Raw genomic sequence first — 109,130 nt, forward strand, 5'->3', positions numbered from 1 at the left:
GCGCGCGAGGGCGTCGGCCTGCGCGCGGCCGCGGTCGGTGAGCGACACAGGGGCCCACCCCTGTACGCGCCCGGCGCGGTTCCACGTCGTCTCGCCGTGTCGGGCGAGAAGGAGGGTTGCCATACGTCCGTCTCTCTCCTCACCGGCAATGAACGTTCCGCGCGAGATTCACGGTCTCGGCGCGCCAACTGTTAGGTATGGCACACGAACTCGTCACGAGCATCGAGATAGACGCCCCGCCCGAACGGGTGTGGGAGACGCTCGTCGACTTCGACCGCTACCCCGAGTGGAACCCGTTCATGCGAATCGCCGGGCGGCCGAACGAGGGCGCGACGCTCACCGTCCACCTGCGACCGCCGGGCGGCCGCGAGTCGGCGTTCGAACCCGACGTCACCCACTGCGAGAAGCACCACGAACTGCGCTGGCTGGGCCATCTCGTCTTCTCGGGGCTGTTCGACGGCGAACACCGGTTCCGCCTCGAACCGCTCGACGGCGGCGGGCGTACCCGATTCGAGCAGTCCGAGACGTTCTCGGGCGTCCTCGCCGGACTCCTGTTGCGGTTCGTCGGCGAGCGGACCCGGGCGGGGTTCGTCGCCATGAACGAGGGACTGAAGACGCGCGTCGAGGGCATGGTCGCGGCCGAGAAGCGGGAGGCGACGGAGTCGACGGACGCGGCGTGATTCCCCGCGGTCTCGGGGAGGTTCGGCGCGTTACAGCGACTCGCCGCAGAAACGGCAGGTGTCCCTCCCTGACTCCTCCAACGAGTGGCAGTTCGGACAGGTGACGGTCTCGGTGCGGGCGGACGGGACGCCGTTCGGCGACGCCGACTGACCGGCCGCGCGGCGACCAACCCCGGGTTCGTCGCGCCCGAGGTTGAGGTACAGCGCCAAGCCGAGAACCCCGCCGACGAACACCGAGAAACCCCAGAGGAAGGCGTTGTGCGAACTGTGCCTGGTCGCGTCGATGCCGGCCCAGACGCTCACGACGAACCAGAGCGGGAGGGCGACCACCGACAGGGCGACGAGGTCGGCCATCGTATAGGTATTCTAACCATTCTAAGATAGGTCTTCTGAACGGTCGGCGGTCGGCGGAAACGAGGAGGAACGAACCGGCCGGGAGAGAGACGAGAGAAACGAGAAGCCGGTCAGTTCCCGGTCCAGCGCAGGGCCGCGAGCGTCCCCTCGAACAGGACGATCATCGTCGCGCCGATGATGATGGGGGCCATCCCGGTCGGGTCGGGGCTGACGAGGAACGCGAGGCCGAGGAACGCGCCCCAGAACAGCAGGCGGCGGTCTTCGAGCCACCGCCGGGTGACGAGGTTCATCATGATGGCCAGTTCCACGAACAGCGGAATCTGGAAGACGACCGCCATGTAGCCCATCAGGATGAGGATGAGGTTGAACGTCTCTTTGAGACCGAACGCGACGACCGCGGTCCCCTCGGTGTAGGAGGTGAAGTACGCGAAGATGGCCGGGAGCACCACGAAGTGCGCGAAGAGGACGCCGACGAGCGCGAGGATGAGGCTCGTCGGGACGGCCGCGAGGTAGTATCTGCGCTCTTTCGGATAGAGGCCGGGGCGCATGAACAGGTACGTCTCGTAGACGAACACGGGGAGGCCGATGACGGTCCCGGCGAGGCCGGCGACCTTCAGTTTGGTGAGGATGAGTTCGAGCGGGCCGTAGAGTCGCGGCCGGCGGTCGACGATGGTCTCCGCGCCGGGGATGTGGGAGTTCCAGAGGAAGTTGATAACGTCGGTCGCGCTCGGGATGTGGACGCCGAAGGCGGCCTGCGTGTCGACCAGCGCGTTGAGGATGTCCGCGCCGGGGAACAGCACGAGCGTAATCGCGCCCGCGACGCCGAGGACGACCGCCAACCGGCGAATCATCTCCTCGATGTGCGCGGTCAGGGGCATCTCCTGGTCGCTTTCGGGGGCCTCGCCGACGAGCCCGCCGACGTCCTCGTCGTCGAAGTCGTCGTCGAAGTCGTCGGCGGCGGGCGCGGGCGACGGGGCCACGCCGCTCACCTCGTCCTCGCCCGAGAGAGCGGGACTGGCACCGTCGGGCGCGGGGTCCGGGCCGGCGGCGTCGGCCGGCTCCTCGCGCGAATCGTCGTACGTCCCCTCGGGGACGTGCGAGGTGTGTTCATCGTCGGCGAGGAGACGAGGCTCGTCGGTGTCGTCAGTGTCGTCCGAGTCGTCGGCGTCGTCCGAGTCGTCGGTGTCGTCAGTGTCGTCGCTGTCGTCAGTGTCGTCGGCGTCGTCAGTGTCGTCGGTGTCGTCGGTTCCGTCGGTTCCGTCGGTATCGCCGTCCGTCTCGTCGGGAGCGTCGTCGCCCTCGCCGTCGTCGGACCCGTCGGTAACGGTCTCGTCTCGCGGGGTGACTCGACCGTAAACCGGACCGTCGGACGACGAAGACGCGTCGTCGGCGTCGTCGGCGTCGTCGGCGTCGCCGTCGGACGAGCGCTGGTCGGCGTCGTCCGAGGCGTCCGTCTCGTCGTCGGCCGCAGAGAGCCCTGCGTCGCGCTCCTCGTCCGCCATTCAGGTGTCCTACGCTTCCGGCCAGTTATAGGTCTTTTCGCATCGCGCCGAGGAGGTGCGTCGAGAGGGTCGAACTCACGCCCGCGGTGAAAAAGATTGATAACCGCCAGACTGCTTTCGCCACGTACGTATGTCCAGCGCCCTCGACGAGGACACCCAACAGACCATCGCGGCGGGCCGCGAGACCGCCGGTGCGATGCTCCGCGCGGCGCAAAAAGACCTCCAGAAGGTCTTCATCGTCTTCCTCGTCGGGTTCCTCGGCACGTTCTACGCGCTCCGACTCTACGTCTGGGGGTTCTTCCGGGGCGTGACCAAAGCGCAGATGGACGCCAGCGTCGCCGGCGACGTCAGCATCATCGCCCAGACCCCCTTCGACGTGATTCTCTTGCAGGCCAAAATCGGCCTCGTCGTGGGGGTGCTCTTCGCGGTCCCGCCGTTCATCTACGTCTCGCGGGACGCGCTGAAAGCCCGAGGCGCGTGGCCCAAATCGCCCGTCGCGCCGTGGAAACTCGCGCTCATCGGACTGACGATGGTCGTGCTGTTCGCCGCGGGCGTCGCCTACGGCTACTTCGTCTTCTTCCCGTTCACGTTCGCGTTCCTCGCCCAGAATGCGATTTCCGCCGGCTTCACCCCGAGCTACTCCATCGTGAAGTGGGCGCAGTTCATCTTCCTGCTCACGCTCTCGTTCGGCCTCGCGAGCCAGCTCCCGCTCGCGATGACCGGCCTCTCGTACGCCGAAATCGTCCCCTACGAACTGTTCCGCGACAAGTGGCGGCACGCCGTCGTCGGCATCTTCGCCTTCGGCGCGCTGTTCACGCCGCCGGACCCGTTCACCCAGATCATGTGGGCGGTGCCCGTCATCTCGCTGTACGCGTTCAGCCTCTATCTCGCCCGCGTGGTCGTCACGGCCAAGCGGGGGAGCGAGAAGATGGACGTCAAGGCGACGGCGGCCCACCACTGGAACCTCCTCGCGGGCGTCGGCGTCGTCGCCGGCCTCCTCGTCTACGCCTTCTACGAGTACGGCGGCGTCGAACTCGCGAACGCCGGACTCGCCGCGGTCGGCAGCGACTACGTGTTCCTCGACCCCGGCTCGCAGTTCGTGTTGGGCGCGTTCGTCGCCGCCGGCGGCGTCGTCGGCCTCGCGTTCGGCCTCGCGTACCTCGTCTACCGCGACATCGAACGACTCGAACGGACCGAAGTCGGCGTCGGCGACCCCTCGAAACTCGACCTCTCGGCGCTCGACGTGGCGGGCGTCCGCGCCGCGCCGCCGGAGGTCTTCGCCGACCGCGACGAAGACGAGATTATGAGCCTCGCGTCCGCCGCCATCGACGACGGCGACAAGGCCAAAGCGCAGGCCCTCATCGACCGGTTCGACGAGGCCGACGCGGACCGCGAGGCCGACGCGGCCGACGCCGAAGACGAGCCGGGCGAACTCGAAGACCGGACGACCCGCGCGGGCGGCGCGTTCTTCTCCGAACTGACCGAGGGCGAGACCGACGAGGACGACATCGGCGGCTACTACACCGACATCGCGTTCATCGTCGATTCGCTCACCTCGCGGGCGTTCTGGGTCGTCGGCTGGTTCATGCTCGTCCTCGCGGCGACGTTCGGCTGGCTCTACACCGGCGGTATCAGGGACGTCTACGACGACTTCCTCGGGCGCCTCCCCGCGGCCGTGCGACCCGAGGAAGTGCTCAACGTCGTCGCGCTCCACCCGATGGAGGCGCTCATCTTCGAGGTGAAGTTCTCGACGATTCTGGCCGTGTTGGCGACGCTCCCGCTCGTCGCGTACTTCGCGTGGCCCGCGCTCCGCGAGCGCAACCTCATCCGCCGGCGCCGCCGGACCGTCTTCCTGTGGACCGGCGCGCTCGCCGGCGGCCTCCTCGGCGGCTTCGCCCTCGGCTACAGCTACGTCGCGCCGACGGTCATCACGTTCCTCGTCGAGGACGCGCTCGCGGCGAACATGATAATCGCCTACCGCATCACCAACTTCTTCTGGCTCATCTTCTTCACCACCGCCGGCATCGGCCTCCTCGCCGACGTGCCCATCCTGATGGTGCTTCTCAACACCGCCGGCATCAGCTACCGGATGATGCGGAAGCGCTGGCGCGAGGTCACGGTGTTCATCCTCGCCATCTCGGCGGTGTTCACCCCCGCGAGCATCACGACGATGTTCATGGTGACGCTCCCGCTGATGGCCGCCTACGGCGTCGGCCTCGGCGTCCTGTTCGTGCTGACCGTCGGCGGCCGGCGCGACCTCTCGCCCGCCCGCGGCGCGGCGGAGTGAGCGCGGGCCGACCGCGACCGACTCATCAATTCGCCAACCCGAAGACGCGCCGAACACCGCCGTTACGGCCGTTGAAAAGGCGTTAAGTATTCTCACGAGAATCGCGGAGTATGGCCAAGATAAGCGTCGAGATACCCGACGAACTGCTCGCTGACCTAGACGAGCACGTCGGCGACGACAGGAAGTTCGTGAACCGGAGCGATGCGGTTCGGGCGTCCATCCGGAAGACGCTCGACATCCTCGACGAAATCGACGACCGACACAACCGCCTCGTCGAAGATGAGTGAGGGGCGCTCGGCCGTCGGGCAGGTCGCCCTCGTCGGGCTGTTCGTCACCGCGCTGACGACGGCGCAGTTGACGGCGTCGAAACTGCTTTCGATTCCCCTGCCGTCGGCGGTGGGCGAACTCCCGTTCGTCGGCGCGGCCATCCTCATGCCGGGGGCGGCGCTGGCGTACGCGCTCACCTTCTTCGCGTCCGACTGCTACTCCGAACTGTACGGCCGCCGGGCGGCGCAAATCATGGTGAACGTCGGCTTCGCCATGAACTTCGTCCTCCTCGGCCTCGTCTGGAGCACCATCGCCGCGCCCGCCGCCAACCCCGAGTTCGCCGCGCAGTTCGCCACGGTGCTGTCGTCGGGGACGAACGTCGTCGCCGGGAGCCTGCTCGCGTACCTCGTGAGTCAGAACTGGGACGTCATCGTCTTCCACGGCATCCGCGAGCTGACCGACGGCTCGTTCCTCTGGCTCCGCAACATCGTCTCGACGGCGACGAGTCAGGCCATCGACACGGTCATCTTCGTCGGCGTCGGGTTCTACGTCGCGCCGACGGTCCTCGGCATCGGCGACCCCTTCGAGTGGAACGTCCTCGTCGGGCTCGCTATCGGCCAGTACCTCCTGAAACTCCTCATCGCAATCGTGGACACCCCGTTCGTCTACGGGACCGTCGCGCTCCTCCGCGGCGACGACGAGTCCTCGACCGACGGCTGGGTCGCGGACTGAGACGCCGCCGACAGCGACGGACGGCTTATCTCTCCTGGTAACATACCACACGATGTATGGCCGACGAGCACCGCCACCGGCTCACCGAGCGAGACGGGATGGAGATGGGGGTTCGCTGTCCGAACTGCGGGACCTACACGTCGTTCGGGGACATCCTCGCCACCGGGGCCTGTCGCGGCGGGTGGAAGGGGTGTCGGACGGGGCTTCGACTCGAACTCGTGGTCGTCGAGTGAAAAGAGCCGGCTGGGCGGAGAGCCGAACGAGCGACGCGGTTCAGACGGCCGCGTCGGCGTCCGGGGAATCGGTCAGATAGAGGTACGCCGCCGCGACGCTGAAGACGGCCTCGCCGCCCTTCGAAAGAATCGCCATCTCGCTGACTCGCCCGCTCATGACGACCCACGCCACGATTTGGGCGAGCGCGAACGCGATGGCGACGAGGTAGAACTCGCGCCGCCAGAACTTGCTCAGGTAGACGGCGATGCCCGCGAGGAAGCCGACGCCGGCGAGAACGAACAGAATCGCCTGCGTCTGGTTGAACTGGAGCAACATCGGAGCCATCGACAGGTGGACGTACGTCGAGGCCAACGCCCCGAGGATGGCGACGTACGGGACGATACCCGACGGCAGGCCGGTGAACAACGGTCGCGAGTCGGCGGTCGTCGTGTCTGCAGACATGGGTGACTCACGAGCAGAGTCGTGTCAACCGATAATAATGCTTGCCCGAAGTTAGACACAAATTGCGCGGAGAACGGGTCGGCGGCGCGGTGGCGCGCGGGCGCGAGAGAGACGCGCGACGTCGGCGCGCTCAGTCGTCTATCGGTTCGGCGAAGGCGAACCGCGGCTTCACGTCGGTGACGCGGACCGTCGGCGTGTCGCCCGCCTCCGTGCCGGAGACGAACAGCGTGAAGTCCTCGACCTTGGCGATGCCGTCGCCCTCGCTTCCCACGTCGACGATTTCCACGTCGAGTTCGTCGCCCTTCCGGACCGGGGCGGTGAGGAAGTGCTTGCCGACGAGGTACTGCTCGGAGGAGCTATCGCGGGAGGCGTCGGGGCGCATCGACCGGACGTACTGGAACTCCCGCTCCATGTCGGCGCGGAGGTCCGCGACGTCCGGGCCGTCGAACACCTTCACGGCGAAGTCGCCGCCGGTCGCCAACAGCTCCTGTGCGACCTCGAACGCCTGCCGGGCGAGGTAGACCGAGCGGGCGTGGTCCAGCGAGTACTCGCCGGTCATGTTCGGTGCCATGTCGGAGACGACGGCGTCGGCCCCGCGCTCGCCGATGACGGCCGTCAGTTCCTCCTTCGTCTCGTCTTCGGTCATGTCGCCGCGAATCGTCTGGACGTTGTCGCGGTCGATACCGCGGATTCGCTGGAGGTCGACGCCGACGACCTTGCCGTGGTCGCCGACCGCCTCGGAGGCGACCTGCAGCCACCCGCCGGGGGCGGCACCGAGGTCGACGACGGTGTTGCCGGGGCCGAACAGGCCCGCGTCCCCGTCGAGTTGTTTCAGCTTGTAGGCCGAGCGGGCGCGGTAGCCCTCCTGTTTGGCCTTGTTGTAGTAGTGGTCCTTGCGCGCCATAGTCTTGCCACCAGTAGCGTATCAGGCCGTATACCGGCTTCGGCTTGCGTCGTGGAGCGTGGGGAACAGTCTCACATCCCGTGGCGTCGGCGTCGAGGCGGTCGGGTTCAGTCGTCGCCCGCGAGTTCGTCGAACAGCGCCGCGACGCGCTCCTCGATGTCGTCGCGAATCGCCCGGACCGCGTCGAGGTCGCGCCCGTCGGGGTCGTCGAGGTCCCAGTCGCGGGCGTCGCCGCGCCACGTCATGGGACAGATGCCCTCGGCCGAACAGCCCATCGTGACGACGATGTCCACGCCCAGAATCTCCTCTTGGTCGATTGCGCGGGGCGTCTCGTCGGCGAGGTCGAACCCCACCTCGCCCATGACCGCGACGACCTCGTCGTGGACGCGGTCGGCGGGGTCGGTGCCGCCGGTGACGACCTCGATTCGGTCGCCGACGCCGCGCTCGTCGCGCTCCCGGCGGGCGAAGGCTGTCGCCATCTGGCTCCGGCCGGCGTTCTGGACGCAGACGAAGGCGACGCGGGTCGCAGTCGCGTCGGTATCGGTGTCGGTGTCGGCGGTGTCGCTCATCGCTCGGCACCTCGTCTGCGGGCGGCTGGCTTCGTCTCGGTGTTCGCCATATCCGGGTGTTACACAATCTGCTATTTGAGTTCTTTGAAGCCCGAAACCGCCGAAATCGTCGAATTAGCTATGTTCGGAGACAGTGACGACAACACACATAGGGAGCCGACGGGAACGGTGGGGTGCTCGCGGGAGCGCGCACGCGGGAGAGCGTGCGAACATCATATTGCGGTGAGTCCAAATCAGGAGTATTTTTAAGACCGCTGTCGTACGACGGCACATATGTTCAAGGCCATCGTGAGCGCCGCGACGCTCCGGGACGCGCTCGACTCCGTGAGCGTCCTCGTCGACGAGTGTAAGATTCGACTCAACGAGGAGAGTCTCTCCATCCGCGCCGTCGACCCCGCGAACGTCGGCATGGTGGACCTCACGCTCGACGCGGCGGCGTTCGAATCCTACGAAGCCGACGGCGGCGTCATCGGCGTCAACCTCTCGCGGCTCGAAGAGGTCGCCGGGATGGCGGGCTCGGGCGACCTCATCCACCTCACGCTCGACGAGGAGACGCGCAAGCTCAACATCCGCATCGACGGGCTGTCGTACACGCTCGCGCTCATCGACCCCGACTCGATTCGCCAGGAACCCGACATCCCGGACCTCGACCTCGCGGCGAACATCGTCCTCGAAGGGACGCACCTCGACCGCGGTATCAAGGCGGCCGACATGGTCTCTGACCACATCCGCCTCCGCGTCGACGGCGCGGAAGAGACGTTCCACATCGAGGCCGAAGGCGACACCGACGACGTGGACCTGTCGCTTCCCCCGGCGGACCTCATCAGCATCGAGGCCGGCGCGGCCGACTCGCTGTTCTCGCTCGACTACCTGAAGGACATGAACAAGGCGATTCCGACCGACGCCGAGGTCACCGTCGAACTCGGCGAGGAGTTCCCGGTCAAGCTTCACTACCAGATCGCAGAGGGGATGGGCACCATCACGTACATGCTCGCCCCGCGCATCCAGAGCGACTGAGCGGACGTTTCGGCGGCCGCGTCGTTTTCCGACCACCCGAGCCGTCCCACTCGTTTCTCTCGACTCTCACTCGCCAGCGACCGCGTCGGCCCGACTCGGCCGCGAACCGAGCCTCAGGGCGCTTCCGCCCGCGGTCGGCGCGCGACCGACGCGAGAACGAATATCACGGGCACGATGAGCACGGCCCCGACGACGAACGGCGACCAGTACGCGAAGACGTACAGCGCCGCCATCGACGGCGGGCCGAGCGTCCGGCCGAGGCTCCCCGCGCCCTGCGTGACGCCGAAGGCGTTGCCCTGCTGGTCCGCCGACGCCGACGTGGAGACGAGCGTCGACAGCGAGACGTTCAACATCCCGTTGCCGAACGACAGGAGCGCCCCGACGAGGAGGAGCGCCGCGAGTTCGCGGGTGAGCCACGGCGGCCCGCCGACAGCGGGGAGAAACGCCCCGATATCGGGCGAAAACGGGAGCAACGCGAGCGAGGCCAGGAGCCCGACCGCGCCGACGACCGCCAGTTTCGCCTCCGAGTACCGCCGGGCGAGTCGGCCGACGACGACCCCCTGATTCAGCGTGCCGAGCAGGCCGATGTAGGTCAGAAACAGCGCCGTCTCCGTCTCGCCGTAGCCGTACACGTCGGCCGCGAAGGGGATGAACATGACCTGAATCCCGGAGAAGGCGACCGAGACGACGAAAAAGGAGACGACGAGCCCCCGGAGGCCGTCGTCGGCGAGGGCGGCGCGGAACTGCGAGACGAGCGTCGTCGCGGGCGTGCCGGCCGGCGCTCGGGTGCGCTCGGGTTCGCGCAGGAAGACGAACGCGAAGCCGAGGCTCACGAGGCTCAGCGCCGCCGCGGTGAAACTCGGCAGCGAGAAGCGCGTCGCGGGCACGAACGACGGGAGCAGGTCGCGGGCGAGCGCGACCACCGGATCGGAGGCCATCAGGCCGCCGATGGCCGGCCCGAAGATGAACCCGAGGCTGAACGACGCGCCGACGAGGCCGAGCGCGCCGGCCCGCCGCGCCGGCGGCGTGATGTCGGCGATGTACGCCTGCGCCGTGGCGATGTTGCCGCCCATCGCGCCCGCGAGCATCCGCGAGGCGAACAGCGTCGCCACCGCGAGCGTCGTGCCGAAAAGCAGGTTGATTTCGCCGGCAACGCCGAAGACGGTCCACGCGAGGACGCTCCCGACGAGCGACAGCATGATGACCGGCCGGCGGCCCCGCCGGTCGGAGACGCGACCGAGGACGGGCGCGAAGAGGAACTGCATGAGCGAGTACGACGCCGCGAGGAGCCCGATGTACACGTCGCTGACGCCGAAGTTCCGGACGTAGAACGGCAGGATGGGGATGACGACGCCGAACCCGAGGAGGTCGATGAAGACGACGGCGACGACGACCGCGAGGGCGCGTCGCGTTCCCCGCGACACCTCGGGGGCCTCGGCGTCGGCAGACACGGCGGACTCGGGGGCACTCACGACACCACAGACGCGCGAGAAGCGCCTAACGGTTGCGCCGAGTCGACGCGAGATTGAGGCCGGCGCTCAGGAGCGGTATCTGTCGATGACGCGCTTTGCGGAGACGGCCTTTTCCTTCCAGCCGTAGCCCGCGTCGTAGACGTGGCGCTTCTTCTCGACGAGTTCGGCCGGCGTCGCCTCCTCGAAGCCGCCGCGGTCCCACGCGCCGGTGTCGCGGAGCCAGTTGACGACGTTCTCGCGCGTCTCGGGCCACGACAGCCCGACCATCTCGTACCACGCGATCATGGCGAAGACGGCGTTGTCGTGACAGCCGGGGACGCTCCCGTACTGGTGGAGCGTCCGCATCGGCTCCCGGGTCGGCTCCGAGACCTCCTCTCTGAACTCCTCGGCGGTGCGCAGTCGGAGGACGCCGGAGTCCGCGTCCGACACCCGCTCGTCGCGCTTGAGTCGCCGGAGCGCGGCCTGCCGGAGCGGTCCCCACTCGCCCGGCGCTTCGCGGCGGAGCGTCCCCTCGTCGCACGGGCCGCCCGCGAGGACGGAGACGATGTCGACGTAGGCCCGCTCGACTTCGACCCACGGCGTCCCCTCGAAGCGACAGTCGGCGTCGTGGAGACTGGTCGTGGCGCGGCAGTCCGGACACGGGTAGTCGAAGTGCGGCACGTGAGAGCCTGAGGAAGTGGTCGGTAATAGGTTGTGTGATGCGCCGTCGTCGCGGCGGCACGCGCCGCGAGAACCGGCCGCGGGAATGGGCCGCACGGCCCACGGCCGCCACCGGCGAATCCGTCGCGTTTATCGGTGGGCACCCGGAACGTGGCGGTATGCGGATGCGCCCGCTCCACGCCCGATACCCGTTTTTCGCCGCGGCCAGAGAGGCGGTCGAATCGGCCGACGTCGCCATCGCGACGCTCGTCGCCGAGGACGCCCCGGCCGTCGAGCGCGGCGTCGAGCGCGTCGAGCGCGCCCTCATGGAGGGCACCGTCGAACCCGACCCCGACGAGTCCTACGCGCGGGACACCCAGACGGAACTGCTCTCGTACCCCATCTCGCGCATCATCGTCTCGCTCGTCGAGACGCCCGCGGCGGTGGACAAGTACGCCCGCGCCGAGGCCGACACGGCCTACGAGCGCATGCTCGCCGACTTCGACGCCGGCGACGACGACGTCCACGGCGAGGCCCGCGCGAGCCTCGACGACTTCCTCCGCGAGTTCGACCTCGAAGACGCGGTGCGGGCCGAACCGACCCGGAACCGCAACAGCCGCCGCGCGCCCGACCACTACTGGGTCGACGTGGGACCGTACCTCGCCTACTCCGACACCGACTGGGGCGCTGACTGGCGGCTCGTCAACCGCTCGCTGGCCGACGGCGCGGTCCGCGTCACCCGCGAGGAGCTCTCGGAGCTGCTCCGCGAGGCGGTCCGCCGCCGGGTCGCGGAGGGGCTTCCCTTCGCCGTCCGCGGGAGCGACGCCGGCGACCGGCTCGCCGACGCGCTCAAACCCCACGTCGAGCGCCTGCGAAACCTGCTTTCGGACCGCGGCGCGGTCAACGTCGTCTACGTCGATTCGGTCGACCCCGACCACTTCCCGCCCTGCGTCGAGGCGCTGTTAGCCCGGGCCCAAGACGGCGAGGACCTCCCGAACGAGGCGGCGTTCGCGCTCACGGCGTTCCTCGTCGGCGTCGGCCTCGAACCCGAGGAAGTCGGCGGCGTCGTCGGCGACGCGAACGCCGAGGAACTCGAAAAGCGGGCGACCGTCCTTGCGGACTCAAGCGGGTCGCAGTACGCGTCGCCGACCTGCGAGACGATGCAGGCGTACGACCTCTGTGTGAACCGCGACGACCGCTGTGACACAATCAAGCACCCGATGAAGTACTTCGAGACGGCGACGAACGACGCGGACGCGGCCGCCGCGGACGAAGCCGCCGACTGACGGGGAGACGGGAGCAGTTTCTACGAGCCGTCAGCCGACCGCCGAGCGCCGCCGCTGCGCGTCGAACGCCGTTTCGCGGCGACCGCGTCGCCGAAACCGACCGACAGGATTAGGAAGAACGCGACAGCCAAACGCCGATACCAGCCATCACGAGGACGAACGCCGTGATAGCGCCGACGAGTGCGAGCCCGCCGGTGGAGACGAGTCCACTCTGGTTGTAGGTCGCACCGATGCCGACGATGAGGGCGATAAACACCCCGACCGCGACGATGGAGACGGCAATCTTCCGCCGCATCTCCGCTTCGATAGCCATGCGACGACGTATCCGCGGCCGTTCTAAAAGGTCTTCGATGGGCGGATGCCCGACGAGAGCCACTCACGCGGCCGATTTTCCACGCGAAACGAGGGTTTAGGTCGTTCGAGAACCTATCTGTAGGTGACGGAACCCGACCTCGAACAGCCGCTGGTAAGGTCGGACTCCCGCACCACCATGACGCACATCGCACACACACCCGCGTCGACTCGCCGCCCGGTGCGCCGCAAGACCACGCTCCCGTCCGACGGGCTGGCCGGGCGCGCCCGCCGCGCCCGCGTCGAGCCGATGGCCGTCCGGCCGCTCCGCGACGGGCGCTACGTCGTCGAGACCGACGGCGGCACCTACGTCGTCGACGTGGAGGCTCGCACCTGCACCTGCCCCGACAACGCCATCCGGCGCGCCCGCTGTAAGCACCTCCGCCGGGTCGCCATCGAAATCACCCGCGGCGAGGTCCCGCCGCCGGGCCGCCGGAGCGCCACCTGCGCCGTCTGCGGCGACGAGACGTTCGTCCCGATGGACGCGGCGGGGCCCCAGCTCTGTCCCGACCACGAACACCGCGCCGGCGACCTCGTCCACGACCGCGAGAGCGGGAGCCTCCTCGTCGTCACGCGGGCACTCGGCACCCGCGCCGACGAGACGCCGACCGAGACGGGGAAACTCGTCTCGGCGTTCGAGAGCAACCGCGACTACGGCGACCACGAACCGGCCTTCGAGGCCGTGTATCTGGACTCGCTGCCGGTGAACGCCGGCCTCGCCGACCTCGGCGAACTGCACGCCTACCGGTTCCCCGCCTCGCGGCTCAGCCGCGTCGAACGCGGCTTCGTCGGCGCTCGCACGCTCGGCGAGCGACTCGCTCGGGCGTGAGCGAGCGCGGAAAATCGCGCCGCGGCCTCAGTCGCCGCCGAGTTTCGTCTGGGTCGGGCCGCCGGTGAACGACTCGAAGTCCTCGCCCTCGGCCAGCGCCGTCTCCTTTTTGACGCGGTAGTTCCCGCCGTCGGTCACGTAGAGTTCGCTGGGATGGAAGAAGTACCAGTCCTCGCGGTCGAATCGGACGGCGATGCGGGCCTTCGCGCCGAAGTTCCGCGAGAAGTAGACGAGCGCTTCGACCTCCTCGCCGCTCAGGTAGATGGGGCGGCCGCTGGAGGCCTTCGCCTCGATGGCGTAGAACACCTCGCCGTTGCCCGCGAGCACGTCTGGGAGTTCGCGCGTCGTCGCGCTCCCGGAGGCGGGCGCGCGCATGACCGCGAAGCCGGCCTCGTCGAGAGCGTTGACGAGTTCGCGCTCGCGTCGGTCTCCCTTTCTGTTCGAAGACATGGTCGGGAGTCGGCCGCGGGCGGTGATAAATGGGGCGAACGGCGTTGAGGCGTCCGCGCCACCAGAGCTATCCGTCGGCTGACGGATACTGCCCGTATGAACCGGGAGAACCGCATCGCCCTCGTCCTCCTCGTCCTCGGGGTCGCCCTCCTCGCGAACCCGCTGTACCTCTATCCCGACGGCGTCTCCTACGAGAAGACGTACACCTACGAGGCGTCGGCGATTGACTACCCACCGCAGACCGGAGACGCGTCCTACCGGGTCAAATCGTGCGGCTGGAACCCCCTCCAGTCGGCCGAGTGCGCCGCCATCATGGACATGGCCCGCGGCGACCCGGTCGAACTCCAGTTGGACCCGGACCGCGACGTCTACTCGGAGTTCTGGTCGTTCGACTACGTCCGGACCGACGGCCGCTACTTCGAACCGAACGCGACGCTCGACGGGCGCACCCTCACGCTCTCTGTCGACCCGGTCTCGACCGAGACGGTGAAACGCGACCTCTCGGAGGACCTCGGCGAGTCGCCGCGGTACGTCCGCGAGGCCGTCCGAAACGGCACCAGCACCGTGACCGAAGAAGACGCGTACGAGGCGCGGTCGCACTACGTCAGACACGACGGCCGGTACTACGTCGTCGAGCCGGTCGAAAGCGAGCGCGCCCCGACCGGCTGGGGGTGGAAAGCGCCGTCCGACGCGGCTATCGACGCGATGCGACTCGCGGCGTGGATAGGCGGCGTCGCGTGCGTCTGGCGGGCGGGTGAGTGGACAGAACGCGGTCGCTGACGGGCGTGAGAAACGAAAGAGAGTGTGAGACCGCTTACGTCCCGTGGGCCCAGCTACCCATGTACTCGCGCTGTTCGTCGGTCATCGAGTCGAACTCGATGCCCTCGGCTTCGAGCTTGATTTCTGCGACCTCGCGGTCCAGTTCGTCGGGCACGTCGTGGACGCCCGCGTCGTAGGCGTCGCCGTTCTCGACGAGTTCGCGGACGACGACGGCCTGCACGCCGAACGACTGGTCCATGACCTCGACCGGGTGGCCGAGCGCGATGGGCGACGCGAGGTTGACGAGGCGGCCCTCGGCGAGGACGTTCAGGCGGCGGCCGTCTTCGAGTTCGTAGGCGTCGACGCCGTCGCGGGCCTCGTACTCGTCGACCGCGAGGTCCGACAGCGCGTCGAGGTCGATTTCGATGTCGAAGTGCCCGGCGTTGGCGAGCAGGACGCCGTCTTTCATGTTCTCGAAGTCCTCGCGGGTGATGACGTCGCGGTTGCCGGTGGTCGTGATGAACACGTCGCCGACCGTCGCGGCCTCCTCCATCGGCATCACGTCGTAGCCCTCCATGTGGGCTTCGAGCGCGCGGCGGGGGTCGACCTCGGTGACGATGACGTTCGCGTTCTGGCCGGCCGCCTTCTTGGCGACGCCCTTGCCGCAGTAGCCGTAGCCGCCGACGACGACGTTCTTGCCGGCGTACGAGAGGTTCGTCGTCATGGCGATGGTCGCCAGCGAGGACTCGCCCGTGCCGTGGACGTTGTCGAACAGGCGCTTCATCGGCGTGTCGTTGACGGCGAAGACGGGGTAGTTCAGTTCGCCGTCCTCGTCCATCGCGCGGAGGCGGTGGACGCCGGTCGTGGTCTCTTCGGCCCCGCCGACGATGGTGTCGATGAGTTCGGGGTACTCCTCGTGGATGGTAAAGACCATGTCCATGCCGTCGTCGACCGTGACGGTCGGCTCGTGGGCGACGACGGCGTCGATGGCCGCGTAGTAGTCCTCGTCGTCGACGCCGCGGACGGCGTAGGAGGTGATGTCGTCGTTGGCGTCGAGCGCCGCCGAGACGTCGTCGTGGGTCGAAAGCGGGTTACAGCCGGTGATGGCGACTTCCGCGCCGCCGAGCGCCAGCAGTTCGACGAGGTTCGCCGTCTTCGCCTCGACGTGCATCGCCATGCCGATGACCTCGCCGGCGAGCGGCTGTTCGGACTCGAACTGCTCGCGGAGATCCTGCAGGATGGGCATGTGCTGGAGCGCCCAGTCCATCTTGCGTCGTCCCTCCGTCCGAGCGGCCTCGACGTCGTCGAGGTGCTCGGAGACGGGAGCGTAGTGTTCGCTCATACCCGTGGGTTCGGAGAGGGGTCCGAAAACCCTACCGAAGGCGGTCGCCGCCCCCGAATCTACAAGTGTCAACCGGGAGATTGTATCGCCGAGGGCCGATGCTCGTCATAGACAACGGCAAAACGCTCGCCGAACAGGAGTTGTTCGCCCTGATGAGCGCCCCCGCGGTTCCGGACCTTTTGCGCGTCGCCGACGAGCCGCTGACGGTCAAGCAGCTGAGCTGTCGGGCCGACGTGCCGCTGTCGACGGCCTACCGGGAGGTAAAGCGGCTTCACGAGGCGTCGCTGTTCGAGAAGTCCATCATGGTCGACCACAGCGACGGGCGGCACGTCGCGCAGTACCACCGGACGTTCGAGCGCATGGAGGTCAGCGTGACCGACGAGGGACTGCGCATCGAGCTGGCCGGGTAGCGAGGTCGGGACGGCGGTGCGGACGGACCAGACGGCGGACGGACCAGACGGCGGACGGACCAGACGGTTTCGGGCCGGACGCGGCGGTTCAGACGCGCTCGCGGAGCGACGCGACGGCCTCGCGGGCGCGGGCCATCGCGGCGTCCTCGTCGAGCGTCAGCACCTCGCGGTCCCGCATCAGCACCGTCCCGTCGCAGACCGTGTGGCGAACGTCGGAGCCGCGGGCGGCGTACGCGAGGTGGCTCACGAGGTCGTTGGCGGGCGCGAGGTGCGGCGCGTCGAGGTCGACGACGGCGAGGTCGGCCGCGCCGCCGACTTCGAGCGCGCCGCCGGGGAGGTCGACGGCGGCGGCGGAGCCGGCGGTCGCCATCCGCACCACGTCCGGGGCGGCGACGGCGCTGGCGTCGTCCGCGGCGAGCTTGCCGAGCATCGCGGCGTCGCGCATCTCGTCGAACATGTCGAGGTCGTTGTTCGAGGCCGCGCCGTCGGTGCCGAGACCGACCGTGACGCCCGCGTCGAGGAGTTTCTGGACCGGAGCCATGCCGGAGGCGAGTTTCATGTTCGACGCCGGGCAGTGGACGACGCCGGTCCCCGCGTCGGCGAGCAGGTCGATTTCCGCGTCGTCGACGTGGACGCCGTGGGCGAGGAAGTCGTCGCCGGTGAGCATGCCGAGTTCCTTCGCGTACGCGAGCGGGCGTTCGCCGCGCTCGTCGACGATGGGGTCGACCTCGTCGGTCGTCTCGTTGGCGTGGTAGTGGACCGGGATGCCCTCGGCGTGGGCGTCGGCGACGAACTCGCGGAGGTAGTCCTCCGCGACCGTCGTCAGCGAGTGGGGCATCGCGGCGGTCCGAATCCGGCCCTCTGCCGCGCCGTCGAACTCGCGGGCCACGTCGAGGCTCTCGTCGATGTCGGCCCGCGCGTCCGCGTCGTCCTTGCCGAGCGTGACGACGCCGTGGCCGAGGCGGGCGCGGAGGCCGGCCTCCTCGACCGCGGCGGCGATTTCGGGGACGTGGAAGTACATGTCCGCGAACGCGGTGGTTCCCGACTTAATCATCTCCACGAGACCGAGTTCCGCGCCGGCGCGCACGTCCTCGGGGGTGAGCGCGCCCTCGGCGGGCCAGATGTCCTCGCGGAGCCACGTGTCGAGCGGCTTGTCGTCGGCGTAGCCGCGCAGGAGCGTCATCGCCACGTGGCAGTGGGCGTTCACCAGACCGGGCGTGACGAGACAGCCCGCGGCGTCGAGCGTCTCGTCGGCGTCGGCGTCGAGGTCCGCGCCGATATCGAGGATGATTCCCTCGTCTCGGTCCACGAGGACGTCCGCGTCCTCGACCGTCGCGTCGGGGCGAAGCACCTGTCCGCCCGCGATTCGGAGCGTGTTCATGTCGCTCGTTCGGGCCGGCGGGGTGGTGAATCCACCGTCTCGCGGCCGCGGGGGCCGACCGCCCGCTTCGCCCGTGAGCGGGCCGAATACCGGCGGTAGTCCGATTCCCGAAAATCGAGAACGAGCACGCCCCCTTAGGGTCGGACCCCCAGTATCGGGGGACATGGAGCCCCCGTCGAACCTCGCGCTCGTTCCGGGGCACGTCCAAGGCAGTCCGTGGATGACCGCGGTCGTCGTCCTCGCGGGAGTCTCGTCGGTGACGCTGGCCGCGCTCGGCGTCGCCGTCTTCCTCCGGCGGCGGACGCGGTCGCACCTGCTCGTCGCGCTGGCGCTGTTGGCGTTCGCGTCGCGGGCGGCCGTCGCCGCGCTGACGCTCGGCGGCGTCCTCTCCGAGTTCGACCACCACGTCGTCGAACACTTCTTGGACCTCGTGATGGCCGGCCTCGTCCTCGCGGCCATCTACTACGCCCGGAGCATCGAGCGCGAGGCGGGGGTCAACGACCCATGAGTGAGACACGAACCCGCGTCGCCGACCACATCAAGCACAACCCGGGAGTCCACTTCAACGAGCTCGTTCGCGCGCTCGACCTCGCTCCCGGCCAGGTACAACACCACGTCCGCAGACTGCTCTCCGACGAGACGGTCCGCCGCTCCGAGTTCTACGGGCGGACGCACTACTTCCCCCCCGAGTTCGACGCGTGGGAGCGCGGCGCGCTCGCGCTCGTCCGCCGGGAGACCGCCCGCGACATCCTCGGCCACCTCCTCGAACACGGCGACGCCCGTCCCGACGACGTCGCCGACGACATCGGCGTCGCCCGAAGCACGCTGGAGTGGCACCTCGACCACCTCGTCGAACGCGACGTGGTCCGCAAGGAGCGCGACCTGCACAACCGCGTGACGCTCGTCCTCACCCACCCCGAGCGGACGACCCGACTGTTGGACGACGTGTCGCCGTCGCTCCCCGAGCGGTTCGTCGACCGGTTCGACCGCCTGCTCGACCACCTCGTCGAAGGGTAGTCGCGGGTCCGCGGAGCAGTCCTACGCGCCCGTTTCGTCCGCCCCGGAGCCGTCTCGGAGCCGCCCGATGCGCGACGCCAGCGACGGCTCGAACGAGAGGCGCGACCCCGCGCGGCCGGTGTCAACCTCGTCCGCGGTCGCGTCGAGCGCGTCGGCGACGGCCGCGCGCCCGACCCGGTGTGCCGCCGCCTCGTCTGCCCGGTAGATGAGCCGCTTGCTCGCGTACTCGCCGGTCACGAGAACGATCACGCCGATTCCGGCGGAGACCAAGAACGACAGGACGAATCCGAACGGCGGCCACGCGACGCCCAAGAAGACGAGCCCGGCCGCCGCGCCCACGGTAAACAGTCGAAGTTCGTAGACGAACCGGCCGAGTCGCGCGGCGTCGACCGCGAGGAGCGCCGAAACCGTCTCGTCGTCGTAGCGGTCGAGCAGCGAGTCGGTGAGAAAGAGCGTCTTCCGACCGACCGGGCCGCGGGTGAGGTGGTCCGATCGGTGGCCGCCGCCGTCGAGGAGGCGAATCCGAGCGACCGAGAGACCGGCGCGGTCGCACAGGCGGTCGAGTCGCTCTCGCGTCGCGTCGTCTGGGGCCGCCGTCGTCTGCGAGACGCTGACGAGCGGTGTCGAAAACACGTACGCGGCGGCTACGAACGCGAGGAGGGTGAGCAGGCCGCTGGTCTCCAAGACCCGGAATTCGACGTGTAGCACGGTCACCACGCAGAAGACGAGCGCCGCGATGAAGAGCTGATAGCGGAACATCTTCGCGGCGGCCGTTCCCGCACCGATATCGGCGTCTCGAACGCGCCTCGCCACGGGGAACGCGCCCAAGTACGAGACGGTCGCCACGACCGCGGCACCGACAGCCACGAGCGCCCAACCGAGAATCGCCCACGGCCAGTCGGTCGGGAGCCCGACGGCCGCGAGGAGCGCCCGGTCGGCGTTCGTCCACCAGACGACGCCGACGAACAGGACGGCGGCGGAGAGCCAGTTGCTTCGCACGCGCCTTCTGAACCGCTGGACCGACGAGTCGCGGCGCTCGTGGAGGCCGGCGCTGACGCGGGACCAACCGGCCCCGAGGAGGGAGACGCCGACGAGCGCGCCGGCGAAGGTGACGGGAGCCATGAAATGACATTTCGAATACGTGTCAAAAACCGTTCCGGCTTGCGAAAGTCAATTACCTCCGGGACGTGACGGAAAGGTATGCGAATCGCCGTGCCCAACAAGGGCCGCCTGCACGAACCGACGATAGAACTCCTGGAGCGTGCGGGACTGCACCTCGACAACGGTGCCGAGCGCAAACTCTACGCCGGGACCGTCGACCCCGACGTGACCGTGCTGTTCGCCCGCGCCGCCGACATCCCCGAGTACGTCCGCGACGGGGCCGCCGAGGTCGGCATCACGGGCCTCGATCAGGTCCGCGAGTCGGGCCACGAACTCGAAGACCTGCTCGATTTGGAGTACGGCAAGTGTCGGCTCGTCCTCGCCGCGCCCGAGGACGGCGACATCGAGACCGTCGCCGACGTGTCGGGCAAGGTCGTCGCCACCGAGTTCCCGCACATCGCGCGGACCTACTTCGAGGAGGAGGGCATCGACGCCGAGGTCGTCGAGGTCACGGGCGCGACCGAACTGACGCCGCACGTCGAGATGGCCGACGCCATCATCGACATCACCTCGACCGGGACGACCCTGCGGGTGAACCGCCTCGCCGTCGTCGACGAGGTGCTGTCGTCGTCGGTTCGGCTGTTCGCCCGCCCCGACGTGGTCGACGACCCGAAGGTCCAGCAGTTGCTCATGGCGCTCGAATCCGTCCGCTCGGCGGAGGGCAAGCGCTACCTGATGATGAACGCGCCGCGCGAGAAACTCGACGACGTGAAGGAGGTCATCCCCGGTCTGGGCGGCCCGACCGTGATGGACGTCGCCGGCGACTCGACCGTGGCCGTCCACGCCGTCGTGAACGAGCGCGACGTGTTCGAGGTCGTCAGCGACCTGAAAAACGTCGGCGCGAGCGGCATCCTCGTCACCGAAATCGAGCGGTTAGTCGAGTAAGCGGCGCGCCCGTCGCGCCGAGGTCAGTTTCTCCAGCGCAGGTCCGGCACCGTGACCGACGGTTCGAACCCGAGGTCGCCGCGGCGCGCCCGGACGTACGCCGCGATACAGACCGCGCCGAGCGCTATCGCGCCGATGCCGAGGAGGCCGGCCTCCGGCCCGAACGCGCCGCCGGTGACGACGTCCGGCCCTTGCTCGGTCGTCTCGACGAGCGACGTGCCGAAGTCGAGGCCGCTGACCGCGAAGCCGAAGACGCCGCCCTGCACGAAGTTCCACGAGATGTGGATTCCCGTCGGGATTGCGAGGTCGCCGGTGAGCGCGTACCCGAGGCCGAGCATGACGCCCGCGAGCGTGATGCTGGTCGTGCTGGCGAACCCGGCGTTCGGGTTGGCGTAGTGGGCGACGCCGAACACCGCCGACGAGACGGCGAGGCCGCCGGCGACCGCCACGTCCGGGTCGAACCGCCAGCGGAGCCCCTCGGCGACGTCGGTGAGAACGATTCCCCGGAGCAGGAGTTCCTCCGCGATGCCGACGACGACGAAGAACGCCAGAAGCGAGCCGACGCCGACGAGCCGGTCGACGCCGAGCGGGGCGGGGGAGACCGAAATCCAGTCGGCGGCGACGCTGACGACGAAGACGGCGGTCATCAGAGCGGTTCCGAGCGCGAGTCCGAACCCGAGGTCGACCGCCCACTCGCGGTCGAACCCGAGGCCGAGGTCCGCGATGGTTCGTCTGTCGACGTACCGCGCGACCACGAGCGCGGCGAGACCGCTCGCACCGACCGAGACGAGCGAGACGACGAGCGACACGAGTCGGCTGGACTCGGCGAGGCCGCCGAGGGCGGTCGAGAGCGAGAGGCCGACCACCAGCGAGACGACGACGAAGACGACGGGCGTCGCGAGCAGGCGGAACGGGGCGCGCGGCCGGCGTTCCGTGTCGTTCCAGAGGAGGCGACGGGGAGACACGGCGGGGGGTTCGACGGCCTCGGTCAAGAAAGTACGGCGGGAGCCTCAGACGGGCGCGGTCGTGAGGATGGCGGCGAGGCCGAACAGCACGCTGCCGAGGAGCACCGAGACGACGAAGTGGATGGTCACCACGTACGCCGACAGGCGGTTCGACCGGCCGTAGAGATACTTGACGAAGCCGAAATCGAGACCGATTGCGAGCGCGAGCGCGACGAAGGAGTTCCAGCCGAAGGAGGTGAAGACGACGGCGACGGCCGCCGGGACCGGCCCGACGGCGAACGCCTTCTTGAGTTCCACGTCGCCGAGGACGTTCCGCGCGGCGATGTGGGCGGTGAGAGAGAGGAACAGCGCGAACAGCGCGAACGTTCCGGCGACGGCCGTGACCGGCGCACCGGCGGCCGTCTGCAAGGTGAGCGCGTCCATACCGGCCCGTGGGACGCGACTGACTTAGGTTCGGTCGATTCGGTCCCGGTCGCGCGGCGCGGCCGGGCGACCCGGCGCGTTAGAACGACCCGTTCAGGAGACCGAGTTCGGAGAGCCGCGAGATGATGACGTCGACCGCCGCCTCGGCGTCTTTCGGCTGTTTGCCGCCCGTGATGACGAGTTTGCCCGACCCGAAGAGGAGGGCGACGACGCTCGGTTCGTCGAGGCGATAGACGAGGCCGGGGAACTGCTCCGGTTCGTACTCGATGTTTTCGAGCCCGAGACCGATGGCGATGGCGTTGAGGTTCAGGTTCTCGCCGAGGTCCGCGCTCGTGACGATGTTCTGAACGGTGATTTCGGGGTCGTCGTCGACGGGAATCTGAAGCTCGCGGAGCTTGTCGAAGACGATTTCGAGGCTCTCGTGGACGTCGTCAGTCGACTTCGCGCCGGTGCAGACGATTTTCCCGGACCGAAAGATGAGCGCCGCGGACTTCGGGTCCTGCGTGCGATAGACGAGTCCCGGAAACTGCTCGGGGTCGTAGTCGGCACCCTCGAGGTCCATCGCCACGCTCTGGAGGTCGAGCTCTTGGCCGATTCCCGTGGAGGCGACGACGTTTTCGATGTTGATTGTGTCCTTGGGGTCGGTCATACAACGATTTAAGTCACGTATTTAAGGGTTAAAAAGATTGGTGCGAGGGAATGACAGTTTACGTGCGGCGGCGAATAATCCGGACGTTTCGGACGGTGACGACCGCGCCGAGAACTGTCAGTGAGAATGGAACTGCGAGGCGAGCGACCGACGGTCTGAGCGCCCAGTAGGCGGCGAGGAACAGCGCGATTGAGACGAGTTTCAACGCCGCGAACGAGCCCGGACCGGGGTCGCCGCCGGAGACGCGTCGCACGATGGGGTTCCCTTCCTGCACGCCGGCCATCCTGACTCCGAGGACGGTCGTGACGTAGTCGCCGAGCCCGTAGGCCAGCGCCGCCGCGCCCCAGAGGATGGCGTCGAGAGCAGCCATGCGGGTGAATTCGGAGCGGCCGGTATAAGTCTCGCCGTCGTCGGGGTGTCGCGGTCAGCGGCAGCGCGGCCGGTCGGTGGCCGGCGACGACCGATACCCTCATTTCCGCGGCCCGTCAGGTCCGAGCGTGTACGGACTGGAACTCGCCGGCGAGGAGGACGCCTTCGCCGCCCGCGAGGCCGAGTCGGCGGCGACGGGCGTGACGGTCGTCGCCCCCGGCCTCGCCACCGCCCGCGGCGTCGACCCAGAGCACGCGAGGCGACTCGCCTACACCCGTCGCGTCGTCGAACTGGTCGGCCGCTGCGAGCCCGACGTCGACGCCGCCCGCGCCGTGGTCGCGGCCGCGAACGTCGACCGCGAGGGGACCGTCGCCGTCCGCGCCCGCGACGTGCGAGGGCTCACCGATATCAGCACGACCGACGCCGAGCGCGAACTCGGGTCGGCGCTCGTCGACCGCGGCTTCGGCGTCGACCTCGACGACCCCGACCACGAGCTTCGGGTCTACTTCTCCGAGGACGCCTGTCTCGTCGGCTGGACCGCCGTCGAGGCCGTCCGCGACTTCGCCGACCGAAAGCCGACCGACCGACCGTTCTTCCAGCCGGGAAGCATGGCCCCAGTGGACGCCCGCGCCTTCGTCAACATGGCCGGCGCGGAGCCCGGTGCCCGGATTCTGGACCCGATGTGCGGCACCGGCGGCGTCCTCCTCGAAGCCGGGTTGGTCGGTGCCGACGTGGTCGGCGTCGACGCCCAAGCGAAGATGGTCGGCGGCGCGCGGGAGAACCTGCGTCACTACGTCGGCTCCGGCGACGTGGTCCGCGGCGACGCCACCGCGCTCCCCTTCGGCGACGACTCGATGGACGGCGCGGTGTTCGACGCCCCCTACGGCCGACAGTCGAAAATCGCGCGCCACTCGCTTTCGGACCTCGTCGGCGGGGCGCTGGCGGAGGTCCGCCGGGTCGCTCCGAAGTGCGTGATGGTCGCCGACCGGTCGTGGACAGAGGAGGCGGAAGACGCCGGCTGGGAGGTCGAACGGGTGTTCGAGCGCCGAGTCCACCGGTCGCTGGTACGGTACGTGCATCTGCTGCATCGGTAGTCGGAATCGGCGGCCGACTAGCCATCGCAGTCAACAGTTTCAATTCAGTCACCCGACATAACTATCCGCCAGCGCGTCGAAGCGAACGCATGTTGCGTCCGGTTCGAAAAGCCGTCACCGAGGCGTACGACCCCGACCCGCGATCGATGGTCATCGTCGCGATGGGGTCGTCGTTTCTGCTGTTTTCGCTCCTGTCGTCTCACGAGTCGAGTCCGTACTACCGGTTCGCCCTCGTGGTGGCGGTCCTCTCGCTCGTCGTCTCGCTGGTGATGCTCGCGGTCGAGACGCGCCGGTGACCGAAGTGGCCGAAACCGCTACAACTCGACAGTTTCCACGGTGACCTCGCCGTCCGAGCCGACCCGTAGCGTCACGAACTCGTAGTCCTGAATCCGCTCGTCGTACGCCACCTCGCCGTCGACGAGGAGCGTCACGTCGCACGTCTCGGCGTCGACCTCCCGAGTGAGCGTCTCCGTCTCGCCCGGCGAGAGTTCGACGTCGCCCTCGCGGCACGCGGGCTTCAACACCACCTCGCCGGAGAAGCCGCCGCTGACCGCGACTTCGACCATCTCTGACCCCTCGCAGAACTGCGGCCACCCGCACTCGTCCGTGGTGGTCGCCGTCTCGGTCTCCGTTTCGGACGAGGATGCGGAGGGACTACCGAGACACCCGGAGAGGAGAGCGAGCGAACCGAGAGACGTGAGGACCCGTCTGCGCTGCATGAGCGATAATTCAGATATCATGGTAAGTGCCTTGTGCGAGTTCGGTCCGGTCCACTCGATGATGCTGCGACGTCCGGTCCCGTGAACGTCGAGGTGCGAGAACCGTCGGACTCAGAAGCTCGGCGACCCGACGCGCGTTCTCCGCCGGTACAGGTAGTACGACAGAAGGGGTACCGAGACGACGAAGAGGGGCGAAAACACACCACCGACGAAGTGAATCAGCCCCGCGCCGACCCAGAGCCAACTCGGTCGCCACGACACGGCCGACTCCCGCACCGCGTACAGGTCGATACCGAGCGAAATCGTGACCAAGAGACCGACGAGGAGGCCGATGAGGTCCACGATAATCACGATGGCAACGAAACTGAGCATCATCGCCTCGGATGCGAATCGACCGGTGGGCACGACTCCCCACGCGCCCAGAAACATGAGGACGCCGAGGAGGACCGAAATCGGAAACAGGGCGACGCCGTACCACCACGGCGACGGCGTCCGTGCGGAGGGCTGGGACGGTTCGTGGACTGTGGAGGACATGACGCCCGCAACGCGCCCCATGTGTTAATTCTTTGTCATTACAGCAGGAGACGTTGATGCATCACTCCCGCCGAGCCAGCACCGTCTCGCCCGCCCGCACCGACCCGCCTTTCTCGACGACCACGTCGTCGGAGCCGTACTCCGGCGGCAACAGCACGTCCGCCCGCGAGCCGAAGTCGATGTGGCCGAGTCTCTGCCCGCGGACGAGTTCGTCGCCCGGCGCGACGTACGAGTGAATCCGGCGGGCGAACGCGCCGGCGATGAGCGACACCTCGTGGTCGCCCTCGTCGGTGTCGAGTTCGATATCGACGCGCTCGTTGCGGTCGGAGTCCTTCGAGAACGCCGGTTTGTGCGCTCCGGGGCGGTGGGTGACGGTTCGGACCGCGCCGGAGACGGGCGCGCGGTTGACGTGCACGTCGGTGACGTTCATGAACACACCCACGCGGACGCGGCCGTCCTCGACGCGAATCACTGAGACGCGCCCGTCGGCGGGGGCGACGACGCCCGATTCGTCCGGTGGCGAGCGCTCGGGGTCGCGGAAGAACCAGAGGACGAACGCGCCGACTGCGAGGAGTGCGGCCCCGAGCGGCGGGAAGACGACCGCCGCGACCGCCGCGCCGACGAAGGCGGGGAGCGCGAACCGTCGGTAGCCGGGTGCGAACCGCATCTATGCCTCGCCGCGGACGTCCGCGCCCCAGCTCGTGAGGAGGTGGGTGAGGTGCAGTCGGTCGTCGAGGCCCGTCGAGATGTCGAGGTCGACCTGTCCCGCGAGTTCGTGCAGGCGGGCGAGTTCGCCGTCGGCGAACCGCTCGGGCGTCGAGTCGGCGACGCGGAGGACGTCGCGGAGGAGCTCTTGTCCCTCGTAGCCCTCGTCGTCGAGGAGCGTCGTGAGGGTCTTGCGGGCGTCCTTGATGTCGCCCTCGCGGGCGTTGATGAGGAGCGTCTTCAGCTCGTCGTCGAAGCCGACGTCGCCGAGAGCGGCGTGGACCGTTGACATGGTGACCTCGTCGGCCTCGGTGGCCGTCCGCTGGGCCGAGAGCACGGCCTTGCGGACGTTCCCGTTCGAGGCGTCGGTGAGGAACTGGAGGCCGCCGGCGTCGTAGTCGACGCCCTCGGCGTCGAGGATGTCCGCGAGGAGGGCTTCGAGCGCCGCGTCGTCGGGCGCGGGCATGGGGACGGGGAAACACCGCGAGCGAATCGGCGGGATGAGCTTCGAGGGCTGGCGGGTGGTGATGACGAACTGCGTGGTCCGGTGGTGCTGTTCCATCACGCGGCGGAGCGCCTGCTGGAAGTCCTCGCGGATGGACTCGGCGTTGTCGAGGACGATGGTCTTGTACTCGCCCGACATGGGGGCGTAGCTGGCGGATTCCTTCAGCACGCGGTTTATCATGTCGCGTTTCGCCATGCGACTGCGGCCGTCGAGGAACTGCTCGAACCGCGGGTCGGCGCGAATCTGCTTTTTCGTCCGGTTGAAGAAGTCCGCGACGTTGAGTTCGATGAGGTCGTTTTCGGGGTCCGAATGCGCCTCGTGAGCCAGCGCGCGGACGGCGGCGGTCTTGCCGACGCCCGGCGGGCCCTGCACGACGAGGTTCATCGGTTCGTCCACGGCGCGTCGGAGGCGGTCGCGGACCTCCGGCTGTGGGAGGTCGTCGAGCCCCGGCGCGTGCGTCTCGGTCCACAGCGGCGCGTCCATTGGACTCCGGTAGCAGACGGTCGGGTAAGAATCGGTCGGTCCGGGGCGTCGGGCGGAGTCGGATTCCCTGTGGGGCGAGCGCCGAGGCCGCGACGGATTCGACGCACGTTTAGTCCCGCCGGTATCAGTGTGGTGCATGTCCATGCGCGCGACCTTCCTCGGGACCGGCGGGGCCGTCCCCACCACGGCGCGTGCGCCGAGCGCGTTCCTCGTGAACCGCGACGGCGAGCGCCTGCTGTTCGATTGCGGGGAGGGCACCCAACGCCAGATGATGCGCTACGGGACCGGGTTCGGCGTCAGCCACCTGTTCGTCACCCACCTCCACGGCGACCACATCCTCGGCATCCCCGGCCTGATTCAGACGCTCGACTTCAACGACCGCGACGCCTCGCTGGCCATCCACGGCCCGCCGGGGAGCAAGCGCCACCTCGAAAAACTCGTCCACGCCGGCGGCTACCAGCCCGGCTTTCACGTCTCCGTCCACGAGGTCCGCCCCGGCAACGTCGCCTACCGCGCCGACGACTACGAGGTCCGCGCGTTCGACACCGAACACCGGACCGCCTCCGTCGGCTACGCCCTCGTCGAGGACGACCGCCCCGGCCGGTTCGACCGCGAGAAGGCAGAGGAACTCGGCGTCCCGGTCGGCCCGGCGTTCGGCCGCCTCCACGCCGGCGAGGACGTCGAACTCGAAGACGGAACCGTCGTGCGCTCCGAGCAGGTCGTCGGCGACCCCCGGCCCGGCCGCACCGTCGTCTACACCGGCGACACCCGCCCGCTCGACTCGACCGTCGAGGTCGCCCGCGACGCCGACCTGCTCGTCCACGACGCGACGTTCACCGACGAGGAGGCCGAGCGGGCGAAACAGACCGCGCACTCGACCGCGCGCGAGGCCGCTCGAATCGCCCGCGACGCCGACGTTCGGCGGTTCGCGCTGACGCACGTCTCCGCCCGGTACGCCGCCGACCCGAGCCCGCTTCTCGAACAGGCCCGCGAGGTCTACGACGGCGAGGCGTTCGTCGCCGAAGACGGGCAAAAACTGGAGGTTCCGTACGCCGACAGCGACGGCGGCGGAGCCGAGACCGGCGAGTAGCCCGCGGAGCCGCGGTACGCTTTTCTCCCGCCCGCGCACACCCGTCGGTGTGCCGCAGAACGCCTTCCACACCGTCGACGTGTTCGCCACGGCGAAGTACGCCGGGAACCAGCTCGCCGTCTTCGAGGACGCGGACGCGCTCAGTTCCGACCAGATGGCCGCGCTCGCCAACGAGACGAACTTCTCGGAGACGACGTTCATCGAGGGCGGGTCGCCCGACGACGGCTACGACGTTCGTATCTTCACGCCGGACGGCGAGATTCCGTTCGCTGGACACCCGACGCTCGGGACGGCCGCCGTCCTCCGCGAGCACTTCAGCGCGGGCGACGAGGTGACGCTGAACCTCGGCGTCGGTCCGATTTCGGTCGAGGTTCGGTCCGACGGAAGCGACAGCGAGCAGTACTGGATGACGCAGAACGCGCCGGAATTCGGCGCGGAACTCGACCGCGAGACGCTCGCGGAGGTGCTGTCGCTCGGCGCGGCCGACTTCGACGCGGACTGGCCGATACAAGTGGTCTCGACCGGCCTCCCGGCGGTGATGGTGCCGCTCCGCGACCGCGACGCGCTCGCCCGGAGCGAGGTGTTTACCCCGGCGTACCGGTCGTTCTTCGACGACGTGGGGGTCGAGAACCTCTTTCTGTTCTGTCCGGACCCCCGCGACGACGCGAACGACTTCGCGGCGCGGATGTACGCGCCCGGCCACGGCGTCGCCGAGGACCCCGCGACCGGGAGCGCGAACGGCTGTTTCGCCGGCTATCTCGCCCGCCATCGCTACTTCGACGACGAGGTCGAGGTCACGGTCGAGCAGGGCTACGAGATGGGTCGGCCGTCGCACCTCCACCTCGAAGCCGAGGACCGGGGCGACGAGGTGACGGTCCGCGTCGGCGGGCGCGTCGAGTTCGTCTCGGAGGGGAGACTCGTCTGAGCGGCCGCTGAACGGGCCGCCGAGCCAAAAAACGAGGGGGGTCAGTCCCGGTGGGCGTCGCAGACCGGGTTCTCGCCGTCGTCGAGGAGGACGACCGGAACCCCGAGGACGACCCACTCGCGGACGTAGCGCCGGCGCGTCGTCGCGGGCGACCCGCACTCGACGCAGGCGACGTCCGCGGACTCGACGGCCGACTCGATGATTCTCGTCCGCGGGCCGACGGCCGTCCGTGCGTACGCCGGCCGTTTGGACAGGAGCGCCACGAGCGCCGCGGCGACCGCGAGGCCGACGACCGGCAGGACGAACCGACCGACGCCGGAGCGCGCGAGGACGCCGACGATGACGAGCAACGTGACCGCGACGGCCAGTTCGCGGAGGAGACGCATCGGCGCGTCAGGCGCTCGTCTCGTTTTCGGAGCCGGACGAGCCGGCGGACGACCTCGACGACGCCGAGGACGCGTCCGACGACGAACCGGCTGACGAACCGCCGGACGACCCCGACGAGGACGAGCCGTCGTTATCGAGCGACCGGACGAACTGCGGGTAGCCGCCGTCGCCGACCGGGATGTAGACGGTGTCCGTCTCGTCGAGCTTCTCGATGTACTTCTGGGCCAGCACCTCGTCGGACAGCGACTCCGCGAGGATGCGGTTGGCGTCCGCCTGCCCCTGTGCCTCGATGCGCTTGCGCTCGGCCTCCAGCTCCTCGACGGCGAGTTCGTCCTGCTTCTGCTGGCGGCGCTGTTCGGTGATTTCCTTCTGTTCGACCGCTTGGGCGTACTCGGCGGGGAGTTCGACGTTGCGGACCTGCACCGCTTCGAGGATGAGGCCGTCGTCGGCGAACTCCTCGGCGAGTTCCTTCTCGGCGGCGGCCTTCAGTTGGGTCTGGCCCTCGCCGGTGTAGATGACGGTGACGGGGAGCCGACCGGCCTCGGTCCGGAGCACCGACCGAATCGACGGGCGAATCAGGCGCTCCTCGGCGGTGGCGAGCGTCCGGTAGTTGCGGTAGAACTCGACCGCCTGCCCGGCGTCGATGCGGTAGCGGACGGTCACGTCGATGTCCGTCCGGAGACCGTCTTCGGTCAGGACCGTGATGGCGTCGTCGCCCCGCCTGTCGCCTTCGCTCGTCGACGACGACATCGTGTACGACTGCGGTCGCACCGACAGCGACGAGGTCGACTGCGAGACGGGGTTGACGAAGTGCGCGCCGGGTTCGAAGACGGTGCCGGTGGTCGCGCCCCACTTCTTGACGACCTTGACGTTCCCCTCCTCGACGGGTTCCCACGCGAGGAGCCCGGCGATGGGGGCGGCGATAAGCAGGAGGGCGACGACACCGATGAGGGCGATGCGCGTCAGCGACCGGGAAGTCACCGACGGCGGGTCGGGGATATCAGAACTCATCAGTTCCATTTCAAATAGCTGAGACTTGTTTGTTTCGTGTAAGTCGGGGGTTCTCTGGAGTCGACGGACGAACGTCGCGCAAACGCGCGACCCGAACCGAGTCGAGACCGGTCACCGGCGTGGAGTATATATTCGGCGCGGCCCTAGTCGCCGTCGTGAACGACCGGACGAGTGCGCTCGACTCGGTCGTCTTCGGCGTCGACATCCAGAGCGGCGATATCCGCGGCGACTCGCCGTCGTACGCGCTGGTCGTGTTGGACACCCGAGACACCGAGTCAGACGAGGTCCGAATCGAACGAGACGTGGTCTCCTTCCGCAAGTTACGCCGACTCATCGAGCGCGACGAACCGCGCGTCGTCGCCACGGACAACATGTACGAGTTGGCGACCGACAAGGACGATTTGGTCCGCTTCCTGCGGTGGCTTCCCCACGGGACGCAGTTGGTGCAAGTGACCGGCGCAGAACGCCCGGAACCCCTGTCTCGGGTCGCCTCGCGCCACGGCGTCCCCTACGGCAAAGACCCGATGAAGGAGGCCGAGGCCGCGGCGCGCCTCGCCCTCGGCAACGTCGGCTACGAGGTCGCCGCCTTCGAGAACACGACGACCGTGAAGGTCTCTCGCGGCCGCTCGACCGGCAAGGGCGGGTGGAGTCAGGACCGCTACACGCGCCGCATCCACGGGTCGGTCAAACAGCAGTCCCGCGAGGTCGAGTCCGCGCTGAAGGAGGCCAACCTCGACTACGAGCGGGACGTGACCGAGAAGTACGGCGGCTACTCGCAGGCGCTGTTTACCGTCGAGGCGCGGCCCGAGGACATCCCCGTGTCCACCCACCGCTCGGGGGACACCCGCGTCGAAATCGAGCGCGAGCGCCGCGACGGCATCGAGTTCGAACCGCTCGTGAAGCGCCGCGACCGCGTCATCGTCGGTATCGACCCCGGCACGACCACCGCCGTCGCCGTCGTCGGCCTCGACGGGCGCGTCCTCGACGTGCACTCGACGCGCACCGCCGACACCGCCGCCGTCATCGAGTGGCTCATCGAGCGCGGGCGACCCAGCCTCGTCGCCGCCGACGTCCAGCCGATGCCCGAGACGGTCGAGAAGTTCCGCCGGAGCTTCGACGCCGCCGGCTGGGCCCCCGCGAGCGACATCCCGGTGGACGAGAAGCTCCACCGGACCCGCGAGGTCGACTACGACAACGACCACGAGCGCGACGCCCTCGCGGCGGCGCTGTTCGCCTTCGACGACCACGAAGACCAGTTCGAGCGCATCTCCCGGAAGGTGCCCGCCGACGTGGACCGAGAGGAGGTCATCGCCCGCGTCCTCGGGAGCGAGGAGTCGGTCGAGGCCGTCCTCCGCGAGATGGACGACGACGGGGGCGAATCCGGCGGCGACGACGCCGACGAGGAAGCCCACGAGGAACCCGAACTCACGCCCGAGGAACGCGAGATTCGGGAGTTGCGGTCGCGGGTCGAGCGCCTCGAATCGCACGTCGAGGACCTGAAATCGACCATCGAGGAGAAAGACGAGACCATCGAGGAGTACAAGGAGGAGCTCTCCGACGCCCGCCGCGAGGAGCGCCGCGAGGCCCGCGAGCGCCGCGAGGTCACCCGGCTCGAACGCGAGAACGGCCGGTTAGAGCGGACGGTCGAATCGCTCGAATCCGACAAGGCGGAGCTCGCGGACAAGCTCGACCAGCTGAAGTCGCTGTGGAAGCTCGACCACTCGAACTTCGCGGACGTGAACGCCGACGGCAACTTAGTGCCGGTCAAAATCGTCGAGCAGTTCACCAACGGCGCGCTCGACCACACCGTCGAGGAGTACGGCATCGCCGCCGGCGACGTGGTCTACCTCCGCGACGCCAGCGGGGCCGGGCGAACGACCGCCGAGCGACTCGCCGAGTTCGACCCCAAGGTCGTCCTCCGGTCGGGCAATCTCTCGGAGGTCGCGGACGAGGTGCTGTTCGAGGCCGAGATTCCGGTCGCGCCCGCCGACGGCGTGACGATACGGGAGATAGACGAACTCGCCGTGGCGAAGGAGTCAGAGGTCGAGTCCGCCATCGCCGATTGGGAGTCGCGGGCGGAAGAACGACAGAAAGAACAGCGTGAGGAGATGGTCGACCAGATAATCTCCGAACACCGCGCCGAGAACCGGCGCGGATAGCGTCGAGTCGGACTTTCAGTCTGTCGCGTCGCCGCCGACGACGACGGCCACCACGAAGTACAGCGCCACCCCGACGAGCGGGACCAGGAAGGCGAGCACGGCCCAGAACGTCGCGTTTCGCCCTTTGAGCGTCGCGTCCTTGTGGACCCGGTACGGCAGGTAGACGTGAACGGCGAGGAAGTAGACGGCGAAGCCGAGGATGTACGGGAGGAGGTCGCCGCCGCGGACCGACGCCCACATCACCGCGAGCAGGCCGAAGACGACGAGGATGAGCGCGGCGAAGATGATTGCGGGCGCACGCGTCGTGGTTCCTGAGTCGGACATCACCCGGTGTTGGGACCGGTGGGTGTTGTCCGTTTCGCCCGCGAGCGGCTTCCAGAAGTCATATCCCACGTCCCCGACTCCGAACAGATATGGACGCATACGACCTGATCACTCGGAACGCCTCCGAAGTGGTCACGGAGGACGAAGTGCGCGCGCTGGCCGACGACCCCGAGGGCAAGCGAGCGTACGTGGGCTACGAGCCCTCCGGCGTCCTCCACATCGGTCACATGCTCACCGCCAACAAGCTCATCGATCTCCAAGCGGCGGGCTTCGAGGTAGTCGTCCTCCTCGCGGACGTACACGCCTACCTCAACGGCAAGGGCACCTTCGAGGAGATCCGCCAGACGGCCGAGCGGATGAAAGAACAGTTCATCGCCTACGGACTCGACGAGAGCCAGACGGAGTTCGTCCTCGGCTCGGAGTACCAGCTCGACGAGAGCTACGTCCTCGACCTGCACGCGCTCGAACTTGAGACGACGCTCTCGCGCGCCGAGCGCGCTATGGCCGAAATCAAAAGCGGCGACGGCGTCACCGTCGCGCAGGCTGTCTACCCCATCATGCAGGCGCTCGACATCGTCTACCTCGACGTGGACCTCGCCATCGGTGGGATGGAACAGCGCAAGGTCCACATGCTCGCCCGCGACACGCTCCCGAGCATCGGCGAGGAGTCGCCGACCTGCATGCACACGCCGCTCATCGCGGACCTCGGGACAGGCATCGGCAAGATGTCCTCCTCGGCCGGCGTCACCATCTCGATGGAGGACACCACCGAGGACATCGAAGACAAGGTCAACGGCGCGTTCTGCCCGCCGACGGCCGACCCCGACCCGACCGACGAGGGCGAGGAACGCGAGAACCCCGTCCTCCAAATCTTCGAGTACCACGTCTTCCCGCGCTTCGAGCGGGTCGTCGTCGAGCGCCCCGAGCAGTACGGCGGGAACCTCGACTACGACGACTACGAGTCGCTGGCGGCCGACCTCGAATCCGGCGAACTCCACCCGGCCGACGCGAAGGGCGCGCTCGCCGACTACCTCGACGAACTCATCGAACCGGGTCGCGCGAAGATCGCGGAGTGAGGAGAGAACGGGAGTCGCGGCGTCGTCAGGCCATCCCGAACATCTTCATGACGCCCTCGGCGAGGCCGCTGGCGACGAGGCCGAGTCCGGCGACGACGAACGCGAGCCCCGCCGCGACGACGGGTGCCTGAGAGGCGACGATACCGATACCCAAGAGCAACGAGACGACGCCGGCGATGCCTTTCGCACCGAGTTTGTCGAGCATATCACGACGGCGTTTCGGGACCGCCCTAAACGCGTCGTTCCGTCGGACGCTTCCTACCGGCCGAACGTCGGCGGATTTAACCATGCCCACGTCGAACGCTCGCGCATGAGCGACGACGAGAACGAGAGCCGCCGAGACCTTCGAATGCCGAACGACGACGAAGTGTTCGCCGTCGTGACGAACATGCTCGGGGCCAATCGTATTCGCGTCCGCTGTGCCGACGGCGTCGAGCGGACCGCTCGCATTCCCGGACGGATGCAGAAGCGTATCTGGATTCGAGAGGACGACGTGGTGCTCGTCGAACCGTGGGACTGGCAGGACGAGAAGGCCGACGTGTCGTGGCGCTACGAGAAGTCCGAGGCCGACCAGCTCCGCCGCGAAGGCCACATCCAGTAACGCGCCCGAGACAGCGCCTGATTGTCCCCCGAACGACGCCGAACCCGGAGCCTGTGCCCTTTTCATCTCGTCTCCCGTAGCCCTAGTCCAATGACTGACGAGTTCGGCATGGTCGAACCCCAGGAGGGCGAGGCGTTCGGCGACGAGTGGGAGGAGATAGACGTCTCCGACGACGAGGCGGACCGCATCGCGCGCCGCAAGGACCGCGACTTCGACGAGTTCCGGATGCGGTTGAAGGACGCCGACCAGTTCAAAGTCGAGCAGTCGGTGTTCGACGACGCGACCTTCGCCGCCATCTACAAACTCGTCCAAGACGGGCACATCGACGCGTTCGGCGGCCCGATTTCGACGGGCAAGGAGGCCAACGTCTTCGAGGCGCTCGGCGAGGACGACACCGACGTGGCGGTCAAGATATACCGCATCAACGCCTCCGACTTCCGGCACATGCGCGACTACCTCGAAGGCGACCCGCGCTTCGAGAACATCGGCCACGACAAGGGACAGGTCGTCCGCGCGTGGGTCAGAAAGGAGTTCGCCAACCTCGAACGCGCCCAGCGCGCCGGCGTGCGCGTGCCGAAGCCCATCGCGGTCCAGCGGAACGTCCTCGTGATGGAACTCGTCGGCGTCGTCGACGACCGGGCGCGACGGCTCTCGGAGGTTCGCGTCGAGAACCCACAGACCGCCTACGAGGTCGTCCGCGAGTACATGCGCCGACTCCACCGCGCCGGTCTCGTCCACGGCGACCTCTCGGAGTACAACCTCATCATCCACGGCGGCGAACTCGTCGTCATCGACCTCGGGCAGGCCGTCACGGTCCACCACCCCAACGCCGAGGAGTTCCTCCGGCGGGACTGCCGCAACGTGGCCAACTTCTTCCGCCGGCAGGGGGCCGACGCCGACGGCGACTCGCTGTACGAGTTCGTCACGGCCGACGAGGACGACGAAGACGAGTAGCGACACAGACCCGCCGCGAGACGGGTGTGAGACCGAGACACGCGGCGACCCGCCGAGCGAACGCTTAAACCACTCCGACGGGTATCGAGTGATATGCAGCACGTCAAGGTGCCGCAGGACCGTATCGGTGTTCTCATCGGCGAAGGTGGCTCGACGCTCCGAGAGATAGAGAGTCGCGCGGAAGTCCGACTCGACGTGGACTCGGAGAACGGCAGCGTCGCCATCGACAGCGTCGGCGACCCCGTGCTCGGCATGGTCGCTCCCGACGTGGTCCGAGCGGTCGGCCGCGGCTTCGCCCCGGAGGACGCGATGGCGCTCCTCGACGACGACATGATGATGTTCGAACTCATCGATATCGACCGGCACACCCGAAACAAAAACGACATGCGGCGGCAGAAGGGCCGCCTCATCGGCGAGAACGGCCGCACCCGCGAACTCATGGAAGAGCTGACGGGTGCCGACGTGGTCATCTACGGCTCGACGCTCGGTATCATCGGCCAGCCCGAGGAGGTCGAGGCCGTCCGCCGTGCCGTCGAGATGATTCTCGACGGCGCGCCCCACGGCGCGGTGTACTCCTTCCTCGAACGGAAGCACAACGAACTGACCCAGGGATTCAACGTCCGGCAGAACAACTGAGACGCCACCGCCGACGAGTCCACCGCCGACACGGCACTCGCCCGCATCGTCTTTTCACCGCGCCCGCTTCGAGACTGGCGAGGCGACCCGCCGGAAACCGGGGATAAACCCGCAAAATCGACCGCCCTCGACGGGACACGACCGCCCCACCGTGTTGCGTTTTGACATACCAATAAGCGAAGCTTTTTTATAGAATCACAAACAATCAGGCGATGACTATGAGCCAGCGAATGCAGCAGGGTCAGCCCATGATCATTCTGGGCGAAGACTCGCAGCGCACATCCGGACAGGATGCGCAATCGATGAACATCACGGCCGGGAAGGCCGTCGCAGAGGCCGTACGCACGACGCTCGGCCCCAAGGGGATGGACAAGATGCTCGTCGACTCCGGCGGGCAGGTCGTCGTCACGAACGACGGCGTCACCATCCTCAAGGAGATGGACATCGACCACCCCGCGGCCAACATGATCGTCGAAGTCTCCGAGACCCAGGAGGACGAGGTCGGAGACGGCACGACGACGGCCGTCATCATCGCCGGCGAACTCCTCGACCAGGCCGAGGAGCTCCTCGAATCGGACGTCCACGCGACGACCGTCGCGCAGGGCTACCGCCAGGCCGCCGAGAAGGCCAAGGAAGTCCTCGAAGACAACGCCATCGAGGTCACGGAGGACGACCGCGAGACCCTCCAGAAGATCGCCGCGACGGCGATGACCGGCAAGGGCGCGGAGTCCGCGAAGGACCTGCTCGCCGAGCTCGTCGTCGACGCCGTGCTGGCCGTCAAGGACGAAGGCGGCATCGACACGGACAACGTCTCCATCGAGAAGGTCGTCGGCGGCACCATCGACAACTCCGAACTCGTCGAAGGCGTCATCGTCGACAAGGAGCGCGTCGACGAGAACATGCCCTACGCCGTCGAGGACGCGAACATCGCCATCCTCGACGACGCGCTGGAAGTCCGCGAGACGGAAATCGACGCGGAAGTCAACGTCACGGACCCCGACCAGCTTCAGCAGTTCCTCGACCAGGAAGAAAAACAGCTGAAGGAAATGGTCGACAAGCTCGTCGAGGTCGGCGCCGACGCCGTCTTCGTCGGTGACGGCATCGACGACATGGCCCAGCACTACCTCGCCAAGGAGGGCATCCTCGCGGTCCGCCGCACGAAGTCCTCCGACCTCAAGCGTCTCGCCCGCGCGACGGGCGGCCGCGTCGTCAGCAGTCTCGACGACATCGAGGCCGACGACCTCGGCTTCGCCGGCTCCGTCGGACAGAAGGACGTCGGCGGCGACGAGCGCATCTTCGTCGAGGACGTCGAGGATGCGAAGTCCGTCACGCTCATCCTCCGCGGCGGCACGGAACACGTCGTCGACGAGCTCGAACGCGCCATCGAGGACTCCCTCGGCGTCGTCCGCACGACGCTCGAAGACGGGAAGGTCCTCCCCGGCGGCGGCGCTCCCGAGACGGAGCTCTCCCTGCAGCTCCGCGAGTTCGCCGACTCCGTCGGCGGCCGCGAGCAGCTCGCCGTCGAGGCGTTCGCCGAGGCGCTGGACATCGTCCCGCGCACCCTCGCCGAGAACGCCGGTCTCGACCCCATCGACTCCCTCGTCGACCTGCGCTCGCGCCACGACGGCGGCGAGTTCGCAGCCGGCCTCGACGCCTACACGGGCGAGGTCATCGACATGGAAGAAGAGGGCGTCGTGGAGCCCCTCCGCGTCAAGACCCAGGCTATCGAGTCCGCGACCGAAGCCGCTGTCATGATTCTCCGCATCGACGACGTCATCGCGGCTGGCGACCTCTCCGGTGGCCAGACCGGCGGCGACGACGACGAGGGCGGCGCGCCCGGCGGCATGGGCGGCGGCATGGGTGGCATGGGCGGTATGGGCGGCATGGGCGGCGCAATGTGAGCGCCCCAGTAGGCCACCACACACCCACACCCTGACCTCGCATCGACTCGAATCGTCGGCCGAATTCACGCTGTTTTTTGCGGCTTCACGCCCGTTAGCGTCTGCTTTGTCAACCCACGCGTCGGTTGGGACGCCGTTAATCGAGCGCCCGCATCGTGCCGTCGTCTGACGCCGCGAGACGGCGGTCGTATCGGTGACTGATTCGCAACAGAAGTTGACAAATATCTATAAAACGTCCGGAACGGTTCGTGAAACGCCGGTACTCGTCTCTATACTTATCTCCGGTGACAGCCTCTATCAGCGTGTATGTCCTCTCCCGAGCCCTCGGCGGACGCCGCTGCCTCGGACGCGGCCACGCCCGCGAATCGACCGCCGTTTCTGGCCGTCGTCGCACCCCGCATCTCCGAGGCGGCGGCGCTCGCGACGACGCTCCTCCCCGGTGTCAGCCTCGTAGTCCGCGCGCCCCGTAGTGCCTCCCCGTCGAACCTCCGCGCGACCCTCGCCGCGATGCGGCGGGCCGGCGCCCCGCTCGTCGTGGCGACCGATAGCGCGGCCGCCGTCCGCGACGCCGACCGCGTCCACGTCGCCGACGGCGGCGTCGTGGTGGAGTCTGGCCCGCCGGACGACCTCCTCGCGGTCCCCGGCGTCTACGCCCGGCGCTACGGTACCGAACTCGGCGCGAACTTCGCCGGCCCGGGAAAAGACGTCGACGACGAGTGACCGTCGAGCCGACGCTCGTTCCTCCGGTTCGCCCCAACGTTCACCACCGTTCCCGTGGTAGCGGTACGTATGGGAGACAGGGCGTGTTACCGCGAGTTCTGTCCGGACTGCGACGCGCCGGTGACTATCGTCGACGACGAGTGCCCCGAATGCGGTCGGGAGTTGGCAGTCGTCTGAGAACCGGCGTCACTCGGAGGCTCGCGCGTCGATGTGGTGGACCGCGTGCGGGGAGAGATACCGGCCGCCCGGGACCTCGACCCAGCCGTTGACGAGCACGCGAACCGGCCCCTCGTGCAGCACGGACTCCATCTCGGCGTCGCCGTAGACGACCGCGTCGTCTATCGTCTGTTCGAACCGACCTCCGAACGGGGAGTCGGACGCGAAAACCATACAAGAGACAATTCGCCGTCACGTATTGAGAATAACGGCGAATCGCGGCGTTCACGACGATTCGGAAGCGTCTGCACCCGCGCGACGAGCGAGGAAATCGACTAGCGCCGACACCACGAGCAGGGCCGCGACGAGTTGGAGGCCGCGGGCGACGTCCAGTCCGAGCGACGCCGCGATGCCGAATCTGTCGATGACGTAGAGCGTCGCGGCGACGAGTCCCAGACTACCGAACAGGGGTCTCGCGAATCGGCCGTCGAGGCTCGTCGCGAAATTGTAGGCGGCGACGCCGAAGACGACCGCCGCGGCGACGATGCCGAGAACGTCCATGGGAAGTGTATCGTACCTCCCGACCAAGAAAATGTTGTCTTTCTAACTCGACTGGCCAACGACTACCCGGGAGCAGGCTCCGATAGTCGTCGAGAACAGAGACAGTTTAGGGCTGGAGAAGGCGAGACCGCCGACGCTGTCGCTCGGCGGACAGTCACAGCAACAGAGCGCGACGGAGCAGACAGCAAAAGAGCGCGACGACCAACCAAAAGAGCGCGACGGGCCGAAGGCGACGAGCGAGCGCGACGGGATTCGAACCCGCGACCATCGGATTAGAAGTCCGACGCTCTGTCCGACTGAGCTACGCGCCCTCGATGCCCACAAACCGGCCCTGCAAGAAAAACGAATCGGGTTCTACCCGTCCCGACCTACCCGTCGAACCGGTACAGCGACGTGACCGCAGGGAGCCGGTTGAGCATCCAGATGCCGACCGGGAGGCCGATGATGGTGAGCGTGAACAGCACCGCCACGTTCGCCCAGACCCAACTCAGCCACCAGCCGACGAACACGAAGTAGACGGCCCGAACGATGATTGACCGCTGGCCCCGAGACGAGTCGGGTTCGAGCCGGGATTTCGGCTCTTTCAACGAGAGCACCGTCGGCACGAGGTTGATGAGCGCGACGCCGAGCGGGATGCCGATGACGGTCGCGTTCAGGAACCACGCGACGTTGACGACGGCGGGCGTCGCCCACCAGCCGACGAAGACGAACCAGATGGCGCGGACCACGAACGAACGCTGAGACATACGCGTAGTACGCGGGCCGAGGCGAAAAGCAGCGGGGTGGGGTAGAGCAGTGAGGGAAGACGAAAACCCGCCACCCGAAGCGACGTGAAGGGAGGCTTTAACAGCGCCAACGCGGTAACACCGGCTATGAGAGTCATCGGGACGGTCGGCCTGCCGGGAAGCGGCAAGGGCGAACTCGCCGAGGTGGCCCGCGAAGCGGGCGTGCCCGTCGTGACGATGGGCGACGTCATCCGCGAGGAGTGTCGCGAGCGCGGCCTCGACCCCGCGACGGACCACGGGAAGATAGCGACCGCGCTCCGCGAGGAGGAGGGCGACGACGCCATCGCCGCGCGGTCCCTGCCGATGGTCGAAGACCACCTCGAATCGAACGACGTGGTGGTCGTCGACGGGCTTCGGTCGGGCGTCGAACTCGACCGCTTCCGGGAGGCGTTCGGCGACGACTTCGTCCTCGTGAGCGTCGAAGCGCCGTTCGAGACGCGCGCCGAGCGCCTGCTCGACCGCGACCGCGACGACAGCGACACCGACGTGGAGGCGCTCAAAAAGCGCGAGCGCCGCGAACTCGACTTCGGGATGGGCGACGCGATGGACCGCGCCGACGTGGTCATCCAGAACACCGGCACGCTGGCGGAATACCGCGAGACCATCGCGAAGCTGTTCGAAGAAGGGCCGGAAGCGGTCGCGGAGGCCGACGCGTGAGCATGGTTTACAGCGTCGACGTCCGCATCGAGGTGCCCGTCCGCGACACCGAGGTGACGGACCGCGTCGGCGACGCCGTCGAGAACATCTTCCCCGGCGTCGAACTCGACCACGAACCCGGAAAACTCGTCGGCGAGACCCACGAACTGGAGCGCTTCTCCGAGCGCCTCCACGAGCAGGCCATCCTCGACACCGCCCGCCGCGAGTTCGCAAAGCGCCGGGACGACGACGGCTTCTCGTTCGCGCTGAAAAAACAGGCCGCGTTCAAGGGCGTCGTCAACTTCTCCGTCGGCAACCCCGACGAACTCGGCGACATCGAGGTGCACGTGACCGTCCGCGACCCCTCCGTCGACGAGGTCATCGACTACATCGCGCCGCCGACCGAGGACGGGCGACCGGTGGACCCGAACGACCGCTAAACCGGAGCCGAAACCGAGGCTGAGACGCCGTTTTCTCGCCACTCAGGCGACCAGCAGCGCCACCGCGAGGGCGATGAAGACGATTTTCAGCCCCGTGTTGACGGCGATGACCTTCGACCCGAACTCGGGGCCCCAGATGCCGTACTGGAAGGGAATCGACCGCTTGAACGTCGAGACGGCGAAGGAGATGATGCCGCCGATGAGCATCGTCGCCACGGCCTGTTTCGGCGTGAACGTCTCGCCGATGGCCGGCGCGATGGTCGCCGCGCCGGTCGTCGTGTCGAACGCGAAGGCGACGACGACGGGGACGGCCGCGCCGGGCAGGCCGACGAGGTTCGTCAGCGGACTGGCGAGCGCCGCGAACGATTCGAGGTCGGTCGTCCGAAGCAGGAGCGTGACGACCACGTAGACGACCGCCAGCCGCGGAACGATGCGCCGAAGCTTCGTCCACGTGCTCCGAGCGGCGTCTTCGACCGCCTCGCGGAGGGAGCCGTCGGTGTCGCCCGCGTCGGCGGAGTCACCCGCGCCGGCGGCCGCATCGACCACGCCGCCCGAGCCGTCGGTCTCGGCGACCGCGACCGGGGTCGTGTTACGGTCAGAAAGGAGCACCGCGCCGGCGACGACGCCGGTCGCGGTGATGGCGAGCGCGATGGCCGCCCGCGCGCCGACGTACATGAAGCCGACCTCGCGGCCGAGGATGGGGATGAGCACCGGCCAGTAGAACGTGAAGATGTGCTGGACGAAGCCGAAGAACGTGTTGATGGTGACGGCGACGAGCGTCGCCCGGTCGTCGAGGACGCCCGACTCGCGGAACTCCGCGAGCATTCCGTAGCCCGCCGTCGTCGAGGCGGCGGTGGTGACGATGGCCGTCCCGACCTCGTCCGGGAGGTTCGCGGGGCTCGTCAGATACCGCGAGAGGCCGGCGATGCGCTCGACGAGGCCGAAGGCGACGACGAGGTTCGCGGCGAAGACGCCCGCGGCGATGTAGGCGGCGATGCGCGCGACTCGCGGGAGCACCTCGAACAGCACCGGGAGGACGGCCGACGACTGCACGACCGACGGTCGGTGCCGAGCGAACTAATCGGCGTCGGTCGGCGGGAGGCGGTTCGAGCATCGGGCTCAGACGAGCACCTGCGCGACTCCGAACAGGACGACGACGCCCAGCACGTCGCAGACGTTGGTGACGACGGGGATGACCACGTCGTCGGGGTCGAGACCGAACCGGTAGGCGACGTACGTCGCGGAAAACGTCACGACGACCGCGAGAACGGCGAGCGAAATCCCGCTCGATAAGGCGACGAGGACGACCATCCGCAGGGCGAGCGACGTGTCGCCGGAGACGAGGAGGGTGGCGACCCACGCGCCCGCGCCGATGACGGGAAATACCGTCACCGCGAGGGCGACCGTGGCGACGGCGTTACCCGCGAGTTCGTCGTCGCGGGGTGAAAACGAGAGCGTCCCGAGGTGGAACGACGTGGACAGCCGCGCCGCGAGGACGCTCCCGAGGTTCCCCGCGGTCCCGATGGTGACGGGGACGAGCACGAGAAGCGACGGGTAGCGGAACAGTTGCGCCTCGAAGCTCCCGAGGACGAGGCCGCTGCCGAGTTCGACGAGCGTGAGCACGAGCAACACCGGGAGCATCGCCCGCGTGATGGCGCGGACGGTCCACTCGGTCGGCACTCAGAACACCCCCGCGACGGCGAGGACGGTTCTGACGGCGATGAGCAGAAAGAGGATACCGAACACGTCGCCGGTGGTCGTCACGACCGGGCCGACGATGGTGTCGGGGTTGCGCCCGCGGCGATACCCGGCGAAGACGACGCTGACGACGACGACGGTCAGGACGATGCCGGACAGCAGGCCGGCGACGATGGCGACGCCGACGAGAATCGGGAGCGGCGCGACCCGACTGCCGAGAAACGTGAGGAGGAAGAACGCGACGACGGCGGCGAACGTGCTCGTGAGCACGCCGTTTGCGAGCGCGGCGGTCGCGGCCGCCCGGAGGCGCTCGTCGCCGCCGGTGACGCGGGGTTCGATGAGCCCCTGATGGAGCGCGGTGGCGATGCGAGCGCCGAGCGAGCCGTAGACGTTGCCGCGGGTCGCCAAGAGCGCGGGGACGAGCACGAGAAGTCCCGGAACCGCCCGGAGTTCGGCCCGCATCCCACCGAGGACGACGCCGGCGATGAGGCCGCCGACGAGGCTGGCCGCGAGCGCGGGCAAGGCTTCCTTGTAGGCCTCGACCGCCACGTCTCGCACGGTCATTGTGGGGTGCGACGGCCCCGAGCGTTAAAAGTCGGCGGTATCGCGGCGAGGCGAGAATCGCGCGGGCAAGCGCAGAAAGCGCGGCGAGAAGATCGCGCGGTGGTTCAGAACGGACCCATACCGCCGAGACCGCCCATACCGCCGCCGCCGTCCTGGTTCTGGAGCTTCTTCATCATGCGCTGCATGTCGCCGTCGCCCATGTTCTGGAACTGCTTGATGGTCTGTTCCATCATGCGGTGCTGTTCGAGCAGTTCCTGTATCGTCTCCTCGTCCTGTCCCGACCCCTGCGCGATACGCTTGACGCGGGACGCGCCGACCTTTCGGGGGTTCTCCAGTTCCGCTTCGGTCATCGAGTCCATGATGACCTCGAACGCGCGCATCCGGTCTTTCGTCACGTCCATGGCGTCGTCCGGAAGCTGGTCTTTGATGCCGCCGCCGAAGCCCGGAATCATGTCGAGCACCTGGTCGAGCGGCCCCATCTTGTCCATCGCCTCCATCTGTTTTTGCATGTCCTTGAGGGTGAAGTTCCCCTTCATCATCTCCTCGGGGTCCCAGTCCTCGTCTTCGGCCTGGGTCTCGGACATGGCGCGTTCGACGCGCTCGGAGAGCTGTTTCAGGTCGCCCATCCCGAGCAGCCGGGAGATGAAGCCGTTCGGCTCGAAGCGCTCGATGTCCTGGACCGTCTCGCCCATGCCGAGGAAGGCGATAGACGAGTCGGTCTCGTTGACGGCGGTCAGCGCGCCGCCGCCCTTCGCCGTCCCGTCGAGTTTGGTGATGACGACGCCGCCGATGCCGATTGACTCGTCGAACTGCTGGGCCTGTTCTTTCGCGCCCTGCCCGATTGCCGCGTCGAGGACGAGCAGGTTCAGGTCGGGCTGGACGACGCCCTCTATCTCCTCGATCTCGTCGATGAGGTCGTCTTCGAGCGCGTGGCGACCGGCCGTGTCGACGATGTGCACGTCGGCGTCCTCGGTCGCTTCGAGCCCCTCGCGGGCGATTTGGACCGGGTCGTCGCAGTCGGGGTCGCCGTAGAAGTCGACCTCGGCGCGCTCGCACATCTGCTTGGCCTGGTCGTACGCGCCGGGGCGGAAAGTGTCGGTCTGGATGACCGCGGGGCGAAGCCCCTTCTTCGAGAACCACCACGCCATCTTGGCGGAGGTGGTCGTCTTCCCCGAGCCCTGGAGACCGGCGAGCATGATGGTCTGCGATTCGAGCGGAATCTCCGTCGACTCGCCGATGAGGTCGACGAGTTCCTCGTAGACGATTTTCAGGACGTGGTCGCGCGCGCTCGTGCCGCCCGGCGGCTCCTCTTCGAGCGCGCGGGTCTTGATAGAGTCCGAGAGGTCCATGACGAGGCTGACGTCGACGTCGGCGGAGAGCAGGGAGCGCTGAATCTCCTTGACGATCTCCTGAACGTCGTCCTCGTCGAGGCGGGACTTCCCGCGCAGCTTATCGAGACTGCCGCGGAGGGAACTCCCGAGATTGTCGAGTACCATTGTGCGTTCCTACGCCGTCGCGCCGGTAAAGGCTTTATCCGTCGCGTTCGGGGCCAACACCTATCGGCTCGGCCCCCGACAGCGCACTCGATGACCACGATTCTCGTCCTCGACCGCCCCACGCACGGACTGCCGGCGTCGGAGTACGCCGCGGCCCTCCACGAGCGCCTGCCCGACGCGACGGTTCGCCACCCGAAGACGACCGCCGAAACGCTCGACGCCGCCCGCGACGCGACCATTATCACCGGCACGTCGCTCCCCGACGACGTGCTCGACGCCGCCGACGAACTCCGACTGTTCGCCGGGGCGGCCGCCGGCTACGACCACCTCCCGCTGGCGGCGCTCCGCGAGCGCGGCGTCGTCGTCACCAACGCCTCCGGCGTCCACGGCCCCAACATCGCCGAACACGTCCTCGGCTGGCTCCTCATGATTACCCGCCGGCTGGACGAGGGGCTCCGCCGCCAGCGACGCCGCGAGTGGCGGCGCTTCCAGTCGTACGGCGAGTTGCAGGGGTCGACGGCCACCGTGGTCGGCCTCGGTGCCATCGGGCAGGCGGTCGTCGAGCGACTCGACGCGTTCGGCGTCGAGACCATCGGCGTCCGCTACACGCCGGAAAAGGGCGGCCCGACCGACGAGGTGCTCGGCTTCGACGACCTCGAATCGGCGCTCGTCCGCACCGACTTCCTCGTGGTCGCGTGCCCGCTGACCGACGAGACGCGCGGACTCATCGACAGCCGGGCGCTGGACGCGCTTCCCACGCACGCCGTCCTCGTCAACGTCGCGCGCGGCGGGGTCGTCGACACCGACGCGCTCGTGTCGAACCTCCGGGACAACCGCCTCCGCGCCGCCGCACTCGACGTGACGGAGCCCGAACCGCTTCCCGAGGACCACCCGCTGTGGGGGTTCGAGAACGTCTACATCACCCCGCACGTCTCCGGCCACACGCCGCACTACTGGACGCGGGTCGCCGACATCCTCGCGGAGAACGTCGAGCGGCTGGCGTCGGCGTCCGAGGGCGGCGTGCCCGCGCTCCGCAACCAGGTGGTTCCGAGTCCGAACCCCTGAGCTACTTGCCGCGACGAATCGTAGGCTCGCGCGATGACGACGCTCGCGTTCGGACTCGACGCCGCGACCTATCTCGGGTTCTGCGGGGCGGCGGTCGCGCTCGTCCTCGCGCCCGGCCCCGACACGATGTACGTCCTCGCCCGCGGCCTCGACGGTCGCGGGCCGGGCGTCCGGTCGGCGCTCGGTATCGCCACGGGCGTCCTGTTTCACACGCTTCTGGCGACGGTCGGCGCGGCGGCGCTCTTCCGGGCCGTCCCCGAGGCCGCCGCGGCGCTCAAGTACCTTGGCGCGGCGTATCTGGGCTACCTCGGCGTCACCGCCCTCCGAAACGACGAGTTCGACCCCTCGGTCGAGGCCGACGCCGGAGCGAGCTTTCGGCGCGGCGTCCTCGTCAACGCGCTCAACCCGAAGGTCGCGCTGTTCTTCCTCGCGTTCCTCCCCGGGTTCGCCGGCCAAGGCGCGGAAGCCGGGATGCGGATGGCGAGTCTGGGCGCGACCTACGCCGCCCTCACGGCGCTGTACCTCTCTGTCGTCGCGCTCGGCGCGGACCGACTCGGGGCGAGGCTCGCAGAGACGCGGCTCGCGAGCGCGCTGAACTACGTCGGCGCGGGGACGATGCTGCTGCTCGGGGGCGCGCTCGTACTGGAGTGAGGCGGCCGGGAGAAAAAAGCGACGGACCGAGTCCGATTACTCGTCTTCGCCGAGCAGGCGGTCGACCATCCGCTCGGGGTCGAACTTCTCGATGTGGTCGTAGCCCTGTCCCACGCCGAGGAACAGGATGGGCTTGCCCGTCACGTACGCGATGGAGATGGCCGCGCCGCCGTTGGAGTCGGCGTCGGCCTTCGTCAGAATCGCGCCGTCGATGGCGGCCGCGTCGTTGAACTGCCGGGCGCGTTCGACCGCGTCCTGCCCGGCGACCGCCTCGTCGACGAAGAGGGTGAGGTCGGGGCCGACGACGCGGTCTATCTTCTCCAACTGCGCCATCAAGTCGTTCGAGGTGTGGAGCCGACCGGCCGTGTCGCCGAGGACGATGTCGATGTCGTGGGCCTCGGCGTACTCGACGCCGTCGTAGATGACCGCCGCCGGGTCGCCGCCCTGCTCGTGGGCGATGAGCTTCTTGCCGAGCGCCTCCGCGTGCTCGCGGATCTGCTCGTTCGCGCCGGCGCGGTAGGTGTCGCCGTTGGCGAGCACCGTCGAGTAGCCCTGCTTTTCGAAGTAGCGGGCGAGTTTGGCGATGGTCGTGGTCTTCCCGACGCCGTTGATGCCGGTGAAGATGAGCGTCACCGGTTTGTCGGCCTCGGCGATTCGCTGGTCGAAGTCGAACTGCCCGACGCTGATGACCTCGTACAGCGCGTCGTGGAGCGCCTCGGAGACGAGTTGGCCGGTGCTCTGGACCTGCTTTCGCGTCTCGCCGATGAGCTTCTCGCGGATGGTTTCGAGAATCTCCTCTGCGACCTGCATCTCGACGTCGCTCTGGAGGAGCGCCATCTCAAGCTCCCAGAGGGGGTCTTCGAGGTCTTCCTCCTCGATGACGACCTTCCCCGTGGCGAACGCGGCGGCGCGGCGGAGCCGGCCCGGACCGGACGAATCGTCGCCGTCCTCCTCGGACAGCGCCGCCTTCGCGGCGTCGGAGGCGAGCGACGCGCGCGGTTCGGCCTCGTCGGCCGCCGGCTCGCCGGTCGGCTCGTCGACCGTGTCCGCATCGGTATCGGTCGAGTCGCCGGCCGGCGTCGCCGTCGCCGCCGCCGCGGCTTCGGCTTCGACCTCCGCGGTCGCCGCGTCCCGTTCGGGCGCGGACTCCGGTTCGGTCGCCGGTTCGGCGTCCGCAGGAGCGTCGGCCGCGTCGACCGCGTCGGCTTCGGACCCGGCGTCCGCGTCGCCGACGGCGTCGGTGTCGGCGTCGGGGGCGGCAGCAGCGGGTTCGGACGCCTCGGGGTCGACCGCCGCGTCTGCTGGTGCTGATTCCGCTTCCGCGTCGGCTTCGGCCTCGTCGGCGGCCGCCTCGGCCTTCTCTTCGGCGGTCTCTTCAACGTCGTTACGGAAGCGGTTGAGTTTCTTCTTCAGTCCGTCGAACATCTGAATAGTAGGAGGTTGGGGTTACCTTACTCGTCGTCGCCGTCGCCGCCCTCGCCCTGCATCTGCTGCATCTGCTGCATCTGCTGTTGCTGCATCTGCTGTTGGGCCTGCATCGCCTGCTCTTCGATCTCGTCGCTCTCCTCTTCGAGCTCTTCGATCTGGCCGCGAACGCTCGCGATCTCCTCGTCGAGCGCGTCCTGCTTGCGTCGCAGGGTCTCGATGGCCGTGCTCTGTTCCTGCTCGGCGGCGTAGTTCGCGCCGAGGGAGACGACGACCTCGTCGATGTCCTGGACTTCGGCGCGGAGATACGCGTCGCCGCCGAGGGGCACCTGCACCGTCGAGCCCGTTTCGAGCGTTTCGATGGCCTCGACGGCCTCGTCGATCTCGTCTTTCTCGTCGTTCAGGTCCGAGACCTCGGCTTCGAGCCCTTCGATCTCCTCGTCGAGCGCCTGAAGCTCCTGGGAGAGCTGCTGGAGTTGCTGCTGACCGCCGCCCATCATGCCGCGGACACCTCGTTGAGCTCGACCTTCGTGCGCTTGATTCCGTGCTCGCTCCCGATGAGCGAAAAGGCGCGTTCCTGCGCGACGTTCTCGTTCGGCGCTTCGACAGTCTTCGTGAACTCGTGGACGACGCCACGGCTCGTGAAGCTGCCCGTGATAATGAACTGGCTCATGCACGTCGGTCGGGTGGCGAGCGGGAAAGGTCTTCCTACTCGGAGCGAAACTGAAGCGAAAAACGGGGGGTCGCGAGGCCCTCAGTCGATGTAATCGAGGGCGTCTTCGATGCGACCCAGTTCCGGGCCGGTCGTGTCCTCGCCGACGACGTAGCTCTCGTCGTTGGCGACGAGGCCGGAGCCGACGAGCGGGCCGCCGTAGTTGATGGTGCCGATGTCGGCGCGAACGTCGAGCAGCGCTTCGAGCGCTTCGAGTTCGGGCTCGCGCGACTTCGGGTGACAGAGGACGCCGCGGTTGTTGGCGACGGCGGCCGTCCCGACGGTCCGAACGTCGGCGAGGTCGCCGCGTTCGACGGGGACCTCCAGCGCCTCCTCGACGGCCGAAACGGCCTCGTCGGAGAGCTCCGCGTGGACGTACGCGCCGTAGTCGTTCGCGAGAACGACGTTGCCGGCGGCGTTGATGCGACCGGGAAGCTCGTAGACCGGGAGGTCCACGGCGTCGGTGAGGGCCTCCTTCTCGCGGGACGTCGCGCGGCTCGACACGAGAAGTCCGTTCTCGTTACCCGTCGCTAACGCACCGACCGTACCCGACCCGCCGACGGTCGTCTTGACCAGCGGCACGTCGAGTTCCTCGGCCATCTGCTCGGCGAGCGAGTCGTCGGCGTCCGGGCGGACCAACAGCGCGTCGTCGGTCGCGCGAGCGAAGACGCCGATGTAGGACGAACCGGCGAAGGAGGCGCGAAGCACCGTTTACTCGGCCGGTTCCGCTTCGACGACCGACTCGCCGTCCTCGTCGAACCGCGCGGCGCGGACGCGGAACTTGCTCGGCGGGCTCTGCCGACCGTGCGCCCAGATGTCCTCGTTGATCTGCGTGTCGAGACGCACGTTCTCGGCGTCGACCTTGAAGTGCTTGGCGAGGTGCTCGCGGATGAGCGTCATCGAGCGGCCCGCGCGTTCGTGTGCCGGGACCGCCTTCACGTCTCGGAGCGGGACGGTGACGACGCGCTCCTCGAAGTCGTTTGCGCTCATTGCTTACTCGTCCGTGTTGCTCCGCCGCCAGTTGCGACGCTTGGGGTTTCGCGTGACTTCCATGTCCGTCTTGAGCATGACCCACGCGGGGACGCGACTGTTCTGGCGTTCGAGCTTCGCCAGACGCTTCTTCTTGGACTTCGACTTCTTACCCATAGTGGGCTGTACTTTCCATCCTCCGCATAAAATCTTGTTCCTTCGAGTTTCGGGCGTGTGAGGGGCGTCCGCACGCCCGAATCGGCTGAAACGCGGCTCTCCGCGGGGTCGGCGACGCGGGCGACCGAGCAAGCTGGCGGGCGGGCGACCGAATCGACTCATTCAGTACCGTCGGCGCGAAAGCCGACGCGAATGAGTCGGGCCAAGACCGCCGTCGCCTTCCTCGCGCTCTCCGCCGTCTGGGGGAGCGCCTTCCTCGCCACCGACATCGCCCTCCGGACCGTCCCGCCGGCGTTCCTCGGGGCGGTCCGCTTCGACGTGGCGGCGCTCCTGTTGTTCGCCGTCGCTCTCGCCCGCGGCGACCGGATTCTCCCCGCCGCCCGCGACGAGTGGCGGCCGATTCTCGCCGGCGGCGCGTTCAGTATCGGCGCGCACCACGCGCTCCTGTTTTCGGGGCAGGTGTACGTCCCCGGCTCCGTGGCGTCGGTCCTCCTCGGTATCATCCCGCTCGCGACCCCGACGCTCACCCGCCTGACGGCCACCCGCGAGCGACTGTCTACGCACCGGGTCGTCGGGCTCGTCCTCGGCTTTCTCGGCCTCGTCGTCATCGCCAACCCGAACCCCGGAAACCTGCTGTCGTCGAACCTCGTCGGCGCGGTTCTCGTGTTCGGCTCGGCCGTCGCCTTCGCCCTCGGCGCGGTGCTCACCCACGACAGCGAGACGGGGATGTCGCTCGTCTCCGTGCAGGCGTGGATGATGCTCGTCGGCGCGGTCACGCTGCACGTCACGAGCGCCGCGCTCCCGTGGGAATCCGCCGCCGACGCGGCGTGGACCCAGACGACGCTCGTCGCCGCCGGCTACCTCGCCGTCGTCGCCGGCGCGGGCGGCTTCCTGCTGTACTTCTGGCTCCTCGACCGGGTCGGCCCGATCGAGGTGAGCCTGCTCGAATACGTCATCCCGCTTTTCGCCGCGCTCGCCGACTGGACCGTCCTCGGGCGCGTGCCGACGCGCGCCACCGCCGCCGGCTTCGCGCTCATCTTCGCGGGCTTCCTGCTGTTCAAGCGCGACGTGATTCGAGGCGAACTCCGGCGTATCGTGGACCGCCGTCGCGGGCGGCGACCGACCGACGACTGACGCGCCTCACAGCGAGAACCGCGTCACCGTCTCGTACTCGGGGCCGTCGGGTCCGAGTTCGCTCTTCTTCAGGCGCACCTCGCGCACCCGAAACGACCCGACCGTCGGCGACTCGCCCTCGACGACGCGCCGCACGAGGGCCTTCCCGCGGGCGTCGTCCATGCGGGCGAGCGTGACGTGCGGCGTGAAATCGTGATTCTCGGGGTCGAAACCGATTGCCGTCGTCTCGCGCTCGATGGCCTCGTGTAACTGCGTCACCTCGGCCGCGCCGTCAGCGACGCCGAGCCAGACGACTCGAATGTAGTCCAGCGAGGGAAAGACGCCCAGCCCGCCGACCGAGGCGTCGAAGGGGCCGACCCCCGCGTCTTCGACGGCCGACTCGACCGCGTCCTCCACCTCGGCGATTCTGTCCGGAGCCACCTCGCCGAGGAACTTCATGGTGACGTGCGCCCCCTCGGGGTCGGTGAACCGAAGCCCGTCCGCGTCCGAAAGCCGGTCCTGTACCGCGGCGACGCCCGCCGCGAGCGAGTCGGGGAGGTCGACGGCGAGAAAACAACGCATGGCAGACAGTTGACTCGAATCGGACGTTAACGTTCCGCCGGGTCGCGGTCGGCGTCGCCCTCGCGGGCGGCCTCCTCGGGCGTCCACGTCCGGGCGATGCTGAACGCCTCGCCGTCCACGAACGTCACCTCGTACACGTCGGGCGTCGTCAGGCCCGTCCAGAACTCGCGGCCGTAGCGCGGGTCGTAGGCGTTGAACACGAGCGCCATGAGCGTGGCGTGGGTGCCGACGACGACGTGGCGGTCGGGGTACGCCTCGACGAGGCGGCCGACGGCGGCGACGCCGCGGGCCTGCGCCTCGGCGTGGGACTCGCCGCCGGGGTGCGACGCGTTCGGGTTCGCCCAGAGGTGTTCGACGGCCTGTTCGAAGTCATCGACGGGTGATTCCGCGAGTTCGCGTTCGCGGAGGTCCTCGTCGACGATGAGCGGGGCGTCCGCCGCGTCGGCGACGCCCTCGACGGTCGCACGGGCGCGCTCGGCCGGTCCGGTGGCGACCACGTCCGCGAGGTCGGCGAGGCGGGCGGTGACGCGCGCGGCGTCCCGGCGGCCGCGACGCGAGAGGCCGCGGGTGCGCTCGGCGTCGGGAACGGACGGGACGTGGGCGTGCCGGACGAACGACACGACCGTCGTCGGGGGCGCGGGCATTCGGAGACGCTCGCCCGCGGGAGGCTAAAAAGCGGTCGGTGTCGTCCCGCTGACGTAGCGTTTAACCGCCGTGACGCCCAAGCGCGGCTATATGACCGACGACGGCAAGCGACCCCACCGCTTCTCCGAAGGGCAGGGGTTCGACGAGGACTACTCCGATTTCTCGCTCGACCCGCCCGAACTCTCGGTGGACCCGACGAAGGTCGACCCGGTCGACTCGCGCGTCCTGACCGACATCCTCGACCAGCGGAACATCGACCCCGAGGACGTCGACATCGAGAAACTGCTCGACGTGGCGCTCTCGTACATGCAGATAAACCGCTTCGAGGAGGCCACAGAAGCGTTCGAGCGCGTCGCCCGGTTCGCCGGCGACGACGACGACATCGCCCAGGAGGCGTGGGTCAACAAGGGCGCGGCCCACGGCCAACTCGAAGAGTGGGACGAGGCCATCGGCTCCTACCGCGAGGCGCTCGACCTCGACGACGACAGCGAGCACGCCGCGACGGCCCACACCAACCTCGCGTACGCGCTCTGGGAGGCCGGCCAGACGGCCGACGCGCTCGACCACGCGGAGCGCGCCGTCGAACTCGACCCGCGGTTCCCGCAGGCGTGGTACAACCGCGGCTTCTTCCTCCACGAGCGCGGCCTCAACGAGGACGCCGTCAACGCCTTCGACAACGCCATCCGTCTCGGGATGCGCACCCCCGGCGTCCACGAGGAGAAGGCGCGCGCGCTCGAAGAACTCGGCCGCGACGAGGAGGCAGAGCAGGCCCAACAGCAGGCCGACGACCTCCGCGAGCAGGCCGAAGCGGAACTCGTCGAGGAGTACTAGATGCTCCTCCGCGAGCGGGAGACCCCCGAGGGGCTCCTCGTCTCGGTCTGCGACCCCGACTGCATCGGCGAGACCTACACCGACGACGGCGTCTCGCTGGACGTGACGGAGGACTTCTACGGCGGCGACGAGGCCGAGACCGCCGACGAAGACGCCGTCGTGGACAGCCTCACCCGCGCGACCGTCGCCAACATCGTCGGCGAGGAGTCCGTCTCGGTCGCCATCGACGCCGGCCTCGTGGACGAGGAGACCGTCCTCGAAGTCGGCGGCACGCTCCACGCGCAACTGCTCTGGCTCCGCTGAGTCGCTCGAAAATCGGTTTCTCCGCGCGTCCGCGCCCGTTACGTTACGCCGGGGCGCTCGACGCCCGATATCTCGAAGCGAGCGCCGCCGCTTTCGGCCTCGGTGACGGCGACGTCCCAGTCGTGGGCGCGGACGGCCTGCGCGACGATTGACAGGCCCAGACCGGTCCCCTCCTCGCCCGTGGTGTAGCCGGCCTCGAACACCTCGTCGCGCGCCTCCGCGGCGATACCGACGCCGTCGTCTTCGACGTAGAACCCCGTCTCGGCCGCGTCGCCGTCGAGGACGCCGACCGTCACCGTCAGACCGCCGTCGCTCGCGCCGTGCTCGACCGCGTTCCGAAACAGGTTCTCGAAGACGTGTCCCAGCAGCCCCGGGTCCGCCCGGAACTCGACGGAGTCGGCGACGACGAGGTCGGCCGAACCGGTGTCGACGTGCTCCCACGCGGCCGCCGCGCGCGTTTCGAGGTCGACGGTCGATAGCTCCTCGACCGCGTCGTGGCGGGCCAACACCAGCGCGTCGGTGATGATGTGGTCCATCCGGTCGAGCGCGCCCGCGACCCGTTCGAGCCGGTCGGGGGCGACCGACTCGTCGAGGAGCGATTCGACGTAGCCCGCGGCGACCGAAAGCGGGTTTCGGAGGTCGTGGGAGAGCATCCGGGCGAGGTTTCGCAGTCGCTCCGCCCGCTCTTCGGCCTCCAGTTCCGCGCGCTTCCGGTCGGTGATGTCGAGGTGCGCGATCTGGACGTACGTCTCGCCGCCGTCGGCGAAGCGGGTCGCCCGCATGGTGAACCAGAGGCGCTCCTCGGGAGTTTCGCAGGGGTATTCGAAGGAGAACTCATCGCGCTCGCCGCCGATGACGGCGCGGATACCCTCGCTGGCCGTCGTCGCGTCGGCGGACGCGCTGAGGTCGCAGACGCCGAGGTAGTTCGTGCCGACGGAACTGCTGTCGCCCTGATAATCGTGTTCGTTGCCGAACTCCCGCCACGCGCGGTTGGTGTAGACGATGACGCCCTCCTCGTCCAGAATGGCGAGCTGCGTCGGGAGCGCGTCGAGGCTCGAAAACGCGAGCGAGGACGAGGCGGCGTTCGACATTAACTGGTAAATGGGCGTGGACTACTTGGTTCGTTTGGGTGGGTAACCGACACGTTACGTACACGTCACCGCCACCGGCCACTGTTGCCGGCTGACGAAACCGAATTCGGTTGCAGCGCCGCGTGCGTACCGAAGACGTGTTGTGCCTACGGGGGTAACTCACACCCGATGAGAGTACAGGAGTCGTACCCCGTCGACGTCGACGCCATCCGCGCGGATTTCCCCATCCTCCAGCGGAAGGTCGGCGGCGACATCTCGACGCCGGGCGAACACGACGACGACGACACGCCCCTCGTCTACCTCGACAACGCCGCGACGAGCCACACGCCGGAGCAGGTCGTCGACGCCATCGCCGACTACTACCACGGCTACAACTCGAACGTCCACCGCGGCATCCACCACCTGAGCCAGGAGGCCTCCGTCGCCTACGAGAACGCCCACGACCGCGTCGCGGAGTTCATCGGCGCGTCCGGCGGCCGCGAGGAGGTCGTCTTCACGAAGAACACCACCGAGTCGATGAACCTCGTCGCCTACGCGTGGGGCCTCGACGAACTCGGGCCGGGCGACTCGGTCGTCATGACCGAGATGGAGCACCACGCCTCGCTGGTCACGTGGCAACAGATCGCCAAGAAGACCGGCGCTGAAGTCCGTTACATCCGCGTCGACGACGACGGCCGCCTCGACATGGAGCACGCGAAGGAACTCATCGACGACTCCACGAAGATGGTCTCGGTCGTCCACGTCTCGAACACCCTCGGAACCGTCAACCCGGTTTCCGAACTCGCCGACATGGCCCACGAGGTCGGAGCGTACGCCTTCGTCGACGGCGCGCAGTCGGTCCCGACCCGCCCCGTCGACGTGGAGGCCATCGACGCCGACTTCTTCGCCTTCTCGGGCCACAAGATGTGCGGCCCGACGGGCATCGGCGCGCTCTACGGCAAGCGCGACATCCTCGACGAGATGCAACCGTACCTCTACGGCGGCGAGATGATTCGGAGCGTCACCTACGAGGACTCCACGTGGGAGGACCTCCCGTGGAAGTTCGAGGCCGGCACGCCGCCCATCGCGCAGGGCGTCGGCTTCGCCGCGGCCGTCGACTACCTCGACGACATCGGCATGGAGAACGTCCGGGCCCACGAGGAACTGCTCGCGGAGTACGCCTACGACCGCCTCAGCGAGTTCGACGACATCGACATCTACGGCCCGCCGGGCGACGACCGCGGCGGCCTCGTCGCGTTCAACCTCGACAGCGTCCACGCTCACGACCTCTCCAGCATCCTCAACGAGCAGGGCGTCGCCATCCGCGCCGGCGACCACTGCACCCAGCCGCTCCACGACAAACTCGGCGTCGCGGCCTCGACGCGGGCGTCGTTCTACATCTACAACACGAGAGCGGAAATCGACGCGCTGGTCGACGGTATCGACGCGGCTCGCGAGCTGTTCGCCTGAGTAGTCCGTTTTTCGCGGTGTCTGGGGCGAGGTCGCCCCAATGCCTTTGTCCCGCTGACACGTCGTCGGAGCGTATGCGCCAGTCGCTGACCGGCTTCCTCGTCGAGACGCTCCGGGAGACCGTCGCGGAGTTCGGGACCGCGGTGCAGGACGCCGCGCCGAAGGTGCTCACCGCGGTCGTCTTCCTCGCGCTCGCCTACGTCGGCATCAAAGCGTTGCTGTTCGTCGTCCGCGGCGTGCTCGACGGGCTGTACCCCGAAGAGCAGGACCTCGTGGTCGAACTCGGCGTCGCCGTCGCGGGCGTGTTCCTCTGGTTCGGCGCGGCGCTCGCGCTGTTGAACATCGTCGGCATGACCGAGGTCGCGGCGAGCCTCGGCACCGCGACCGGCTTCATCGCGCTGGGCGTCTCCTACGCGCTGTCGAACATGATCGCCGACACGGTGGCGGGCGTCTACCTGCTTCGGGACCCCGATTTCAACCCCGGCGACCGCGTGAAGTCGGACCCGGTGACGGGGACGGTCAGCGCCATCGAACTCCGGAAGACGCGCTTCGAGAACGACGAGGGCGACACCGTCGTCGTAGCGAACCGCGACGTCGAAAAGAAGTGGACGAAGTACGACGCGGACGCGGCCGGAGACGCGTCGGCGTCGGACGCGACGTAAGCGGCGAATTCGGCCGAATCGCCGGCCCCGGAATCCTTTTACGGCGCTCGGGCGTAGCCCCGACGAACACCAATGGGCATTGGCTCAGACATGTATCGTCAGCAGATAATGGATCACTACAAGAACCCCCGGAACCACGGTCGGCTGGAGTCGCCGACGTTCACCCACACCGGGGAGAACCCCTCCTGCGGCGATACGATTACGATGGACGTGCAGCTCGCCGACGACGGCGAGACCATAGAGCGCGTCGCGTTCTCCGGCGATGGCTGCGCCATCAGTCAGGCGTCCGCGAGCATGCTCACCCAGCGACTGCCGGGGACGACGCTCTCGGAGCTGGAAGCGATGGACACCGACGACATCACCGAGATGCTCGGCGTCGATATCTCGCCGATGCGCATCAAGTGCGCCGTCCTCGCGCGACAGGTCGCACAGGATGGCGCGAAGATTCACGACGGCGAGATAGAAATCGAGAAGACGAAGACCGAAGACGGCGACGACTGAGCCGCCTTCGACCGGCGGCGACAGGGCGAACCGAGCGCGAGTCAGGCTATTCTTCTTCCGTCCCCGCGCCGAGCGCCGCCGCCAGCGCGACGAGGTAGCCGAGGCCCGCCTTGACCTCGGGGTCGCGGGTGGCCCGCAGGAGGCCGACCGCGCCCACGGGCGTCGCCTCCGCGTCCTCCGCGTCGCCGACGGCGCGAAGCAGGCGCTTCATCCCGGCGACGGTGTCGGGGTCGGAGGCGTCGTCGGCGACTTCCGCGAGGGAGGTGCCGGTCCGCGCGAGCGACCGGACCATCTCGTCGTCGAGCGCGCCGACGCCGAGTTCGAGCACGTCGATGAGGTCGTTGACGAGACCCGTTCGCTCGACGAGGAGCGCGACCTCCTCGGGGTTGTTCTCGATGGCCCGCACGAGTTCGTCGGGCACCTGCTGTTCGGCCGTCGTGGTAGGTTCGTGGTCCTGCATTGGTCTCACCTCAGAGCATCCCCCTGGCGGTCAGCCAGTACGATTCGTTGTACGCGTGTTTCGCCCAGTGGATGGGCTTCGACGGCTGGCGCATCGTCGCGGGCGTCTCGTAGTCGAACGAGACGAACGACGCCTCGTCGAGGCCGGTCTCGACGAAGCAGACGGTCTTGCCGTCGTACCGCTTCGTCGGCGTGCGACCCCGGACTGCCGCGGCGATGCGCTCCGCGACCGCGAAGGCCTGGAAGTGCGCCGCGCTCCCGGCTTTCGGGATGGGGAGCGCCGCCGTGTCGCCGATGGCGTACACGTCCTCGGCGGCGGTCGCTCGGAGGGTCCGCTGGTCGACGTCGACCCAGCCGGCGTCGCCGAGTCCGGAGTCGACGATGAGTTCGTCGCCGCGGTGCGGCGGGATGCCGACCAGCAGGTCGTAGTCCACCTCCGCGCCGCTTTTCGCCGAGACGACCCGTTCGTCCGGGTCGACGGCGTCGACGACGAAGTCGGTCTCGACGCGGACGCCGCGCTCGGCCAGAATCGGGTCGGCCCACTCGGCGACCTCGGGCTTCCCGTGGCTCCGCTCCATCGGGTACGTGTAGACGAGGTCGGTGTCCTCGCGCAGACCCTGGTCCCGGAGCCAGTCGTCCACGATGAACGTGAATTCGAGCGGCGCGGCCGGGCACATGTGGGGCGTCCCGACGACGCTCAACACGAGGCGACCGCCGTCGAACTCCGCGAGCGCGTCGCGGAGCCGTTCGGCACCCTCGGCGCTGTAGAAGTGGTGTGCGCCCTCCCGGAAGCCGGGTACCGCGTCGGGGTCGAGCTTCGCGCCGGTCGCGAGGACGAGCGTGTCGTAGTCGAGCACCTCGTCGCCGTCCTGACAGTAGAGGCGCTTTTCGTCGGTGTCGACGCGGCGGACGCGGTTGGTGACGATGGTCACCCGCTCGTCGACGAGGTCCCGCAGGTCGCGGACGCCGTCCTCCGGCTCCGCGACCCCGAACGGGACGTACAAGAACACCGGCTTGTAGACGTGCTTCGTGTCGTCCGAGACCAGCGTCACCTCCACGTCCCCGACGTCAATCTCCGATTCGAGTTCCTCCGCGAGGCGGTTCGAAACGACCGTCCCACCCGTACCACCGCCAACGACTACGATTCGATTCGTCATGGAGTTCACCTACCTGAACGGTGGGGCGGTGACGGGATAGTATTGTAAGACGTTTCCAAGATTATGGGAACCGAGAGACGGCGCGGCCGCTCGGGCGACGGGGGAAGGGGAGAATGTGGGGTGAGCGGAGGGCGTGTGGGGGAACGGGGACCGCGGAGTCGTGTGAAGTCGGCCGACCGACCGAGCGTCGGCTTACTCGGGCTTGAGACCGGCGTCCTGCACGCGCATGATGGCCTCGCCGTCGGCGAGGTTCGGCGCGTCCACGAGGCGGACGATACGCTTGTCGCCCTTGGACTTGCGGAGGTAGATGCGGAACGTCGAGGTGTGGCCGAGGATGTTGCCGCCGATGGGCTGGGTCGGGTCGCCGAAGTAGGAGTCGGGGTTCGACGCGACCTGATTCGTCACGAGGATGCCCGTGTTGAACAGGTCGCCGATGCGCATCAGGTCGTGGAGGTGCTTGTTGAGCTTCTGCTGGCGCTCGGCGAGTTCCCCGCGGCCGACGTACTCGGCGCGGAAGTGAGCGGTGAGCGAGTCCACACAGAGGAGGCGGACCGGCCACTCGGTGTCCTCGTGTTCGCCGGCGAGTTCCTTGGCCTTCTCGGCGAGGAGAATCTGGTGGTTGGAGTTGAACGCCTTGGCGACGTGAATCTTGTCGAGGAAGTCGTCGACGAGCGCCTTCATCGTCTCCTCGTCGTCGATGGAGCCCTCCATCTCGCGGTCTTCGAGCGTCGCTTCGAGCGCCTCGTCTTCGAGGCCGCGGACCATGTCGTCGATACGCTCGGGACGGAACGTGTCCTCGGAGTCGATGAAGATACAGCCGCCGCCGAGGCCGCCGAGTTCCGGCGGGAGCTGGACGTTGACCGCGAGCTGGTGGGTGATCTGGGACTTCCCGGCACCGAACTCGCCGTACACCTCGGTGATGGACTGCGTTTCGAGGCCGCCGCCGAGGAGTTCGTCCACCTCGTCTATCTGCCAGCTCAGCTTGCCGATCTGCTGGCGTCGTTCGAGGACCATCGAGCCGGTCTCGAAGCCGCCCACGTCGGCCGCGTCGCGGGCCGCGTTGATGATGTCGGAGGCCGTGCTGGAGCCGATGTCGGCCTTGTTCGACAGTTCGCCGGGGCTGGCGACCGCGATGGACTGATAGCTGTCGTAGCCGGTGTCGGTGAGCTTGTCGGCCGTCGCCGGGCCGACGCCGGGGAGACTTTCGAGGTCGTCTTCTGCCATATCCAGTCGTTCCGCCTATACCCTCATAAACCCTCGTTAACAGCGAAGTGAAAGTGAAAACGGGCGACGCGGTGGGGTCGGAAATCGGGTCGGTGCGGAGGTTCAAGGGCGATGTCGCGGGGACGGAGACGAACCGACAGGAGACCGAGCGGGTTCCGAAGGCGACTGAGAGCGCGGGCCGGCGCGAAAGTAGAACAGAATCGAAGCGGTCGGGAGTCGGTCGCGGGCGAGTCAGGAACGCCGGAGGCGCGCGGTCACTCCCACGGGTGGCCGTTCGGCGTCGAGGGCCACAGCGGGTACCAGTAGCTCTCGTCGTCCTCTATCTCCAGTTCGCCGTCGAGGACGGATTCGAGTTTGAACTCCAGGCTCTGGTTCCGCGACGAGGTGCCCTGCGGGGCGAAGGGGTAGTACGCACCGCGGCGGAACGAGTAAATCCAGTAGGCGCGGTCGCCGTCGCGCTCGAAGCCGAACAGGGCGGCGAGCAGGCGCGACCCGTAGCCGCGCTCGATGAACTCGTCGGCGGCGAAGTGGACGCTCGTCACGAGGTCCTCGGGGTCGTCGTCGGCGAGGACGACCCAGTTGTAGCCGTGACCGTCAGTGTGCCGGCGGAACTCGGTTCCGGTCTCCTCGCTCCCGGCGGTGAGGATGTCCTCCACGGCGTCGACGGTGTCGGCGAAGTCGGTGCTGTCGACGGAGGAGAAACACAGCGCCGCCTCGTCGGCCGAATCGAATCGGAGGTCGGCTTCCATCGTCAGGTACGCCGTGCTCATCCCGAAGAGGTCCTCGGGGTCCGCCTTGGTGGTCGCGTCGGACTCGGCGCTGATGCCGAGCGCGGCGCGGAATGAATCGAACAGCCCCATCGGCGCTCAGACGGTCTCCATCTCGCGCTCCATGTCGCGGAGGCGCTCGACGCGGTTCTCGGTGGAGGGGTGAGTGCTGAACAGGCGACCGATGAAGTCCGACTTGATGGGGATGATGAAGAACGCGTTCATCTCCGAGGAGTCGCGCATGTCGCGCTTCGGGACGTTGTCCATCCGGCCCGAAATCTTGAGGAGCGCGGACGCCAGCGCCGAGGGGCGGCCGGTGATGACGGCGGCCCCGCGGTCGGCGGCGTACTCGCGGTACCGCGAGAGCGCCCGAATCAGGAGGTACGAGATTATCCAGACGACGAGCGACGCGATGATGGCGACGATGACCGGCACGTTCTGTCGGTTGTCGTCGCCGCCGAAGAGCCAGCCCCAGCGGACGATGAGGAAGGCGATGCTGGAGAGGAACGACGCGATGGTCATGACCATCACGTCGCGGTTCTTCACGTGCGCGAGCTCGTGGGCGATGACGCCCTCTAACTCGTCGTCGTCGAGGGTGTCCATCAGGCCGGTCGTCACGCAGACGGCCGAACTCTTCTGGGAGCGCCCCGTCGCGAAGGCGTTCGGGACGCGCGTGTCGGCGATGGCAACCTTCGGCTTCGGGAGGTCCGCCTGCTGGGAGAGCCGACCGACCATCGCGTGGAGCTTTCGGGCCTGCGGGCCGTCGTCCTCGTCGACGACGCTCGCGCCCATGCTGTACAGCGCGATTTTGTCGCTGAAGAAGAACTGCGCGAAGAGGAAGACGCCCATGAACCCGGCCATGACGGCGAGGCTCTGGAAGTAGGCGAACAACACCCCCGCGAAGACGATGTAGAGGGCGAACAGGAGGAACATCGTGAGCGCCATCCGCCCGCGAAGTCCCCAGTCCGGTTTCCAGTTCATACCACCTGATTAGTAATCCGGCTAATAAACGCTGTTGGAGTGCGAAGCTGTCGCACGCGACCGCCCGACTCGTGAAGAATCGGGACACACCGTTTTGCCGCGGGAGCGCGTAGTTCCGGGTGACATGTTCGCCGATAGGGAAGACGCGGGCCGCCGACTGGCGGACCTGCTCGACGAGAGAGACGAGACGGCGGACCTCGTGTTGGCCATCCCGCGGGGCGGGCTCCCCGTCGGCAGGGAGGTCGCGGACCGCCTCAGAGCGCCGCTCGACGTGGTTGTCGCGTCCAAGGTCGGCGCGCCGGGCAACCCCGAACTCGCCGTGGGGGCGGTCGCGGGCGACGGGAGCGCCTGGTGGAACGACGACCTGCTCTCGTATCTCGACGTGGGCGACGACTACCTCGACCGAGAGCGCGAGCGCGAGGCCGAGGCGGCCAGAGAGAAGGTGTCGCTGTACCGCGGCGGCGACCCGCTTCCCGACGTGGCCGGAAAGCGCGTGGTCGTCGTCGACGACGGCGTCGCCACGGGCGCGACCGCCCGTGCGTGCCTGCGACAGGTCGTCGCCGGCGGCGCGGAGCGCGTCGTTCTCGCGGTGCCGGTCGGGCCGCCGAACACCCTCTCGGACCTCGAAGCCGAGTGCGACGCGGTCGTCGCGGTCGAGTCGCCGGAGGCGTTCGGGGCCGTCGGCGCGTTCTACCACGACTTCGCGCAGGTGTCCGACGGGGAGGCCGCATCCTACCTGCGCGACGGGGCGGGCGGCGAGCCGTGACGCCGAACTTAAGCGGTCGAACGGACTAGAGCCGTCAATGAGCGAATCCCGCGACTTCTGCCCTCGGTGCGGCGACCCGGTTCCGGAGCGGCCGGAACCCCTCCCCGGGATGCCGCGCGAGCGAGACGACGTGCTCTGTGACTCGTGTTACTTCGAGGACTTCGACCTCGTGGACGCGCCCGACGAGGTGCAGGTCCGCGTCTGCGCGCAGTGCGGCGCGATTCACCGGGGCAACCGGTGGGTCGACGTCGGCGCGCGCGACTACACCGACATCGCCATCGAGGAGGTGTCGAACTCCCTCGGCGTCCACCTCAACGCGGAGGAGGTCCGCTGGGGCGTCGAACCCGAGCAGGTCGACCAGAACAACATCCGGATGCACTGCCACTTCTCGGGCGTCGTCCGCGGCACGCCGCTGGAGGAGTCCGTCGTCGTCCCGGTGAGCATCGCCCGCGAGACCTGCCAGCGCTGCGGCCGCATCGCCGGCGGCTACTTCGCCAGCCTCGTGCAGGTCCGCGCCGACGACCGAACGCCGACGACGGAGGAGGCCGAGACGGCAATCGAAATCGCCGAGTCCTACATCGCCGAACGCGAGGACAAAGGCGACCGCAACGCCTTCATCACCGAGGTGAACCGGACGCCGGACGGCCCGAACATCAAGATATCGACCAACCAGATGGGAAGCGGCGTCGCGAAGCAGATTCGCGAGCGCTTCGGCGGCACCATCGAGGAACACCCGACGCTCGTCACGGAAGACGGCGACGGCAACGAGGTCTACCGCGTCACCTTCGTCGCCCGCCTGCCGCGGTACACCGCCGGCGACGTCATCGACCCCGAGGACGGCGACGGCCCGGTGCTGGTGCGGAGCAACCGCGGGCGACTCAAGGGGACGCGGCTCACCTCCGGCGACCCCTACGAGTCGGAGTTCGAGGAGGGCGAGCGCCCCGAGGCCGAGGACCTCGGCTCCGTCGAGGACGCCGAAGAGACCACCGTCGTCACCGTCGAGGACGAACACGCCGTGCAGGTGCTCGACCCCGAGACGTACGAGGCGAAGACCATCCCGCGGCCGGACTACTTCGACCCCGACGCCGCGATGGTGCCGGTCCTCAAGAGCCACTCGGGACTGCACATCCTCCCCGAGGAAGCCGTCGACGACGAAGACGAAGAGTAAGCAGAACAGGACGAAACGAGGGCAGAACAGAACGCGGCGACGACGGCGTTCGGATTTTCACGAATCGTGGGCGATCGGAAACCGAACCGAGAGCGCGGTCGCTGGAACACGGGCGATAATCGAACGACGGAGCAGAATCAGTCGGCGCTGGCCGGCCGGTCCGCAGAGAGGGACGCGGTCGGCGCGTCGTCTTCGTGCACGGGGACGCCGTGGCGCTGGAGGGCGAGGAGCAGGTCGTCCTCGGAGTAGCCGGAGCGAGCGGCCGCCTGCGAGAGTGTGAGTGCCCCGCTACGATACAGTGTCATCGCCGTGGCGAGTGCGTTGGTGTGCATGGCCGATACTCCACCATTCAGGGGCATCGGTGTTAACTATTTCGTGAGAAAGCGTGTCAAAGACAAAGTTAGGTGAACTATAGCTTTACATGCGTCACCAAATCACCGAGACTCGTTCGTCAAACAGCTAAGACCATTAACAATCATTGAGGAAATGTATCGGAGGCGGCGACTCTCTTGGACACTGTGGCGATTTTTGCCGTTCAGACGGGACGTGATGGCATGACACCGTCGGGGCGACCGCGCCGACCGAAACGCGGTTATCACCCGTGGAAATCGGTTCAGAAACGTTAATTACCGGCCGGCCGACCCACGCCCATGGACAGACAGCAGTTCCTCGCGCTGACGCTCGTCGCGCTCATGATCGGGTCGTCGCTGTTCTCCGCGGCCGCGTTCGTCCTGTAGTCACTCGCCCCACACGTCGGAAAGCGGGTGGTTGCTCCGGCCGCCGTCGTCGGAGTCGCCGGACGAGCGGCCACCGCTACGACCACCGGAACCGCCGGCCGACGCGCCGCCGGAGCCGCCCGCGCGACTTCCCGAGGACCCCGAACCGCGAGTCGAGTCGCGCCGCGAACCGGAGCCCGAGCCGGACCCGGACGTACCGGACGACCGGCTCGCCGAGCCGCCGAGGTTCGCGGTCCCGCCGGTCGCGTCGCCCGCGTTGCCTCCGCGGCCGCCGGCCGCGACGGGGTCGAACTCGGGGAGGTCCGGTTTGGACATCCGGTCGACCTGCGCGGCGAACCAGTCGGGCATGTCCGTCCGCGTCTTGTCGAACAGTTGGAGCAGACTGCTGTCGGCGACGTAGGTGTCGCCGTAGTCGTCGGGCGCGCGCACGACCCGGCCGCACGCCTGAATCACGGTCCGGAGGGCGGCGCGGCGGTACCACGCCCACTGGCCGTCTTCGAGGCGGCGGGCGACTCTGGAGTCGTTCGTGTTGAGATACGGCGCTTTGCAGAGCACCTGCCAGCGACAGAGGTCGCCCTTCAGGTCCAGCGCCTCCTCCATCTTCACCGAGAGGAACACCTCCGGGCGGTCGGTCGCCTTCCACGTCTCCAGTTCGACGTTTCGGTCGTCGCGGTCGTGACCGCGGATGCGGTTGCCGAGGCCCATCTCGGCGAGGCGGCGGCGAAGTTCCGCCTGAATCGCATACGAGTGGCAGTGAATCAGCCCCTTCTCGTCGGGGTGTTTCGCCATCAGGCGAACGGCGAGCCGGGCGATTTTGGGCAGCGTCTCGTCCCGGTGCTCGTAGGTCATCTTCCCCTGCGTCACGTCGTACAGCGGCCGGTTCTCGACGGGGAAGGTGTGTTCGACGTCCACGAGCGCGACCGTCGAGGGGTCGAGGCCGACCGAGCGGCAGAACGCCGCCTTGTTGAGGATGGTCGCCGACAGGAGCGCGAACTTGTTCCCGCGGTCCCAGACGGTGTGTTTGAGGTACTTCGCGGGGTCGAGCGGCTTGATGGCGATTGGCGATCCCTCGCCGTCGTGCTGGTCGACGACCCACGTCGTCGGGCTCTGGGGGTCGCGGTAGTCCTCGACGAACCACTGCAGTTCGCCGATGAGTTCCTGGAGTCGGTCGCGGCGGGCGGCCTCCTCGGGCATCAGTTCGGACTTCGTCAGCAACTCGTCTTTCTCGCGCTTGCAGACGCCGACGAGCGTCTCCGCGAAGCGCGAGGCGCGCTCGACGGGGTCGCCCGCGGCCGCCACGTCGGGGACGCCGATGTCGTCCCACACCGGCACGGTCCGGGGCTTCAGGTCGATGGTCGCGTACATCTCTGCCCACTCGGCCAGCCCGTGGGCCTCGTCGACGACCACCACGTCGCGCTTTCTGAACACGTCGGAGCCGGCGGTCTGCATGAAGTACGCGAGCGTCATCGCCGCGATTTGGCGGTTCGACGCGATGGCGCGGTCGGAGAAGTACGGACAGCGGTGCCGGACCGAGCAGTCGAAACCGCGCTTGCGGGCGCAGGGGGCGCGGTCGACGGGCGTGTCTTCCTCCCCGCGGATGATGCAGTTGTAGTTGGACTTGCCGCGGATTATCTTGAGGTCCGAAAGCAGGTCGTCTTCGGCCACGTCGTCCAGTTGCGACACCTGCGGAGTCGTGTAGTAGGCGTCGGTCGCCTGCGCGGGCGAGGTCTCGTCGACGGTCGCCGCCGACCCCGCGATGGCGCGGGCGAGAAGCGACTTGCCGCTCCCGGTCGGCGCGCGGACCAAGACCACGTCGTTGCCGTCGGCGAAGGCGTCGCGGATGTCGCGCAGGGCCCGCTCCTGCGCGCCGCGGAAACTGGGGGCCGGAAACGAGTCGATGATGCGCGACGGGTCCACGGTCGATGGAGTCCTCGGACGGGCCTAAATCCACCGCTCCGGGGTGCGGTCGCGGCATCGCCGGACCCGAGAAAGCCGAGCCTAAAGCGCCGCCACGTCCTCGGCCGTCGGTTCGCGGTCGCCCGGGAGTCGCTCCATGCAGTCGAAACAGAGGAAGTGTTCGGAGCCGTCGACGAGTTCCAGCGTCATCCCCCCGGACGACGAGGTGGGGAAGTTCCAGAGGTCGCCGATGCCGCCGGCGATGCGGACGCCCTTCCCGCAGGCGTCGCACGGTTCGGAAGTCATGAGGGAACCGAGGGCCCGAGGCGGCAAAAGCGCCCCGCCGCGCCGCCGGGGGACGGAATCGGCCGACGCCACCGACCCGCCGGGAGGTTCTTGTCGGTTGGCGTATAACTTTCGTGGCATGCGCGTCGACTGCGAAGGCTGTGCGGGCTGCTGTATCGACTGGCGACCGGTCGCGCCGGTCCCGCTCGACCACGAGCGCCGCGGGCCGCGCGCGCCGCTCGACGACACCTACAACCTCGTCCCGCTGACCCGCGACGAGGTTCGGGACTTCGTCGATGCCGGGCTGGGCGACGTTCTCACCCCGCGGCTGTGGGAGGCGTCGCCGGGCGAGGGCGTCGAAATCGACGGGGTCGAAGTCGCCGCAATCGCCGGGAAGCCGGCGTTCTTCGTCGGCATGCGCAAGCCGCCGAAACCCGTCGCGCCGTTCGGGCTGGAGCGGACGTGGCTCCGCGCCTGCGCGTTTCTCGACCCCGAGACCCTTCAGTGCCGCATCCACGACACCGAGTTCTACCCCGACGAGTGCGCCGAGTACCCCGGTCACAACCTCGTCCTCGAACAGGAGACCGAGTGCGAGCGCGTCGAGCGACACCACGGCGGCGAGCGCCTGCTCGACGACGCGGCCCCGGACGACCTCCACGGCCTGCTCCTCGGCCCCCACGCCCTCGGCGCGAAGGTGTTCGTCCACCCGGACCCCGAGCGGTTGGCGGGGACTATCGACCACCTCAAAACCCGCGAACTGACCCCCGAAGACCGCGCGGAGTTCGTCGGCGTCGCGGTCGGGTCCCACCCCGGTTCGACCGAGGTCGACGGCGACCGCGCCGCGCTGGCGCGTGCGAAGACGCTCGAAAGCGAGTCGTGGGCGGGCGAGGCCGTCGCCGCGTGGGACGCGGTCGCCGGTCGCCTCGGGAGCGCGGCCGACGAGACACCCGACTCCGACGAGGTCGAAGTCGCTCGCGGCGCGCCGGAGACGCCCGGGTGGGACGCGGTTCGCGGCGACGGCTGAACCGGAGGCGGCGGCGGACCGACGAGTGGTCGCGGGCAGTCGCCGGTCGGTCGGACGGGCGACACGTTAACGTCGTGAGCGGCGCTATCGTACGACATGAAAGTGCTCGTGACCGGTGCGACCGGGTTCGTCGGCCGGCACCTCGTGCCCCTCCTCCTCGACGCCGGCCACGACGTGGTCGTCTTCGTCCGCGACGCGGCGCGCTACGACGGTCCGCCCGGCGCGGCGGTGGTCGAAGGCGACATCTTCGAACCGGCGACGCTCGCCCCCGCGATGGCGGGCGTCGACGCGGCGTACTACCTCATCCACTCGATGCACGCCGGCGGCGACTTCGAGGCGCGCGACCGCCTCGCCGCCCGCAACTTCGTCGACGCCGCCGAGTCCGCCGGCGTCGGGCGAATCGTCTACCTCGGCGGCCTCGGCGAGGACCGCGACCGACTCTCGGCGCACCTGCGGTCGCGCCGCGAGGTCGAACACATCCTCGCGTCGGGCGCGCCCGAACTGACGACCCTCCGGGCGGCCATCATCGTCGGCGCGGGGAGCGCGAGCTTCGAGATGGTCCGGCAACTCGCCACGCGCCTGCCGGTCATGGTGACGCCGCAGTGGGTCGAGACGCGGTGTCAACCCGTCGCCATCGCGGACGTGGTCGCCTACCTCGCGGGCGTCCTCGACCACCCCGAGACGGCGGGCGAGACCTACGAAATCGGCGGCCCGGACGTGCTCACCTACCGCGAGATGCTCCAGCGCGTCGGCGCGCAGTTGGGCCACGCGCCCCGAATCGTCCCCGTCCCCGTGTTGACGCCGCGGCTCTCGTCGTACTGGATCGGGCTCGTGACCGACGTGGACACGGGCGTCGCCCGGCCGCTCATCGAGGGGCTGAAAAACCCCGTCGTCGTCGGCGACGACCGCATCCGCGACATCGTCGCGGTGGACGAGACGCCGTTCGACGCCGCGGTCGAGCGGGCGCTCCGCGAGGAGCGCGAACTGCGGGGACACGCCGCAGAGCCGGCGTCGACGACCCCGACGTGAACGGGACGCGAACCGCCCGTCCGCGTGCCCCGAATGCCCCGAGCGCCCCGAGCGCGGCGGCGATTGATATACCGCCGGGCCGTAGGAGCGGGACATGAACGACGCCCCGGAGTACGGCGAGACGTGGGTGTACGAGAGCATCGTCGGCGCGCTCCCGGGCGTGAACATCGGCGAGGCGGGCGCTATCGCCCTCCAAATCGCCGTCTTCGAGGTCGCGGTGCTCGTCTTCGCGTGGGTGTACGACCTGTGGGCCGCGGCGGTCGCGGGCACCGCGGCCATCGTCGTCGCGGCCGCGGGGAGCGTCGTGATGCTCCGCATGGGCGAGTGGACCCGCGCCGCGAGAGTGCCCGCGCCCTATCGACGCCTGCTTTTCGGGTCGAGCATCGAGGTCGTGCTGGGCGTGCTCGCGTTCGTCGCGCTCGTGACGCACCTGTTCGTCTTCGACCCCCAGCAACCGGGAACGCCGCTCATGACGACGCTGTTCGGCCCGGAACCGCCGGTCGTGGTCGTCTACCTGACGCTGCTCGTGCTCTGGGACCTCTGTTACCGAATCGGCACGTCGTGGTGGGCGGCCGTCGTCGGCCTCTGGGGAGCCGTCCGCTATCGGTTCGACGGCCCGACCGCCGAGACGGTCAGGCGAGTGAACCTCCTGAACGTCGGCTTCGCGGTCGCGCAGGTGCTGTTGCTCCCGTTCGTCGCGGACCAGCCGGTGCTTCTGTTCGCGGTCGGCGGGCACGTCGTCGCCGTGACCGTCGTCTCGGTGACGGCGGCGGCGCTGACGAGGACGTGAGGGTACGCAGGAACAGGACGAGGGGAACGGTCAGTCGTCGGACTTCATCCGCTTGAACTGTTCGAGCAGCGCGTCGGTCGAGTCGCCGGAGTCGTACTCGACACTGCCGCGGTAGGTCTTCCGGTCGTCGTCGGTGCCGGGTTCGACCTGACTCGTCATCCGCTCGCGGCGTTCGTGTTCGGCTTCGTCGTATGCCCCCATTGACATGGTTCGACTTACCATGTGTGACTGTAGCACATATAACTATCGGAGCGATTCACAATCGTGATATTCGTGAGGGTTCGGGGTTCCTGAGCTCGGAGGCGGGGTGGACGGAACCGAAATCAGGGGCCGCGGCGGGAAAGGGTAAAAGCAATCGCCGAACTACACCGTGTGTGGCACGCCCGCTTCGCTTTCGTTACGCCCCCGGACGCTGGGACGAGTCGCGCATCGCCCGCGACGTCTTCCAGCCGCTCGACGCCAACCTCGGCGCAGAGATGGGTGCGCCGTGGTACGCACCGCCCGACGGCTACGAGGCCCGACGGTTCGACATGGACAACGGCGACACCGCGCTGTTCGCGTGGACCGACGACCACGCCTACTGGATAGGCAACACCGAGACCCCGAGTTCGCTGTGGCGGACCGACAAGGAGGGCTTCGACGAGGCTCCCTTCGAAATCTCCCGGTGGGCCCAGCGCGAACTCATCGCCGAGCTGTTCGACCAGTCGCCGTGGCTGAAGCCCTATCCGCACCTCTCGTGGTTCTTCCTCCCGGTGTTCCTCTCGAAGGACGGCCGCGAGACGACCCGCGAGTTCTTCCACGACCACGCGGCGGGCTTCCCCGACGCGACCCGCGAGGAGGCGCTTGCGTTCTACGAGTCGTTCTTCGCCACGGGCGTCCTCGACGAGTACCGCGAGGTCATGGCCGGAAAGCTCGGCACCTCGGAGTACTTCGACCCGATACGGATGGCCGCGGCGATGGGCGAGTTCGACGTGGCGTACCTCCTCGACGAGGCGGGCTACGACATCACGCCCGAAATCGCCGTGGCGACCGGCCACTCCATCGACTTCCGCGCCGAGAACACCCGCGCGGGCGGCGCGCTCATCGAGGTGACGCGCCCGCTCCCGCCGAACCGACGCTCCGTGAGCAACCCCGTCGCCGCGATTCGCGACACGGCCCAGACCAAGACCAACGGCGAGGGCCAACTCGCCGAACACGGCGGCGGCGTGACGCTGTTCGTCGACTGCTCGTCGTTCCCCGACGACGACTGGGCCGCCATCATGGGCGAGAAGCCCGACGTTCGGCACCGGCCGGCCGTCGTCTTCCGCCTCCGGCCGTCGGGGCAGGTCGAAGGCTACTCGAAAGGGTCCGTTCCGGTCGACCTGCCGTGGCTCTCCGACTGACGGGTCGTCGACGACTCGACGAGCGAGACGCCGAGCCGACGGCTCAGGGGTCGCGGTCAGAAAGAAAATCGGAGTGAGACGAGAACCGACCTCAGAACGAGACCATCTCTGGTCCGTTCTCACCGAGCGGGGACGGGTCGCGGTCGCTGTAGTACCGACGACCGATCGCCTCGTGGCCGACGCCGGTGAAGAGGGCGTCCCGCACGTCCTGCGGGCACGTGTACGTCTCGTCGCCGAGACGGGCCAGAATCTGTGCGACGGTCTCCTGGCCGTTCTGTAGCTCGATTACTTTGTCGCCGTACCGCTGGGCGAAGTCGGTCGAGCTAATCGGGTATTCGTGGCGATCGATGGCGTCGCCGAGTCCGTTCAGGCGCATTACACCCACAGCTGGGCCTCCCACATTCTTAATGATTTTCCATGTATTTGATTAGTGGCATTGGAGTCCTTAATTGTCCTTAATGATGTATTCGGGCGCAACGTTTGTCTCCCCCTCGCCCCGACCACGACGCATGGACGACAGCCCGCCGGTCGCGGACCTCCATCTCCACACGACCGCCTCGGACGGTCGACTCACCGTCGACGCGCTCCCCGACGCCGCCCGCGCGGGCGGGGTGGACGTGGTGGCCGTGACGGACCACGACCGCTACCACCCGGACCTCGACGCGCCGGTGGTCGAACGCGACGGCGTGACAGTCGTCCGCGGCATCGAACTGCGCGTCGACGCCGGCGACCGCCGGGTCGACCTCCTCGGCTACGGCCTCAGGGAGCGGCCCGCTCTCGTCGAGACGGTCGACCGACTCCAGCGCAACCGCGTCGAGCGGGCGCGGGAGATCGTCGCGGCGGTCGAAGCGGAAACCGGGGTCGACCTCGACATCGACATCCACGACGGGGTCGGCCGGCCGCACGTCGCCCGCGCAATCGACGCCAGCGACGCGCCCTACGACTACCAGGGCGCGTTCGACGAACTCATCGGCGCGGACGGCCCCTGCTACGTCCCGCGCGACCTCCCGACGTTCGACGACGGCGTCGCGGCCCTGCGAGACGCCTGCGACGTGGTCGGCCTCGCACACCCGTTTCGCTACCGCGACCCCGCCGGCGCGCTCGAACTCTGTGCCGACCTCGACGCCGTCGAGCGCTACTACCCCTACGGGTTCGCGGTCGACCGCGACCTCGTGGACGAGGCCATCGAGCGCTACGGCCTGCTCGCCACGGGCGGGAGCGACGCCCACGACGAGACGCTCGGCCGCGCCGGGCCGCCGGAGACCGACTTCGCCCGGTTCGCCGCGGCGGTAGACGGTCTCTAACCGTGTTAGTCCGTGAATAACACGGAACGTGCCGTGGGGCGTAGAGTTAAATCCTATCGGAACTGAAGGGGCGGTATGCAGTGTCACTACTGCGACCGTGAGGCCGCATACGCCGCCGAGAAAGACCACATTAAGGTCGGCCTCTGCGAGCGACACTTCCGCAAGCGGGTCGAGGAACTCGCCGAATCCGAGGAACTCGCCGCCCTGAAGGAAAAACTCGATATTAACCGAACAAAGTGACGGCCGCCCCACCGCTGTCCCTCCACTAACGCCCGCCTACCGCCGCCGCGCCGGGTCGCCGCGCGCGGCCCCGCGTCCGCTCACGCGAGCACCTGTCCACCGAACACGTACAGCGCCGCGAGCGCGCTCTCGAACACGACGGTCCCGAGCGCCGAGAGCGCGACGAACCGCTTCGCCGACATCCCGGACAGCCCGGCCGGCACGGTGAGCATCCCGCGCGTGAACAGCATCGCGTTGCTCAGCGGAACGACGACGGGGCCCCAGCGGTCGAACCAGCCGTCGAACCGGTCGAGGGAGTCTTCGCCGACGCGGAACCACGACCGCGACAGGAGGTACTCGCGGCCGCCCCGCTTGGCGACGAGGAACAGCCCGACCTGACCGACGGTCGCGCCGAGCACGGCGACGGCGAGTATCGGTATCAACAGTCGTTCGCCGACCAGCGCCAGCGCCCCGGGCACGAGGAGTTCGCTCGGCGCGATATAGAGGAGCATCGCGCCCTCCAGTACGAACACGAAAAAGAGGGCGACGAGGGCGAGGTCGGACGCGAGGAGGTCCCGGAGGAAGTCGGGGAGTTGGGCGGTGAAAGCGCTCATGGCTACGCGTGCTTCGAGCGGCATCATGTTCATTATGGTTTGGATAACATGGCGCGACACGACGGGAGCGACGGCATTTTGCCGCCGCCGACCGAACCCGACGTATGGAGTTCACCGACCGTCCCCGCAGGCTTCGAACCGACGGGATTCGCCCGCTCGTCTCGGAGACGACGCTCGACGCGACGGACCTCGTCGCGCCCGTCTTCGTCGACGCGACGACCGACGAGCGCGTCCCCATCGAGTCCATGCCGGGCCACGAGCGCGTGCCCGTCGCCGAGGCGGCCGACCGCGTCGCCGAGGTGCGCGAGGCCGGCGTCGAGGCCGTCATCGTCTTCGGTATCCCCGAGTCGAAAGACCCCGAGGGGTCGCGCGCGCACGCGCGAAACGGGGTCGTACAGGAGGCCGTCCGCGCCATCACCGCCGAGACGGACGCCTACGTCATCACCGACGTCTGTCTCTGTGAGTACACCGACCACGGCCACTGCGGCGTGCTGGAGGACCACGCCGAAGCGGACCCGACGCTGACGGTCGAAAACGAACCGACCCTCGACCTGCTCGCGGAGACGGCCGTCTCCCACGCCGAGGCGGGCGCTGACATGGTCGCGCCCTCGGCCTCGATGGACGGCATGGTCGGCGCGATTCGCGCCGCGCTCGACGACGCCGGCCACGACGAGATACCGATCATGTCCTACGCCGCCAAATACGAGAGCGCCTTCTACGGGCCCTTCCGCGACGCGGCCGACGGCGCGCCGGCGTTCGGCGACCGACGGCACTACCAGATGGACCCGGCGAACGCCCGCGAGGCGCTGCGAGAGGTCGCCCTCGACGTCGAACAGGGCGCGGACGTGCTGATGGTCAAGCCGGGCCTCCCGTACCTCGACATCGTCCGCGCCGTCCGCGAGGGCTACGACCACCCGGTCGCCGCCTACAACGTCTCCGGCGAGTACGCGATGCTCCACGCCGCCGCCGAGAAGGGCTGGCTCGACCTCGACGAGGTCGCCCGCGAGTCGCTCCTGTCGATGAAGCGGGCGGGCGCGGACCTCATCATCACGTACTTCGCGGAACGCGTGGCACGGACCCTCGACTGAGTGTCGAACGCGCGGGGCGGCCGCTCGCAAACGCCACGTTCGAACGCCGAACCACGGGGCACGATACCGCGGTGCGCACGGCCAAAACACACTTGTCAGGCAACATTTTCCTGAACGTTCGTCCACAGAAGTTCCGCGAATATCAAAATCCCTGGACGATATACAACCTTATATGCGTAATATTCTAGCCTATTTTGTGCAGTTGTGGTATTACGCCCCGCTAAATTTGACAAAATCAACCCCACACTTTATGTACTGACTCACCATGAAGCCGAACCGTGATGAAGCACCAGAATCCACACGGATACGGAGCAAAAGTAACTGAACGGTCACCGGAGACCGCATGGGGTGGGCAGTCGTGATTCCGCTGCAGGTCGACCCGAGCGTTATCGCGCAGGGGGTCAACTACGTCTGGATCCTCGTCGTCTCGTTCCTCATCTTCTTCATGCAGCCGGGCTTCGCGCTCTTAGAGGCAGGGCAGGTACGCGCGAAGAACGTGGGCAACGTGCTGATGAAGAACATGACCGACTGGGCGCTCGGCGTGCTCGTCTACTTCCTCGTCGGCGCGGGGGTCGCGACGATCGTCGGCGGCCTCACGTCGCCCGGCGGCTTCGACGCCGCCGCCGCGTTCTCGTACATCGGCGACTCCGGCGCGTGGATTGACTGGCTCTTCGGGGCCGTCTTCGCCATGACCGCCGCCACCATCGTCTCCGGCGCGGTCGCAGAACGCATGGACTTCCGCGCGTACATCGTCTTCGCGGCGACCATCACGGGAATCATCTACCCCGTCGTGCAGGGCCTGACGTGGTCCGGCGGCCTCCTCTCGGGAAGCGGCTACATCGGTGCCGCCCTCGGCGTCGGCTACCTCGACTTCGCCGGTGCGACCGTCGTCCACATGTGCGGCGGCGTCGCCGGCCTCGTCGGCGCGAAGATGGTCGGCCCGCGGAAGGGCCGCTTCGACTCGAACGGCGACAGCCAGCCCATCCCGGGCCACTCGATGCTGCTCGCCGTCCTCGGCACGCTCATCCTCGCGTTCGGCTGGTACGGCTTCAACGTCGGCACGCAGGCGACCGTCCTCGCGGCCACCGAAAGCGGCGGTCTGGAGTTCATGGGTGCCGCGCTCGGTCGCGTCGCCCTCGTGACGACCCTCGGCATGGGCGCCGGCGCGGTCGCCGCGATGCTCGTCTCGACGAGCTACCAGGGCAAGCCCGACCCCCTCTGGATGGCGAACGGCCTGCTCGCCGGTCTCGTCGCGGTCACCGGCGCGGTCCCCCACGTCACGTGGTGGGGCGGCCTCGTCCTCGGCGCGCTCGGCGGCGCAATCGTCCTGCCCGCGTACCGCTGGACCGTCGACTCGCTCAAAATCGACGACGTGTGTGGCGTCTTCGCCGTTCACGGCGTCGCGGGCGCGGTCGGTACGGCGCTCATCCCCGTCTTCGCGGTCGGCGGCTTCTCCGGCACCCAGCTCGTGATGCAGGTCGTCGGCGTCGCCGTCATCGCCGCGTGGACCATCCTCGCATCGGCAATCGTCTTCGCCATCACGGACGCCATCTTCGGCCTCCGCGTCTCGGAAGAAGAGGAAGAAGAAGGCCTCGACGCCGGCGAACACGGCGTCTCGGTCTACCCCGAATTCGTCGGCGACGCCGGCCCCGACGGCGCGCTCGGCTCGCCCACGGCGACCGACGGCGGTAGCGACGTGCGCACCGACGGCGGCGTCGTTGAAGACGAGACCGTCGAAGCCAACGGAGGTGACGGCCAATGAGCGACGAGGCCGACGAACAGGGCATCAAGATGGTGATGGCCATCATCCGCCCCGACAAGCTCTCCGACGTGAAGACCTCGCTCGCGGAGGCGGGCGCGCCGTCGCTCACCGTCACCAACGTCTCCGGCCGCGGCTCCCAGCCCGCCAAGAAGGGCCAGTGGCGCGGCGAGGAGTACACCGTCGACCTCCACCAGAAGGTCAAAGTCGAGTGCGTCGTCGCCGACATCCCCGCCGACGACGTGGTCGAGGCCATCGCCGACGCCGCCCACACGGGCGAGAAAGGCGACGGGAAGATATTCGTCCTCCCCGTCGAGAGCGCGGTCCAAGTCCGCACCGGCAAGGAGGGCAATCCGGCGGTCTGAGCGCGCACGGACGACCGAAACCGACCTGACGTCTCCTTTCGCCGCTCTCGCCGCGGTCCGCGCGAGTGCGCATCCGACCGGGGTTCGACGAACGCCCCCGACCGATTCTATTACTAATCCGACACTACGTTCGTAGGATTGCGTGGCAACATTTGTTCTCCGAGTGCCAACCTTACGCCCTTATACAACACATATGTCCCCTTATATCGGACGTATGTCTCTCAGAACCCCTTTTTGTAGACGTTTGTCAACGCGAACCGTTATATGAACGTCTGTAGATAGCATCTCACATGGTTCGCGAGACATTCGGTCGCGAATCGAGCACCAATATGAACGACTGTCCAACTTCAGAACTCGAACCGTTCGCCGGAGGCACCGTATGTTGACACCCTTGCAGACCGACCTCGCGACGGTCGTCGAGGGCGTGAACCTCGTGTGGGTCCTCACGGTCACGTTCCTCATCTTCTTCATGCACGCCGGCTTCGCCATGCTCGAAGCCGGGCAGGTCCGCGCGAAGAACGTCGCCAACCAACTGACCAAGAACCTGCTGACGTGGAGTATCGGCGTCATCGTGTTCTTCCTGCTCGGCGCGGCCGTGTCGTCTATCATCGCCGCCCTCACCAGCGGCTCCGCGCTGGACATCACCGACATCACCGAGGCGTTCATGAGCCTCTACGCGCCCGACGCCTCCGCGACGACGGCGTGGGTCGACTGGCTGTTCGGGGCCGTCTTCGCCATGACCGCCGCCACCATCGTCTCCGGTGCCGTGGCGGGCCGCGCTCGGCTCCGCGCGTACCTCACGTACACCATCCTCATCGCGGGCGTCATCTACCCCGTCGTCGTCGGCTTCACGTGGGGCGGCGGCTTCCTCGACGCGCTCGGCTTCCACGACTTCGCCGGCGGCATGATCGTCCACGGCATGGGCGGCATCGCCGGCCTCACCGCGGCGTGGATTATCGGTCCGCGCATGGACCGCTTCAAGCCCGACGGCACCGCGAACGTCATCCCCGGCCACTCCATCACCTTCGCCGTCCTCGGCACGCTCATCCTCGCGTTCGGCTGGTACGGCTTCAACGTCGGCACCGCCGCCGCGCCCCTCGCGTACGCCGACGGCGGGGTCACGCTCGGCTCGTTCGCCTACGTCGGCCGCGTCGCCCTCGTGACCACCCTCGGCATGGCCGCCGGCGCACTCGGCGCGGGCGGCGTCGCCATGTACAAGACCGGCAAGGTCGACACGCTCTACGTCGCGAACGGCGTTCTCGCCGGCCTCGTCGGCATCACCGCCATCGCCGACGACATCGTCTGGCCGGGCGCGCTGGTCGTCGGCCTCCTCGCCGGCGCGCAGCTCCCGGTCGTCTTCGAGTTCGTCGAAAAACGGCTCCAAATCGACGACGTCTGTGCGGTCTTCCCCGTCCACGGCTCCGCGGGCGTCCTCGGGACGCTCCTCTACCCGGTGTTCGCCGTCCCGCTTTGGCACGACGGCGCGTCGTTCGTCTCGCTGGCCGTCCCGCAGGTCCTCGGCGTCGGCGTCATCGCCATCTGGACGTTCGTCGCGACCGCTGTCGTCTTCGGCGGCTTCCGCGCCGTCGGACAGGTCCGCGTCTCCTCCGACCACGAGCGCGAGGGCCTCGACACGGCCGAACACGGCGTCGACACCTACCCCGAGTTCGGCTCGCCCGACGCCGACACCGGCATCCGCACCGACGGCTCCGGCGTCCCGAGCGGGGATGGATTCATGACGACGGGACGGGAGGACTAACCCATGAGTGATTCCGACCTTCCGAACGACGGCGACATCAAACTCGTGATGGCCGTCATCCGCCCCGACAAGCTCTCGGACGTGAAGACCGCGCTCGCCGAGATCGGCGCGCCGTCGCTCACCGTCACCAACGTCTCCGGCCGCGGCTCCCAGCCCGCCAAAAAGAGCCAGTGGCGCGGCGAGGAGTACACCGTCGACCTCCACCAGAAGGTCAAAATCGAGTGCGTCGTCGCCGACATCCCCGCCGACGACGTGGTCGAGGCCATCGCCGACGCCGCCCAGACGGGCGAGAAGGGCGACGGAAAGGTGTTCACCCTCCCCGTCGAGAGCGCGGTGCAGGTCCGCACCGGCAAGACCGGGCGCGACGCCGTCTGAACTCCGCCGACCGTTCTCTCGTCGTCGGTCGCGGTCGTCCCGGTCGCTCGTCGCGCCGACGGGCGACGCGCGTCCTCCCTCGGTCGAAGATACCCGGGGCCTCTCGCGGGCCGAGCGTCGAACCCACGCGAAACCGTTTTTCCGCTCCGCACCGAGCGTCGTGACGATGAGCGGTGGCTCCACGTGGTGACTGTCGCGGTCCTCGGCGGGCTCGCCGTCGCGCTGTTCGGGATGGCCGCCGTCGGCCTGCTCGCCGACCGGTACATCGCCGAACCCGACGACCTCCGCGCCGACCTCCTCGTCAGCGACGCCAACAAGTGGGCCGTCTTCGCCCTCCTGTGCGGCTACGTCCTCGTCGTCGAGGGGCGGCCGCTGTCCTCGATGACCGGTCGCTCGCTCGACCCGCTCGCGTTCGTCGCGGTGGTCGGCGGCGGCGTCTTCGTCCTCTTCGCCGCGAACGCGGCGACGACGCCCGTCTTCGACCGACTCGGCGTGGGCGGCCTCGACGAGGGACTGTCGGGGTTGGCCTCGCTGTCGGTCAGACACCGACTGTTCGTGGCCGGGACCGCCGGCGTCACGGAGGAGGTGCTGTTCCACGGCTACGCCATCGAGCGACTGCTCGAACTCACCGGCAGTCCGCTCCTCGCGGGCGGCGTCTCGTTCGCCGCGTTCACCGCGAGCCACGCCGTCGGCTGGGAGCGCGGCGCGGTCGCCAGAATCGCCGTCCCCGCGCTCCTGACGACGGTCATGTACCTCCTCGTGCGCGACGTGGTCGCGCTCGTCTGCATCCACGCGCTCAACGACGCGGTCGGACTGCTGTTGGCCGGGTCGGTCGAGGACGCCGGCGACGCCGACGACGCTGACGCGGCCGCCGACGGGACGACCCGGTAGCCCGCCGCGGTCCCGGTGTTCCAGTCGGGCGGGCGTCTCCCCGTCCGCTGGTTCGCCGGTGGAAGGCGCTGCCGACCCAGTAAGGTCTTTCCCGCGAGCGGTCGAACCGCCGCGCATGAACCACGACGAGTCAAGGGCGCTGTACGACCGCGCGCTGTCCGTGCTCGCCGGCGGCGTGAACTCCTCCGTCCGGGCGACCCAACCGTACCCGTTCTTCGTCGAGCGCGGCGACGGCGCGCACGTCATCGACGCCGACGGGAACCGCTACGTCGACTACGTGCTGGGCTACGGGCCGCTTCTCTACGGCCACGACGCGCCCGAACCCGTCCAGTCCGCGGTCCAGAAGCACGCCGCCGCCGGGCCGATGTACGGCGCGCCGACCGAAATCGAGGTCGAACACGCCGAGTTCGTCGCGCGGCACGTCCCCTCCGTCGAGATGCTTCGGTTCGTCAACTCCGGCACGGAGGCGACCGTCTCGGCGGTCCGCCTCGCCCGCGGCGTCACCGGCCGCGACAAAATCGTCGTCATGCAGGGCGGCTACCACGGCGCACAGGAGTCCACGCTCGTCGAAGGCGGTCCGGGCGGCGCGAAGCCGTCGACGCCCGGCATCCCCTCGTCGTTCGCCGACCACACCATCCCCGTCCCGTTCAACGACGAGGAGACGGTCCGCGAGGTGTTCGAGGAGCACGGCGAGGACATCGCGGCGGTGCTGACCGAGCCGATTCTGGCGAACACGGGCATCGTCCACCCGGTCGACGGCTATCTCGAAGCCCTCCGCGACGTCACCGAGGAACACGGCGCGCTCCTCATCTTCGACGAGGTCATCACCGGCTTCCGCGTCGGCGGCCTCCAGTGCGCCCAGGGCAAGTTCGGCGTCACGCCCGACCTCACGACGTTCGGGAAGATTATCGGCGGCGGCTTCCCCGTCGGCGCGGTCGGCGGCAAGGCCGAGCTCGTCGAGCAGTTCACTCCCGGCGGCGACGTGTTCCAGTCGGGGACCTTCTCGGGCCACCCGGTCACGATGGCCGCGGGCCACGAGTACCTGAAGTACGCCGCCGAAAACGACGTGTACGACCACGTCGACCGCCTCGGCGAGAAGCTTCGGGCGGGCATCACGGACATCCTCGAAGACCAGGCCCCCGAGTACACCGTCGTCGGCACGGACTCGATGTTCAAGACGGTGTTCACGCGCCACGGAGTCGCCGAACGGGCCGACGCCTGCGCCGACGGCTGCGCGCAGGTCGAGTCGTGTCCCAACTACGACGCCTGTCCGAAGACCGGCGCGGACGTGTCGAAGGCGGAGACCGACCGCTGGGAGCGCGTCTTCTGGCAGGAGATGAAAGACCACGGCGTGTTCCTCACGGCGAACCAGTTCGAGTCGCAGTTCGTCTCCTACGCCCACACCGACGAGGACATCGAGGAGACGCTGGAAGCGTACAAAGCGGCGCTATAACCCGAATCGACGATTCACCGGCCGCGCGCTTTTTTCACGACTCCGACCCGCTCGCCCGAGCGAACCCGAGGTACGCCGGGAGTCCGATAACGGCGGCCAGTCCGGCGGTGAGGAAAAGCGGGACGACGCCGGTCGGGTCCGGCGCGAAGATGAATCCGAGCGGGAGCGCGACGACGAACGCGACGCCGAAGATGAGGGCGAGACGAGCGGACCTGTTCACGTCGAAGTCGTCGCCGCGGAGGCCGATAACTGTTCGGTACTTCGACACGAATCCTCACTCGACCCGGAACCGCGCCTCGGCCGCCCGCCACAGCGGCGGGTAGGTCAGGGCGACGCCGACGCCGAGACAGGCCGCCCACGAGACGAGGATACCGACCGGATTCCCGTGGAGTTCGAGGAGAATCAACAGCGGAATCCAGAGGGCGGTCACGACGAGACCGATACCCCAGACGCGGGCGACGAGGCGAAGTCGGAGGGGGCGCGCGAGGAGGAGCGCGAGCGCGACGAGCGCGGCCGAGACGAGGCCGGCGAACCACGGGGGCTCGACGCCGACCGACGAGAGAAACAGGTCGAGCGGCGCGACGACCGAGGTCAGGCCGAACAGGAGGAGCGCGACGACGACGAGGTCGCCGACCTGCCGGACGGCCGAATCGAGGGCGGGCATCGTCCGGGTCGTCGCGCGGGGACTGTATCGGTCTTCCGTTCGGGTTCGGCCCGGCGCGCGGGAGCGAACTGGTGGGCTTTTCAACGCGGGGGCCGGACTGACGCGTATGACTACAACACTTCGCTTGGCGACGCGAGGGTCGGCGCTCGCTCGCGCGCAGGCCGCGGGCGTGCAGGGGGCGCTCGCGGGCCGCCGACTCGACGTCGAACTCGTCGAAGTCGAGACCACGGGCGACCGGATTCAGGACGAACTCATCCACCGACTGGGCAAGACCGGCGCGTTCGTCCGCGCGCTCGACGAGCGCGTCCTCGACGGCGAGGTCGACGCCGCGGTCCACTCGATGAAGGACATGCCGACCGAGAAGCCCGCCGGCCTCGTCGTCGCCGGCGTGCCCGAGCGCGCGCCGGCGGGCGACGTGCTCGTGACGGCCGAGGGCCACGACATCGACGACCTCCCGGAGGGAGCCGTCGTCGGCACGTCGTCGCTCCGCCGACAGGCCCAGCTGCTGAACTACCGCGAGGACCTCGAAGTCGAACCGCTCCGGGGCAACGTCGACACCCGCATCGAGAAACTGCTGGCGACGCACCTCCAGCGCGAACACGAGGCCCGCGTCGAAAACGACAAAGAACGACAGGCGAAGAAGGGCAAGACCGACCACGACGAGGCGTTCGACGAGACCGCAGACGAGTGGTTCGAGGGGCTCACCGAACTCGAACGACAGGCCCTCGGCCGGAAGGTCGAAACCGAGTACGACGCCATCGTCCTCGCGGAGGCGGGCCTCAAGCGAAGCGGCCTCACCGAGAAGGTGAACTACGAGCGCCTGCCGCGGACGACGTTCGTCCCCGCGCCCGGACAGGGAGCCATCGCCGTGACGGCGTCCGATTCGGAGGTCATCGACCTCATCCGCGACAAACTCGACCACCCGCGGACCCGCGTCGAGACGACCGTCGAGCGAACGATTCTCGCCGAACTCGGCGGCGGCTGTATCGCCCCGGTCGGCGTCCACGCCCTCCTGCAGGGCGAACACGTCCACGTCGACGTGCAGGTGCTCGCGACCGACGGCTCGGAGTCCATCAAGACCTCGCGGGACCTCCCCGTCGGGAACCACGCCAACGCCGCCAGCGAGTTCGCGGCGGCGCTCCGGGACCGCGGTGCCGGCCAGTTAGTCGACGCCGCCCGCGAGGAGGCCGAGGAGTGAGATGACGGGGGACGACCGCTCGAACGGAGATACGGAGGAGTCCGCGGCGGGCGTCGGCACGGTCCACCTCGTCGGCAGCGGTCCGGGCGACCCGGAACTGCTGACGATGAAGGCCGCCCGCCTCATCGACGAGGCGGACGTGGTGCTCCACGACAAGCTCCCCGGCCCGGAGATTCTCGGGATGATTCCGGCCGAGAAGCGCGAGGACGTGGGCAAGCGCGCCGGCGGCGAGTGGACGCCGCAGGAGTACACGAACAACCGGCTGGTCGAACTCGCCCGCGAGGGCAACGACGTGGTGCGCCTGAAGGGCGGCGACCCGTTCGTGTTCGGCCGCGGCGGCGAGGAGATGGAACACCTCGCCGACAACGGGATTCCCTTCGAAGTCGTGCCGGGCATCACCTCGGCGGTCGCGGGGGCCGGCGCGGCGGGCATCCCCGTCACCCACCGCGACCACGTGTCGTCGGTGTCGTTCGTCACCGGCCACGAGGACCCGACGAAAGACGAGTCCGCGGTCGACTGGGACGCCCTCGCCGCGACCGGCGGGACGCTCGTCGTCCTCATGGGCGTCGGCAAACTCCCGCTGTACACCGCCGAACTCCGCGAGGCGGGGATGGACGGCGACACGCCCGTCGCCCTCATCGAGCGGGCGACGTGGCCCGACATGCGCGTCGCCACCGGCACGCTCGACACCATCGTGGACGTGCGCGACGAGGCCGACATCGAACCGCCCGCGATCACCGTCATCGGCGAGGTCGCGGCGACCCGCGACCGCGTCAAGCAGTTCCTGCGGGGCGGCGGCGCGGACGCCGTCGCCGAGGCCGACGCGACCGCCGGAGGTGCTGGAGGAGACGAATGAGCCAGCAGGTCCGCGCGGCCGTCTTCCGCCCCGACGACGACCGCATCGAGCGCGCCGTCGAACTCCTCGACTCGCTCGGCGCGACCCCCGTTCCCGACCCGATGCTCGCAATCGAGCCGACCGGCGCGACGCCCGAAGCCGGCGCGTTCGTCGTCCTGACGAGCAAGACCGGCGTCGAACTCCTCGACGAGGCCGGCTGGGAGCCCGGCGACGCGGTGCTGTGCTGTATCGGCCCCGCGACCGCCGACGCCGCCCGCGACGCCGGCTGGACGGTCGACCGCGTCCCCGACGAGTACACCTCGGCCGGGCTGGTCGACCACCTCGCGCCCGACGTGGACGGCGCGACGGTCGAAGTCGCCCGGAGCGACCACGGCAGTGCCGTCCTCACCGACGGCCTGCGCGACGCGGGCGCGGACGTTCACGAGACGGTGCTCTACCGACTCGTCCGCCCCGAGGGAGCCGGGGAGTCGGCCGAGCTGGCCGCCGCCGGCGGCCTCGAAGCCGCCCTGTTCACCTCGTCGCTCACGGTCGAACACTTCCTCGACGCCGCCGCCGAGCGCGGTATCCGCGAGGAGGCCATCGCCGGCCTGAACGACGCCGTCGTCGGCGCAATCGGGCCGCCGACCCGCGACACCGCCGAGTCTCACGGCATCGACGTGACCGTCGTCCCCGACGAGGCGACGTTCGAAGCGCTCGCGGTCGCCGCGGTCGAGACCGCCGCGCCGACGTATCACGAGTGACGTGACGGGAAGCGAGGGAGCGGCGTGACGGGAGCCGAGACGGGAGACGGCTCGTGGCGCGCCGTCGGCTCGGTCGCCGGCTGGCAGACCGCCGCGAGCCTCTGTTACTACGCCATCTTCGCGGCGACCGGCTTCGTCCGCGACGCGTTTTCGGTCTCCGAGTCGCTGGTCGGCCTCTTTCTGACCGCCGGCCTGCTCGGCTACACGGTGTTTCTGTTCCCCAGCGGCGCGGCCGTCGACGGCTACGGCGAAAAGCCCGTGATGGTCGTCGGCCTGCTGGCGCTGTCGGTCGCGCTCGTCGGCGTCACGTTCGCGCCGCCGTCGTACCTCCTGTTGTTGGTGACGGTGGCGCTCCTCGGGGCGGCCTACTCGACCGCGATGCCGGCGTCGAACCGCGGCATCGTCGCGGCCGCGCCCGCCGGCAGCAAGAACCTCGCCATGGGACTGAAACAGGTCGGCGTCACCCTCGGGAGCGGGGCGTCGTCGCTCGTCGTCACCGGCGTCGCCGTCGTCGCGGCGTGGCAGGTGGGCTTCTGGGCCATCGCCGTCTTCGCCGCGGGCTACGCGCTCGTCTTCGCGACGCGCTACCGCGGGAACCCGGGAACGGGACGGCTCGAACGACCCCGACTCGCCGGCCTCGGCGACAACCGCGCCTACGTCGCGCTCGTCGCCGCCGCGCTGTTCATCGGCGCGTCCATCTTCTCGATGCTCGGCTACACCGTCCTCTACGTGCAGGACGTGGTCGGGACCGGTCCCGCCCTCGCCGGCGGCGTCCTCGCGGCGACGCAGGTGACCGGAAGCGTCGGCCGCATCGGTGCCGGCAGCCTCGCCGACCGACTCGGCGGGGCCCGCGGCGCGGCCACCGTCGCGCTCGTCCAACTGGCCGGCGCGGTCGCCCTCTTTTCGCTCCTCGTCGGCACCGGCGGCTCGTTCGCGCTCACCGTCGCCGTCTTCGTCGCGCTCGGCCTCACCATCCACGGCTCGACCGGCGTCTTCTACTCCTGTCTGAGCGGCGTCGTCGACGACGGCGACATCGGCGCGGCGACCGCCGGCGGCCAGACCGCGCTCAACGTCGGCGGACTCGTCGCCCCGCCGCTTTTCGGCTTCGTCGTGGAGTCGACGGGCTACGGGGCCGGCTGGGCGCTCGTCGCCGGCTCGACGGTGCTGGCGACCGTCCTCCTGTTCGTCGTCCGGCGGCGAATCTGAGGGCGGGGAGACGAGCCTTTATCGCCGAAGCCGCGGCAACGACGACGCATGTTCCCCGCCGAACTGGAGTGGAAACGAAGGGGTTGCGTGGCCGAACTGCCAGCGTTTATGCCGGAGAGGGCGTGAGTACCACACCAATGGACGGACCCGTCCCCGAACTCACCGAGCACGCGGCGGCCTGCGCGGCCCGCCTCCGCGACGCCGACCGGGTGCTCCTCGCCTCGCACATCGACGCCGACGGGTTGACGAGCGCCGGCATCGCCTCGACCGCGCTCGAACGCGCCGACATCCCCTTCGAGACGGTGTTCTGCCGCCAACTCGACGAGGCCGCCGTGGCCGATATCGCGGCGACCGACTACGACACCGTGCTGTTCACGGACTTCGGCAGCGGCCAACTCGACATCGTCGCCGAGCGCGAGGCGGCGGGCGACTTCCACCCCGTCATCGCCGACCACCACCAGCCCGCCGAAGGCGTCGAGACCGACCACCACCTCAACCCGCTCCGGTTCGGCCTCAACGGCGCGAGCGAACTCTCCGGGGCGGGCGCGGCCTACGTCCTCGCGCGGGCGCTCGAACCCGACGCTGGCGACAACCGCGACCTCGCCGCCCTCGCGGTCGTCGGCGCGGTCGGCGACATGCAGGACACGAACGGCGAACTCCGCGGGGCCAACGCGGGCATCGTCGACGAGGGCGTCGCGGCCGGCGTCGTCGAGGAGGGCACCGACCTCCGCATCTACGGCCGCCAGACCCGCGCGCTCCCGAAACTCCTCCAGTACGCGACAGACGTGCGCATCCCCGGCATCTCGAACAACGAGGCCGGAGCCATCGAGTTCCTCACCGAACTCGACGTTCCCTGCCGCGACGACGACGGCGAGTGGAAGCGGTGGGTCGACCTCACCGGCGGCGAGCGCCAGACGCTCGCCAGCGCCCTGATTCGCCGCGCCATCGCCAGCGGCGTGCCCGCCGCCCGCATCGACGACCTCGTGGGGACGACCTACGTGCTCTCTCGGGAGCAGGAGGGAACCGAACTCCGCGACGTGAGCGAGTTCTCGACGCTCCTGAACGCGACCGCGCGCTACGACCGCGCCGACGTTGGCCTCGCGGTCTGTCTCGGCGAGCGCGACGCGGCGCTCGACCGGGCGCGCAGGCTCCTGCGGAACCACCGCAAGAACCTCTCGAACGGCCTCCAGTGGGTGAAGGAACACGGCGTCCGCGTCGAAGACAACCTCCAGTGGTTCGACGCGGGCGACGAGATACGCGAGACCATCGTCGGCATCGTCGCCGGGATGGCCGTCGGCACCGACGCGACCCGAAGCGGGATTCCGGTGCTCGCGTTCGCCGACACCGAGGAGGGCGAGGTGAAGGTCTCCTCGCGCGGGTCGTACGTGATGGTCAGAGACGGCTTGGACCTCTCGGCGGTCATGCGCGAGGCGTCGCGGTCGGTCGGCGGCGACGGCGGCGGCCACGACGTGGCCGCGGGCGCGACGATTCCGAAGGGGAAAGTCGAGGCGTTCATCGCCGAGGCGGACCGTATCGTCGGCGAGCAGTTGGGAGACGCCGACGGCGACGGCGACTGAAACACCTATCTCCCACCCGCCCGAAGCCGGCGTATGTCAGACGGCGTCCTCGGTTTCGACCACGTCGCACTCCCCGTCTCGAACCTCGAACGGGCAGTCTCGTTCTACACGGAGACGCTCGGTCTCCCGTCGGTCGACGAGCGGAACCCCGCCGACGGGACGTATCACTGGGTTCGCGTCGGCCACGCGGCGTCGCTCAACCTCTCGGAGGTCGGCGGCGACGGCGTTCGCGCCGGTCACGTCGCCTTCGCCGCGCCGGCGTCGTTTCTCGAAACGCTCCGAGAGCGACTCGCAGGCGCGGGCGTCGAGTTCCGGGACGCGGAGACGAGCCTCTACTTCGCGGACCCCGACGGGAACGAACTCGAAGTGACGTGCTGGCGCGAGGCGCGACTGCGGGACAGCGGCGCGAACCACTGGTAGCCGGCCACCGGCAACGGAGGGCGACGCTCAGTCGTCGACCGGGTTCTCCCCGAACCTCGCCGGCACCCAATTTTGACTGTCGATTGGCGGGCGCTCGTACCCGGAGTCGTCCTGCCGGGACGGCAGGACGATCGGGTCGGGCGTGAGGTCCTCGTAGTCGATTTGGTCCAACAGGTGCGAGATGCAGTTGAGTCGCGCGTGGCGTTTCACGTCCGCGTTGACGACGTGCCACGGTGCTTCGTCGATGTCGGTGTGTTCGAACATCCGGTCTTTGGCCTCCGAGTAGTCGGCCCACCGCGAGCGCGCTTCGAGGTCCATCGGACTGAGCTTCCAGCGGCGCTTCGGGTCCTCGTTTCGCCGCTGGAACCGCCGTTCCTGCTCCTCGTCGCTGATGGAAAACCAGTATTTGACGAGGACGATGCCCGACCGCACAAGCATCCGCTCGAACTCGGGGCAGGTCCGCAGGAACTCCTCGTACTCCTCGTCGGTACAGAAGCCCATCACCCGCTCGACGCCCGCGCGGTTGTACCAACTCCGGTCGAAAAGCACCATCTCTCCCTCGGTCGGTAACTGTTCGACGTACCGCTGGAAGTACCACTGACCGCGCTCTCGCTCCGTGGGTTTGCCGAGCGCGACGACCCGAGCCACCCGCGGATTGAGCCGGCGGGTGATACGCTTGATGACGCCGCCTTTCCCCGCGGCGTCGCGGCCCTCGAAGACGACACAAACCCGGAGGTCGTGTTCCTTTATCCAGTACTGGAGTTTCACCAGTTCCTCTTGGAGGCGGTTCAACTCGCGTTTGTACTGTTTCTTCTTCAGGACGCCCTCGTCGTTATAGCGAGGTTTGTCAGTGGGCATAGGCGAACTGCGTGCGCTGTGAACAAATAGCAGGCGGGGAGGCAGAGTCGGCGCGGCGGCTCAGAGCTCCGAACAGACCTGCTCGCCGCTCACGATTTCCGGGACGACGACTTCGTCGGCACCGGCGCGGTGCGCGAGCGCCTCGTCCATCTGGTCGCCGGCGCGGACGACGAGTTTGGCGTCGGGAGCCAACCGACTCGCCGCGATGGCGATTTGGATGTTCACCTTGGAGTCGTCTATCGCGCCGACGACCGTCGCGGCGCGCTCGACGCCCGCGGCTTCGAGTCGGTCCTCGCGTCGGGCGTCGCCTTCGACCGCGAGCAGGTCCGCGTCGAGCGCGCGTTGGTACCCCGCCTCCTTGCTCTCGACGACGACCACGCCGCGGCCCATCTCGCGGAGCCGCGCCGCCACCGTCTTACCGAAGGTTCCGTAGCCGCAGACGACTACGTGCGATTCGAGTTCCGCTATCTCTCGTTGGAGTTTCATCTGGTCGAGTTCCTCGCGTATCTGTCCGCCGAAAGCCGCGGAGACGAACGTCTCGCCGGCCCACAATCCGGTTCCGACGAGGCCGGTGAGAATCACGATGGCGTACGCCTTGACGAGCGTCGCCGGCCCCTCGTGGGTCTGGTAGTGGAGTTCGATGCTGGTCGGGTCGAGTAGCCAGAACGCCGCGTCGACGAGACCCGCACCACCGAGGACGCTGAACCCGCCGACTCCGGCGACGACGAACGCCGCGACGGCGACGAGCGGCCGGACCATCCGCCGGAGCAACGGCCTGTGCGCCAGCGCGTCGATGAGAATGCGGCGGTCGTACATCACGGGGGCGCGGACATCTCGGGAGAGCGCGACCGGTCGGGTTCGTGCGGCCCGCAATCCCGGTTAATCGAGCTGGCCGCGAGTCCGAAGTTGTGTTTGCTTCTACTTCCGAGAGAATTTGACCCAGATTCGAGTGTATAGTCGCTCATGTATCCAGTATTCGACAATCTATCGAGCATAAAATCGTTTGTCCTTAAACAATCCAGTAGACTTGCGATGACTGCCTGATTCGGCCGCAGTGATAATTCGATATAGCGGGATGTAGTTTATTTTGAAGGCGAGAAAGGAAGGCTGAATCGGCGTCAGACCGGGTTCGCGTTCGGTCTCGGGCGCGAAATCCGCGAAATCCTCATATCGGATGCGTGTGTATGCCATGATACCGGCACGCATGCCGGAGCGGGGTGAACGATGGCGACTGCCAACTCGAACGAGGCCGAATACGACTACCCGGTCGGCTACGAACCGGAGGTACAAACAGAGACGGTCGAACTGGACCGTCGAACCGTCGAGCGACTCGACGCGCTGCGCGAAGACGACGAGTCGTACGACGAACTGATAACCGAACTCGCGTCCATCTTCGCGGCGAGCGAACTCTCCGCCGCGCGCGTGGACAGTCCGCTCATCGAGTGACGACCCGCGTCGCTCGATTTTCCGTATTTGAGACGCCCTGAGAGTGGAATCGCCGGTCGGAGACGAGCAGCCAATAAATCACAGGTCGCTATACAGAATCCGATATTCCGACGAACCAATCGTCCGATTTTTTGCTCAGAGCGCGAAAGCTCCGGGTATGACCGACTTCGACCCCGAGAAGTTCGAGGACAAGTACGCCAACTACTTCCCCGAACTCCAGCGCGCGTACAAAAACGCCTTCGAGACGATGAACGACGAGTTCGACTCGTCGCTCATCCACGGGGTCGACCAGCAGATTCTCAACGAGTCCGAACCGTTCTACGAGGACGGCGATTTTTCGGTCCGACTCCCCGAGGACCCCGCCGAGCGACTGACGGCGGTCGAAATCGACGACGACGAACTCGACGCCGTCCTCGACCGCTACGTCGACGAGATAGAAGGCGAGCTCCGGCGGGTCTTCGGCGTCGAGACGTAACCCCGAACCAAAGGCCTAAGCACGTTCACCTCGAAGCCGCGTGCATGAGCACGGAGACGCAGGACGGCGAGGACGACCTCAAAGAGCGTGTCGTGAACTTCCTCCGTCGGAACTTCCCGCAGATCCAGATGCACGGCGGCAGCGCGGCCATCCGCGACCTCGACCGCGAGACCGGTGAGGTCACCGTTCTCCTCGGCGGCGCTTGCTCCGGGTGCGGTATCTCCCCGATGACCATCCAGGCCATCAAGACCCGAATGGTCAAGGAGATTCCCGAGATTAACGAAGTCCACGCCGACACCGGCATGGGCGGCGACGGCGGCATGGGCGGCGACAGCCGCGGCGGCAGTCCGTCGTTCCCCGGCGACACCAGCGACGACACGACCGACATCGAGGACGACCAGGGCCCGCAGGCTCCGTTCTAACTCGGCGGTTCGGGCGTTTTCGTCGCGTCGGCGGCCGAGAACAGGAGTTTTATCGGCGACTACTCCCCACCCACGGGTATGACTGCCGAGTCGCCCGAGAACGTCCTCTTCGTCGTCATGGACACGGTCCGAAAAGACCACCTCACGCCGTACGGCTACGACCGCCCGACGACGCCGGGCCTCGACCGCTTCGCCGACGAGGCGACCGTCTTCGAGCAGGCCGTCGCACCCGCGCCGTGGACGTTGCCGGTCCACGCCTCGCTTTTCACCGGGATGTACCCCAGCCAGCACGGGGCCGACCAGGAGAACCCCTATCTCGAAGGCGCGACGACCCTCGCCGAGACGCTCTCGGCGGCCGGCTACGACACCGCCTGTTACTCCTCGAACGCGTGGATAACGCCGTACACGCACCTGACCGACGGCTTCGCCGAGCAGGACAACTTCTTCGAGGTCATGCCCGGCGAGTTCCTGTCGGGGCCGCTGGCGAAGGCGTGGAAGACGATGAACGACAGCGACGCGCTCCGGACGCTCGCCGACAAGCTCGTCAGCCTCGGCAACACCGCCCACGAGTACCTCGCCGGCGGCGAGGGCGCGGACTCGAAGACGCCCGCGGTCATCGACCAGACCATCGACTTCGTCGACGACTCCGAGGAGTTCTTCGCGTTCGTCAACCTCATGGACGCGCACCTGCCGTACCACCCGCCCGAGGAGTACAAAGAGCGCTTCGCGCCCGGCGTCGATTCGACCGAGGTCTGCCAGAACTCCAAGGAGTACAACGCCGGTGCCTACGAAATCGACGACGACGAGTGGGACGACATCCGCGGCCTCTACGACGCCGAAATCGCCCACATCGACGACCAGCTCACGCGGCTGTTCGACCACTTGAAAGAGACCGGCCGCTGGGACGACACGATGGTCGTCGTCTGCGCCGACCACGGCGAGCTCCACGGCGAGCACGGCCTCTACGGCCACGAGTTCTGCCTGTACGACCCGCTCATCAACGTCCCGCTCATGGTCAAACACCCCGACCTCGACGCGGACCGCCGCGACGACCAGGTCGAACTGGTCGACCTCTACCACACGGTGCTCGACTCGCTCGGCGTCGAGGGCGGCGAGCCCGCGAACCCCGGCGACGACGCGGTCGGCCTCGACCGCACGCGCTCGCTCCTGTCGGCCGACTACCGGGAGTTCGCGCAAGCATCGAACGACGACCCCGGCCAGCGCCGAGACGGCGAGTACGCCTTCGTCGAGTACTCTCGCCCCGTGGTCGAACTCAAGCAGTTAGAGGAAAAGGCGTCGAGCGCCGGCATCACGCTCCCCGAGGACTCGCGGTTCTACTCCCGGATGCGCGCGGCGCGGCGGACCGACGCCAAGTACGTCCGAATCGACCGCATCCCCGACGAGGCCTACCGCATCGACGCCGACCCCGAGGAGGCCGAGAACGTCGCCGACGCCGAAGACGAGGCAATCGCGGAGACCGAAGCCGCCCTCGCGGAGTTCGAAGACGCCATCGGCGGCGCGTGGACCGACGCGCTCGACACCGACGTGTCGGACGACTCGGTCGACCAGATGGACGACGAGGCGCAGGACCGACTGCGCGACCTCGGCTACCTCGAATAGCGACCGGAGCCGGTCCTAATGCTTAACGTATCCCTGCACCCCGCTCCCACGCCCGGAGGAGCGCCGCGAGCGTCCGGTTCGTCGGAACCTCGAAGCCGTGGTCGGCGGCGATATCGACCACCGCGCCGTTGATGGCGTCCACCTCGGTCCGCTTTTCGGCCGCGACGTCCTGGAGCATCGACGAGCGGTTCGCGGCGGTTTTCTCGACTACGCGGTCGACCGCCTCGCGGGCGACGCGGTTCGGGAGCGACACGCGCTCTAATCGGGCGACTCGGGCCGTCTCGCGGGCCGCTCGGTGCGCGAGGTCGTTAGCGTCGCCCGACCGGAGCGCGCCGTTTTCGACCCGCGAGAGCGCGGTGACGGCGTTGATGCCGGCGTTGACGGCGAGTTTCTCCCAGCGGCGTCTCGGCATATCGGTGGCGACGAGCGCGTTGAGCCCCGCGTCGCGGAACGCCTTGCCGACCCGCTCGGCGAGGGGGTCGGGGCCGCCGTCGAGCGCGCCCAAGACGATTCGGCCGACGCCGGTACACTCGACGCGACCCGGTTCGACGAGCCGCGCCCCGTAGGTCGCCGTCCCCGCGAGAACCGGCGCGTCGAGGCGAGAAACGAGCGTCCCCTCGGTAAGTCCGTTCTGGAGCGACAGCACCGCGCCCACGTCGCAGTCGGCGAGCGCGTCGGCGGCGGCCGCGGTGTCGAACGATTTGACGGCGACGAGCGCGAGGTCCGCCGAGTGGCCCGTCTCGGTCGTCGTCGCGGCCGGCGAGACGTGCGCCGACTCGGCACCGACGATGTCGAGACCGGCCGCCGACACCCGCGCGGCGTGCGGGTCGCGGGCGACGAGCGTCACGTCGTGGACCGACGCGAGGAGGCCGCCGACGAGCGTGCCCAGACTGCCCGCGCCGAAGACGAGGATACGCATGGCTACCCGTACTCGGCGGACGACAAAAATGGCGAGTTTCGCGGGCGCGGCGGTCGAATCGGGTCCGAGACCTCAGTCCTCGGTCCAGTAGTAGAGTTTCTCCCGTTCGGCACCGCAGTTCGGACAGGTGTCGGGGAGTTCGTCGAGGTCACCCATCTCGCCGCAGTCGCTACACCGCCACATCAACTCGGCCTCGCCGAACTCGCCGCCGGCGCGTTCGTGCTCGACGGACATCCCCGCGAGTCCCTCGCGGGTCGTGACGTAGAACCCGTCGTCGTCGAAGCCGCGGATGCTCCCGAGTTCGCTTCCGTCCTCCGCGTACACCGTCATTCCCACCGTCGGCTCTGTCTCGTCAGCCATGTGCGACTAATCGTCGCGCGAGCGAATAAAAAGGAACGGCCGAATCGGCGTCGACGCCGACCAACCGTCCGTCGACGGGACGGGGTAACGACGCCCGCATATAAATAATAAATCTAATACCGCGATATAGAATTCCGTGATGCGATAAAGCACTTACCGTCCCGTCATCGATTCGGCAGTATGTCCCGTCTTCGGAGTCGTCGTCGATACCTCCAACTGCTCGGAAGCGCGTCGCTCGGTGTCGCCGGCTGCCTCGGCCGCGACGGCGGGTCACCCAGTCCGACGACCGAGGCGACGACCACCGACGAACCGACCACGACGTACGGTCCGACGTCCGGGCCCGACGAGCGCGTGACGGCCACGCCGCCGGGCGACCCCTCGCTCTCGCCGTCGGGGACGTGGCCGCAGTACCGCTTCGACGCGGGAAACACCGGCTACAACCCCGACGTCTCGGTTCCGGCCGACGCCGAGGAGTACTGGCGACTGAACGCCGGTGGCACGCCCGTCCTCGACGGCGACCGTCTCTACAACCTCCACGGGCGCGGGCGCGACAGGCGCGCGCTCGTCCGACGCGACCCGGCGACCGTGGCCGAGCGAGCGGCGACCCCGCTTGTCGGCTACGGCGTGAACTCGCCGCCCGCCGTCGCGGGCGACCGGGTCGTCGTCACGACCTTCATCGAGGCGTTCTGCCTCGCCGCCGACCGCGACGAGGTGCTGTGGCGCGGCCCCGAGATGGACGGTATCCACGGCCCGCCCGCGGTGGGCGACGGCGTCGCCGTCGTCTCGGGCGGCGGGTTCGACGGCGTTCCGACCCAGCTTCGGGCGTTCGAACTCGCCGACGGGAGCGAACGCTGGCGCTACGACCTCGAAAGCGACGCGAAGGGCGCGCCCGCCGTCGCCGACGGGGCGGTGTTCGTCGTCACCGGCGACGCCGTCCACGCCGTCGACCTCGCGACCGGCGAGCGACGCTTCCGCGGCGAGGCGCGGACGAGCGAGTGGACGACGCCGGTGGCGACGCCCGAGGCCGCGTATCTGTCCACCCGCGGTGACGAACTCCTCGCGCTCGCCCCGACCGACGGTACCGAACTGTGGCGGTCGCCGGGAAGCGGCGCGCCGGTCGTCGCCGACGACGTACTCCACGTCACCGTCGACGGGGAGACCGCGACGCTGTCGCGCGACGACGGACGCGAGGCGGCGGCGCGCTTCGCAGGCGCTCCGCACGCGCGCGCACGAGAAGCAGTATTGGTCTCCGACGAACAGGGGCGGCTAGCAGCGTATGATACTGGGGAAGAACGTCAGTTATGGGCACATCAGACCCCGGAAGTGCAGGTGGCGGACGTGATTTCACGGGGCGTCGCCGCCGCAGTCCCCGTCGACGGCGCGGTGTACGTCGTCGCCGCCGACGGCTTCCACGGGTTGGGGCCTGCGCGGGACTGAGACGCCGAGCGGCTACGCCGCTCGACTCGAAAAGTCACATGAAGTCCGCGATGCCCGACTGCTCGTTCTCCACTTTTTCCGAGTCTCGCTCCGCTCGACTCGCAAAACCTGGAGGAAAAAAACCGACCGGAGACTACATGAAGTCCGCGATGCCCGACTGCTTGTTTTTGTCGTTCTCGAAGACGGATTCGAGGCTCTTTTCGAGCACTTCGAGCCGCTGTTTCGTGTAGTCGCGGCAGTCGAACTCCTCCGCCACCTGAATCGCGGTGTCCATGTACTTGTTCACCGAACCCTGGTGGACCGTGAGGTTCACCCGGCCGCCGCACTCCCGGCAGTCCCCCGAAAGCGGCATCCGTCGGTACTTCTCGCCGCAGTCGAGACACCGCGTCTCCTGCCGCGAGAAGGCGCGGAGGTTCCCGATGAGGTCCGGCAGGAAGTGGTACTCGATGACGCGCTCGGCCACGTCCGTCTCGTCGACCGCCCGGAGCTTCCGCGCGAGGAACAGCTGGGCGTCCATCTTGTCCATCATCGACCCGAGGGTCTTGTACGCCGAGAGGTCCGGGCCGGCGGCGATGTCCGTCGTGTCGTGGGTGTGGTCGAAGCCCGTGTACTCGCGGTCGGTTCCGAGGTACTCCTCGGCGATGGTGACCTCGTCCTCCCAGTCGTCGGGGTCTTCCATTCGCAGCGTCGCCTCGTAGAACTCGCGGGGGTACTGCCGCACGATGTCCATGTTGTGCGCCTCGTCGTCGATCTCCGAGGGGTCGATTCGCGAGGACATGACGAGCGGCGCGTCCATCTGCCCGCCGCGCTTGTCGGGGAGATATTCTTTCGAGAAGTTGAGAAGACCGTCCATGAGGAGCATGACGCAGTCTTCGTCACCGTCGCACTGCGCGACGTGGAGGTCGTTGGCGACGAGCGAGTTGGTGTCTTCGACGGTCAACGAGTAGGTGTGGTCGATGTCGCTTTCGAGATATTCGACCGAGACGACTTCGTCGAGCCACGTGTCCCCGCCGTCCGAGAAGAGGCGCTGGCTTCGGACGTCCGTGTCGTCGAGCGCGCTCGCCAGCGCCTCGCTCTTTCGGGGGAGGTGGAAACCGACCTCCTCGGCGAATCGAACCGCGTCCTCCGACGTGAGTTTGAGGACCCACGAGTCGAACGTCGGGACCTCGTCTCCGTCGTAGAACTCCGCCACCGCACCCGTCTGTGGCGTTCGGCGCTCGGAGTAGGTCTTCGAGGCGATGCCGAAGCGTTTGAGCGCGGCAACGAGGTCGCGTTTGAGGTCGTCGCTCACGGTGTGCGCGCGAATCTCCACGCGGTCCGAAGACGCGCTTCCGTCGCCGGAGAAGTACGCCGACAGGAAGGACCGAAGAACCGGCTCGGGGCCGGTGAGTACCGAGTCCGGGACGCGTTTGTCCTCGGCACGCGACCCGCATTCGATAACGTCCGCAAACAGCGACTGGACGAGTTGACTCGAAACCGTGAGCTTCCACTCGTTTTCCTCGAACGCGTCGACGCCGAGTGCTTCGCTAACGGTATCGAGGATACGTTTACGGGCGAGTTCGTCCGGGATACAGATTGTCGTCTGGTAGAAGTTTCCGGGCGATGCCCTCGTGAATCCTTCTGCGGCGTAGTACCCCAGTACAGTTCCGAATGATTCGTCGATATCGAGCACTCTCGGAACGGTCGCGGTGTCGCGGCGGACACCGAGAGATAGCTCACGCGGAAGCACGTCGACGACCGTTTCGACGTCTCCGAGGACCTCAACGAACACCGATGCCGGAACGCTGTCGCGAGAGACCCAGTTGTAAACCGTCGAATCGCTCCGTCCGAGTCGCTCGGCGACCGGTTTCAGGTAGCCGCTCGCTTCGGTATGCTCGTCGAAGAGCGACCGGATTCGGTCCGCGCCGAGCCCCCGAATCATCAGGTCTTCGGCCGGTATCGACTCGCCGTGCAGGAACTCCGCGAGCAAGTCGAACTGCGCCGGGTCCGCGTCGATGTCGACGCGCTTAGGCGACGGAAGCGCGTCGCCTTCGGCGAGTTCGTGCGCGGGAATCCGGATGAAGCCGCCCTTGTCGGCTCGAATCACCGTGTGGTCCGGAGTGACCGTTAGTTCTCTCCCGCCGCGGGTCTCGATGCGGACGAGGTGGTCCTGTGCGACGTGCTTGGAGACGGCTTCGACCGGTTTAATCGTCTCTCGACCGTCTCTGGTCAGAGACGGAACGTACACGTCCCCGTCCAGTTCCTGAACGAGGGTCCCGAAGTCGTCGGTATCCGGGTCATCGAGCCGTTCCTCGACGAGCGTTCGAACCTCGTCGTATCGCCACCGGTCGGTCTCGTCTCGGTACCAGACCTTCGTCTCCGGATGGAAGCAGTTCCGGCGTTTCGCGGCGTGAAAGTACGGATGCGCATATCCGACCGCGGCCGTCGTGAATCCGACAACTCTGCCGACGACCGCGGCGGAGGTGTGGGGAGCCATCCCGAAGACGAGTTCGCCGATGAGGTCGTCGCGCTCTTCGATTTCGTAGAAGCGGTCGAGGCCGTAGAACTGGTCGAGGAGGTCGTCGACGAAGTCGGCGGTCTGCATCATGTGCTGGGCCGCGCCGTTCGAGAGGACGATGTCCTGGACTTTGAGTTCGACCAGTTGGTCGTCGAACCGGAGGGGTTCGCCGTCGATGTCGGTCTCGTAGCCGAGTTCGCGGAAGTGGTCGGCCGTCACGTCGAGTTCCTCGGGGCGGACCGCGGTGACCGGCAGGTCGGTCATGTCGTAGCGGACGGTGCCGTCTTTGAACGACGACACGTCGTGTTTCGCGCGCAGGACGCCCTTCTCGATGGGTTCGGGCGTCTTGTTCGCGGAGGTGAGCCCCTTCACGCCCTTGAGAATCTGGAACGACGACTCGCGCTCGCCGACGCGTTCGAGGGCGTTTCGGTACTCGGTGTTGAGGTCGATGTCCTGCCACGCGGCGCTCTCGACGTCCCAGTCGCAGCGCTCGCAGTAGACGCGGCCGGACTCGTCGGGTTGGAGGACGGTCCCGCAGTCGTCGCACTCGTAGTGGGGTTCGGTGTGGCCGCCGCAGTCGGGGCACTTCGACTTGAAGCCGAACGCGCCGCAGTCGGGGCACTTGCGCCGGCCGAGGCGGACCGAAATCTGGCCGCGCCCGCCGGACTCGCCGCGGTGTCTGGCGGCGTCGCCCACGTCGCGTTGGCTCCCGCCGGCCTCGCCGATGGGGAACAGCGTGTGGACCGCGGGCGAGAGGTCGCGGCGCTCGGACTTCTCCGGGCGGCCCATCCGGTTGCCGATGCGGGTGGGCGCGCGCTCGCGGACGGTGAAGGGTGCAACCTCGTTGACGGCCTCGACGGCGTTGTCGCCGTCGTCCCACCCGCGGGCGCGCTCGGAGAGGTCGGCGAGTTCCCACGTTCGCTCGCGGTCGTCGGTGAGACCGAGGCTCCGGGCGAGCGGTCGCCAGACGGGGACGCGGAGCGTCTCGTCGGTCTGCCGGTGGGCGACGAGCAGGTGTTCGAGCGCCTCCCGAATCTCGGGCGTGTTGTCGAGGACGAGCGTGCCCTCCAGTCCGCGCTCGGGTTCGTTGTCGTGTTCGAGCGCGGCGGCCGTGCCGCCGTCCGCTTCGGCGGCGACGACGTCGCCGGCCGCGACGGCGTCGGCGAGCGCGTCGAACCGCTCGACCGAGATGTCGTGCCAGAGGTAGGTGTACGTCGGATGGAGCGGGGCGTCGAACTCACTCGCCCACGAGAGCGCCTGTTCGACCGAGGGCTCTTCGAGGTCGACGGCGGGGTCGTCGCGGAGCGCCTGCACGTTTGCCCCGGTCGCCTCGAAGTCCTGAATCCACCACTCGAAGACGTAGGAGGCGGGCGCGAGCGGGTGGTTGTTCTCGACGAACTCGCCGAAGTTGACGAGGTACTCGCCGAGGTCGAGAATCTTCTCGACGCCGTTCTGTAGCTCCTCGGCCTCCTCGGGGTCGTCGATGCGGCGCACGTCGCCGTTGGCGAGTCTGACCGTCGGCCCCTCGATGGAGTCGACGGGGACGACGCCGCCGGCCTTGCCGGGGCGCTCGGTCTTGATCTGCGTGCCGGTGGCGATGAAGTCGTCGACGATGTGCATCGTCGCGGGGTGGACGCCCGCGGTCGCAAAGCCGTGGTTGCGGGCGCGGCCGTACCGCAGGCGGAAGCCGCCGGGCGCGGACGGGTGGCCGAACACCGGGCGGCCCGCGATGAGGTCGCGGAGGAACTTGGTCGCGGGTTCGACGCGAGTCGGCCCGTCGGGGGCCTCGCTCTCGGCGTCGTCGGCGTCGGCGTCCGGGTCGGCGTCCGCCTCGTCGCCCTCGGCTTCGCCGTCTCCCGCGTCGTCGGCTTTCGCGGCCTTCCCGTCGTCCTTGCCGATGGTGCCGTCGATGAGGTCTTGGAGCCACGGCCAGTCGACCTCGTCGAGTTGGCGGGTGTAGCGCTGAATCTTCGGGGCCTTGAGGGCGATGCCCTCGGCCATGACGAGACACATTCCGCCGCGGGCGGAGTTGGTGTCGACGCGTTCGAGGTCGCGGTAGCCCGAGACCTCCTCGTCGCCCGTGGCCTCGCCGTCGAGCATGATGGGCATGTTCTGGGCGATGAAACGCGACTCCTTGTCCTTCGGCGAGTACTGGAGCCCCGTCTCCTTGTCGTAGAGGTTAATCTCCTCGACGTAGCGCTCGACCTCGTCGGTTCGGGCCTTGTACTCGTCGATGTCGAGAAGCGAGCGGGCGTAGTCGGCGACGAGCACGGACAGCGCCTGCGCGGTGCCGCCCGCCGAGCGAATCGGGCCGGCGTAGTAGACGTTGACGAACTCCGTGCCGTCGTCGTTTTCGAGGATTTCGACGCGGTCGATGCCCTCGATGGGCGCGGCGACGACCCCCTCGGTGAGGAGGGCGACGGCGGTGCGGACCGCGCCCTCGACTTTGCCCTCGCGGGAGTCGTAGTCGCCGACGTTGCCGTCGACGAAGTCCGTCACGAGTTCGAGCGCGGCCTCCTCGCGGGACATCTCGCCTTCGAGTTCGCGGACGCGCTCTGCGACGCCGTCGATGCCGAGGATGTTCTCGACGCGGTCGGCCATGTCCTTTGCGACCGGAATCTCGACTTCGGTCTTCGGGTCGTACCCCGTCGCCTTCGCGGCCTCCGCGAGGTCGAACGCCTCGTCGAGGCGAGATTCGATGCGACGGAAGTACCGGGAGTCCTCCTCGCGCACGGTTACAGCCAGAGGTCGAGGTCGGTCACCGCGTCGTGGTCGCGTTCGAGCGGTTCCTCGAAGGCGCGGAGGTTCAGTTCGCCCGCGAAGACGGTCGCCGAGTCGAGGTGACCCGCGAGCGCCTGTCCGCTCCGCCGAGAGAGGATCGCGTGCGTGTGTGCGAAGGGTTCGCCGTCGAGGAGCGCGACGTTACCCACGCAGGCGGCGACTTCGAGCGGCTCGTCGAACGTCACGGACTGGTACTCCTGGTCCGTCTGGTCGTAGAACCAGAGTTCGGCGTCCTGGACGGCGCCCATGGCGTTGAACCACGCGGACTCGATGCCCTTGCGCGCGCAGAACTCCTCGATCTCCTCGCGCCAGTCCGCACCGTGTTCGAGGCGGGCGAGGTACTCCTCGCTCACCGTCACCGCTCGAGCGTTCATGTAGCGTACCACGAGCGAGTCGGACTAAAATGTGAATGGTCTGCTCGCCGGGGAGGCGAACGGGGCCGGAGGGATTATCGCCACTCGTCGAGCGCGAGCGCGTCGGCTACGTCAGAAGCGAGCCACGCGTCGTCGCGGGAGATATCCGCGATAATAAGACGCTGGCCCGTCTGAGAGCGATCCACCGAGGCCATGACCTCGGCGCCCGAGTCGTCGACGGAAGCCGTCGCATCCGGCGTCATGTATGATACATAGTGACACCCCTATATAAGTGGACCGAAACGACGGGGCGAGACGGACCGGGACGGCCGGCTCAGCCCCAAAACTGAGGGTGAAACCTCAAACGAGTTCTGTAGGGATTCTCGTGGCAGTTTTCGCCGCTTGGGTATGGAACTACATCCCTTCCACGCTACACTATATCAAACAAATCGAATACGGTAAGTTTATCCACGCGCCCCGAAAATTTTGGTCTGAATGCCAGACACTAACAAACTCTCGCGTCGCCGCTTTCTGAAGGCAACGGGTGGAGCCGCCACGGCCGCCGCCCTCGCCGGTTGTACCGGCGGTGACGGTGAAGAGACGACGACCGAATCCGGTGGCGAGGGAACCACCACCGCGACGACCCAAGAGGACACGGGCACGGAGCTGTCCGGTTCGGTGTTCAACCGCATCCTCTCGGGGACCATCACGACGATGGACCCCGTCGCCGCGACTGACACGTCGTCGGGCATCCTCATCCAGCAGGTCTTCGACTGCTTGATGTCCTACCAGAACGCCCTCCCGACGGTCGAAAACGAACTCGCCGCGGACTACACGGTCTCCGACGACTTCACGACCTACACGTTCGAGCTCGCGGACGCGACCTACCACAACGGCGACCAGGTCACCGCCTCGGACTTCATCTACTCGTGGGAGCGCCTCGCGGCCTCCGAGAACAGTCGCCGCGCGTACTTCATCCTCGACTCCGTCGGCGTCGAACACGAAGAGGACGACGAAGGCAACTACGTCCCCGGATCGCTCGGCCTCGAAGTCGGCGAGACGGAGACCGAACTCGTCGTCAACCTCTCGGAGCCGTTCCACGACACCCTTGAGATGTTCGCCTACACCTCCTTCGCCGCCCTCCCCGAGGGCGTCCTCGGCGACATCGAGGGCCACGACGGCCAGATGGAGTACACCGAGTTCGCGTCGAACAACCCCATCGGCGCGGGGCCGTTCGAGTTCGCCTTCTGGGAGCAGGGCACCGCCGCGGCCGTCTCCAAGTACGACGACTACTACGGGCAGGCCGCGCAGGTCGACAACGTCCGCTGGCAGGTCATCGAGGACGACACGGCCCGCTACAACTACGCGATGAACGAGAACGCGGACTACTTCACGCTGCCCACCGCGCAGTACGACCCCGGACTGGCCCAGGTGGAGTCGACCGACGAGTACGGCCGCGAAATCGGGACGTACGGCCCGGTCCGTAACGGGAAGACGCTCAACTACGTCGGCGTCCCGACGCTGTCGATTTACTACGTCGGCTTCAACATGAACAAGGTCCCGAAGGCGGTCCGTCAGGCGTTCGCCTACGTCCTGAACCAAGACCAGATGGTCTCGGAAGTGTTCAAGGGCCGCGGCTCCGCGGCGGAACTCTTTACGCCCCCGACCATCTTCCCCGGCGGCGCGCAGGCCGCGAGCGACCTCGTCAGTTCCGACTACCCGTACAGCGCGGGCGAGACGGACATCGAGGCCGCCCGACAGGTCATGGAGGAGGCCGGCTACGGCCCGGACAACCAGTTCGAGGTCCAGTGGACCCAGTACAACTCCAACGCGTGGGAGGAGATGGCGAGCATCCTCCGCGACCAGCTCGCGTCCGCTCACGTCAACATGCAGATTCAGAAGGCCGACTTCTCGACGCTCCTCGAACGCGGCCGCAACGGCCAGCTCGAAGCGTACACCCTCGGCTGGATCGCCGACTGGCCGGCCCCGGACAACTTCCTGCAGCTCATGAACCCGCCGCAGACGGACACGTCCAAGCAGGGTCCGATTTCGTACGTCAACTGGACGAGCGAGAACGGCGACGCGGCCCAACAGGCGACCGACGCCTACCAGCGGGTCGTCAACAACCCGGCTCCGACCGACGAGGCCCAGCAGGCCCGCGACGAGGCCTACGTCAACATCGAGCTGGCCAACTGGGAGGACGTTGCGATGCTGCCCATCTACAACCAGAAAGAAGAGGCGTTCTGGTACGACACCGTCGAAATCGAGCCGTTCGGTGGGATGGGTCCGAGCCGTCAGAAGCTCAACAACGTCACCCTCAACCGATAACCGGGAGACACGGGAACGCCCTCGCGTCCCGTCGAAATCGAAACGCCCGGATATTTTTGACAAGCGTGTAGTTAGTCACTACTATATGGCATAATCCGGCGTTAGAGTTGCTGAAACTGCAATATAGGGACTTCGAAGCGCAAGACATAACCATACCACTCAGTAAACCCTTACAATAATGTCCGCTCGAACGGTCTGCGAGGTGATGCCATGAGTCGATGGCAGTACTTCCTCCGCAGGGTACTGATGTCGATTCCTGTCGTCATCTTCGGGACGACGATTACGTTTGCCCTCATCCGCCTGGGGCCGCTCGACCCCGTGTCGGCGATTCTGGGGACGCAATACAACCCGCAGGCGGCAGCACAGATTCGAACGAACCTCGGACTGAACCAGCCGCTTTGGAGTCAGTACCTCGACTTCATGTACGAGCTGTTCACCTTCCAACTCGGCCAGTCGTGGGTCATCGCGCCCGGGACGACCGCGTACGAACTCATCGAAATCTACGCGCCCCGGACGATTTGGCTCGGCTTCTGGTCGGTGCTCATCGCGCTGTTCGTCGGGATTCCGCTCGGCTTCTACGCCGGGCTGAACCCGAACACGCCCTCCGACTACGTCGCCTCCTTCGGCGGAATCGTCTGGCGCGCGATGCCGAACTTCTGGCTGGCCATCATGCTCGTCACGGCGCTCTCACAGCTCGGGACGTGGACGAACGGCCTGTTCACGTGGCAGACGTGGATCGTCAGGACGAACGTCGTCACGCCGCCGGCGCTCGGCTTCTTCCAGTCGCCGGTCGAACGGTTCCTCGCCGACCCCGGCGGGTGGACCGAGTCGTTCGTCCGGGCGACGAAGCAGATCGCCCCGGCGGCGCTGGTCCTCGGCTCGGCGTCGATGGGCAACGAGATGCGTATCGGCCGCACCGCCGTCCTCGAAACCATCAACTCGAACTACGTCGAGACCGCCCGCGCGAAGGGCGTCTCCGGGCGCTCGCTCGTCTGGAAGCACATCTTCCGGAACGCGCTCATCCCGCTCGTGCCCATCATCACGGGCGAGGCGTTCCTGCTTCTCGGCGGGTCGGTGTTCGTCGAGACGGTCTTCGCCATCAACGGCCTCGGGTGGCTGTTCTTCAACGCCGCCATCAACGGTGACCTGCCGCTCATCGGGACGCTGATGTTCATCTTCATCCTCATCCTGGTCGGCACGAACATTCTACAGGACTTCCTGTACACGATTATCGACCCGCGCGTCGGGTACGACGGGTGAATCACAGTGAGCACGACAACCGAAACCGAGATTCCGCTCCGACAACGAGTCGCTGAGAACCCCCAGCCAGCGCTGATTTGGGCCGCCGTCGGTGCCGTCCTCGTCGGCGTCGAACTGGGCGCTATCCTCCAAGTCGTCGGCGCCGTCGCCGGCGTGGTCGTCAACCTCCTCCCCGGCGACCCCGGCGCGTCCGCCGTCCAGTCGATTCAGGCGGCGTTCGACGCGGTTCCGACGCTCGTCTCCCGCGACGTGATTCCGAACCAGGGCTACTGGAACGGAACGGGCTACGAGAACACCTTCCTCGGGCTCTCGCCCGCGGTCGCGTGGTTCATCCGCGTCGTGTTCGTCTACGCGTACGCCTTCGCGGTGCTGGCGTGAGCGTGGAACGGCTACACCCGGTTCCGCCGCCACTACCGCCGCGTCGACTGGACGCCGCGGGACGACGTGGTCAATCGCTTCCGGGGCCACTCCTGGGGCAAGTTCGGGCTCGTTATCGTCATCACGTTTGTGGTCATGGCGGTATTCGCGCCCACGCTCGGGCCGACCACGATGGAGCAGAACATCCTCCAGCCGTACGACTACGAGGTCAGCTACTGGAGCGAAGACACCCAGAGCGTCGAGACGGCCCTCGTCGGCGAGGCCAACATCGGCTCGGGGTCGCAGGGCGCGGGCGACGAGAACGTCGCGCCGCTGACGTACGACGACTACGGCAGATACCACCCGTTCGGCACGGCGACAAACGGGAAGGACTTGTTCACACAGGTCGTGTTCGGGGCGAGGATATCCCTGACCATCGCCGTCGTCGCCATGGGTATCGCCGGGCTCATCGGGCTCGGCTTGGCCATGATAACGGCGTACTACAAGGGGTTGGCAGACCTCGCGACGGTGTTGGTCTCCGACTCGATACAGGCGTTGCCGGTCATCATGGTCCTCATCTTGATGCTCGTCGTCTTCCGCGATACCTGGGTCAAGGAGTTGTACGACGGCGCGGTGCTCATCATCCTCATCTTCAGCGTCGTCTACTGGCCGTTCATCTGGCGGTCGATACGTGGGCCGGCGCTCCAGGTGTCCGAGCAGGACTGGATCGACGCCGCGAAGTCGTTCGGCCAGTCGCCGTCGCAGGTCATGCGCAAGCACATGGCCCCCTACGTGTTCAGCTACATGCTCATCTACGCCTCGCTCAGTCTCGGTGGTATCATCATCAGCGTCGCCGGACTCTCCTATCTCGGGCTCGGCATCACCGCGCCGACCCCCGAGTGGGGCCGGCTCATCGCGAACGGACAGCAGTACGTCGCGAGCCCCTCGTGGCACATCTCGCTGGTCCCCGGCCTCCTCATCACGCTCGTCGTGACCGGCCTGAACGCCTTCGGCGACGGCATCCGCGACGCCATCGACCCGCAGGCCGACACCGGTGACGAGGCCGCGGCCACGGGAGGTGGCGCATGAGCACCGAACAGCCGCGCACCGCCCGCACCGAGGGCGAGCCCCTGCTGTCCGTCGAGGACCTCCGAACGTCGTTCTACACCGACAAGGAGGTCATCCGCGCGGTCGACGGCATCTCGTTCGACATCTTCCGCGGGGAGACCGTGGGCATCGTCGGCGAGTCCGGCTCCGGCAAGTCCGTCACGGCCCGTTCCATCATGCGGCTGATCGAGAGCCCCGGCCGCATCGAGAACGGTCGCATCATGTACGACGGCGAGGACCTCCTCGACAAGTCGGCAAAGCAGATGCGCTCCATCCGCGGCGGCAGCATCGCCATGGTGTTTCAGGACCCGCTGACGAGCCTGAACCCCGTCTACACCGTCGGCAATCAGATCAAGGAGGCGCTGCGCCTCCACCGCGGGCTGAGCGGGTCGAAGGCGACGAAAGAGGCCATCGAACTGCTCGAAGCGGTCGGGATTCCGGACGCCCACCGTCGCGTCCGCGAGTACCCCCACCAGTTCTCCGGCGGGATGCGCCAGCGCGCCGTCATCGCGATGGCGCTCGCGTGCGACCCCGAACTGCTCATCTGCGACGAGCCGACCACCGCGCTCGACGTGACCATCCAGGCGCAGATTCTGGAACTCCTCGAAGAGCTGCAGGAAGAACGCGACCTCGGCATCATGTTCATCACCCACGACATGGGCGTCATCGCCGAAATCGCCGACCGCGTCAACGTGATGTACGCGGGCGAAATCGTCGAGAGCGCCCCCGTCGTCGAACTGTTCGAGTCGCCGAAACACCCCTACACGCAGGGGCTTCTCAACTCCATCCCCGGACAGGGACTCGACGAGAACGAGCGCCTCGCGACCATCGAAGGCGACGTGCCGACGCCGAACGAGGACCCGACCTACTGCCGGTTCGCCCCCCGGTGTCCGAAGGCGTTCGCCGAGTGCGACACGGTGCACCCCGAACCCGTCGAAGTCGGCGACGACGCGGGCCAGCACCACGCGTCGTGTCTGCTGTACCCCGAAGACCTCCCCACGGAGGAGGCGGTCGCCGTCCACCGCGAGGGCGGACAGCGCGGAGGTGACACGCGATGAGTACGACATCCACCGAAGAAGAGCGAACCACGACGGCGCGCGGAGACACGCTCCTTGAGGTCAACGACCTCAAGACCTACTACGAAGACGGCGGCCTCCTCGGGAGCAACCCCGTGAAGGCGGTCGACGGCGTCTCGTTCGACATCGAGCGCGGCGAGACGCTCGGGCTCGTCGGCGAGTCCGGCTGCGGGAAGTCCACGCTGGGTCGCACGCTGATGCGCCTCGAAGAGGCCACCGCGGGCGAGGTCAAACTCGACGGCACGGACATCACCACGCTGTCCGGCTCCGACCTCAAGCAGTTCCGCAAGGACGTGCAGATGGTGTTTCAGGACCCCGATTCGAGCCTCAACGAGCGGATGACCGTCGGCGAAATCGTCCGCGAGCCGCTCGACGTCCACGACTGGAAGACGCCGTCCGAGCGCCGCGAGCGCGTCCGCGAGCTGCTCGAAACCGTCGGGCTGCAGGAACAGCACTACTACCGCTACCCGCACCAGTTCTCCGGCGGCCAGCGCCAGCGCATCGGCATCGCCCGCGCGCTCGCGCTCGAACCGGAGTTCATCATCCTCGACGAGCCGGTGTCGGCGCTCGACGTCTCCGTGCAGGCGAAGATTCTCAACCTGCTCGAAGACCTGCAAAACGAGTTCGGGCTGACGTACCTGTTTATCGCCCACGACCTCGCGGTCGTCCGCCACATCTGCGACCGCGTCGCCGTGATGTACCTCGGCAACATGATGGAAATCGGCCCGGCCGACGAGCTGTTCGACGAGCCGGCGAACCCCTACACCCACGCGCTGTTGTCGTCGATTCCGGAGCCGGACCCGACGGTCGAGCGCGACCGCATCACCCTCCGCGGAACGCCGCCGAGCCCGCGAGACCCGCCATCGGGCTGTCCGTTCTCGACGCGCTGCCCGGTGAAGATTCGCCCCGCCGCGTACAGGGACACGGACCCCGACGTCTGGGAGCGCATCGAGGTCTTCCGCGAGGTACTTCGGGAGCGCTCGCGCGCCGACCCGTCGCTCGGCGACCGCGTTCGAGAACTGCTCGGCCGCGAGAGCCACCGCGCGGGCATGGACGAGATCATCCCCGAACTGTTCGGCGACCTCGACGTGCCGTCGGACGTGATGACCCACGTCCGCGAGGCCGCCGACTACGCCGAAAACGACGACGAAGACGCCGCGCGGACCTACCTCCGCGAGGAGTTCGGAAGCGTCTGTGACCACGAGCGGCCCGAACAGCTCGCGGTCGGCGACCGGGGGCGACTGAGCCTCTGTCACCGCCACGACGCCGAGTACGAGGAGCCGGCGACCGTCTTCGAGACGCTCGTCCGATAGCCATGGAGTTCGACCCACGCCGCGTCGGCGTCAAGACCATCGACGCCGTGGTCTACGCCGTCTCGCTCACCGGCGTGGTGTTCGTCGTGACCGCCGTCGTGAGCACGCTCGCCGGCAACGGACTGCCCGGCGCGAAGTGGCTCATGTTCTTTCTCGGGTTCGCCATGTTCGGCTACGCGTCGCTCAAAGTCCGCCCGAAGGCGGCGTGGAAACGCGGGGACGGAAACGGCGGCAACGGCGACAGCGACGGCGGCCTGTTCTCGGGGAGCGACGAGCCCGTCGGCGTCGAGAAGCTCGTCGGGGACGCCCTCGACGCGATACTGCCGCCGCGACTGCGACCGGCGACGGGCGACGAGCGGCCGTCGAGCGGGGTGAAGCTCCTCCTCGCGTCGGTCTGTATCCTCGCGACCTCCTACGCGATGGAGGTCGTCTTCGAGATCAACTACTGACCGGCCCCGGAGCGCCCGCGACCTTCGATGCCTTTTACCATACACGTCGTCCAGAACGGGTATGGCCGAACTCGGAGACGACGAGACGCCCGAGGTCGAACGCATCGCCGGCGAGGCGGACCGTCGCCGCGAGGCGTGGGGCGCGACGCTCGACGACATGACCGCGATGGCCGACGAGTTCGAGGACGAGGGGTGGACGACGGTCCGC

127 protein-coding genes, 1 tRNA gene and 1 pseudogene (2 of these 129 cut by a window edge) are annotated in these 109,130 nt (G+C 68.1%); 67 read left to right on the forward strand and 62 right to left on the reverse strand.

The features are described from left to right. On the reverse strand, positions 1-123 hold the beginning of the coding sequence (locus tag FY251_RS05020; protein WP_148413733.1) for a histidine phosphatase family protein. Its footprint begins 516 nt before the window's first position; the window shows 123 of its 639 coding nt (coding positions 1-123); the start codon lies at positions 121-123; its stop codon lies off the left edge, out of view. A 74-nt stretch (positions 124-197) separates the two neighbouring features. Here FY251_RS05020 and FY251_RS05025 point away from each other — a divergent pair, with 74 nt between their 5' ends. Next, positions 198-680, forward strand: a complete 483-nt coding sequence (locus tag FY251_RS05025) for an SRPBCC domain-containing protein (RefSeq protein WP_148413734.1) — start codon at positions 198-200, stop codon at positions 678-680. A gap of 30 nt (positions 681-710) precedes the next feature. Here FY251_RS05025 and FY251_RS05030 read toward each other — a convergent pair whose 3' ends face one another. Both FY251_RS05030 and FY251_RS05035 read right to left on the reverse strand, forming a co-directional pair. Beyond that, entirely contained in the window at positions 711-1,034 is a 324-nt protein-coding gene (locus FY251_RS05030; protein ID WP_148413735.1) for a hypothetical protein, read from the reverse strand. 110 nt (positions 1,035-1,144) lie between these two features. Further along, on the reverse strand, positions 1,145-2,536 hold the full coding sequence (locus FY251_RS05035; RefSeq protein ID WP_148413736.1) for a twin-arginine translocase subunit TatC: 1,392 nt from the start codon (positions 2,534-2,536) through the stop codon (positions 1,145-1,147). Positions 2,537-2,666: 130 nt separating this feature from the next. Here FY251_RS05035 and tatCt point away from each other — a divergent pair, with 130 nt between their 5' ends. From tatCt to FY251_RS22475, 4 genes are all read left to right on the forward strand, one after another. Next, complete coding sequence (gene tatCt / locus FY251_RS05040) at positions 2,667-4,823, forward strand: Sec-independent protein translocase protein TatCt (protein WP_148413737.1); 2,157 nt, start codon at positions 2,667-2,669, stop codon at positions 4,821-4,823. Between the two features lie 110 nt (positions 4,824-4,933). Next, positions 4,934-5,110, forward strand: coding sequence for a ribbon-helix-helix domain-containing protein (locus tag FY251_RS05045; protein ID WP_115880139.1), 177 nt, complete (start codon positions 4,934-4,936; stop codon positions 5,108-5,110). After that, a complete protein-coding gene (locus FY251_RS05050) occupies positions 5,103-5,822 on the forward strand; it encodes a queuosine precursor transporter (RefSeq protein ID WP_148413738.1) in 720 nt (239 codons plus the stop codon). Before FY251_RS05045 ends, FY251_RS05050 begins: the two co-directional genes overlap by 8 nt. 56 nt (positions 5,823-5,878) lie before the next feature. Beyond that, positions 5,879-6,055 carry a hypothetical protein gene (locus FY251_RS22475; RefSeq protein WP_187367347.1) on the forward strand — a complete coding sequence of 59 codons (177 nt, stop codon included), beginning with the start codon at positions 5,879-5,881 and terminating at the stop codon, positions 6,053-6,055. A 40-nt stretch (positions 6,056-6,095) separates the two neighbouring features. Here FY251_RS22475 and FY251_RS05055 read toward each other — a convergent pair whose 3' ends face one another. The 3 genes from FY251_RS05055 to FY251_RS05065 form a co-directional block, all read right to left on the reverse strand. After that, entirely contained in the window at positions 6,096-6,497 is a 402-nt protein-coding gene (locus tag FY251_RS05055; RefSeq protein ID WP_148413739.1) for a hypothetical protein, read from the reverse strand. Between the two features lie 130 nt (positions 6,498-6,627). Next, the gene (locus FY251_RS05060) at positions 6,628-7,401 is read right to left on the reverse strand and encodes a 23S rRNA (uridine(2552)-2'-O)-methyltransferase (RefSeq protein ID WP_058568340.1); all 774 of its coding nucleotides are present in this window, start codon (positions 7,399-7,401) and stop codon (positions 6,628-6,630) included. 107 nt (positions 7,402-7,508) lie between these two features. Continuing rightward, positions 7,509-7,970 carry a low molecular weight phosphatase family protein gene (locus FY251_RS05065; RefSeq protein WP_148413740.1) on the reverse strand — a complete coding sequence of 154 codons (462 nt, stop codon included), beginning with the start codon at positions 7,968-7,970 and terminating at the stop codon, positions 7,509-7,511. A gap of 273 nt (positions 7,971-8,243) precedes the next feature. Here FY251_RS05065 and FY251_RS05070 point away from each other — a divergent pair, with 273 nt between their 5' ends. Continuing rightward, on the forward strand, positions 8,244-8,987 hold the full coding sequence (locus FY251_RS05070) for a DNA polymerase sliding clamp (RefSeq protein WP_004065599.1): 744 nt from the start codon (positions 8,244-8,246) through the stop codon (positions 8,985-8,987). Between the two features lie 113 nt (positions 8,988-9,100). Here the strand turns inward: FY251_RS05070 and FY251_RS05075 are convergent, their stop codons facing one another. Further along, positions 9,101-10,459 (reverse strand): MFS transporter, encoded by a 1,359-nt coding sequence (locus tag FY251_RS05075; protein WP_148413741.1) that lies wholly within the window; start codon positions 10,457-10,459, stop codon positions 9,101-9,103. Between the two features lie 66 nt (positions 10,460-10,525). Continuing rightward, complete coding sequence (locus FY251_RS05080) at positions 10,526-11,119, reverse strand: hypothetical protein (protein ID WP_148413742.1); 594 nt, start codon at positions 11,117-11,119, stop codon at positions 10,526-10,528. A 164-nt stretch (positions 11,120-11,283) separates the two neighbouring features. On the opposite strand from FY251_RS05080, the gene FY251_RS05085 reads away from it, so the two are divergent. Beyond that, positions 11,284-12,384: a DNA primase large subunit PriL gene (locus FY251_RS05085; RefSeq protein WP_148413942.1), complete on the forward strand. Its 1,101-nt coding sequence runs from the start codon at positions 11,284-11,286 to the stop codon at positions 12,382-12,384. 109 nt (positions 12,385-12,493) lie between these two features. Here FY251_RS05085 and FY251_RS05090 read toward each other — a convergent pair whose 3' ends face one another. Next, positions 12,494-12,697: a hypothetical protein gene (locus FY251_RS05090; protein ID WP_004065604.1), complete on the reverse strand. Its 204-nt coding sequence runs from the start codon at positions 12,695-12,697 to the stop codon at positions 12,494-12,496. A gap of 219 nt (positions 12,698-12,916) precedes the next feature. Here FY251_RS05090 and FY251_RS05095 point away from each other — a divergent pair, with 219 nt between their 5' ends. Next, a complete protein-coding gene (locus FY251_RS05095; RefSeq protein WP_148413943.1) occupies positions 12,917-13,564 on the forward strand; it encodes an SWIM zinc finger family protein in 648 nt (215 codons plus the stop codon). Between the two features lie 27 nt (positions 13,565-13,591). Here FY251_RS05095 and hjc read toward each other — a convergent pair whose 3' ends face one another. Then, positions 13,592-14,014, reverse strand: a complete 423-nt coding sequence (gene hjc, locus FY251_RS05100) for a Holliday junction resolvase Hjc (RefSeq protein ID WP_008576726.1) — start codon at positions 14,012-14,014, stop codon at positions 13,592-13,594. A gap of 96 nt (positions 14,015-14,110) precedes the next feature. Between hjc and FY251_RS05105 the strand changes: the two genes are divergently transcribed. Then, complete coding sequence (locus FY251_RS05105) at positions 14,111-14,794, forward strand: hypothetical protein (protein WP_148413743.1); 684 nt, start codon at positions 14,111-14,113, stop codon at positions 14,792-14,794. Between the two features lie 34 nt (positions 14,795-14,828). Here FY251_RS05105 and FY251_RS05110 read toward each other — a convergent pair whose 3' ends face one another. Further along, positions 14,829-16,115, reverse strand: coding sequence for an adenosylhomocysteinase (locus FY251_RS05110; protein WP_148413744.1), 1,287 nt, complete (start codon positions 16,113-16,115; stop codon positions 14,829-14,831). Between the two features lie 98 nt (positions 16,116-16,213). Here FY251_RS05110 and FY251_RS05115 point away from each other — a divergent pair, with 98 nt between their 5' ends. Beyond that, the gene (locus FY251_RS05115) at positions 16,214-16,525 is read left to right on the forward strand and encodes a helix-turn-helix transcriptional regulator (RefSeq protein ID WP_148413745.1); all 312 of its coding nucleotides are present in this window, start codon (positions 16,214-16,216) and stop codon (positions 16,523-16,525) included. An 88-nt stretch (positions 16,526-16,613) separates the two neighbouring features. Here FY251_RS05115 and FY251_RS05120 read toward each other — a convergent pair whose 3' ends face one another. After that, positions 16,614-17,906 (reverse strand): amidohydrolase, encoded by a 1,293-nt coding sequence (locus tag FY251_RS05120; RefSeq protein WP_148413747.1) that lies wholly within the window; start codon positions 17,904-17,906, stop codon positions 16,614-16,616. A gap of 163 nt (positions 17,907-18,069) precedes the next feature. Between FY251_RS05120 and FY251_RS05125 the strand changes: the two genes are divergently transcribed. After that, complete coding sequence (locus tag FY251_RS05125) at positions 18,070-18,414, forward strand: hypothetical protein (RefSeq protein ID WP_089777239.1); 345 nt, start codon at positions 18,070-18,072, stop codon at positions 18,412-18,414. After that, a complete protein-coding gene (locus FY251_RS05130) occupies positions 18,411-18,923 on the forward strand; it encodes a winged helix-turn-helix transcriptional regulator (protein ID WP_004045277.1) in 513 nt (170 codons plus the stop codon). The genes FY251_RS05125 and FY251_RS05130 overlap by 4 nt, the downstream gene beginning before the upstream one ends. 21 nt (positions 18,924-18,944) lie before the next feature. On the opposite strand, the gene FY251_RS05135 is transcribed toward FY251_RS05130, so the two are convergent. Continuing rightward, positions 18,945-20,045 (reverse strand): peptidase, encoded by a 1,101-nt coding sequence (locus FY251_RS05135; RefSeq protein WP_148413748.1) that lies wholly within the window; start codon positions 20,043-20,045, stop codon positions 18,945-18,947. A 78-nt stretch (positions 20,046-20,123) separates the two neighbouring features. Between FY251_RS05135 and hisG the strand changes: the two genes are divergently transcribed. Then, on the forward strand, positions 20,124-20,969 hold the full coding sequence (gene hisG, locus FY251_RS05140; RefSeq protein ID WP_089777236.1) for an ATP phosphoribosyltransferase: 846 nt from the start codon (positions 20,124-20,126) through the stop codon (positions 20,967-20,969). 23 nt (positions 20,970-20,992) lie between these two features. Here hisG and FY251_RS05145 read toward each other — a convergent pair whose 3' ends face one another. The 4 genes from FY251_RS05145 to FY251_RS05160 form a co-directional block, all read right to left on the reverse strand. Continuing rightward, positions 20,993-21,961 carry a CPBP family intramembrane glutamic endopeptidase gene (locus FY251_RS05145; protein WP_148413749.1) on the reverse strand — a complete coding sequence of 323 codons (969 nt, stop codon included), beginning with the start codon at positions 21,959-21,961 and terminating at the stop codon, positions 20,993-20,995. Between the two features lie 18 nt (positions 21,962-21,979). Then, positions 21,980-22,357: a hypothetical protein gene (locus FY251_RS05150; protein ID WP_148413750.1), complete on the reverse strand. Its 378-nt coding sequence runs from the start codon at positions 22,355-22,357 to the stop codon at positions 21,980-21,982. Between the two features lie 79 nt (positions 22,358-22,436). Next, entirely contained in the window at positions 22,437-23,006 is a 570-nt protein-coding gene (locus FY251_RS05155) for a TATA-box-binding protein (protein WP_148413751.1), read from the reverse strand. Positions 23,007-23,064: 58 nt separating this feature from the next. After that, a complete protein-coding gene (locus tag FY251_RS05160) occupies positions 23,065-23,376 on the reverse strand; it encodes a DUF5658 family protein (RefSeq protein WP_148413752.1) in 312 nt (103 codons plus the stop codon). Between the two features lie 136 nt (positions 23,377-23,512). Here FY251_RS05160 and FY251_RS05165 point away from each other — a divergent pair, with 136 nt between their 5' ends. Next, a complete protein-coding gene (locus tag FY251_RS05165; RefSeq protein WP_148413944.1) occupies positions 23,513-24,469 on the forward strand; it encodes a methyltransferase domain-containing protein in 957 nt (318 codons plus the stop codon). Between the two features lie 89 nt (positions 24,470-24,558). Next, entirely contained in the window at positions 24,559-24,765 is a 207-nt protein-coding gene (locus FY251_RS05170; protein WP_148413753.1) for a hypothetical protein, read from the forward strand. 18 nt (positions 24,766-24,783) lie between these two features. On the opposite strand, the gene FY251_RS05175 is transcribed toward FY251_RS05170, so the two are convergent. From FY251_RS05175 to FY251_RS05190, 4 genes are all read right to left on the reverse strand, one after another. After that, positions 24,784-25,188, reverse strand: coding sequence for a hypothetical protein (locus FY251_RS05175; RefSeq protein WP_148413754.1), 405 nt, complete (start codon positions 25,186-25,188; stop codon positions 24,784-24,786). A 111-nt stretch (positions 25,189-25,299) separates the two neighbouring features. Continuing rightward, positions 25,300-25,722, reverse strand: coding sequence for a hypothetical protein (locus tag FY251_RS05180; RefSeq protein WP_148413755.1), 423 nt, complete (start codon positions 25,720-25,722; stop codon positions 25,300-25,302). Between the two features lie 61 nt (positions 25,723-25,783). Then, positions 25,784-26,389, reverse strand: coding sequence for a protein sorting system archaetidylserine decarboxylase (locus FY251_RS05185; RefSeq protein ID WP_148413756.1), 606 nt, complete (start codon positions 26,387-26,389; stop codon positions 25,784-25,786). Next, a complete protein-coding gene (locus tag FY251_RS05190; protein ID WP_148413757.1) occupies positions 26,390-27,415 on the reverse strand; it encodes an AAA family ATPase in 1,026 nt (341 codons plus the stop codon). Between the two features lie 142 nt (positions 27,416-27,557). On the opposite strand from FY251_RS05190, the gene rnz reads away from it, so the two are divergent. Further along, positions 27,558-28,505, forward strand: a complete 948-nt coding sequence (rnz, locus tag FY251_RS05195; RefSeq protein WP_187367352.1) for a ribonuclease Z — start codon at positions 27,558-27,560, stop codon at positions 28,503-28,505. Positions 28,506-28,554: 49 nt separating this feature from the next. Next, positions 28,555-29,430, forward strand: coding sequence for a PhzF family phenazine biosynthesis protein (locus tag FY251_RS05200; RefSeq protein ID WP_148413759.1), 876 nt, complete (start codon positions 28,555-28,557; stop codon positions 29,428-29,430). A 41-nt stretch (positions 29,431-29,471) separates the two neighbouring features. Here FY251_RS05200 and FY251_RS05205 read toward each other — a convergent pair whose 3' ends face one another. Beyond that, complete coding sequence (locus FY251_RS05205; protein ID WP_148413760.1) at positions 29,472-29,816, reverse strand: hypothetical protein; 345 nt, start codon at positions 29,814-29,816, stop codon at positions 29,472-29,474. 7 nt (positions 29,817-29,823) lie between these two features. Next, positions 29,824-30,828 (reverse strand): prohibitin family protein, encoded by a 1,005-nt coding sequence (locus FY251_RS05210; RefSeq protein ID WP_148413761.1) that lies wholly within the window; start codon positions 30,826-30,828, stop codon positions 29,824-29,826. Positions 30,829-30,983: 155 nt separating this feature from the next. On the opposite strand from FY251_RS05210, the gene FY251_RS05215 reads away from it, so the two are divergent. Further along, a complete protein-coding gene (locus FY251_RS05215) occupies positions 30,984-32,987 on the forward strand; it encodes a DUF460 domain-containing protein (protein WP_148413762.1) in 2,004 nt (667 codons plus the stop codon). A gap of 15 nt (positions 32,988-33,002) precedes the next feature. Here FY251_RS05215 and FY251_RS05220 read toward each other — a convergent pair whose 3' ends face one another. Continuing rightward, a complete protein-coding gene (locus FY251_RS05220; RefSeq protein WP_148413763.1) occupies positions 33,003-33,380 on the reverse strand; it encodes an ATPase in 378 nt (125 codons plus the stop codon). 20 nt (positions 33,381-33,400) lie between these two features. On the opposite strand from FY251_RS05220, the gene FY251_RS05225 reads away from it, so the two are divergent. Then, positions 33,401-34,387: a tyrosine--tRNA ligase gene (locus tag FY251_RS05225; protein WP_148413764.1), complete on the forward strand. Its 987-nt coding sequence runs from the start codon at positions 33,401-33,403 to the stop codon at positions 34,385-34,387. Positions 34,388-34,412: 25 nt separating this feature from the next. Here FY251_RS05225 and FY251_RS05230 read toward each other — a convergent pair whose 3' ends face one another. Then, positions 34,413-34,592 (reverse strand): hypothetical protein, encoded by a 180-nt coding sequence (locus FY251_RS05230; protein WP_148413765.1) that lies wholly within the window; start codon positions 34,590-34,592, stop codon positions 34,413-34,415. A 105-nt stretch (positions 34,593-34,697) separates the two neighbouring features. Here FY251_RS05230 and eif1A point away from each other — a divergent pair, with 105 nt between their 5' ends. From eif1A to FY251_RS05255, 5 genes are all read left to right on the forward strand, one after another. Continuing rightward, a complete protein-coding gene (gene eif1A, locus FY251_RS05235; protein ID WP_004045248.1) occupies positions 34,698-34,988 on the forward strand; it encodes a translation initiation factor eIF-1A in 291 nt (96 codons plus the stop codon). Positions 34,989-35,078: 90 nt separating this feature from the next. Beyond that, on the forward strand, positions 35,079-35,942 hold the full coding sequence (rio1, locus tag FY251_RS05240; RefSeq protein ID WP_148413766.1) for a serine/threonine-protein kinase Rio1: 864 nt from the start codon (positions 35,079-35,081) through the stop codon (positions 35,940-35,942). Between the two features lie 93 nt (positions 35,943-36,035). Next, positions 36,036-36,578 (forward strand): KH domain-containing protein, encoded by a 543-nt coding sequence (locus FY251_RS05245; protein WP_058568368.1) that lies wholly within the window; start codon positions 36,036-36,038, stop codon positions 36,576-36,578. A 248-nt stretch (positions 36,579-36,826) separates the two neighbouring features. Continuing rightward, the gene (gene thsA, locus FY251_RS05250; protein WP_148413945.1) at positions 36,827-38,479 is read left to right on the forward strand and encodes a thermosome subunit alpha; all 1,653 of its coding nucleotides are present in this window, start codon (positions 36,827-36,829) and stop codon (positions 38,477-38,479) included. A 306-nt stretch (positions 38,480-38,785) separates the two neighbouring features. Further along, complete coding sequence (locus FY251_RS05255; RefSeq protein ID WP_148413767.1) at positions 38,786-39,199, forward strand: ABC transporter ATP-binding protein/permease; 414 nt, start codon at positions 38,786-38,788, stop codon at positions 39,197-39,199. A gap of 186 nt (positions 39,200-39,385) precedes the next feature. Here FY251_RS05255 and FY251_RS05260 read toward each other — a convergent pair whose 3' ends face one another. The 4 genes from FY251_RS05260 to FY251_RS05275 all read right to left on the reverse strand — a co-directional run bounded on the left by FY251_RS05260 (position 39,386) and on the right by FY251_RS05275 (position 40,662). Continuing rightward, positions 39,386-39,589 carry a hypothetical protein gene (locus FY251_RS05260; RefSeq protein ID WP_148413768.1) on the reverse strand — a complete coding sequence of 68 codons (204 nt, stop codon included), beginning with the start codon at positions 39,587-39,589 and terminating at the stop codon, positions 39,386-39,388. A gap of 51 nt (positions 39,590-39,640) precedes the next feature. Then, positions 39,641-39,916, reverse strand: a complete 276-nt coding sequence (locus FY251_RS05265) for a hypothetical protein (protein WP_148413769.1) — start codon at positions 39,914-39,916, stop codon at positions 39,641-39,643. Positions 39,917-40,153: 237 nt separating this feature from the next. Beyond that, positions 40,154-40,227 (reverse strand) — tRNA-Arg (locus tag FY251_RS05270). Positions 40,228-40,284: 57 nt separating this feature from the next. Beyond that, the gene (locus FY251_RS05275) at positions 40,285-40,662 is read right to left on the reverse strand and encodes a YccF domain-containing protein (RefSeq protein WP_148413770.1); all 378 of its coding nucleotides are present in this window, start codon (positions 40,660-40,662) and stop codon (positions 40,285-40,287) included. Positions 40,663-40,788: 126 nt separating this feature from the next. On the opposite strand from FY251_RS05275, the gene FY251_RS05280 reads away from it, so the two are divergent. Both FY251_RS05280 and FY251_RS05285 read left to right on the forward strand, forming a co-directional pair. Beyond that, a complete protein-coding gene (locus FY251_RS05280; protein WP_148413771.1) occupies positions 40,789-41,358 on the forward strand; it encodes an AAA family ATPase in 570 nt (189 codons plus the stop codon). Between the two features lie 2 nt (positions 41,359-41,360). Further along, positions 41,361-41,777 (forward strand): RNA-binding domain-containing protein, encoded by a 417-nt coding sequence (locus FY251_RS05285; protein ID WP_148413772.1) that lies wholly within the window; start codon positions 41,361-41,363, stop codon positions 41,775-41,777. A 42-nt stretch (positions 41,778-41,819) separates the two neighbouring features. Here the strand turns inward: FY251_RS05285 and FY251_RS05290 are convergent, their stop codons facing one another. The 4 genes from FY251_RS05290 to FY251_RS05305 form a co-directional block, all read right to left on the reverse strand. Beyond that, positions 41,820-42,830 (reverse strand): nucleoside recognition protein, encoded by a 1,011-nt coding sequence (locus FY251_RS05290; RefSeq protein ID WP_148413773.1) that lies wholly within the window; start codon positions 42,828-42,830, stop codon positions 41,820-41,822. 66 nt (positions 42,831-42,896) lie between these two features. Then, positions 42,897-43,457 (reverse strand): magnesium transporter, encoded by a 561-nt coding sequence (locus tag FY251_RS05295; RefSeq protein WP_148413774.1) that lies wholly within the window; start codon positions 43,455-43,457, stop codon positions 42,897-42,899. Then, positions 43,458-44,039, reverse strand: coding sequence for a magnesium transporter (locus tag FY251_RS05300; protein WP_004968882.1), 582 nt, complete (start codon positions 44,037-44,039; stop codon positions 43,458-43,460). A 104-nt stretch (positions 44,040-44,143) separates the two neighbouring features. Next, complete coding sequence (locus tag FY251_RS05305) at positions 44,144-45,535, reverse strand: signal recognition particle protein Srp54 (protein ID WP_148413775.1); 1,392 nt, start codon at positions 45,533-45,535, stop codon at positions 44,144-44,146. Positions 45,536-45,625: 90 nt separating this feature from the next. On the opposite strand from FY251_RS05305, the gene FY251_RS05310 reads away from it, so the two are divergent. Then, positions 45,626-46,600: a D-2-hydroxyacid dehydrogenase gene (locus FY251_RS05310; protein ID WP_148413776.1), complete on the forward strand. Its 975-nt coding sequence runs from the start codon at positions 45,626-45,628 to the stop codon at positions 46,598-46,600. A 33-nt stretch (positions 46,601-46,633) separates the two neighbouring features. Then, positions 46,634-47,251 carry a LysE family translocator gene (locus tag FY251_RS05315; protein ID WP_148413777.1) on the forward strand — a complete coding sequence of 206 codons (618 nt, stop codon included), beginning with the start codon at positions 46,634-46,636 and terminating at the stop codon, positions 47,249-47,251. Between the two features lie 36 nt (positions 47,252-47,287). Here FY251_RS05315 and ftsY read toward each other — a convergent pair whose 3' ends face one another. The 6 genes from ftsY to FY251_RS05345 form a co-directional block, all read right to left on the reverse strand. Further along, entirely contained in the window at positions 47,288-48,676 is a 1,389-nt protein-coding gene (ftsY, locus tag FY251_RS05320; RefSeq protein ID WP_148413778.1) for a signal recognition particle-docking protein FtsY, read from the reverse strand. A gap of 26 nt (positions 48,677-48,702) precedes the next feature. Further along, positions 48,703-49,173, reverse strand: a complete 471-nt coding sequence (gene pfdA, locus FY251_RS05325) for a prefoldin subunit alpha (RefSeq protein ID WP_148413946.1) — start codon at positions 49,171-49,173, stop codon at positions 48,703-48,705. Beyond that, positions 49,173-49,349 (reverse strand): 50S ribosomal protein L18Ae, encoded by a 177-nt coding sequence (gene rpl18a / locus FY251_RS05330; RefSeq protein WP_007275895.1) that lies wholly within the window; start codon positions 49,347-49,349, stop codon positions 49,173-49,175. The genes pfdA and rpl18a overlap by 1 nt, the downstream gene beginning before the upstream one ends. Positions 49,350-49,430: 81 nt before the next feature. Beyond that, on the reverse strand, positions 49,431-50,096 hold the full coding sequence (locus FY251_RS05335; protein ID WP_148413779.1) for a translation initiation factor IF-6: 666 nt from the start codon (positions 50,094-50,096) through the stop codon (positions 49,431-49,433). Positions 50,097-50,099: 3 nt separating this feature from the next. Next, positions 50,100-50,378, reverse strand: coding sequence for a 50S ribosomal protein L31e (locus FY251_RS05340; RefSeq protein ID WP_004973931.1), 279 nt, complete (start codon positions 50,376-50,378; stop codon positions 50,100-50,102). 3 nt (positions 50,379-50,381) lie between these two features. Continuing rightward, positions 50,382-50,534, reverse strand: a complete 153-nt coding sequence (locus FY251_RS05345; protein WP_004045214.1) for a 50S ribosomal protein L39e — start codon at positions 50,532-50,534, stop codon at positions 50,382-50,384. A 192-nt stretch (positions 50,535-50,726) separates the two neighbouring features. Between FY251_RS05345 and FY251_RS05350 the strand changes: the two genes are divergently transcribed. Continuing rightward, positions 50,727-51,668: a DMT family transporter gene (locus FY251_RS05350; RefSeq protein WP_148413780.1), complete on the forward strand. Its 942-nt coding sequence runs from the start codon at positions 50,727-50,729 to the stop codon at positions 51,666-51,668. Between the two features lie 6 nt (positions 51,669-51,674). On the opposite strand, the gene thpR is transcribed toward FY251_RS05350, so the two are convergent. Both thpR and FY251_RS05360 read right to left on the reverse strand, forming a co-directional pair. Further along, the gene (gene thpR / locus FY251_RS05355; protein ID WP_148413781.1) at positions 51,675-52,229 is read right to left on the reverse strand and encodes an RNA 2',3'-cyclic phosphodiesterase; all 555 of its coding nucleotides are present in this window, start codon (positions 52,227-52,229) and stop codon (positions 51,675-51,677) included. Between the two features lie 26 nt (positions 52,230-52,255). Then, positions 52,256-52,873 (reverse strand): histidine phosphatase family protein, encoded by a 618-nt coding sequence (locus FY251_RS05360; RefSeq protein ID WP_148413782.1) that lies wholly within the window; start codon positions 52,871-52,873, stop codon positions 52,256-52,258. A gap of 91 nt (positions 52,874-52,964) precedes the next feature. Here FY251_RS05360 and FY251_RS05365 point away from each other — a divergent pair, with 91 nt between their 5' ends. Beyond that, on the forward strand, positions 52,965-53,705 hold the full coding sequence (locus tag FY251_RS05365) for a tetratricopeptide repeat protein (RefSeq protein ID WP_148413783.1): 741 nt from the start codon (positions 52,965-52,967) through the stop codon (positions 53,703-53,705). Further along, positions 53,706-54,008: a DUF424 domain-containing protein gene (locus FY251_RS05370; RefSeq protein WP_004968868.1), complete on the forward strand. Its 303-nt coding sequence runs from the start codon at positions 53,706-53,708 to the stop codon at positions 54,006-54,008. Between the two features lie 38 nt (positions 54,009-54,046). On the opposite strand, the gene FY251_RS05375 is transcribed toward FY251_RS05370, so the two are convergent. Continuing rightward, positions 54,047-55,099, reverse strand: a complete 1,053-nt coding sequence (locus FY251_RS05375) for a PAS domain-containing sensor histidine kinase (protein ID WP_148413784.1) — start codon at positions 55,097-55,099, stop codon at positions 54,047-54,049. 168 nt (positions 55,100-55,267) lie between these two features. Between FY251_RS05375 and sufS the strand changes: the two genes are divergently transcribed. The 3 genes from sufS to sufU all read left to right on the forward strand — a co-directional run bounded on the left by sufS (position 55,268) and on the right by sufU (position 57,711). After that, the gene (sufS, locus tag FY251_RS05380) at positions 55,268-56,548 is read left to right on the forward strand and encodes a bifunctional cysteine desulfurase/selenocysteine lyase SufS (protein ID WP_148413785.1); all 1,281 of its coding nucleotides are present in this window, start codon (positions 55,268-55,270) and stop codon (positions 56,546-56,548) included. A gap of 74 nt (positions 56,549-56,622) precedes the next feature. Beyond that, positions 56,623-57,210 carry a mechanosensitive ion channel domain-containing protein gene (locus FY251_RS05385; RefSeq protein WP_148413786.1) on the forward strand — a complete coding sequence of 196 codons (588 nt, stop codon included), beginning with the start codon at positions 56,623-56,625 and terminating at the stop codon, positions 57,208-57,210. Positions 57,211-57,282: 72 nt separating this feature from the next. Then, a complete protein-coding gene (sufU, locus tag FY251_RS05390; RefSeq protein WP_004045199.1) occupies positions 57,283-57,711 on the forward strand; it encodes a Fe-S cluster assembly sulfur transfer protein SufU in 429 nt (142 codons plus the stop codon). Positions 57,712-57,757: 46 nt separating this feature from the next. On the opposite strand, the gene FY251_RS05395 is transcribed toward sufU, so the two are convergent. From FY251_RS05395 to htpX, 5 genes are all read right to left on the reverse strand, one after another. After that, positions 57,758-58,171, reverse strand: a complete 414-nt coding sequence (locus FY251_RS05395; RefSeq protein ID WP_148413787.1) for a DUF1641 domain-containing protein — start codon at positions 58,169-58,171, stop codon at positions 57,758-57,760. A gap of 10 nt (positions 58,172-58,181) precedes the next feature. Then, positions 58,182-59,327 carry an NAD(P)/FAD-dependent oxidoreductase gene (locus tag FY251_RS05400; RefSeq protein WP_148413788.1) on the reverse strand — a complete coding sequence of 382 codons (1,146 nt, stop codon included), beginning with the start codon at positions 59,325-59,327 and terminating at the stop codon, positions 58,182-58,184. Between the two features lie 192 nt (positions 59,328-59,519). Further along, a complete protein-coding gene (gene radA, locus FY251_RS05405; protein ID WP_148413789.1) occupies positions 59,520-60,551 on the reverse strand; it encodes a DNA repair and recombination protein RadA in 1,032 nt (343 codons plus the stop codon). Between the two features lie 254 nt (positions 60,552-60,805). Then, positions 60,806-61,411 (reverse strand): hypothetical protein, encoded by a 606-nt coding sequence (locus tag FY251_RS05410; RefSeq protein WP_148413790.1) that lies wholly within the window; start codon positions 61,409-61,411, stop codon positions 60,806-60,808. Between the two features lie 6 nt (positions 61,412-61,417). Then, positions 61,418-62,299: a zinc metalloprotease HtpX gene (gene htpX / locus FY251_RS05415; protein WP_148413791.1), complete on the reverse strand. Its 882-nt coding sequence runs from the start codon at positions 62,297-62,299 to the stop codon at positions 61,418-61,420. 124 nt (positions 62,300-62,423) lie between these two features. Between htpX and FY251_RS05420 the strand changes: the two genes are divergently transcribed. Then, positions 62,424-63,065, forward strand: coding sequence for a phosphoribosyltransferase (locus FY251_RS05420; protein ID WP_148413792.1), 642 nt, complete (start codon positions 62,424-62,426; stop codon positions 63,063-63,065). A gap of 37 nt (positions 63,066-63,102) precedes the next feature. Further along, complete coding sequence (locus tag FY251_RS05425; protein WP_148413793.1) at positions 63,103-64,233, forward strand: 60S ribosomal export protein NMD3; 1,131 nt, start codon at positions 63,103-63,105, stop codon at positions 64,231-64,233. A gap of 137 nt (positions 64,234-64,370) precedes the next feature. Here FY251_RS05425 and FY251_RS05430 read toward each other — a convergent pair whose 3' ends face one another. The 3 genes from FY251_RS05430 to FY251_RS05440 form a co-directional block, all read right to left on the reverse strand. Further along, on the reverse strand, positions 64,371-64,565 hold the full coding sequence (locus FY251_RS05430; RefSeq protein ID WP_089777198.1) for a UPF0175 family protein: 195 nt from the start codon (positions 64,563-64,565) through the stop codon (positions 64,371-64,373). A gap of 405 nt (positions 64,566-64,970) precedes the next feature. Next, positions 64,971-66,887 (reverse strand): helicase C-terminal domain-containing protein, encoded by a 1,917-nt coding sequence (locus FY251_RS05435; RefSeq protein ID WP_148413794.1) that lies wholly within the window; start codon positions 66,885-66,887, stop codon positions 64,971-64,973. Positions 66,888-66,968: 81 nt separating this feature from the next. Beyond that, positions 66,969-67,172 carry a hypothetical protein gene (locus FY251_RS05440; protein ID WP_004045177.1) on the reverse strand — a complete coding sequence of 68 codons (204 nt, stop codon included), beginning with the start codon at positions 67,170-67,172 and terminating at the stop codon, positions 66,969-66,971. A 118-nt stretch (positions 67,173-67,290) separates the two neighbouring features. On the opposite strand from FY251_RS05440, the gene FY251_RS05445 reads away from it, so the two are divergent. The 3 genes from FY251_RS05445 to FY251_RS05455 all read left to right on the forward strand — a co-directional run bounded on the left by FY251_RS05445 (position 67,291) and on the right by FY251_RS05455 (position 69,994). Continuing rightward, positions 67,291-68,175 (forward strand): YkgJ family cysteine cluster protein, encoded by an 885-nt coding sequence (locus FY251_RS05445; RefSeq protein WP_148413795.1) that lies wholly within the window; start codon positions 67,291-67,293, stop codon positions 68,173-68,175. Between the two features lie 96 nt (positions 68,176-68,271). Continuing rightward, positions 68,272-69,204 carry an NAD(P)H-binding protein gene (locus tag FY251_RS05450; RefSeq protein WP_148413796.1) on the forward strand — a complete coding sequence of 311 codons (933 nt, stop codon included), beginning with the start codon at positions 68,272-68,274 and terminating at the stop codon, positions 69,202-69,204. Positions 69,205-69,298: 94 nt separating this feature from the next. Next, positions 69,299-69,994: a hypothetical protein gene (locus FY251_RS05455; protein ID WP_148413797.1), complete on the forward strand. Its 696-nt coding sequence runs from the start codon at positions 69,299-69,301 to the stop codon at positions 69,992-69,994. Between the two features lie 30 nt (positions 69,995-70,024). Here FY251_RS05455 and FY251_RS22480 read toward each other — a convergent pair whose 3' ends face one another. After that, positions 70,025-70,201 (reverse strand): DUF5786 family protein, encoded by a 177-nt coding sequence (locus tag FY251_RS22480; protein ID WP_004968847.1) that lies wholly within the window; start codon positions 70,199-70,201, stop codon positions 70,025-70,027. A 167-nt stretch (positions 70,202-70,368) separates the two neighbouring features. On the opposite strand from FY251_RS22480, the gene FY251_RS05460 reads away from it, so the two are divergent. Continuing rightward, positions 70,369-71,376 carry a DUF5784 family protein gene (locus FY251_RS05460; RefSeq protein WP_148413798.1) on the forward strand — a complete coding sequence of 336 codons (1,008 nt, stop codon included), beginning with the start codon at positions 70,369-70,371 and terminating at the stop codon, positions 71,374-71,376. A gap of 91 nt (positions 71,377-71,467) precedes the next feature. On the opposite strand, the gene FY251_RS05465 is transcribed toward FY251_RS05460, so the two are convergent. Further along, a complete protein-coding gene (locus tag FY251_RS05465) occupies positions 71,468-71,752 on the reverse strand; it encodes a hypothetical protein (protein WP_004968845.1) in 285 nt (94 codons plus the stop codon). 133 nt (positions 71,753-71,885) lie between these two features. Here FY251_RS05465 and FY251_RS05470 point away from each other — a divergent pair, with 133 nt between their 5' ends. Continuing rightward, the gene (locus FY251_RS05470) at positions 71,886-72,680 is read left to right on the forward strand and encodes a PHP domain-containing protein (RefSeq protein WP_148413799.1); all 795 of its coding nucleotides are present in this window, start codon (positions 71,886-71,888) and stop codon (positions 72,678-72,680) included. A 75-nt stretch (positions 72,681-72,755) separates the two neighbouring features. Continuing rightward, positions 72,756-72,920: a DUF6757 family protein gene (locus tag FY251_RS22485; RefSeq protein WP_004045157.1), complete on the forward strand. Its 165-nt coding sequence runs from the start codon at positions 72,756-72,758 to the stop codon at positions 72,918-72,920. 80 nt (positions 72,921-73,000) lie between these two features. Here FY251_RS22485 and FY251_RS05475 read toward each other — a convergent pair whose 3' ends face one another. Next, positions 73,001-73,513, reverse strand: coding sequence for a DedA family protein (locus FY251_RS05475; protein ID WP_148413800.1), 513 nt, complete (start codon positions 73,511-73,513; stop codon positions 73,001-73,003). A gap of 104 nt (positions 73,514-73,617) precedes the next feature. Here FY251_RS05475 and hemB point away from each other — a divergent pair, with 104 nt between their 5' ends. From hemB to FY251_RS05510, 7 genes are all read left to right on the forward strand, one after another. Then, a complete protein-coding gene (hemB, locus tag FY251_RS05480) occupies positions 73,618-74,601 on the forward strand; it encodes a porphobilinogen synthase (RefSeq protein WP_148413801.1) in 984 nt (327 codons plus the stop codon). Between the two features lie 343 nt (positions 74,602-74,944). Beyond that, complete coding sequence (locus FY251_RS05485; protein ID WP_148413802.1) at positions 74,945-76,363, forward strand: ammonium transporter; 1,419 nt, start codon at positions 74,945-74,947, stop codon at positions 76,361-76,363. Further along, a complete protein-coding gene (locus tag FY251_RS05490) occupies positions 76,360-76,725 on the forward strand; it encodes a P-II family nitrogen regulator (RefSeq protein WP_148413803.1) in 366 nt (121 codons plus the stop codon). Before FY251_RS05485 ends, FY251_RS05490 begins: the two co-directional genes overlap by 4 nt. 379 nt (positions 76,726-77,104) lie before the next feature. Then, positions 77,105-78,484 (forward strand): ammonium transporter, encoded by a 1,380-nt coding sequence (locus tag FY251_RS05495; protein ID WP_148413804.1) that lies wholly within the window; start codon positions 77,105-77,107, stop codon positions 78,482-78,484. A 3-nt stretch (positions 78,485-78,487) separates the two neighbouring features. Next, the gene (locus FY251_RS05500; protein WP_148413805.1) at positions 78,488-78,859 is read left to right on the forward strand and encodes a P-II family nitrogen regulator; all 372 of its coding nucleotides are present in this window, start codon (positions 78,488-78,490) and stop codon (positions 78,857-78,859) included. A gap of 183 nt (positions 78,860-79,042) precedes the next feature. Beyond that, complete coding sequence (locus FY251_RS05505; protein WP_148413806.1) at positions 79,043-79,750, forward strand: CPBP family intramembrane glutamic endopeptidase; 708 nt, start codon at positions 79,043-79,045, stop codon at positions 79,748-79,750. 115 nt (positions 79,751-79,865) lie between these two features. Beyond that, complete coding sequence (locus FY251_RS05510; protein ID WP_148413807.1) at positions 79,866-81,203, forward strand: glutamate-1-semialdehyde 2,1-aminomutase; 1,338 nt, start codon at positions 79,866-79,868, stop codon at positions 81,201-81,203. A gap of 34 nt (positions 81,204-81,237) precedes the next feature. Here the strand turns inward: FY251_RS05510 and FY251_RS05515 are convergent, their stop codons facing one another. Together FY251_RS05515 and FY251_RS05520 are read right to left on the reverse strand one after the other, a co-directional pair. Continuing rightward, positions 81,238-81,471 carry a hypothetical protein gene (locus tag FY251_RS05515; RefSeq protein ID WP_148413808.1) on the reverse strand — a complete coding sequence of 78 codons (234 nt, stop codon included), beginning with the start codon at positions 81,469-81,471 and terminating at the stop codon, positions 81,238-81,240. 6 nt (positions 81,472-81,477) lie between these two features. Then, on the reverse strand, positions 81,478-81,867 hold the full coding sequence (locus tag FY251_RS05520; RefSeq protein ID WP_148413809.1) for a hypothetical protein: 390 nt from the start codon (positions 81,865-81,867) through the stop codon (positions 81,478-81,480). A gap of 124 nt (positions 81,868-81,991) precedes the next feature. Here FY251_RS05520 and hemC point away from each other — a divergent pair, with 124 nt between their 5' ends. The 6 genes from hemC to FY251_RS05550 all read left to right on the forward strand — a co-directional run bounded on the left by hemC (position 81,992) and on the right by FY251_RS05550 (position 87,864). Continuing rightward, positions 81,992-83,065 carry a hydroxymethylbilane synthase gene (gene hemC / locus FY251_RS05525; RefSeq protein WP_187367353.1) on the forward strand — a complete coding sequence of 358 codons (1,074 nt, stop codon included), beginning with the start codon at positions 81,992-81,994 and terminating at the stop codon, positions 83,063-83,065. A 1-nt stretch (position 83,066) separates the two neighbouring features. Then, positions 83,067-83,921 (forward strand): uroporphyrinogen-III C-methyltransferase, encoded by an 855-nt coding sequence (gene cobA / locus FY251_RS05530; protein ID WP_148413811.1) that lies wholly within the window; start codon positions 83,067-83,069, stop codon positions 83,919-83,921. After that, positions 83,918-84,661, forward strand: coding sequence for a uroporphyrinogen-III synthase (locus FY251_RS05535; protein WP_148413812.1), 744 nt, complete (start codon positions 83,918-83,920; stop codon positions 84,659-84,661). Before cobA ends, FY251_RS05535 begins: the two co-directional genes overlap by 4 nt. A gap of 24 nt (positions 84,662-84,685) precedes the next feature. Further along, positions 84,686-85,867 carry an MFS transporter gene (locus tag FY251_RS05540; RefSeq protein ID WP_148413813.1) on the forward strand — a complete coding sequence of 394 codons (1,182 nt, stop codon included), beginning with the start codon at positions 84,686-84,688 and terminating at the stop codon, positions 85,865-85,867. Between the two features lie 137 nt (positions 85,868-86,004). Beyond that, positions 86,005-87,444, forward strand: a complete 1,440-nt coding sequence (locus FY251_RS05545; RefSeq protein WP_148413814.1) for a DHH family phosphoesterase — start codon at positions 86,005-86,007, stop codon at positions 87,442-87,444. A 33-nt stretch (positions 87,445-87,477) separates the two neighbouring features. Further along, the gene (locus FY251_RS05550; protein ID WP_148413815.1) at positions 87,478-87,864 is read left to right on the forward strand and encodes a VOC family protein; all 387 of its coding nucleotides are present in this window, start codon (positions 87,478-87,480) and stop codon (positions 87,862-87,864) included. A gap of 27 nt (positions 87,865-87,891) precedes the next feature. On the opposite strand, the gene ppk2 is transcribed toward FY251_RS05550, so the two are convergent. Continuing rightward, on the reverse strand, positions 87,892-88,722 hold the full coding sequence (gene ppk2 / locus FY251_RS05555) for a polyphosphate kinase 2 (protein WP_148413816.1): 831 nt from the start codon (positions 88,720-88,722) through the stop codon (positions 87,892-87,894). A gap of 60 nt (positions 88,723-88,782) precedes the next feature. Beyond that, entirely contained in the window at positions 88,783-89,538 is a 756-nt protein-coding gene (locus FY251_RS05560; protein WP_148413817.1) for a TrkA family potassium uptake protein, read from the reverse strand. A gap of 408 nt (positions 89,539-89,946) precedes the next feature. Here FY251_RS05560 and FY251_RS05565 point away from each other — a divergent pair, with 408 nt between their 5' ends. From FY251_RS05565 to FY251_RS05580, 4 genes are all read left to right on the forward strand, one after another. After that, a complete protein-coding gene (locus FY251_RS05565) occupies positions 89,947-90,168 on the forward strand; it encodes a hypothetical protein (RefSeq protein ID WP_004065778.1) in 222 nt (73 codons plus the stop codon). A 157-nt stretch (positions 90,169-90,325) separates the two neighbouring features. Next, entirely contained in the window at positions 90,326-90,643 is a 318-nt protein-coding gene (locus tag FY251_RS05570; protein ID WP_148413818.1) for a DUF5783 family protein, read from the forward strand. Between the two features lie 44 nt (positions 90,644-90,687). Further along, a complete protein-coding gene (locus FY251_RS05575) occupies positions 90,688-91,065 on the forward strand; it encodes a NifU family protein (RefSeq protein ID WP_004045112.1) in 378 nt (125 codons plus the stop codon). A 78-nt stretch (positions 91,066-91,143) separates the two neighbouring features. Then, the gene (locus FY251_RS05580) at positions 91,144-92,685 is read left to right on the forward strand and encodes a sulfatase (RefSeq protein WP_148413819.1); all 1,542 of its coding nucleotides are present in this window, start codon (positions 91,144-91,146) and stop codon (positions 92,683-92,685) included. 22 nt (positions 92,686-92,707) lie between these two features. On the opposite strand, the gene FY251_RS05585 is transcribed toward FY251_RS05580, so the two are convergent. Together FY251_RS05585 and FY251_RS05590 are read right to left on the reverse strand one after the other, a co-directional pair. Further along, entirely contained in the window at positions 92,708-93,604 is an 897-nt protein-coding gene (locus FY251_RS05585; RefSeq protein WP_148413820.1) for a ketopantoate reductase family protein, read from the reverse strand. A 72-nt stretch (positions 93,605-93,676) separates the two neighbouring features. Beyond that, on the reverse strand, positions 93,677-93,964 hold the full coding sequence (locus tag FY251_RS05590) for a rubredoxin-like domain-containing protein (protein ID WP_089777169.1): 288 nt from the start codon (positions 93,962-93,964) through the stop codon (positions 93,677-93,679). Positions 93,965-94,144: 180 nt separating this feature from the next. Here FY251_RS05590 and FY251_RS05595 point away from each other — a divergent pair, with 180 nt between their 5' ends. Continuing rightward, positions 94,145-95,401: a PQQ-binding-like beta-propeller repeat protein gene (locus tag FY251_RS05595; RefSeq protein ID WP_148413821.1), complete on the forward strand. Its 1,257-nt coding sequence runs from the start codon at positions 94,145-94,147 to the stop codon at positions 95,399-95,401. Positions 95,402-95,534: 133 nt separating this feature from the next. Here FY251_RS05595 and FY251_RS05600 read toward each other — a convergent pair whose 3' ends face one another. From FY251_RS05600 to FY251_RS22490, 3 genes are all read right to left on the reverse strand, one after another. Continuing rightward, entirely contained in the window at positions 95,535-100,631 is a 5,097-nt protein-coding gene (locus tag FY251_RS05600; RefSeq protein ID WP_148413822.1) for a DNA polymerase II large subunit, read from the reverse strand. A 2-nt stretch (positions 100,632-100,633) separates the two neighbouring features. After that, entirely contained in the window at positions 100,634-101,053 is a 420-nt protein-coding gene (locus FY251_RS05605; protein WP_004968803.1) for a PPC domain-containing DNA-binding protein, read from the reverse strand. A gap of 74 nt (positions 101,054-101,127) precedes the next feature. Then, on the reverse strand, positions 101,128-101,295 hold the full coding sequence (locus FY251_RS22490; RefSeq protein ID WP_004968802.1) for a hypothetical protein: 168 nt from the start codon (positions 101,293-101,295) through the stop codon (positions 101,128-101,130). A 232-nt stretch (positions 101,296-101,527) separates the two neighbouring features. Here FY251_RS22490 and FY251_RS05610 point away from each other — a divergent pair, with 232 nt between their 5' ends. The 7 genes and pseudogenes from FY251_RS05610 to FY251_RS05640 all read left to right on the forward strand — a co-directional run. After that, positions 101,528-103,360 (forward strand): ABC transporter substrate-binding protein, encoded by a 1,833-nt coding sequence (locus FY251_RS05610; RefSeq protein WP_148413823.1) that lies wholly within the window; start codon positions 101,528-101,530, stop codon positions 103,358-103,360. Between the two features lie 210 nt (positions 103,361-103,570). Further along, the gene (locus FY251_RS05615; RefSeq protein ID WP_148413824.1) at positions 103,571-104,620 is read left to right on the forward strand and encodes an ABC transporter permease; all 1,050 of its coding nucleotides are present in this window, start codon (positions 103,571-103,573) and stop codon (positions 104,618-104,620) included. A 6-nt stretch (positions 104,621-104,626) separates the two neighbouring features. Further along, positions 104,627-106,066 (forward strand): annotated as a pseudogene (locus tag FY251_RS05620) (ABC transporter permease). Beyond that, positions 106,063-107,142 carry an ABC transporter ATP-binding protein gene (locus FY251_RS05625; RefSeq protein ID WP_148413825.1) on the forward strand — a complete coding sequence of 360 codons (1,080 nt, stop codon included), beginning with the start codon at positions 106,063-106,065 and terminating at the stop codon, positions 107,140-107,142. Before FY251_RS05620 ends, FY251_RS05625 begins: the two are co-directional and overlap by 4 nt. Beyond that, on the forward strand, positions 107,139-108,473 hold the full coding sequence (locus FY251_RS05630; RefSeq protein ID WP_148413826.1) for an ABC transporter ATP-binding protein: 1,335 nt from the start codon (positions 107,139-107,141) through the stop codon (positions 108,471-108,473). Before FY251_RS05625 ends, FY251_RS05630 begins: the two co-directional genes overlap by 4 nt. Positions 108,474-108,475: 2 nt before the next feature. Continuing rightward, complete coding sequence (locus FY251_RS05635) at positions 108,476-108,922, forward strand: hypothetical protein (protein WP_148413827.1); 447 nt, start codon at positions 108,476-108,478, stop codon at positions 108,920-108,922. 61 nt (positions 108,923-108,983) lie between these two features. Continuing rightward, on the forward strand, positions 108,984-109,130 hold the 5' end (the start) of the coding sequence (locus FY251_RS05640; protein ID WP_148413828.1) for a hypothetical protein. Its footprint extends 429 nt past the window's final position; only the first 147 of its 576 coding nucleotides appear in the window; the start codon lies at positions 108,984-108,986; its stop codon lies off the right edge, out of view.

It is taken from the genome of Haloferax sp. KTX1, from assembly GCF_902410085.1.
Taxonomy (GTDB): domain Archaea; phylum Halobacteriota; class Halobacteria; order Halobacteriales; family Haloferacaceae; genus Haloferax; species Haloferax massiliensis.

Coding starts and splice junctions, on each gene's coding strand:
- FY251_RS05300 (WP_004968882.1), bottom strand. CDS start 44,039: ATGACCGTGCGAGACGTGGCGGTCGAGGCCTACAAGGAAGCCTTGCCC.
- FY251_RS05590 (WP_089777169.1), bottom strand. CDS start 93,964: ATGGCTGACGAGACAGAGCCGACGGTGGGAATGACGGTGTACGCGGAG.
- FY251_RS05465 (WP_004968845.1), bottom strand. CDS start 71,752: ATGCGCCTGAACGGACTCGGCGACGCCATCGATCGCCACGAATACCCG.
- FY251_RS05430 (WP_089777198.1), bottom strand. CDS start 64,565: ATGCACACCAACGCACTCGCCACGGCGATGACACTGTATCGTAGCGGG.
- rpl18a (WP_007275895.1), bottom strand. CDS start 49,349: ATGAGCCAGTTCATTATCACGGGCAGCTTCACGAGCCGTGGCGTCGTC.
- rio1 (WP_148413766.1), top strand. CDS start 35,079: ATGACTGACGAGTTCGGCATGGTCGAACCCCAGGAGGGCGAGGCGTTC.
- FY251_RS05085 (WP_148413942.1), top strand. CDS start 11,284: ATGCGCCCGCTCCACGCCCGATACCCGTTTTTCGCCGCGGCCAGAGAG.
- FY251_RS05190 (WP_148413757.1), bottom strand. CDS start 27,415: ATGGACGCGCCGCTGTGGACCGAGACGCACGCGCCGGGGCTCGACGAC.
- FY251_RS05185 (WP_148413756.1), bottom strand. CDS start 26,389: ATGCGGTTCGCACCCGGCTACCGACGGTTCGCGCTCCCCGCCTTCGTC.
- FY251_RS05630 (WP_148413826.1), top strand. CDS start 107,139: ATGAGTACGACATCCACCGAAGAAGAGCGAACCACGACGGCGCGCGGA.
- FY251_RS05035 (WP_148413736.1), bottom strand. CDS start 2,536: ATGGCGGACGAGGAGCGCGACGCAGGGCTCTCTGCGGCCGACGACGAG.
- FY251_RS05500 (WP_148413805.1), top strand. CDS start 78,488: ATGAGTGATTCCGACCTTCCGAACGACGGCGACATCAAACTCGTGATG.
- FY251_RS05230 (WP_148413765.1), bottom strand. CDS start 34,592: ATGCTCGACAAACTCGGTGCGAAAGGCATCGCCGGCGTCGTCTCGTTG.
- FY251_RS22480 (WP_004968847.1), bottom strand. CDS start 70,201: ATGTCAATGGGGGCATACGACGAAGCCGAACACGAACGCCGCGAGCGG.
- FY251_RS05400 (WP_148413788.1), bottom strand. CDS start 59,327: ATGACGAATCGAATCGTAGTCGTTGGCGGTGGTACGGGTGGGACGGTC.
- FY251_RS22485 (WP_004045157.1), top strand. CDS start 72,756: ATGCAGTGTCACTACTGCGACCGTGAGGCCGCATACGCCGCCGAGAAA.
- FY251_RS05205 (WP_148413760.1), bottom strand. CDS start 29,816: ATGCGTCTCCTCCGCGAACTGGCCGTCGCGGTCACGTTGCTCGTCATC.
- FY251_RS05245 (WP_058568368.1), top strand. CDS start 36,036: ATGCAGCACGTCAAGGTGCCGCAGGACCGTATCGGTGTTCTCATCGGC.
- FY251_RS05180 (WP_148413755.1), bottom strand. CDS start 25,722: ATGTCCTCCACAGTCCACGAACCGTCCCAGCCCTCCGCACGGACGCCG.
- FY251_RS05055 (WP_148413739.1), bottom strand. CDS start 6,497: ATGTCTGCAGACACGACGACCGCCGACTCGCGACCGTTGTTCACCGGC.
- cobA (WP_148413811.1), top strand. CDS start 83,067: ATGACGGGGGACGACCGCTCGAACGGAGATACGGAGGAGTCCGCGGCG.
- tatCt (WP_148413737.1), top strand. CDS start 2,667: ATGTCCAGCGCCCTCGACGAGGACACCCAACAGACCATCGCGGCGGGC.
- FY251_RS05580 (WP_148413819.1), top strand. CDS start 91,144: ATGACTGCCGAGTCGCCCGAGAACGTCCTCTTCGTCGTCATGGACACG.
- FY251_RS05490 (WP_148413803.1), top strand. CDS start 76,360: ATGAGCGACGAGGCCGACGAACAGGGCATCAAGATGGTGATGGCCATC.
- FY251_RS05120 (WP_148413747.1), bottom strand. CDS start 17,906: ATGAACACGCTCCGAATCGCGGGCGGACAGGTGCTTCGCCCCGACGCG.
- FY251_RS05280 (WP_148413771.1), top strand. CDS start 40,789: ATGAGAGTCATCGGGACGGTCGGCCTGCCGGGAAGCGGCAAGGGCGAA.
- FY251_RS05550 (WP_148413815.1), top strand. CDS start 87,478: ATGTCAGACGGCGTCCTCGGTTTCGACCACGTCGCACTCCCCGTCTCG.
- FY251_RS05275 (WP_148413770.1), bottom strand. CDS start 40,662: ATGTCTCAGCGTTCGTTCGTGGTCCGCGCCATCTGGTTCGTCTTCGTC.
- FY251_RS05565 (WP_004065778.1), top strand. CDS start 89,947: ATGGCGACTGCCAACTCGAACGAGGCCGAATACGACTACCCGGTCGGC.
- FY251_RS05150 (WP_148413750.1), bottom strand. CDS start 22,357: ATGGACGCGCTCACCTTGCAGACGGCCGCCGGTGCGCCGGTCACGGCC.
- FY251_RS05625 (WP_148413825.1), top strand. CDS start 106,063: ATGAGCACCGAACAGCCGCGCACCGCCCGCACCGAGGGCGAGCCCCTG.
- FY251_RS05485 (WP_148413802.1), top strand. CDS start 74,945: ATGGGGTGGGCAGTCGTGATTCCGCTGCAGGTCGACCCGAGCGTTATC.
- thpR (WP_148413781.1), bottom strand. CDS start 52,229: ATGCGTTGTTTTCTCGCCGTCGACCTCCCCGACTCGCTCGCGGCGGGC.
- sufS (WP_148413785.1), top strand. CDS start 55,268: ATGAGAGTACAGGAGTCGTACCCCGTCGACGTCGACGCCATCCGCGCG.
- FY251_RS05595 (WP_148413821.1), top strand. CDS start 94,145: ATGTCCCGTCTTCGGAGTCGTCGTCGATACCTCCAACTGCTCGGAAGC.
- FY251_RS05030 (WP_148413735.1), bottom strand. CDS start 1,034: ATGGCCGACCTCGTCGCCCTGTCGGTGGTCGCCCTCCCGCTCTGGTTC.
- FY251_RS05420 (WP_148413792.1), top strand. CDS start 62,424: ATGTTCGCCGATAGGGAAGACGCGGGCCGCCGACTGGCGGACCTGCTC.
- htpX (WP_148413791.1), bottom strand. CDS start 62,299: ATGAACTGGAAACCGGACTGGGGACTTCGCGGGCGGATGGCGCTCACG.
- FY251_RS05285 (WP_148413772.1), top strand. CDS start 41,361: ATGGTTTACAGCGTCGACGTCCGCATCGAGGTGCCCGTCCGCGACACC.
- FY251_RS05560 (WP_148413817.1), bottom strand. CDS start 89,538: ATGTACGACCGCCGCATTCTCATCGACGCGCTGGCGCACAGGCCGTTG.
- FY251_RS05310 (WP_148413776.1), top strand. CDS start 45,626: ATGACCACGATTCTCGTCCTCGACCGCCCCACGCACGGACTGCCGGCG.
- FY251_RS05125 (WP_089777239.1), top strand. CDS start 18,070: ATGGAGCCCCCGTCGAACCTCGCGCTCGTTCCGGGGCACGTCCAAGGC.
- FY251_RS05495 (WP_148413804.1), top strand. CDS start 77,105: ATGTTGACACCCTTGCAGACCGACCTCGCGACGGTCGTCGAGGGCGTG.
- FY251_RS05110 (WP_148413744.1), bottom strand. CDS start 16,115: ATGAGCGAACACTACGCTCCCGTCTCCGAGCACCTCGACGACGTCGAG.
- pfdA (WP_148413946.1), bottom strand. CDS start 49,173: ATGGGCGGCGGTCAGCAGCAACTCCAGCAGCTCTCCCAGGAGCTTCAG.
- FY251_RS05130 (WP_004045277.1), top strand. CDS start 18,411: ATGAGTGAGACACGAACCCGCGTCGCCGACCACATCAAGCACAACCCG.
- FY251_RS05360 (WP_148413782.1), bottom strand. CDS start 52,873: ATGCCCGCGCCCCCGACGACGGTCGTGTCGTTCGTCCGGCACGCCCAC.
- FY251_RS05635 (WP_148413827.1), top strand. CDS start 108,476: ATGGAGTTCGACCCACGCCGCGTCGGCGTCAAGACCATCGACGCCGTG.
- ppk2 (WP_148413816.1), bottom strand. CDS start 88,722: ATGCCCACTGACAAACCTCGCTATAACGACGAGGGCGTCCTGAAGAAG.
- hisG (WP_089777236.1), top strand. CDS start 20,124: ATGCGAATCGCCGTGCCCAACAAGGGCCGCCTGCACGAACCGACGATA.
- rnz (WP_187367352.1), top strand. CDS start 27,558: ATGCGCGCGACCTTCCTCGGGACCGGCGGGGCCGTCCCCACCACGGCG.
- FY251_RS05520 (WP_148413809.1), bottom strand. CDS start 81,867: ATGCCCGCCCTCGATTCGGCCGTCCGGCAGGTCGGCGACCTCGTCGTC.
- eif1A (WP_004045248.1), top strand. CDS start 34,698: ATGAGCGACGACGAGAACGAGAGCCGCCGAGACCTTCGAATGCCGAAC.
- FY251_RS05170 (WP_148413753.1), top strand. CDS start 24,559: ATGTTGCGTCCGGTTCGAAAAGCCGTCACCGAGGCGTACGACCCCGAC.
- FY251_RS05025 (WP_148413734.1), top strand. CDS start 198: ATGGCACACGAACTCGTCACGAGCATCGAGATAGACGCCCCGCCCGAA.
- FY251_RS05575 (WP_004045112.1), top strand. CDS start 90,688: ATGAGCACGGAGACGCAGGACGGCGAGGACGACCTCAAAGAGCGTGTC.
- radA (WP_148413789.1), bottom strand. CDS start 60,551: ATGGCAGAAGACGACCTCGAAAGTCTCCCCGGCGTCGGCCCGGCGACG.
- FY251_RS05410 (WP_148413790.1), bottom strand. CDS start 61,411: ATGGGGCTGTTCGATTCATTCCGCGCCGCGCTCGGCATCAGCGCCGAG.
- FY251_RS05365 (WP_148413783.1), top strand. CDS start 52,965: ATGACCGACGACGGCAAGCGACCCCACCGCTTCTCCGAAGGGCAGGGG.
- FY251_RS22475 (WP_187367347.1), top strand. CDS start 5,879: ATGGCCGACGAGCACCGCCACCGGCTCACCGAGCGAGACGGGATGGAG.
- FY251_RS05045 (WP_115880139.1), top strand. CDS start 4,934: ATGGCCAAGATAAGCGTCGAGATACCCGACGAACTGCTCGCTGACCTA.
- FY251_RS05470 (WP_148413799.1), top strand. CDS start 71,886: ATGGACGACAGCCCGCCGGTCGCGGACCTCCATCTCCACACGACCGCC.
- FY251_RS05070 (WP_004065599.1), top strand. CDS start 8,244: ATGTTCAAGGCCATCGTGAGCGCCGCGACGCTCCGGGACGCGCTCGAC.
- FY251_RS05455 (WP_148413797.1), top strand. CDS start 69,299: ATGAACGACGCCCCGGAGTACGGCGAGACGTGGGTGTACGAGAGCATC.
- sufU (WP_004045199.1), top strand. CDS start 57,283: ATGGGCATTGGCTCAGACATGTATCGTCAGCAGATAATGGATCACTAC.
- FY251_RS05605 (WP_004968803.1), bottom strand. CDS start 101,053: ATGAACGCTCGAGCGGTGACGGTGAGCGAGGAGTACCTCGCCCGCCTC.
- FY251_RS05315 (WP_148413777.1), top strand. CDS start 46,634: ATGACGACGCTCGCGTTCGGACTCGACGCCGCGACCTATCTCGGGTTC.
- FY251_RS05570 (WP_148413818.1), top strand. CDS start 90,326: ATGACCGACTTCGACCCCGAGAAGTTCGAGGACAAGTACGCCAACTAC.
- hjc (WP_008576726.1), bottom strand. CDS start 14,014: ATGTCTTCGAACAGAAAGGGAGACCGACGCGAGCGCGAACTCGTCAAC.
- FY251_RS05450 (WP_148413796.1), top strand. CDS start 68,272: ATGAAAGTGCTCGTGACCGGTGCGACCGGGTTCGTCGGCCGGCACCTC.
- FY251_RS05065 (WP_148413740.1), bottom strand. CDS start 7,970: ATGAGCGACACCGCCGACACCGACACCGATACCGACGCGACTGCGACC.
- FY251_RS22490 (WP_004968802.1), bottom strand. CDS start 101,295: ATGACGCCGGATGCGACGGCTTCCGTCGACGACTCGGGCGCCGAGGTC.
- FY251_RS05615 (WP_148413824.1), top strand. CDS start 103,571: ATGAGTCGATGGCAGTACTTCCTCCGCAGGGTACTGATGTCGATTCCT.
- FY251_RS05255 (WP_148413767.1), top strand. CDS start 38,786: ATGTCCTCTCCCGAGCCCTCGGCGGACGCCGCTGCCTCGGACGCGGCC.
- FY251_RS05060 (WP_058568340.1), bottom strand. CDS start 7,401: ATGGCGCGCAAGGACCACTACTACAACAAGGCCAAACAGGAGGGCTAC.
- FY251_RS05135 (WP_148413748.1), bottom strand. CDS start 20,045: ATGGCTCCCGTCACCTTCGCCGGCGCGCTCGTCGGCGTCTCCCTCCTC.
- FY251_RS05155 (WP_148413751.1), bottom strand. CDS start 23,006: ATGACCGACCCCAAGGACACAATCAACATCGAAAACGTCGTCGCCTCC.
- FY251_RS05385 (WP_148413786.1), top strand. CDS start 56,623: ATGCGCCAGTCGCTGACCGGCTTCCTCGTCGAGACGCTCCGGGAGACC.
- FY251_RS05260 (WP_148413768.1), bottom strand. CDS start 39,589: ATGGTTTTCGCGTCCGACTCCCCGTTCGGAGGTCGGTTCGAACAGACG.
- hemB (WP_148413801.1), top strand. CDS start 73,618: ATGGAGTTCACCGACCGTCCCCGCAGGCTTCGAACCGACGGGATTCGC.
- FY251_RS05115 (WP_148413745.1), top strand. CDS start 16,214: ATGCTCGTCATAGACAACGGCAAAACGCTCGCCGAACAGGAGTTGTTC.
- FY251_RS05225 (WP_148413764.1), top strand. CDS start 33,401: ATGGACGCATACGACCTGATCACTCGGAACGCCTCCGAAGTGGTCACG.
- FY251_RS05265 (WP_148413769.1), bottom strand. CDS start 39,916: ATGGACGTTCTCGGCATCGTCGCCGCGGCGGTCGTCTTCGGCGTCGCC.
- FY251_RS05440 (WP_004045177.1), bottom strand. CDS start 67,172: ATGACTTCCGAACCGTGCGACGCCTGCGGGAAGGGCGTCCGCATCGCC.
- FY251_RS05345 (WP_004045214.1), bottom strand. CDS start 50,534: ATGGGTAAGAAGTCGAAGTCCAAGAAGAAGCGTCTGGCGAAGCTCGAA.
- FY251_RS05090 (WP_004065604.1), bottom strand. CDS start 12,697: ATGGCTATCGAAGCGGAGATGCGGCGGAAGATTGCCGTCTCCATCGTC.
- FY251_RS05375 (WP_148413784.1), bottom strand. CDS start 55,099: ATGTCGAACGCCGCCTCGTCCTCGCTCGCGTTTTCGAGCCTCGACGCG.
- FY251_RS05535 (WP_148413812.1), top strand. CDS start 83,918: ATGAGCCAGCAGGTCCGCGCGGCCGTCTTCCGCCCCGACGACGACCGC.
- FY251_RS05510 (WP_148413807.1), top strand. CDS start 79,866: ATGAACCACGACGAGTCAAGGGCGCTGTACGACCGCGCGCTGTCCGTG.
- FY251_RS05445 (WP_148413795.1), top strand. CDS start 67,291: ATGCGCGTCGACTGCGAAGGCTGTGCGGGCTGCTGTATCGACTGGCGA.
- FY251_RS05105 (WP_148413743.1), top strand. CDS start 14,111: ATGAACCGGGAGAACCGCATCGCCCTCGTCCTCCTCGTCCTCGGGGTC.
- thsA (WP_148413945.1), top strand. CDS start 36,827: ATGATCATTCTGGGCGAAGACTCGCAGCGCACATCCGGACAGGATGCG.
- FY251_RS05370 (WP_004968868.1), top strand. CDS start 53,706: ATGCTCCTCCGCGAGCGGGAGACCCCCGAGGGGCTCCTCGTCTCGGTC.
- FY251_RS05175 (WP_148413754.1), bottom strand. CDS start 25,188: ATGCAGCGCAGACGGGTCCTCACGTCTCTCGGTTCGCTCGCTCTCCTC.
- FY251_RS05585 (WP_148413820.1), bottom strand. CDS start 93,604: ATGCGTATCCTCGTCTTCGGCGCGGGCAGTCTGGGCACGCTCGTCGGC.
- FY251_RS05610 (WP_148413823.1), top strand. CDS start 101,528: ATGCCAGACACTAACAAACTCTCGCGTCGCCGCTTTCTGAAGGCAACG.
- FY251_RS05050 (WP_148413738.1), top strand. CDS start 5,103: ATGAGTGAGGGGCGCTCGGCCGTCGGGCAGGTCGCCCTCGTCGGGCTG.
- ftsY (WP_148413778.1), bottom strand. CDS start 48,676: ATGTTCGACGGACTGAAGAAGAAACTCAACCGCTTCCGTAACGACGTT.
- FY251_RS05160 (WP_148413752.1), bottom strand. CDS start 23,376: ATGGCTGCTCTCGACGCCATCCTCTGGGGCGCGGCGGCGCTGGCCTAC.
- FY251_RS05425 (WP_148413793.1), top strand. CDS start 63,103: ATGAGCGAATCCCGCGACTTCTGCCCTCGGTGCGGCGACCCGGTTCCG.
- FY251_RS05545 (WP_148413814.1), top strand. CDS start 86,005: ATGGACGGACCCGTCCCCGAACTCACCGAGCACGCGGCGGCCTGCGCG.
- FY251_RS05340 (WP_004973931.1), bottom strand. CDS start 50,378: ATGAGCGCAAACGACTTCGAGGAGCGCGTCGTCACCGTCCCGCTCCGA.
- FY251_RS05305 (WP_148413775.1), bottom strand. CDS start 45,535: ATGGTACTCGACAATCTCGGGAGTTCCCTCCGCGGCAGTCTCGATAAG.
- FY251_RS05210 (WP_148413761.1), bottom strand. CDS start 30,828: ATGAGTTCTGATATCCCCGACCCGCCGTCGGTGACTTCCCGGTCGCTG.
- FY251_RS05475 (WP_148413800.1), bottom strand. CDS start 73,513: ATGAGCGCTTTCACCGCCCAACTCCCCGACTTCCTCCGGGACCTCCTC.
- FY251_RS05395 (WP_148413787.1), bottom strand. CDS start 58,171: ATGCAGGACCACGAACCTACCACGACGGCCGAACAGCAGGTGCCCGAC.
- FY251_RS05350 (WP_148413780.1), top strand. CDS start 50,727: ATGAGTCGGGCCAAGACCGCCGTCGCCTTCCTCGCGCTCTCCGCCGTC.